Source organism: Enterococcus aquimarinus, assembly GCF_001885765.1.
Lineage (GTDB): Bacteria > Bacillota > Bacilli > Lactobacillales > Enterococcaceae > Enterococcus_I > Enterococcus_I aquimarinus.
Genome location: NZ_JXKD01000011.1, coordinates 1 through 86939, shown reverse-complemented (window position 1 = coordinate 86939; position 86939 = coordinate 1). Strand labels below are relative to the sequence as shown.

The window sequence follows — 86939 nt, the reverse complement described above, 5'->3', positions numbered from 1 at the left end:
TCCACTGATTTATCATTTTGTACTTCTAATAACGTATCGTCTTCATTGATTGTATCGCCGACTTTAACAAACCATTTTACGATTTCGCCTTCTGCGATTCCTTCACCAATGTCTGGTAATTTAAATTGAAATGCCATGTTTGATATCTCCCTTTCTCGTCCTCGCTACTAGAAGTTTGCGATTTCTCTTACTTTATCTTCAATATCTTTTGCGTTAGGTAACCATGCGCCTTCTGCTTGTCCAAATGGGAATACCGTATCTGGAGCAGCTACACGACCAATTGGTGCTTCTAATGAAAGAATTGAACGTTCCGCAATTTCAGCAGCAACTTGAGCGCCAACACCTGCTTGTTTTTGTGCTTCTTGTACAACAACAACGCGACCTGTTTTTTCAACAGAAGCAATAATTGTTGCGATATCTAAAGGAGCAACCGTACGTAAATCAATGATTTCAACATCAATGTTTTCTTTTTCTAATACTTCAGCTGCTTTGATTGATTCACGAACCATTGCGCCGTAAGTAATGATTGAAACATCTTTACCTTCACGTGTGATTCCTGCTTTATCAAGTGGCACTTCATAAGACTCTTCTGGAACTTCTTCACGGAAAGAGCGGTATAATTTCATGTGCTCTAAGAAGACAACAGGATCGTTACTTCTAATAGAAGCGATTAATAATCCTTTTGCATCATAGGGATTTGATGGAATCACGACACGGATACCAGGAGATTGCGCGATTAAGCCTTCCAAGTTATCTGAGTGTAATTCTGGCGTATGAACGCCTCCACCAAATGGTGAACGGATTGTGATTGGTAATTGACGCGTACCACCCATACGGTAACGTGTACGAGCCATTTGAGCGACAACTTCATCCATTGCTTCAAAGACAAAACCAAAGAATTGTAATTCAGGTACTGGACGGTAACCTTCTAATGCTAAACCAAATGCAAGACCTGCGATTCCTGATTCAGCTAAAGGTGTATCAAATACGCGATCTTCACCAAATTTTTCTTGTAGGCCTTCAGTTGCACGGAAAACTCCTCCGTTTTTACCAACGTCTTCACCGAACATCACTACGTTTTCATCAGCGGCTAACTCACAAGCAAGTGCATCTGTGATTGCTTGAATCATTGTTTTTTGTGCCATGTTTATTTCGACTCCTTCGCTTCAAATATTTCGATTTGCTCTTTAATGCTTTGCGGTTGAACTTCAAACATTGATTTTAAGAAATCTGAAACTTTTTGTTTTGGTTGCTTGTCTGCTTCCGCAATCGCTACTTTGATTTCTTCTTTTGTTTGTTCAATGACTTCGTTCTCTTTTTCTTCATTCCATAAGCCTTTTGCTTCTAAGTAGTTACGGAAACGAATCAATGGATCTTTTGCTACCCACTCATCATCCATGTCTTTTGAACGGTAACGAGTTGGATCATCTCCTGATAACGTATGTGCACCATAACGGTAAGTCATTGCTTCAATTAAAACAGGACCATTTCCTGCGATTGACCAATCACGAGCCATTTTTGTGACAGTATACATTGCAAGTGGATCCATTCCATCTACTTGAATACCAGGAATTCCAGCTGCGACTGCTTTTTGAGCTAATGTAACAGCTGCTGTTTGTTTGTCGCGTGGAGTAGAGATTGCAAAACCGTTATTTTGAATGAAGAAGACTGCGTTGGCTTTATATGCGCCAGCAAAGTTAATTCCTTCATAGAAATCTCCTTGAGAAGAACCACCATCACCTGTATAAGTGAAAGCTACGTTTGGTTTTTTACGCATTTTTAAGCCAAGTGCCACACCTGCCGCTTGCACGTATTGTGCTCCGATAATAATTTGTGGGGGTAGGGCTTTTAAATCTTCTGGGTAGAAGTTACCTGCAGCATGTCCACGTGACCATAGGAATGCTTGCGATAAAGGTAAACCATGTTGAATTAATTGTGGAACATCACGGTAACCTGGTAATAATACATCTTCTTTTTCAAAAGCAAAATGACTTGCTAATTGACTTGCTTCTTGGCCAGCTGTTGGCGCGAAGAATCCTAAACGACCTTGACGGTTTAAGGCTGTTGAACGTTGATCAAGAACGCGAGACCATACCATACGAGTCATTAACTCTACTAATTCTTCATCTGTTAAATCTGGAACTAACGCTTCGTTTACAACGTTCCCATCTTTGTCTAATGCTTGATACATCGGGAAATCCGACTGTACCTTGTCAAGTAACGTTTGGAAGTCAATTGTTTTTTTCTTTGCCATCTTGTCACACTTTCCTCTCTTAAATAAGTTCTTTCTATTGTTAAATTGCAACAGCAGTCTTTTTCTGTACCACTGTTATTATCAATTACATTAATAAACTATCACTTTTATGACAGAAAGACAAGTATTAAGTTTTAATTTAATGCTATTTTTAGGATGAAAATCCTTATTCTGAAAAGATTCATTGGTGAATTCTCTCACATTGTTTTGTGTTCAAATCGTTTTTCATCAAAAAATAATACAGTAATCTTATCAGTAGTAACAGTTTTTCGAATCTTACCATCGATTTGGATGATTTTTTGAATTGTGAATCTCCAAACGATACATTTTTCTATCCATTTTTGAGCACAAATCATATGACAGAACCGTTAAAAAAAGAAACAGTTTCTCTTTGACTATTCAAAGAAACCGTTTCTTTTTCATTTATCTTCTATTTTTGTGACCGTATTTATTTTTATAACCATTCATTTGTTAGACGAATGTAGATTTTTTTGGCCCCTTCTAATGTTATTAGGTAGGCCACGACAATTCCGACAAACCAAATCCAGTAATTATCTGGTAGTTTTGCAAAATCAAACGTCTGACGTAGTGGTGTTAGGATAATTACAAAAGCCACACCAATCGCCGCTAAACTGGAGACGATGACTGGCCAAGAGGCAATACTTTGGATAAAAGGTAGTTTTTTGGTTCGCACCACATGAACCACTAAGATTTGTGTGACTAATCCAATCATAAACCATCCTGCTTGGAAGAGCGCTTGATCGGCGACAGTATTGGCAGAAAAAACGAACCACAAGACGACAAACGTTAAAATATCAAACAGACTACTCACCGGTCCGATACACAGAGTGAATTTCAATAATCCTCCAATTTGCCATTTTACGGGTTTCTCTAATTCTTCTTCATCAACATTGTCCCAAGGTATGGTCAGTTGGGCAATCCCGTAAATTAAGTTTTGAACGAGAAGTTGCATCGAGAGCATCGGTAAAAAGGGTAAAAAAGCACTAGCCGTTAAAATAGAGAAGACATTCCCGAAGTTTGAACTAATGGTAATTTTAATATACTTCATAATATTACTAAAGACGCGGCGACCTTCCACCACTCCATAATCGAGGACATCTAAACTTTTTTCTAATAAAATAATTGAGCTAGCATCTTTGGTAATATCCGCTGCGGTATCAACTGAGATTCCGACATCCGCCATTCTTAACGCCGGCGCATCATTAATCCCATCACCCATGAAACCAACCGTATGCCCTTTACTTTGGATTGCCGCAATAATTCGTGATTTTTGCATCGGATGAAGTTTCGCAAATAAATTCACTTCTTCGGTCACACTCGCTAATTCTTCATTCGACATTTGATCGATATCTGTTCCTAATAAGAAACGTTGCGCATCAATCCCGACATCGCTACAAACTTTTTGCGCCACAATTTCATTGTCGCCGGTCAATACTTTGACATTGACGCCGTGACCTTGTAAAGAATGGATAGCAGTCGCTGCGCTTTTCTTCGCAGGATCTAAAAAGCCCATAAAGCCAATGATTGTCATTTCTTTTTCATCAGCCACGGAATAAACCGCGTCACTATGCGCATCTTTGCGAGTCGCAACGGTCAAAACTCGCATTCCTTGTTCATTTAAACGACGGTTGACTTTACGCATTTGCTGACGTAAATCTTCCGTAATTTCCATCACTTCGCCATTAATGTTAACGTGAGAACAAACAGCTTCCATTTCCTCAACAGCACCTTTGGTAATCATCAACTGGTGCCCATCCGCTTCCATCACAACTGTTAAACGACGACGAGAAAAATCAAACGGAATTTCATCAATTTTCTTTAGTTCATGGTACGGAAGTTGTAAGTTATTTTCTTCAAAATAATTAATGACAGCAATATCCATTAAGTTTTTCCATCCGGTTTGATAAGAAGAATTAAGATAGGCAATATTTAGAACCGCTTCATTCGCTTCACCGAGCGGGTTTAAGTGTTGCACTAATACCACGCGATCTTCTGTAATGGTACCCGTCTTATCCGTACAAAGCACATCCATACTTCCTAGGTTTTGAATCGAAGGAAGTTCTTTGACAATCACTTTTTCTTTCGATAACGTTAACGCCCCTTTTGCCAAGTTACTCGTGACAATCATTGGTAACATTTCAGGCGTTAAACCAACCGCCACGGCGATAGCAAAGAAGAAGGCTTCACTCCAATCACCTTTTGTAAAACCATTTAGTAAAAAGACAACTGGAAATAACACTAAGACCATTCGTAATAAGAGCTTACTGACGCGTACTAACCCATCATCGAAAGTCGTTTTCCCTCTTTTTTTCGTAGCATTTTTAGCAATGTCGCCAAAAAACGTATGTTGTCCTGTTTTTAAAATAATGACTTTTCCCTGACCACTTAAGACGTCAGTTCCCATAAAGACTAAATCTTGCATGTCTAACGCAGAGATTTCGCGCTCATTTTTGTCGATACCTGAATCTACAAATTTTTCAACTGGCATCGATTCACCGGTTAAAGAAGATTGATTGACAAATAAATCATTCGTCCAAATTAAAACCGCATCAGCCGGAATCATATCACCTGTTGCCAGCGAGACGATATCGCCCGGCACGACTTCATCCATCGGTATTTCTTTGACCTCGTTATCTCGAATCACCGCACACGTATTTTCAATTAATTCTTTTAGGGCTTCGCTCGCTTTTTGAGAACGGTAATTTTGAATAAAGCTAATCGTGACACTCGCAAAAATCATCACTGCCATCACAATCGCTGCTTCATAGTCGCGTGCTAAATAAGAAACAACCATTAAGCCGCTTAAAACTAAAACGAACGCATCTTTGAAGGCCGATAAAAAAATGCGCCAAGCAGAACTTGGTTTTTCTGCATCTACTTTATTAGGACCGTACTCTTCTAATCGTTCTTTCGCATCCTCTTGGGTTAACCCTTGCGGAGCAGAGCGTAACTCAGTGTAAAGTTCTCGTTCCGTCAAGAATGCCATTTTCTTTAATTCTTGTTCTTTTGTCTCTGGTTTTTTTAACATGTCCTAGACCTCCTATTGTTTAGTAGGATTCTCTATCTGAGCCTCCTAAAGATTGAGTTGCTCGTTTGATACTCTGGGGACTTGGGTGATCCATTTGTATTTACCGCCTTTCTTGCTGGTGACGAAAAAAACGCACACTCAACAATGAGTATGCGTTCGTTATTCCACCATAGTCATCGTTGAGCTTTAGCACTATAAAGCGTAGATAAGTAAACGATACTTACCAGCTACATTATGGATGACCTTCGCGACCATCCCTGTTCAACCAACTAAGAATCTCTCGATACTTTCGCGGCAGCAGCTTATTTCTTTATAGGAGCCTCACCTAACAATTATTTTATTCACTTCTAACTATAGACGTCCATTTTCTCATTGTCAATGAATAACCATAGAACAACTTGCGTGATTTTTATTTCTCATCCTCCACTCACGTTGAACGTTTCATTTCTTTATAGTGAAAAATAATCAGTAATGGCCGTAATGATATTGGCACTTGCTTGACCATCACCATAAGGATTTTTCGCATGAGCCATTTTTTGATAACAATCTGAATCCGTCAATAATTGCTTCATTTCTCGATAGACGACTTCTTCCGTTGTTCCAATCAATTTTAACGTTCCAGCCGTCACCCCTTCTGGTCTTTCAGTGGTGTCACGTAAAACCAAAACCGGTACACCCAGTGAAGGTGCTTCTTCTTGCACGCCACCAGAATCGCTTAAAATGAAATAACTACGTGCCATTAAATTATGGAAATCAACAACATCTAACGGTTCAATTAATTGGATATTGGCAAAGTTCGCAAATTCTGCTTGTGCTAGTTCACGAACTTGAGGATTTTTGTGCATTGGAAAAACAATGGTGTAATCAGGATGCTCTTTTGCAATGCGTTTGATTGCTGAAAACACCCGTATCATCGGATCCCCAATATTCTCCCGACGATGCATTGTTAACACAATATTTTTATCGTTTGTGATCTCAAATGCGTTGGAAACATACGTGTTTGAAATCGTATATTTCATCGCATCCACTGCGGTATTCCCCGTAACATAAATTTTTTCTGCTGGATGATTTTCGTCTATCAAGTTCTGACGACTAATCGCCGTCGGAGCAAAATAGATGTCGGCTAACACATCCGTCATCTGGCGATTGGCTTCTTCCGGAAATGGTGAATATTTATTCCACGTGCGCAACCCCGCTTCGACATGTCCAATTTTCACTTGTTGATAGAAAGCCGCTAAAGAAGCCGCAAATGTCGTGGTTGTATCCCCGTGAACCAATAATAAATCGGGCTTTTCTTGGCTTAGGATGGGCTGTAAGGCCTGTAATATTTTGGTTGTGATCTCTGTTAAACTTTGATTTGTTGACATAATGTTGATATCGTAATCTGGATGGATATCAAAAATTCGCAGGACTTGATCGAGCATTTCACGATGCTGTCCTGTCACGATGACTTTTGATTCAAATCTCGGATCGGCTTCTAACGCTTTTACTAATGGCGCCATTTTGATTGCTTCCGGTCTTGTGCCGAATACAGAAAATACTTTGAATGCCATTTCATCACTCCTATTCCTCTACTATGTTTAGTATAACAAAGTTTTAACATTTCTCCAGACTAAAAAAACACCACCTCTACCCTAGGATAAAAGTGGTGATCGACTGTTCAATTGATGATTAAATCGTGTCTCCGTTAAAGATGGAGTTTTTCACAATCACATAGTCCACTTTGCGGATTGATTCTAAATCTTTCCCACCTGCATATGAAATGGATGATTGTAAATCTTGTTGCATTTCAACTAACGTATCTGCTAAAGAGCCTTTGTGTTTAACCCAAATTTTCTTTCCTTCAACGTTTTTCTTTTCGCCTTTTTGAAACTCAGAAGCAGAACCGAAGTACTCTTTTAAGACTACGCCATCTTCTACTTTTGTTTCACCTGGTGATTCATCATGACCGGCAAATAATGAACCAATCATCACCATTGACGCTCCAAAACGAACAGATTTGGCAATATCGCCATGTGTGCGGATTCCACCGTCTGCAATAATCGGTTTACGCGCCGCTTTGGCACACCAACGAAGGGCAGCTAATTGCCATCCTCCTGTACCAAAACCAGTTTTGATTTTTGTGATGCAGACTTTACCAGGACCAATTCCAACTTTTGTCGCATCTGCCCCCGCATTTTCTAATTCACGGACTGCTTCAGGTGTTCCAACATTACCTGCAATAACAAACGTTTCAGGCATCACTTTTTTAATATGTTGAATCATATTAATGACAGCAGCGGAATGACCGTGCGCAATATCAATAGTAATATAATCAGGAACGACATTTTCTGATGCTAAGCGCTCAACAAAGGCATACTCATACTCTTTTACCCCAACACTAATGGAAGCAATTAATCCTTTTTCACGCATTTTTTTGATAAAAGGAATTCGACCTTCCTCATCAAAACGGTGCATAATATAGAAATAGCCTTTTTCTGCTAAAAATTCAGCAATCGTCTCATCTACAATGGTTTGCATGTTCGCCGGAACAACAGGCATTTTAAACGTGTGTTTCCCCAATGTCACTGTAGTATCACACTCTGAACGACTATTCACAATACACTTATTCGGAATTAATTGAATATCCTCATAATCAAAGACTTGCATATCAAACATCGAAAACATCCTCTCAAAATTTCTTCATTTAAAAATTTATTGGGCTTTTACTAACGCCCTAGCTACTTTAGCCGATTTAGTAAGAAAATGCAACTAAGATTACTCTTTCTTTTGAAATCTATCGGATGAATGTTCGTGTTTAAGGTAAAATGTTTCCTGCAGCTAAATAAATGGCATACCAATCTTTGCGTGATAAAACAATCGTTGATGCTTGTGAGATCTCACGAATTCGTTTTAAATTCATCGTGCCGGCAATGACTTGCATATTGGCTGGATGACGTAAAATCCATGCGGAAGCAATTCCCGTAGGCGTAGTATCATATTTAAGTGCCATTTCGTGTAATGTTTTATTTAGCTCTGGAAATTTAACATGACCGATGAAGACACCTTCAAAAAAGCCATATTGATAAGGTGACCATGCTTGAATCGTCATGTCATTTAACCGTGAATACTCTAAAATTTCACCATCACGATCCACAGCTGGCGCATCACTCATATTGACATGAAACCCTTGATCAATCATTTCGGTATGCTTAATCCCAAATTGCAATTGATTGGCCACGAGTGGTTGACGAACTGTTTTTTTCAGCAATTCGATTTGTCCTGGCTTTTGATTACTTACACCAAAATATTTTACTTTCCCTTGCGTTTCTAATTGATCAAAGGCAGCTGCTACTTCTTCTGGTTCAAATAATGTATCTGGACGGTGTAATAATAGCGCATCTAATTGTTCAATTTGTAGACGCTTTAAACTTCCCTCTACTGAGGAGATAATATGTTCTTTCGAAAAATCAAACATGACACCCGGTACAATACCACATTTTGATTGGATGAATAAGTCCTCACGCTTCAGCGAACTTTCTTTTAAAGCTTGTCCAAACAAACTTTCACATTCGCCATTCCCATAAATATCCGCATGATCAAAAAAAAGTGATTCCTTCTTCGACGGCTGTTTCTAATACGTCCACCGGATTATCTGCTGCTAATAAACGCATGCAGCCTAAGATGACTGCAGGAACTTTTAAATCTGTTTGTCCAAATGTTAGTTGTTTCATTCTTTTCATCTCCATCCATTTTTTTGGTTCATCGTTCTCTTATTTCCTTCAAAGGATTGTTTTTTTGAACCACAAAAAAAATCCTCTACTTCGTATTTTACCATAGGAAGTTAAAAACGCTACCATTCAATTGACGCTCTCTTCATGTTAAAAAAGTAATGTTCAATATCGTGGCGATTCTGCGCATAAAAAAGAGGAAGTTCCTTTTTATCAGGCTTCCTCTTATATCTGTTTATTTTAGTGCTTTATAGCCGATATCACTTCGATAAAATAACTGATCGGTATCAAGAGTCGCAAGCGTTTGATATACTTTTTCTTGCGCTTGCGCAATCGTCGGTGCATTCGCTTCAACAAGCAACACTCGCCCCCCTTGGGAAACAAGCGTTTGATTTTCTTCAACAACACCTGCATAAAAGACCGACGTCTCTTCATTCGAAAAGTCAGGTAGAACTGCTCCTTTGACATAATCCCCTGGATACCCTTGAGCTGCGACAACGACACCAACTGATGCTTGTTCATTCCATTTAATTTCCGGTGTTTCATGAACTAACAACGCTGTAATAATATCGACTAAGCTACTTTCTAAGCGCGCTAACACAACTTGTGTTTCTGGATCGCCAAAACGAGCGTTAAATTCGATAACCTTAGGACCCTCAACCGTTGCAATTAAGCCGGCATATAGAATGCCTCGGTAAGGTGTTCCTCGTTGAATCATTCCTTGTACTGTCGGATGAAGGACTTCCTCAACTGCTTGGACCACCATCGAATCAGGAATTTGTGGGACTGGTGAATAAGCGCCCATCCCACCAGTATTTGGTCCAGCATCGCAATCGTACGCACGTTTATGATCTTGCGCAATCACCATTGGATAGACATTTTCTCCGTCAACAAAGGCCAACAACGAAAACTCTTCTCCTACTAAAAACTCTTCAATCACAACTCGGGCACTGCTCGCACCAAATTTTTGTTCTTCAAGCATTTCGTATAAAGCCTCAATTGCTTCTTCTTCGGTTTGTGCAACTACGACACCTTTACCAGCTGCTAACCCATCTGCTTTAATGACAATCGGCGCTCCTTGTTCAATGCAATAAGCTTTGGCCGCTTCAAAGTCAGAAAAAGTAGCATAATTCGCTGTCGGAATCTTCATTGTCGTCATCAGTTCCTTGGCGAATTCTTTTGAACCTTCAATTAAAGCGGCTGCTTTGTTCGGCCCAAAAATAGCTAATCCGGCTGCTTCAAAATCATCTACGATTCCATTTAACAATGGGATTTCCGGACCAACAAATGTCCAAGCGATGGCTTGGTCTTTGGCAAATTGAATTAAGGACTCATGATCATCTTCTGCAATATCGACGATTTCAATCCCATCTTGTTTCATCCCTGGATTGCCTTTCGCACAAAATACGGTCGTCACTTTATCATCTGCTAACATTTTTTTTGCCAACGCGTGCTCCCGACCGCCGCTACCAATTACTAAAAGTTTCATTTCAATCTCCTTCACTAAAAAAAATCGTTTAATGTTTAAAGTGACGAAGATCCGTAAAGATCATTGTCACGCCATATTCATCTGCCATATCGATTGACTCTTGGTCTTTGATACTGCCACCTGGTTGAATAATTGCTTGAATGCCATTTTTTGCGGCATATTCCACACTATCACTCATTGGGAAAAAGGCATCGCTTGCGAGTGCTGCTCCCGCAAGTTTTCCATTCTCTTTTGCTTGTTCGATCGCGATCTTAACAGACCCGACACGATTCATTTGTCCGGCACCAATCCCAACCGTTCCCGCTTCGTTTGCGAGCAATATCGCATTGGATTTCACATGTTTGACTGCTTTCCAAGCAAAAGCTAACGTTGCAAGTTCTGTCGCAGTCGGTTGTCGTTTCGTCACGACTTTCCAATCTGTTGGCATTTCGACTTGATGGTCGGGACTTTGCACAAGTAAGCCACCTAAAACGGAAACGACTTCTGATTTGAACTTTGCATTAACTGCAAAGTCTAACGTCATTAAACGTAAGTTTTTCTTTTTCGCCAGTTCAGCAAAAGCCGCTTCTTCAAAGGCTGGCGCAATAATAATTTCTAAGAATAGTTTCTTCATTTCATTCGCAGTTGCTAGATCGATTGGTCGGTTGACGACGACAATCCCTCCAAAAATCGAGACTGGATCCGCTTCAAAAGCATTCATATATGCTTCATAGACATCCGCACCCGTTCCAATCCCACATGGATTCATGTGTTTGACGGCGACTGCTACTGGCTGATCATATTCTTTGGCAATTCGAATCGCAGCGTCAGCATCACGAATATTATTGTAAGAAAGCTCTTTTCCGTGCAATTGTTTCGCTTGCGCAATCGAAAATGCGATCGGTAAGGCATCTTGATAAAAAGCGGCTGCTTGATGACCGTTTTCGCCATAACGTAACGATTGCTTTAAATCATAAGTCAACGTTAATTTCTCCGGCTCTGCTTCACCGACTACTTCTGTTAGGTAGGATGCAATAAGGGCATCATAGGCTGCTGTATGACGGAAGACTTTTGCTGCAAATCGTTGGCGTGTCGCAAAAGTCGTTTCGCCGCTTTCTTTTAATTCCTCTAAAACAACTTGATAATCACTTGGATCAACAACGACCGTTACAAATTGATGATTTTTAGCGGCCGAACGTAACATACTTGGACCACCAATATCGATATTTTCAATGGCTTCTGCTTCGGTCACGTCTTCGCGGGAAATGGTTTCCTTAAATGGATATAAATTCACCACGACTAAATCAATCGGATAAATCTGATGTTCTTTCATCGCTTCAGTGTGACTGACCAGGTCGCGTCGACCGAGTAACCCACCATGAATTTTAGGATGCAACGTTTTGACACGTCCGTCCATCATTTCAGGAAAATCCGTTACCTCTTCAATTCCAATCGTTGGAATTCCTGCTGCTTCTAGCGCAGCTTTCGTTCCACCGGTTGAAATAATTTCAAAACCCAATTTGACTAATTCGGCACTAAAATCAACAATGCCTGCTTTATCTGAAACACTAATTAATGCTCTTTTTAACATGTAATTGAAGCTCCTTTTTGCATAATTTCTGCTAGCACTTTCGGGTACCAGTAATGTTCAAGACGATGGATTTTTTCTTCCAACGCTTCTAACGTGTCCGTTGGCAACACTTCCGTTGTCGCTTGCGCAATAATAGGTCCGGTATCGACTCCCGCATCGATGTAATGAATTGTAATACCCGTAACTTTTACCCCATACTCGAATGCCTCTTGAATCCCATGTAGTCCAGGAAAACTTGGCAATAACGAAGGATGAAGATTAATGATTTTATTCGGATAGGCTTTCAGTAACGTCTCTCCGACAATCCGCATATAACCAGCTAATACAACCAAATCAATGGCATATTCGGCGAGTCGTTCCTTTATCGCTTCTTCGTATGCGTTTTTTGACTGAAATTCTTTGGGTGAAAACGTGATGAAAGGAATTCCATGTTTTTTTGCCCGTTCAAGGACAAAAGCGTCTTTTTTATCACAAAAAAGGACGGCAACTCCCCCCGGAATCTTTCCGTTTTTCACTGCTTGGACAATGGCTTCAAAATTACTCCCATTTCCAGAAGCAAAAATGGCTATTTTCATGCGTGTGCCTCAGTCCATTCAATTTCGGCCGTTTCTTTCTGTTTTACCGAGCCGATGGTATAAGATTTTTCGCCAATACTCGCTAATTCTTCTTTGACAGCTTCCACTTTATCTGGTGAAATAGCTAGCACCATCCCGATTCCCATATTGAAGATTTCATACATTTCCATCGCAGGAATTTCTCCCTCCGTTTGCAAATCCTCAAAAATCGGTAAGATCGGCCATGAACCTAGTTCAATCACAGCGGCAAGGTCTTTTGAGAGCATTCGCGGCACATTTTCAACAAAGCCTCCACCCGTAATATGAGCCATTCCGTTCACTAAACCAGCTTTTACGAGTGGCATAACCGCTTTGACATAAATTTTAGTTGGCGTTAATAACGCTTCACTCAATGCCTGTTGGCTCTTCGTTAAAACCGTGTCGCCTGTCATTCCCTTTTGTTCAAAGAAGACTTTTCGAACTAACGAGTAACCGTTAGAATGAATACCAGATGAAGGCAGACCTACGAGAATATCACCTGCTACAATTTTTTCTCCAGTGATCAATTGGCTTTTTTCTGCAACCCCAACTGCAAAACCAGCGAGATCGTAGTCATTTTCACCATACATCCCCGGCATTTCAGCCGTTTCGCCTCCAATTAAGGCTGCTTGCGCTTCTAGACATCCTTGAGCCACACCTGCCACAACGGCTTCAAGACGGGCAGGGATATTTTTCCCAGTCGCAATATAATCTAAAAAGTAAAGTGGTTGAGCACCTTGTGCGACGATATCATTAACACACATTGCGACACAGTCGATTCCAATTGTATCATGTTTGTCTTCTTGGATGGCCACCATTAATTTGGTTCCGACACCATCTGTCCCAGAAACTAAAACAGGTTCTTTAATATTTAATACGCTAAGATCGAAACAACCACCAAAACCACCTAACGCTCCCATAACACCTAGTCGTTCGGTCTTTTTAACGTGTTTTTTAATCCGTTCAACCACTTCATAGCCGGCCTCTACGTCGACACCCGCGCGTGCATATGCATTTGGCACTTGTCATTCCTCCAATTAAAAGTTTGATTTTCGATCTTTTAAAGATGCTTGATATTCGTCTTCATAATCATATAAAGGCGTTGGATAATCCCCATTGAAATACGACATACACAATCCTGTGTATGGCGCATCAAATGTTAACCCAATAGCGCGAATTAAACCATCTTCACTTAAAAAGGCTAATGAATCAGAACCAAAGCGTGCGTTCATCTCATCAATACTTAAATCAGCGGCAATTAATTCTTTACGGGTCTTAATGTCAATTCCATAAAAACATGGGAATTTTAACGGTGGCGAAGCAATTCGCAAATGAACTTCTTTCGCTCCTGCTTCTTTTAATAATTGAACAATACGGCGGCTAGTTGTGCCGCGAACGATTGAATCATCAACAAGAATCACTCGTTTGCCTTCAACGACACCACGAACAGCTGACAATTTCATTCGAACGCCTTGTTCACGTAATTCTTGCGTTGGTTGGATAAATGTCCGACCGACATATTGATTTTTGACTAAGCCAAGCTCATAGGGAATACCCGAATATTCCGCATAACCACTTGCGGCCGACAGCGAAGAATTCGGCACCCCAATGACCATATCTGCTTCAATTGGGGCTTCTTTTGCTAAATTCCGGCCCATATTTTTACGAGCGGTATGAACATTCACACCCGCGATATTGGAATCTGGGCGAGCAAAATAAATGTACTCCATTGAACAAATTGCTGGTTGCGTTTGCGTCGTAAAAACATCAATTGTTAACCCTTTATCATTAATAATGACTACTTCACCAGGTTGAACGTCTCTAACAAAGGTTGCTCCGATTGCTTCTAGGGCACATGTTTCTGAGGCAACGACATAAGCCTTGTTTTTCATTTGGCCAATCGAAAGCGGGCGAAACCCATTGGGATCAAGTGCCGCGTAAATCGCATCTTCCGTCATTAAAATATAAGCAAATCCGCCTTTGACTAGATTCAGGCTTTCTTTAAGCCGATCCAAAAACGTCTCTTTCGTACTTTTACGAATTAAGTGCATCAAAATTTCGGTGTCGGAACTCGAATGGAAAATGGCTCCTTCTTCCTCTAATTCTCTTCGCAACGTTTTCGCATTCGTTAAATTCCCGTTATGAGCCAGACTAACTTGACTATCATAAAAGCGAAATAAGAAAGGTTGAATATTATCGACGTGTCCATTACCAGAAGTGGCGTAACGCACGTGACCAATCGCCCCGTCACCGCGTAGCTTATCTAATCGTTTTTCATTTGAAAATACTTCTGATAATAGCCCAAGACCACGATAACCATGCAAGTATCCTTCTTCATTCGAAACAATCCCAGCACCTTCTTGCCCACGATGTTGTAAATTGTGTAAGCCAAAGTACGTGACGCGAGCAGCAGATTCATGCCCCCAAACGCCAAAAATTCCGCATTCTTCATTCAAACTTTTTATTTCATCAGACATGTCAATGCGTCCTCCCATAGTTGTTTCGCTTCTCTTGTTGCGACATCAATTTGATCGTTTTCAGCCTTAATCACTAAACGACCTGTATCTGTTATCGTTCCAACCTTCACCGCACGCGTTCCAGCTAGCGCTTCAAATGCTGCTTGATTTTCTGGTGTCACACTTAAAATAAAGCGCGACTGCGTTTCAGAAAATAGCGCTTCTTTCGAAAGTGGCATCTCGATTGAAACACCCAATTCATTTTTAAAAGTTGACTCTGCAATTGCGACTGCAAGTCCTCCTTCTGCACAATCATGCGCACTTGCAACGAATCCTGCTTTAATCGCTGCTAATACGAGTTCTTGATTGGCTTTTTCCGCCACCAAATCAAAGTTCATCAATTTCCCTTCAATCCGTCCGAGTTGCATTTTTTGAATTTCACTACCATTAAAGTCTTTTCCTGTTTGACCAACAACATAAATGCCATCTCCGACAGTTGTGAAGTGTTGGGTCGTCACATGCGCTAAATCTTCAATTAACCCCACCATCCCAATCACGGGTGTTGGATAAATCGCTTGTCCATCGGTTTCATTGTATAACGAAACATTCCCTGAAATGACAGGCGTTTCTAATACGCGACACGCTTCAGAAATCCCATCTGCCGACGTCCATAATTCCCAGAATCCTTCTGGTTTGTCAGGAGAGCCAAAGTTTAAACAATCGGTAATCGCTAAGGGTTTACCACCTGATGCGACAATATTACGCGCAGCTTCTGCGACTGCAATCTGCCCACCCACTTCTGGATTTAAATATAAATAACGGCTATTACAATCCATCGTCATTGCTAATGCTTTGTTCGTGCCACGGACTCGAAGGACAGCCGCATCACTGCCTGGTCCAACCACTGTATTGGTCCGAACTTGCGAATCAAAGGTTTGATAGACTAATTTTTTTGACGCAATCGTTGCTTGTTGTAATAACGCCAACAACGTTTCCGTTGCATTTTCAACTTCTGGTACAAAATCAGCCAATGCGGCAAATTCTTCGATGCGTGCCGGTTGGGTGTATTCTTTGTAATAAGTCGGTGCATCTTCTGCTAAAGCATCGACGGGTAAATTCGCGACTTCTTGATCTTGATGGAATAAACGGTAGAGCCCGTCATCCGTTACTTCACCGATCGTCACCGCGTCTAATTCATATTTATGGAAAAGATCAATCACTTGTTGTTCTTCGCCTTTTTTAATACAAAGTAACATGCGCTCTTGCGATTCAGATAACATCATTTCATAAGGCGTCATATTCGTTTCACGTTGAGGAACTTCATCTAGATACAGTTTTAAACCAGAACCGGCTTTTGACGCCATTTCTGAACTAGAAGAAACAAGTCCAGCCGCCCCCATATCTTGAATGCCGACTAAAATGTCATGATGCTCTAAAATCAATTCTAAACAAGCTTCCATTAATAATTTTTCTAAGAAAGGATCGCCCACTTGAACAGCCGAACGTTGTTGTTCGCCGTCTTCAGTGAACTCTTCAGAAGAGAAGGTCGCCCCGTGGATCCCGTCACGCCCTGTTTTCGCACCGACATACATAATGGAGTTTCCAATCCCTTTGGCTTGTCCTTTTTGAATATCTTTATGATCGATTAGGCCTACGCACATCGCGTTTACAAGAGGATTTTTTTCGTAGCAAGCATCAAATTGGATTTCGCCACCAATAGTCGGAATACCGATACAGTTTCCATATCCACCAATCCCTGCGACGATTTCTTCAAAAAGATATTTCGTACGATCGTTATCCAGCTCACCAAACCGCAATGAATTTAACATCGCAATCGGGCGTGCACCCATACTGAAAATATCACGAATAATCCCACCCACTCCTGTTGCGGCACCTTCATAAGGCTCTACTGCAGATGGATGATTATGACTTTCCGCCTTAAAAACAACTGCTTGGTTATCGCCAATATCAATAATTCCAGCACCTTCACCTGGTCCTTGTAACACGTGTGGCGCTTCAGTCGGGAATTTTCTTAAGACTGGCTTCGAATTTTTATAAGAACAATGTTCACTCCACATCACGGAAAATAATCCTGTCTCCGTATAGTTAGGCAATCGTTTAAGAATGTCTTGTGAAATCATACGGTATTCTTCGTCTGTTAAACCCCACTGTGCATAAATTTTTTGTTCTTTAATTTCTTGAGGGGTTGGTTCCATCATTTTTGTCATTTAAACTGTCACCTTTCCAAAGTTCTTTAAAATTGAAGCGAAGAATTTTTTGCCGTCTTCTGAACCAAGTAAGGCTTCCATCGCTCTTTCAGGATGGGGCATCATCCCTAAAACATTTCCTGCCTTATTCGTAATTCCCGCAATATTTTCTAAACTACCATTCACATTTTCAACGTATTTAAACACAATTTGATTGTTTTCTTCGAGTTCTTTAAGGGTTGTTTCATCACAATAATAATTACCTTCACCATGCGCAATCGGCAATTGTAATACTTGCTGATCCTCGTATTCTGAAGTGAATTTCGTCTGATTATTTACAACAGTAATGGGCGTCGTTTTACAAACAAAATGGAGCGATTCATTACGTTTTAACACACCAGGGAGAAGGCCAGCTTCTGTCAACACTTGGAAGCCATTACACGTGCCAAATACTGGTTTTCCTTCATTTGCAAAACGGACAACTTCCTTCATGATATTCGAAAAACGCGCAATCGCCCCGCATCTTAAATAATCCCCGTACGAAAATCCACCAGGCAATAACACACCATCGAAACCGGCTAAACTTGTTGCGTCGTGACGCACATACTCAGCTTCTGCTCCCGAGATATCCTTTATCGCCCATAGTAAATCAAGGTCACAGTTCGAACCTGGAAACACAACGACCGCAAATTTCATGTTAAACTTCCTCCGTTGTTAAAATTTCATAGCGATACGTTTCCATATTGACATTTGCCAATAATTTATCGCAGACTTCTTCGATCATTTCTTCGACTGGACGATCTGATTTTTCGACTTTTATTTCAAAATATTTTCCAATTCGAATTTCTTCAATTTCAGTAAATCCTAAACGATGAACGGCTCCTTTAACAGCCTCTCCTTGAGGGTCTAAAACAGATTCTTTGTAAGTAACATAAACTTTAACGAAATACATAGCATTATTCTCCTTTGATGATATTATTATTTTGTTTTTTACACTAAAAATTTTCTCAACGAGGGAACCCATGAACAGAGTGCTCGCTGACAATTTTTATCCTAATGTTCGTGTTTTTCTCGTGTGATGTTTTCTGTAGAGAATGATCGCAAACTCCTTTTTCCACTCTTTTATTTGTTTTACAATAAAAAAAGAGGCGAATAGACGGTTAAACCAGACTTTCCAGTGTTTATAATCAAAAATCGTATTGAAATACCTCTCATTCACGTGTTCATTGTAGCAAGCATCACCTTCTCTCGTCAACGAATTATTTACATTAATGACGATTAAGCTTTTAATCGTTCGTGTTTAATCAAGAGAAAAAATCCTCCACTAAAGAAATTCTCTAGTGAAGGATTTTATTCTTCAAACATTGGATAAGAAGGTTAGCGCAACCAAATGTTTGTTTGATTAATTTGTTCTTTTGTTGCTTCTACGTCATTTGTAACGATTGTAATATGACCCATTTTTCGGCCTTTTTTACTTTCTTTTTTACCATAGTAATGGAATTGCCAATCAGGTTGTCGTTGAATTTGTTGATAGGTTTTTTCTAAGTCTTCACCTAAAATATTGACCATTACGGCTGGCGACAATAACGTGACTTCACCTAAAGGCCATCCACATATCCCTCGAATATGAGCATCAAATTGACTCGTATTACACGCTTCAATTGAATAGTGCCCTGAATTATGCGGACGCGGCGCAAGCTCATTTACGTAAATACTACCCGATGATGTCAAAAAGATTTCGATTGCTAATACGCCATGCAGGTCGACTGCTTTGGCAATAACTTTAGCGATACGTGTTACTTCACTCGCAACATCAGGCGAAATATTAGCAGGTGCAATGGTTTGGTGAAGAATATTATTGCGATGGATATTCTCCACAATGGGGAACGTCATATATTCTCGACCATTGCCGGCAACCATAATCGATAGTTCTTTTTCAAATGGAATCCAAGCTTCTAATTCACAGGTACCTTCTCTTAGTAAATTCATTGCCGGAGCTAGATCTGACCTGTCTTTTAAGACGTACTGACCTTTACCATCGTAGCCTCCACGGGTCGTTTTTAGCACACAGGGATAGCCAATACTTTCAATTGCATCTTGAATATCCGTTGGGCTAATAATCGTCGCGTACGGCGCAATGACAATATTATTTGCTTCTAAAAATGATTTTTCCATTAACCGATCTTGAGTAATCGCTAATAAATCCGTCCCTTGTGGAACAGGGACTAAGCCCGTAATGGTACTAAGAGCATCGACGTTAACATTTTCAAACTCATAAGTCACAACGTCACTGCGTCTCGCCATTTCCTCTAGCGCAAGGACATCATCATAATCGGCAATAATATGCCAATCCGCAATTTGAGCTGTCGGACAGTTCTCTCCAGGATCCAAAACGCCAACTTGAAAACCCATTTTTTTGGCACTCATTGTTAACATTTTTCCTAATTGACCACCACCGATAATCCCAATGGTTGCTCCTGGTCTTAGTTCTTTAACCAAGTTGATCACTACTTTCTATCACAATTTCTTTCATTTGCTCTCTTTTTTTTGCAATTTTTTTAGCAATATCTAAATCATACATCGAAAGCATCTGGGCTGCAAGGATTCCCGCATTACTTGCCCCAGCTTTTCCAATGGCTGTTGTCGCGACCGGAATTCCAGCTGGCATTTGAACAATTGAAAGTAACGAATCCCAACCACTTAACGCTCGAGACTGAACAGGAACGCCAATCACCGGTAACGTTGTTTTAGCGGCTACCATTCCTGGTAAATGAGCCGCACCGCCTGCACCCGCAATGATTACTTTAATCCCTCGATCGAGCGCCTCTTCAGCAAAGGCAAACATTAAATCAGGCGTTCGATGTGCCGAGACGACTTTTTTTTCGTAAGCAATTCCAAAATGTTCTAATTGAATACATGCTTCTTGCATTGTTTCCCAATCTGAGATACTTCCCATAATCACAGCTACTTGTGGTTTCATGTCATTTTCCCCTTTTGCACTTAACTTTACTTTTATTTTACCAACCCTATCCTTTAAAGTCAAAATAATATCGAATATTTAAACATACATCAATTAACATTGTTCGTTTTTAACTAGAATCATATCCCGTATCCCGTGTATTTCTCTTTTTATATTTGAAAAAAAAGAACTAGAAGGAATGACCTTTCTAGTTCTTTTTCTTATGCATCTGCTTCGATAAACGTTACTTCCCCATTTTCTAACGAAGAAATACGCGCAAGTGAAACCACATCAATTCCCATATCTTCGAGTAGTTGACGACCATCTTGGAATGATTTTTCAATTAAAATGCCAATTCCTTCAACAGAGGCGCCGGCTTGTTGACAGAGTTCAATTAACCCTTTCGCTGCTTGACCATTCGCTAAAAAATCATCAATAATTAAGACGTTATCGGATTCCGTTAAAAATTTACGTGAAATCGAAATGGTACTTGTGACTTGCTTTGTAAAAGAATAGACGGAAGAAGTTAATAACTCTTCGTTCATTGTTAGACTTTTTGATTTGCGGGCAAAAATCATCGGTACACCTAGTTCTAATGCGCAAAAAATAGCGGGTGCAATACCAGAAGATTCAATCGTGACTACTTTTGTGATATTCCGTTTAGCAAACACCTTGGCAAAAAGTTCACCCATTTGTTTCATTAAAAGAGGATCGACTTGATGGTTAATAATACTATCAACTTTCAAAACGCCATCGCCTAGGACATTTCCATCTTGTTGAATTCGTTTCACTAATTCTTGCATGATAATTAACTCCTTTTATAGTCAAAATAAAAGACACCTTATTTGCATCCAGAGCAAAAAAGGTGTCACGAAACACTTTTTTTACTTATAGTCCAGTATTTGCGGTACTGGGTAGAAACTGTCGACCAATTACGACGATATATAAGTAATTTCTAATTATGAAAAACACAAAGATTATTATCTCCTGAATCGACGAAAAAAACAAGCTTTAACCACAGAGTCTCATTGGTTTCTCCTCTTTTTTCATTACTTTTTAATCTTCATATTCTAATCGCTCTTTTTCGCGATAAATTTCCATTTTTTTACTAAATAACTTGCCATTTGAAGGAGGAGTATAGGTTATTGCGTTAGCACCTGCTTCAATGACGGCGCGGATACTCTCATCTGTTGGTCCACCTGTCGCAATAATTGGTAATTCTGGATAAAGATCACGAAAATGGCGAACAACTTCAGGTGTTTTTTTACCTGCACTAATATTTATTATTTTTATACCTGCTTGAATTTTTTCATCAATCGGTGTGTACTGGCTCGTCACCGTACTAACGACGGGAATATCAACAACTTTACAAACGGCTCGAATCGTCTCAATCGGAGTCGGACCATTTAATACAACGCCAATTGATCCTTGTGCTTCTGCAAAAAGGCTCATATAATTCGCCCGTGTCCCATGCGTTAATCCACCACCAACTCCAGAAAAAACAGGAATATCTGCGGCTTCAATAATGCTCTTTGTAATGGCGGGATGCGGAGTAAAAGGATAGACTGCAATCACTGCATTGGCATTCGTATTGCGAATAATCGCAATATCTGTTGTAAAAATAATCGAGCGGATTTTCTTACCAAAAATAATAATTCCGCTTGCTTCATTAATCACTTCGGGAACTCGAACAATATCTTTGCGTAACTCGGTTGTAATGTTCGGTATAAATTTCTCTCCCATTCCTTCTCCTCCAATCTAATCAAATTGATCCAACTCATATGTTTCAATCACTTGAATCACTTTATTTGCGTAATCAGGATCGGTTGCATAACCGGCTTCTTGTAGCGCCAATGCTGCCTCCCGATAATTCGTCGCGGATAGCACTTTTTCATACTTTGTCGGGCTCCAATCTACTCCGTTCACAAACAACATCGTGTGAGCAGTCATCGATTCTTCCCAACTTTGATACACGCGAAAATCACCTTGAATCACAATCCATTGACCATTGACATATTCTTGCGTATCTAACGTCACAGAATCAGAATGGCCAAATGATTTGATCCCGAAAAGATTATTATACTGACTCGATAGTTGACTAGCACCCCAATTGGATTCTAAAATTGCCTGTCCGATGATAATGCTCGGTAAGACCCCATAACCTTCTTGCAACGTTTTAGCATGTGGCAAGAGTTGCTGGATAAAATCTTCTTTTGATAATTCGACTTCGACTTGCGCACTTTCATCGCCCATCACGTTAGGCATTTCAAAAAGACTTTTAAGTGAAAAAATAAAGGCAATGAAAATCAATAATATACCGGCTAAAATTGCTGGGAAGCGTAACGTATTCTTTTTTTTATTTCTCTTTTTTTTCATTCCATCACTACTTTGCATTTAATAAATCTAAGTATTCTTCTAACGTTAACTCATGCGCTTCAATGTATTTCGCGTGTTCGACTCCAACATAACGAAAATGCCAAGGTTCAAAATTAATACTCGTGAGGGCTTCTTTCCCATTAGGGTAGCGTAAAATAAACCCATATTCGCATGCATGTTCAGCTAACCATTTGCCACCAGCCGTTTCTGCAAAACCTGCTTCTAATATTTCTTGCGGGTAATTATTGGACCAATCTTCATCAACGAGATCAATTGCTAAACCCGTATGATGTTCACTAAATCCTGGTTCTGTTGATGTTTCTTTCACTTTTTCTAACGCTTCTTCATCCGTGTATCCTTGGGCAGCCCAATTATTCAAATAATCCTGAAAAATTTGTTCCTGATACGAAATCGAACGATATGCCGAAACGATTACTAACGGATAGCCAGCATCTGCAGCTGCTGTTTGAAGTTGCTCTAAAGAGGATACGATGCGTTTATCAACTTGCATCCCATTAGCTAACGTCGAAAAATTTTCTTCAGAAAAATCAACTTCCAAAGGATGCGTTGGACTAACTAGCAGAAGATTCCAATCCGTCGCTTCACCTGTTGGCAATTTCACGTCCTTTTGTTTCTCTTGTTGTTCTTTTGTAGAACTTTCCTGCGTTTTATTTTTCTCAATAGTCGCTTTTATTTGTGACTCAGCAATTTCTTCCGCTGCATTTGACGTATATGGTCTCGTCACAAAACGGTTCAAGCCATAAATGACGACGACACCCACAACGAAAAGAAAGCTCATACTAAGTATTTTTTTAATTTTCACTCTTTAACCCTCTAACCTTACGATCATACATATGCACTTTCTAATTCCTGGTTGACCCAATCTAACAAGGCCACTTTTTGACTCACAACTTGATGTTGAATCGCCGCAGGTAAACGGAAATTCAACACATCGTCAAAACCCCACTCGCCGTATTGCAAACTCACACGCAAGTCAATTAAGTGCTCTTTTTTATCTTCTTCTTTAATTTGTTGGAACTCAACGATTCCACAATTAGAATTCAACCATTTTTGTGCAATCTTAATCTTTAATTTTTTATATTCTTCCACTGCAACTTGGCGTTTTTCGGGATAAATAATCGTTTGTCTTAAGATTTTTTGCAATAACATCCATTCGTAATCACTAAAGATATTTTTGATTTTTTGACTTTCTTCAGGATTCAAACTTATTTTCCCTTGTTTCCATTGCTCCCAATGTTCTTGGGATAACCCTAGATGATGTTTATAAAATGCCACTTCAGAGTCATATTTTTCAAAAATTCCGCTTAACACTAATTCTATATATATTTCATGCATTTTCTTTGGCCTCCTAATGATTATTCTACTTTTATTACTGAAGAAATGAAATACGAGAACGTATTAATTGAACAAAATTTAACAAAGGTTCTCCTTTAAACATTATACCCTAGCAAGTTGCGTTATGGCAAAATATCATGATTCAAAATCATTGAAAAATGATTTTTCCTTAAAAGAGATTGGCATCAATATAACTAGGATTATTTTCAAGGCTTCAACCAACGAACAGCATCAATAAATCCTTTCAACTGACTTACTCGATTCATCCTTTTGCTCGCTATAAAAAACAGCTTTTAATTCAATAAAGTTCTTAAATGTTTGTAGATATTGAAACAAGCGAGCTCGATTTTCAAATTCTTGTCGATCACGGGGTAAGGGTTTTAAGCGGTAACTTTCACTGACCAAGTCAATTTGCTTAAGGATGCTTTGCCCATCATTTTCCTCTGACAACGTCATTCCTGTATTGGTTAGTAAAATTCGCAAATCTTCCACCAATACTTCTTCAACTTGAATTTGTCCAATTAAAAAGATCATTTCTTTGATCAATTTAACTTGTGAGCGACGCATCGCAAAATACTCTTCGTAATACCAATTATTCGAAAGCAACTGATTCTCATCGTAATGTTGAGCATGTTTACGGCCTTGGTTAATTCTTTCTAACAAGTTATCACAAAAGCTAAGGAGACCGCTCGCCTCTTTCTGATTCAAAGAAGCTGCCATTGATAAAAAGATTTCACGAAAACCTTCTTCAATTTTTTCTTGCTCCTCATTAATTTTCGACTCTAAATTTGGCATATACAAATTTAGCATAAGAGCAAAGCCAACTCCTAATCCCATTAATAAAAATTCATTTAAAATCAATGATAGGGCAAAACTTTGTTCCAACATATAGTGCGTCACAAGAACAGACGTCACGACGATCCCATCTGTTAAATCATATTTGACCGTAATTGGAATAAAAAAAATGAGATATAGCGAAAAACCTAAAGCACCATAACCTAATAACTGAAAAGCAAAGAATGCCAAGACCGTCGCAATTCCTAGCGAAACTAAGCGCGCAATCCCTGTATCCAATGATTTCTTTTTGGTATTTCCGACACTTAAGATCGCGATAATCCCAGCCGCCGGTGCATAAAGCAGTCCCACTTGCTGGGCAATCACCATCGACAAAAAGCAGGCTAGCACGGTTTTCATTGTACGCATTCCAAATTTCATTTGTTCGCCTCCTTCTCTTTCATTTTAAGCTAGTTTTTAGAAAATTTCACTAGCCTTTCTGATATATTTTCGTTAGAATAAAAAAAAGGAAGTGAATAAGATGAATTTCGGTCGTTTTCGAATCGGTATGCGAACCATAAAGTCTTCTTTGGCCGTTATGCTGTGTATTTTATTGTTTCACTTTTTCAATCGTGGGGAAGCAATGATTGCGGCTTTGGCTGCTGTCTTTTCCTTAAGACAAGATTTACCAACTACTTTAAGTTTTGGTAAATCACGTATTATGGGGAATATTATTGGTGGTAGTACCGCCATCGCTTATTTCGTCATCCAAGATCAGCTCAATCATTCCTTTATCGCTGAATTGTTGCTAGTTCCTCTTGCTGTTGCTTTTGTTATCGTATTATCCGATGGCATTAATAATCACGCTGGCATTATTTCTGGCGTGGCAACGTTATTACTTATCGCTTTAAGTACTTCTTCAGGTGATCAACCCCTTTCGTTTGCTCTACAGCGCGTTTTAGATACCTTTATTGGAACGTTAATCGCTGTTGGCTTGAATTATTTACCCACGCCTAAAAAAGATGAAAATAGTCAGAACCTCCTATAATTTTTAGGAAGTCTGACCATTTTTTTAATCATTCGATTTTAACGCCTCAATCATGTCGACATGTTTAAGTTTTTGATACATCACAAACCCAACAATAATCGTAAAGAAAAGCGTAATCAGGCTTGAATAAAGGTAACTAAGAAGATGGATTTCTGGTGAGAACATCAACATATCCAGTTCTACGGTCGCTAAGACATATCCGTGTAAAATCTGCCCTAGGAATAACCCAGCGATAATACCAAAAAGTGTCAGAAAAATATTTTCACGGTAAATATACATCGTGACTTCTTTATTATAAAATCCTAAAACTTTAATCGTCGATAACTCACGAATACGTTCAGAAATATTAATATTGTTTAGATTATACAACACAATAAAGGCTAATAATCCCGCCGAAATAATCAATAACCACACGACAATGTTTAGAATTTCAGTTGTATCATCCAAGGCCGTCGACGAATCAGATAAGAACGTCACGTTTAGCACACGGTCTTGCTTCATTAAATCATTCGCGATCTGATTTTCTTGCTCTTTTGTTAATGCCTCACTAAATAAGAGGAGCTCACTGTTATACGTCGGGATTTCCCCGAAAATTTCTTCATAATAAGTTGGAGAAAAATAAGCAAAATGGCCCACATAATTTTCTGTAATGCCTGAAATGTTCACTTCAAAAATCTCATTATCACCATTTTTCAGCTCAATTGTATCGCCGATTGCCAATTGAAAGAGCTTTGCTAATTTCTCATTAATAATCACGCCATTATCTCCTAGCGCATACACTTCTCCCGTTTTACGATCCGTAAATGAGACAAAATCAGATAATTCAGCTGGGTTTTCTGGCACATAAACGGTTACTTCTTGACTCGCCTTACCTGTTTGAGCGACCGTCAAGTTCTCAGAAGTCATTCCAAGTGTGGCACTTAATAAATCAAGTTGTGAAACAGCCGATTGATACTCTTCTATGGCTTGAGTGGATGCCTCTTCGTCAAACGTGACAATTCCTTGATAACGCCAAACCTCATTAAACTGAATAGGTACGATATCACTGATGGAATTTTTGAGTCCAAAACCGGTTAAGATCATCGCCGTACATCCCGCAATCCCAAAGACGGTCATAAACATCCGTGATTTGTAACGAAATAGATTACGCATTGTTACTTTTTGATTGAAATTCAATCGTCGCCAAAGTGGTTGAATTCGTTCAAGTAGAATGGTTTTCCCAGCTTTAGGTGCTTTTGGTCGTAATAAAGTTGCAGGAGAACTCATTAAATCAACTCGAAGCACAATCATCGAAATTCCCACGGTACAAAATAATCCGACAGCGAATCCAATTAAGGAATACGAAAGGTACCATGGTGTTGGAAACTCTGTCATATTATACAGTTGTCCATAGGCATTGATAATAATGGTTGGAAATAGGTAAAATCCGACAAGTAGCCCTAACAGCGTTCCGGTCAAACCGGCTGTTAACGAATAGATGATAAATTTAAGTGATACTTCGCTATTTTTGTAGCCAAGTGCTTTATATGTTCCAATTTCTGTTCGTTTTTCTTCAATCATTCGTCCCATCGTAGTCAAACTAACGAGTGCGGCAATTAAAAAGAAAATCGTCGGGAATACTGTCGCAATCGATGAAATCCGATTCGCATTTTCTTCATATTCTAAATAACCTGGATTGTCATCGCGTAACACATAGGTGAAAGTCGCGGGTTCTAATTCATCCAGCTTCTCTCTTTCTTGATCGATTGTTCGTTGTGCAGCTTTTAAATCAGGTAGTGTCTCATCTTGGAGTTTTTGAAATGCTTGTGCTTCTTTTTCATACGCTTCTTGACCAGTTTCGAACTCTTGCCGTGCAGCATCTAATTCACTTTGACCTTGTTGACGCTGCTCTGCCAATGTCTGTTCGCCTTGATTCAATTGCTCAAAACCGCGATCGATTTCGGCTTGCCCTTGCGCTAACGCATCGCGACCAGCGTCAATTTGAGCTTGTCCAGCCACTAATGCTTGGCGAGCAGCTGCTAATTCTTGCTGCTGTGTGGCTAAAGTCGTTAAGCTTTGTTGAACTTCTAATCGTTGTTGTTCGATCAAATCCCCCGCTGAACGAATTACAGTCTGCGTTTCCGCTATATTCTCGACGGTTACTTCAGCGGCAAATGTCGCAAACGTACCCGATAGCTCCGGAGAAGCGGATAACTGGGCGCTTAATGCTGACGCCGTGCTCTTGATGGCTTCGATTGCGCTGGGTTGCGCCTCTTTGGGTACCTCGGCGAAGCCATCGAGTAAAACGACAAGCTCCCCATATTGTTGTTGAACGCCTTCCAATTGGGCTAAGCTGGCTTCAAGTGTTGCTTTTTGGGCTAAAAGAGGTTCTAATTGCTCCTCAGCGGCCGTTAGTTCCTTGCTCTGTTGATTAAGTGCTTGTTGCTGTGACTCCAACGTTGTTCGTTGCTGATCTAACTCAGCTTGTGCACTCACTAATTGATCACGTTGATAACGAATTTGTGCTTCGGCATTAGCCATCTCAGAGTCGAACGTTTGTTGTCCGGCTTCAAGCTCTTTTTTCCCTGCTTCTAACGTTTTCAGTGCGTCGTTTAATTGTTTCGCACCTTTTTCAATTTGCGCATTGGCTTCATCGATTTCGCGTTGATTGTCATTCAATTCTTTTAACGCTTTTTCCCGAATTTCATCGAGTCTCCCTTGTTTACGGGGCGCTAATAAGGACGTAACTTGCGCTTTATTTTTGTTCATTAAATCAACGTAATTTTGTGAATACGCTACTTCTGTACGTAGATCATCAAATGAGATCAACATACGACTGTAGGCATCCATTTGAAAAGCTTCCGGCAGCAAATAAGCAAAAGCCGTAATCGAGCCATTTCCAACATTGGTATTCCCTCGTTTAGAATTATCAATAAATTCAGGACTCTGAGCAAAACCAACAATCTTAAACTCGTGCTCTTTTAACTGATTTTCCGGATCATCTTTTGCTAAGATTTCAAACGTGTCTCCAATTTGATAATCTTTTGCATCAGATAAATTGCTATCCAACAATATTTCATTCTTGGCTTTAGGAAGCTGACCCTCCACTACATGTAATTGATTCAATTCGTCTTTGCCGGTCAGACTTAGAAAGCGAAAAACCGTATTTTTTTGGCTTAACGGTAAATCAAGTAAATATTGTAAATTGACGGTTTGAATGTTTTCTTCTTCGAGCAACACCGCTTTATCTTCTGCCGAAAACCCTAATGAAGAATAAATACTCATATCCGCCAGTTTCGTTTTTCCATAATAATGATCGGCTGATTTAATCATATCTGGTCCGGTCGCACCAATTCCCACAAAAAATGCCACGCCTAAAAAAATGATCCCTAAAATGGACAAGAAACGGGCTGGTGACTGTTTAATTTCTCGAATGCTTGTTTTAAGTAGTGCTGTTTTTTGCATCAATCTCACCTACCATTCAATTGCCGATATTGGGGTGGGATGTTCATTCACTTCAATACTACGGACTTTAGCATCATTGATTCGGATCACGCGATTAGCCATCGGCGCAATTAACGCATTATGCGTAATGATAACTACTGTCGTTCCCGTTTGACGGGCAGTATCTTCCAATATTTGTAAGATTTGTTTGCCTGTTTCATAATCTAAGGCACCAGTTGGTTCATCGCATAACAATAACTTTGGACGCTTTGCTAACGCTCGCGCGATCGTGACGCGCTGTTGTTCTCCCCCTGATAACTGTGCTGGAAAATTATTCATTCGGCGACCTAATCCGACTTGTAATAAGACTTCTTCTGGATCGAGCGCTTCCTCAACAATTTGTGAAGCGAGTTCGACGTTTTCTTTGGCCGTCAAGTTCGGAACTAAATTATAAAATTGAAAAACAAAGCCGACGTCATTGCGCCGATACGTTGTCAGTTCGTGTGCGTTATAATTGGCAATATCCACGCCATCAATAATAATTTGACCGCTGTCACAACTATCCATGCCGCCTAAAATATTTAAAACGGTCGATTTACCTGCCCCACTAGGCCCTAAAATAACCGCAACTTCTCCTTGTTCAATACTAAAATTAATATGATCGTTGGCGATGATTTCCGTATCACCCATCTGATATTTTTTTACTTCGTCAATGACTTCAATATAACTCATCGGCTGTCATCCCCCATTTTCTTCTTATCTATGATTGGATTATCAATCTTTTTCTATCGGAAAGCAACGATAAGAACCTGTCTTTGGCTACTTTTTTGGCATTCAATAAAAAAGAAGAGACCGTTTGCGCCATTCTCTTCCTTCCTTTTAGTATTCTATTAGATATGGAACCGTTCTACGCCATCTAAAAATGTCGCTTCTAACGTCATATCAGGATTTAAAACGATAAAGTCTGCTGCACGACCTGCTTTTAATACACCACAAACATCATCGATCCGGCAACTCACTGCCGGCACATAACTAGCCATGAGTATTGCTTGTTCAGGAGTGGCTAATCCCCAATCGACCACATTTTTAATGGCTTCTTTTAATTTCAAAATACTGCCAGCTAAATTCCCTTCCGCCATCCGAACTGTTCCATCTTTCACAATAACAGGGAACTCACCTAAAATATAATCGCCATCCGGCATCCCGCCAGCCATCATACAGTCCGTAATCAAAGCCACATGATCGTGACCAGCTGTCTCAACTAGGACTTTCGCTGCTTGCGGATGGACGTGGTGCCCATCACAGATCAATTCAGAAAAGACATCATTCAACGTCATTAAAGCACCGACCATTCCTGGTTCACGATGATTCAAGCCGCGCATTCCGTTAAAAGCATGGACAAAGACGCTGGCACCTGCTTCTACCGCCTTCGTTGCTTCTTCTAACGTCGCATTACTGTGACCTAATGCGACAACCACACCAGTCTGTGTCACTGCTTCAACAAACGCTTCCACGCCTTCTCGTTCTGGAGCTAAGGCAATTTTTTTGATAATCCCACCTGAAGCCTCTTGCCACTCGTTAAAAATTTCAAGGCTCGGATCACCAAAATACGAAGGGTTTTGAGCGCCTTTATATTCTTCTGTAAAAAATGGACCTTCAAAGTAAATTCCTTCTATTTTTGCTCCAGTAACCTCTTTTTGTACTTCACCAATTGTCTTCGCTACAGCAGTGAGTAACTCCCGGCTTGAAGTTAACGTCGTTGGTAAAAATGAAGTCACACCACACGACAACAAGGATTCTGACATGACATGTAGCCCTTGAGCGTCGTTATCCATCACATCATGATTTAGATACCCATGAATATGCGTGTCGACTAAACCAGGACCGATCCATTTCCCACTATAATCAATGACTTGGCTTTCTTGTGGTACTTCTGTCAGATATTCTCCAATAATGCCATCTGTGATTTCTAAGTACCCTTTTCCTTTAGTTGCTGAATGAAAAAAAAATTTATCTGCTAATACGAATGTTCTCACGTTTTTTTTCCGTCCCTTCTTCGTCTTTTCTATAAATAAAGTACTCTTATTCGTTTTCAAAGTCAAGGCTATCGAGAGATTTGACAAGATCTAGGGTTTCCATATTTTTTGCTAGCGAAAAAAACGGTAGTGCCATCTCTTTCTTTCCTAATCGTTGTAAAATTTTCCCCTTTAAGTCAGTTAATTCTGCCAAATAATAATAGCTACAAAATTGCTGAACGAAAGATAAGCCTCTAGCCACCACAATGGAGGCTTCTTTATAGTCTTTTTCCTCAAATAAAAATTCACCATAATGGTAATACACTTTTGCTAACTCAAAAATTTTTCTTTCATAAGGTAGTTTCTCAGCAAAATCATAACTTTTTTTTAATTCTACGAGCGCCTTCTCTCGTTGACCACTTTCTTTTAAGACGTACCCAATACAACTTAACATTTGAACTTCAATGGTCGAGACAAACTGTTTATCTTGATTATAGGTATAGGATAATCCTTTTCGTAGAGATTGAAGTGCTGTGACATGATTTTTTTCGACAAAAAATTCACAACTTCCTAAATAGTAATAATACAGTTGTAAATCTGTCTCTAAATATAAGGCCTCTAATAGCTCTGGTTCTTCAAGTAGTAAGGAAACCCTTTCATAATCACGCTGCACAAAATAGCGGTAAATCCCCTGAAAACGAAGTCCCATTTGACTCTCATTCTTTGGTTGAGAAAGCATTAATTGATCAATCGTGATATTTAGTCGTTCACAGATTTGATGCAATACCATCACATTTGGCAGTTCTTCATTATTTTCAGCCCGACTAATCACACTTTGGGCACAAATGTCCGCAGCCAACATTTTTTGGGTTAATCGTCGTGCTTGTCGCAATTGTTTTAAGGTTTCACCAATTGATTGTCTTTCTTTTTCCATAAGCCCTCCATAAATGCGGATATGCATTTTTCATTTGTTCTATTTTAGCACATAATACATAAAATGATACTATTTATTAAAATACTTGTTATATGTTGTTAACAGATTAGGAGTGGTTTTTTATGGAAACGCAAGCAATCGAACTACAAACAGACGTCACTTTTAAATGGGATAATTTAAGACTTATGGGGGCCATTGAAAAAGAATACGAAAATTCTTTTTTAGTCCAAGTCGAAAATCCTTCGAAAGAGATCATGGAAAAATATAATGGAAGAATGGTAATTAGTAAAAAAATCTGTGAGAAAATATTGAATTAAACAATCGTTAGTCAATGAATTCGTTTGACTACCATTAATAAAACGTGCGATACAAAAAAACGCAAAAGTTCATTCCCCTAAACAGGGAGTGAATTATTGCGTTTTTTTCTGAATCTCTCTTTGTATGATGAGTATTACTTTTGTTGATAAGTAGCTAAAAACGTCCGCATCCGATCCGCCGTCATTTTTAACTGATCCATATTCGGTAAGTAGACAATGCGGAAATGATCTGGCGCTTGCCAATTAAAGCCGCCACCATGCACCAATAGGACATGATGTTGATGAAGGAAATCTAAAACGAATTTTTCATCATCTAAAATATTAAATTTCTTTGTATCAATTTTTGGAAACAGATAAAAGGCAGCTTTTGGTTTGACTGCAGAAAGTCCTGGAATATCATTGATGGCATTATAGATAAATTCTCTTTGTTCATAAATGCGACCCCCAGGTAATAATAGTTTATCGACACTTTGATAACCACCAAGAGCGGTTTGAACGATTTGTTGTGATAAAACGTTTGAACATAAGCGCATAGAAGATAACATATTTAAGCCTTCAATATAACCTTTAATATTGGACTTATCACCACTGATCGCCATCCATCCGACACGAAAGCCAGCAACCCGATGTGATTTTGACAATCCACTGAACGTAACCACTGGACGATCAGGAGCTAAAGCCGCAATATGAATGTGTTTATGGCCATCCATTAATAAACGGTCATAAATCTCATCTGAGAAAATAATCAAATCAAATTCTCGTGCAATAGTGACAATCCCCTCTAAAATTTCTTTCGGATAAACAGCTCCCGTTGGATTATTCGGATTAATCAAAACGATGGCTTTGGTTTTCGATGTAATCTTTGACCGGATATCGCCAAGGTCAGGGTTCCACTCACTTTCTTCGTCGCAAATGTAATGAACGGCTTTGCCTCCTGCAAGTGAGATTGAAGCTGTCCATAGAGGATAATCTGGCATCGGTACTAGAATTTCATCGCCATTGTTGCATAGCCCTTGCATTGACATCGTGATCAGTTCACTTACCCCATTGCCGGTATAGATATCATTAATCGATAAATTCGGAAAATCTTTGACTTGATAATATTGTTCTACGGCTTTGCGCGCAGAAAAGATCCCTTTTGAATCAGAGTAACCTTCTGACTCACGAACATTTAAAATTAAATCGCGAATAATTTCATTCGGTGCTTCAAAACCAAACGTTGCCGGATTGCCTGTATTTAATTTTAAAATACTAATACCTTCTTCTTGCATCCGTTCCGCTTCTTCTAAAACAGGTCCTCGTACATCATAGCTCACACCGTCAAGTTTCGTTGATTTCTCAAATTTCTTCATCCAAATTCCTCTTTTCGAAAAATATCATCGCTGCTTCTTTTATGAATCTTTTAACGTGCCTTATTATACCAAACTTTTTTGTGAATCGGATAAAACTACTAAAAAAAAATGATGATTCAAAACAGATTGTATTCCTCATCCGAAAAAAACAAAAAACGCTCTTCCTTATGAAGAACGTCGCCTCTTTAATTTAATGCATAATGCGGCCAATGGGACTCGAACCCACACAAGTTTCCTTATACGCCCCTCAAGCGTACGCGTCTGCCAATTCCGCCATGGCCACGAAAATGATTCGTTGATTCTCTTTTAGATGCCTATCCAGTGATGAAGATAAATAGCAAAAGTGAAGCAATGACAATAATAAGATATTAACGATAAATAGCGTTCTTGTCAACAAAAAATTGCAAAAAAATAAAGACTTTAGGATTCCCTGATAAACCGGCCTGACTCATTCCTCTTAAGAAAATGAATCGATCGTGTTATCGACAACTTTTCATTTCAGCATTTAAGGATTGAAAGACACGCTCTCTTTCGTTTACAAACGATTGTGAGCGTGTCAGTAAGACTTATTTAAAATAATTATTTTCGTTTAAATCATTCGTTTCTTTCGCAATTAATCCATCTAGTGAACGATTTAATGCCATACGTTTTTTTTCTTTCCGAGGAACTTCATCTGTCAGCAATCCCTCGGTAGAAGGAAATTTTTTGACACTCGGTTCATGATCTTTGCGCTCTTGATAAGGAGTCTGTTCATTATCAAATAATAAATAACTCTCTTTAGTCTTACGCATCGATTGCATCAAATCTGCTTCAGAGAATGATGTTGATTCTTCTTCAGGAATAATTGACGCAGGTATGTACTTGGGAACAAAATACGAGCGTCCTGAATACTCTCGTTTAACAGAGGGAACAACTTCTGATTTTTTCTCTTTTACACGAAATAAAGGCTTGCTCGTCATGTCACCAAAGAGCTGTTTCTTCCCGGTTTTGGTTACTTCAACGGTCGTCCGCTTCGTATAATCGGGTAAGTTCGTGCGGTGGCGTTTCAATTCTTCCTTTTGCGCGAGACTATGTCCTGCTTTCGAGTGTGTTTGACGTAGCGATCGTCGTAATTCTTTCGGCTCATCCACAGGTTGCTTTTGCGTATAAAAAGGCGTATCCGTAGAATCCTCTGTCAAAATCCACGACTCTTGCGCGGAAAAAGGCGTGTAATCACCTTCCCGATTAATTTTGACACCTGTTTCATCTGAATAAGCAGGAAAACGAAAATGTTTTCGCTTGATTTCATTGTTACTTCCCATATATCTCATCCTTTAAATCAAGATTTCCTTCATAGTACCATATTTTCAAACAGGATTGACACTATCTCTCCAATAAAAAGAAAGTTTTAGTAGCTTTCTTATGACTGCGAAGAAAGCAAGAAATAACTATTTTCAGCGATCGTCTGATTAGCCAACCGTTGACCAATCTCGTTTGTGACCTTATTTTCTTCCGTTAAAAAAGTGAGCGTTTCAGAGACAAGACACGGAATACTTGTCGGATTGAGAACAAGTGCCACATATTGATCTTGCTGGTATCGTAAGAGTCCAAATAATTGATCCGTATAAAAGAAAGCGAGCTCGCCATCAATCACCGTGGGGGTCGTTTGACGAATCGTAATCCATTTTTTATAAAGATCATAGATGGTCCTATCTTCTCGATTCCACGGATAAAATTTACGATTTTCAGGATCTTTCCCCCCTGTTAAGCCCACTTCATCTCCGTAATAAATACAAGGAACTCCAGGAAATAAGAATAACAACCCAATTGCCAAATCCATTTTTTTTATTTGTTCACCTAACACCGAAAAAATACGTTCCGTATCATGCGTTCCAATATTATTAAAATTATTAAAAAAAATGTCTTTGGGATAATTTTCATACAATCGCGTAAAGGAACGCGCTATTTTTTCGGGTGAGGCTTGACTGGTCAGTAAGGCAATGACGCCTTCTCTTAGTGGATAATTCATGACACCGTGCAGCTGATTCCCTAAAATATAGTTGCGTCGCTCTTTATAAGAAATTTTATTCGAAGCATCTTCCCAGACTTCACCGATTAATACTTTATCTGAAAATTGATTTAAGTTTTCGCGAATTCCTCTGATGAATTCCTCGGGTAATTCATCTGCCACATCCAAACGCCACCCATCGGCCCCAAGTCGTGTCCATTTTGAAATGACACTATCTTCTCCTCCATAAATGAACGTTTGAAAAGAACGATTCGTTTTATCAATCGTTGGTAAATCTGCAATGCCCCACCATGAGCGATATGTCTCAGGATAGTTAATAAATTGAAACCAAGAATAATATGGACTGCGAATATTCCGATAGGCTCCTTGATCGTCGCCATAACGCCCATCGACATTAAAATACCGGCTATTTTGACCCACATGACTAAATACACCATCCAAAATGATTCGCATATCGTTGCGATGTAGCGACTCGACTAATGCTATAAAGTCCGCTTCCGTACCTAACATTGGGTCAATTGCTAGAAAATCAGCAGTATCATATCGATGATTGCTGGCTGCTTCAAAAATTGGATTTAGATAAAGTCCCGTTACTCCGAGCTCTTTTAGATAAGGGATTTTCGCTTGAATCCCTTTTAAATTCCCACCAAAGAAGTCCCATCGCAAAATTTCACCTTTCTCGTTTTTAATGTACAGTGGCTCATCTTCTAAGGTGCCATACACAAAAGAGTTTTTCTTACGTTGATTCAGTACCCCTGATGGATTGGCGTTGTAAAAGCGATCTGGGAAAATTTGATAAAAAATTCCTTCTTGATACCACTGTGGCGCAGCATCATCTTGCGCATAACACGTCAATTGAAAATCCCAGACGTCACTTTGGAGCTGCTGAATTTGACCTTCTCCACCTTCTTGATTGGCACCAAATAATACCTTTTGTCGCTGTCCATCGATATGAAGTTCCACTTCAAAATGATAATAATAAAGCCCAGGACCTTGATTTAAAAAATACTCATACGAGTAAAAATCGCCTTCGTGTTTTTCCATTGGGATAAAAGTTGTTTCTTCAAAGTCTTTATGTATCACTAAAGTGACCGCTGCAATTTCTTGCGCGATCACTTCAATTGACAGACGAACGAGACTGTTGACTCTGGCCGCCCCAAACGGTTGTTTATAGCTCTTTTTCCATGGATTAAAACGAATGAATACCAGTCTCTCCACCTTCTATCTTCCTTGATGAGTATGAGCAAATAGGGGTTCAATCTGCCAAATATCTTCTGCATATTGTTTCACCGTCTTATCTGCTGAAAACGTCCCTGCATTCGCAATATTAATCAAACTACATTTTTGCCAGTGTGTTGCATCTTGATAAGCCTGATTCAATCTTGCCTGCGCTTCACAATAAGCATCGAAATCTCTTAACAAGAAATATTCATCATTATACAGTAGTAAAGAATCGACTATTTCTTGTCCTTCGCGTTCAATATTCGGAATACTACCATCAACAAAAGCGTTTAATACGCGGTGAACAATCGGATTGGTTTCGTAAACTTCTCGAGCAGAATAGTTTTTATTTTCATAATAGGCATAGACTTCCGCTTCTGTGAGACCAAATATATAGATATTTTCATCCCCCACAGCGTCACGAATTTCAACATTGGCCCCATCGAGTGTCGCAATCGTGATCGCCCCATTCAACATTAATTTCATATTACTTGTGCCGGACGCTTCTTTTGATGCCAATGAGATTTGTTCGCTGACGTCAGCTGCTGGAATAATTTTTTCGGCCAAGCTGACGTTATAATTCGGAAGAAAAACAATTTTAAGTTTATCTCCGATTGTTTGATCGTGATTGACTAAATTTGCCACTTCATTGATGACTTTGATAATTGATTTGGCATAGGCATAACTTGGTGCGGCTTTAGCACCAAAAATGAATACTCTTGGATAAATAGATGCTTGCGGATTCTCTTTGATTTCAAAATAAAGTTTTAAGATGTGCAATAAGTTAAGCAGTTGACGTTTGTAAGCATGCAGACGTTTAATTTGCACGTCGAATATTGCTGTAGGATTCACAATAATCCCGGTTGTTTCCTGGATATATTTCGCCAGTTCTTCTTTCTTTTGTTGCTTCGCTTTGGCTAGTTTTTCGAGGACAATCGGATCATTTTGATAATTCATTAATAATTTTAAATCGGCTGGTTCATGACGCCAAGATTTTCCGATTGTTTCATCTAAAACGCGACTTAACGGTTCATTGGATAATTGTAACCAGCGTCGTTGAGCGATACCGTTCGTTTTATTATTAAAACGTTCCGGATAAATCGTATAAAAATCATGTAAGACCACTGCCTTTAATAAATCTGAATGCAGTTTCGCGACCCCGTTTGTGCTATGGCTGCCAATAATTGCTAAGTTGGCCATGTGAATGTCTTCGCCTTGAATAATTCTTGTTCGCTCGATTAAGGCAGCATCATGAATACCACTCATTGAGACCACATAGCGTCGATCGATTTCTTTAATAATTTGATACATTCTTGGCAAGCTTCGTTTCATTAGATAGGTCGGCCACTTTTCTAATGCTTCGGCCATAATTGTATGATTCGTGTAACTCATGACTTTACTCGTTAAATCCCACGCTTGCTCCCAACTGACTTCATATTCATCCATTAAAATACGCATTAACTCTGGAATACATAACGCTGGATGGGTATCATTAATATGAATCGCCACTTTTTCACTCAGGACATGCCACGGATGATTTAATTTTTTGAAATAACGAATAATACTTTGAATGCCTGCCGAAACAAAGAAATACTCTTGGGCTAAGCGAATCAATCGGCCACGGGCATTCGAATCATCGGGATATAAAACGGCTGTTAAATCCTCAAAGACGCGCCTTTCTTCAATGCTACGATATTTTCCTTCTTCTGATGAAGGTATTTCGACAGACCAAAGACGCATCGTATTGACAATCCCATTTTCAAAGCCAACCATTCCCGTATCATATGGAACTGCTCGTAAAATTGTTTCATTTTCCGCGACGACACCTAATTTTCCATTGGATTTTGGTTGCATGTAAACATCTCCACCAAAATGAACATTTACCGCTTTGCTATCTCGGCGAATTTCCCAAACATTCCCATTTCTTAACCATTCATCGGGTAATTCTACTTGATACCCATCGACGAATTGTTGTTTAAACAACCCATAATCGTAGCGAATACCATTCCCGTTGCCGGGTAACCCACTAGAAGCGATGGCATCCATAAAACAAGAAGCTAACCGTCCTAACCCACCATTTCCTAAAGCCATGTCTTTTTCGACTGCGGCCAAATCTTCTAAATCAACCGAAAACTCGGCTAAACTTTCTCTGACAACTTCTAAAATACCAAGATTTAACAAATTACTTTTTAATAACTTACCGGGTAAAAATTCAATGGAAAAATAATAAACTTGTTTTTGTTCTTCCGCTAAATAATTATTCCATGTTTTTTGCCAATTCTTATTATAAATCCCTTTAATCGTCGTACCTAAACTAAAAAATAACTCTTGTTCTGTGGCGTCTTCGATTTCAATGGCATACATTTCCTGTACATTTTTACGTAGTTCCTTGATTAACTGTTTTTTTGTGATCATTCCTTTTCCCCCTTTAATGACAAAAACAGACTGGAACAATTCATCGTTGTTTCAGTCTGCATTTGTAGTCATTTCTTAAAGCTGATGGTACAAATGAATGTACGCCTGACAAGCAGTTGTCCAACTAAAATCGTGATTCATTGCATTTTGTTGTATGATATTCCAAGTTTCTGGTGACTGCTCATATAACACGAGCCCTTGTTTGATCGTTTGCATCAAATGAAAACCGGTAAATTCCACAAAACCAAACCCATTTCCGGTTCCCGTTATCGGATTAAAGGGTTGGACGGTATCTTTTAATCCCCCTATTTCATGAACAATTGGTAGCGTCCCATAACGCATCGCAATCATTTGCGATAAGCCACACGGTTCAAAGGCAGAAGGCATTAAGAATAAATCGGAACCAGCATAAATTTTCTGAGCCAGTTGAACATCAAAATTAATATCAACCGCACATTTATGAGGATATTTTTGTGCGATATGTGAAAAAGCAGCTTCAAAACGCGGATCGCCAGTCCCTAATAATACGAACTGTACGTCAAATTGTAATAAGTTTTCTAATTCTTCCAAGACTAAATGGAAACCTTTTTGATACGTTAACCGACTGACTACAGCAATGATTGGGGTATGCGCTTCTTGTGGCAGTCCCATGATTCGTTGCAATTCTTGTTTATTAGCCTGTTTACCTGCACTATTTTCTGCAGAATATGGCGCAATCAGCGCTGGATCCGTCGCTGGATTATTTTGATCATAATCAATTCCGTTTAGAATCCCCGAAAGCTTTTGACGTTCCATTTGTAAGACGGTTTCTAAGCCATTACCAAATGCGGGTGTCATGATTTCTTCGGCGTATGAAGGACTAACCGTATTCACATGATTGGCATAAAGAATACCCGTTTTGAGAAAATTAAGTGCGCCATCCCAACGAGCTGTTCCATCATCAAAACGCTCTTTGCCTACACCAAACAAATCCGGTAGGACATCTGCGCCGTACTTTCCTTGAAACTCAATATTATGAATGGTTAGTAGCGTACGAATAGACTGAAAAGCCTCAATCCAATGATATTTTTCTTTTAATAAGAATGGAATCATTGCTGTATGGTAATCGTTGATATGCATAATGTCTGGAATAAACGCAATTTTTTCCATCATTTCGATTACTGCTTGTTGAAAAAAGGCAAAACGTTCGCCATCATCGTCATAACCGTATAACTGTTCTCGATCAAAATAATACAGATTATCAATAAAATAATACGTGACGTTTTCATCTTTCAACTTTTTGATTCCGCAATACTGCTTGCGCCAGCCAACGTTGACAGAAAATGAGAGCACGTCCTCACACTGATCCTGATACTTACTAGCCATCTTTGTAAAATAGGGTAAGACAACAATCGTTTCAAGTCCTTTTTTAGCGAGCTCTTTGGGTAATGCGCCTGCGACATCACCTAAACCACCTGTTTTAAAAAATGGGGCACATTCAAATGCGGTGAAAAGTATTTTCATCTATTTATCCTCCAATGACATCCTGTGTCACATGCGTTCCTTTTGAAACAACGACAGGATTTTCTTTTGTCCCCTCAATTTTCACTCCTGCATCGACTGTGACATTTTTATCTAAAATTGCATAACGAACAACAGCATTCGAATGAATTTTATTATTTGCAAAAATTAAGGAATGGGAAATTTCTGCACCCTCATAAATATGTGTTCCGCGACTAATGAGAGAATAGTCGACCTTGCCTTCAATCGTACAACCTGTTGCAAATTGACTGTTGCGAACAACGGAAGTGCTGGAATAATAAGTGGGCACTTCATCTTTCATCTTCGTATAGACTTTTTGACTGGAATACATTAAAGAATTAAATTTTTTCACGTCGAGCATATCCATATTGGCATCATAATATGATTTAATATCATAAATATTATTTAAATAGCCTGTATATTCATAAGCAATCGTATTCGGTCCAATCGTATCCCGGAGTAAGCTCTCAATGCTTCCTACGATCCCTGCTGATTGCCGTTTTCGAAGTAAATCAATTAACAAATCAGTCTTGATAATATACGTATCCGTACAAAGATTCACTCGTTCTGTCGGTTCTAACGTACTAACAGAGGCTTTTTCTACGACGATATTATTATCATCTAATTTCAACACAATATCAGAAGAATGCAGCTTTTCTTTAGTCGCTCGTTTATAAACCACCGTCAAGTCCGCTTCTCGTGCTTGATGAATTTGTTGTAGTGCACGCAAATCAATGTTACAAAGAAACTTCGATCCCATAAAGACCGCATATTCCGATTTTGATTTCGTTAAATAGTCAATCACTAATTCATAATAACGACGATTACTATCGGAACGACGAATATAATCTTGGTAGATATGAACGAAGAAACGGTTTTGTACGCCGTCTAAGTTCCATTCTTTCCCGCCACCTAAATGGTCAAAAACTGATTTTGTTTCGCCTTCATTAAAAACCATAAACAACGATTTAATATTGGCATTGGCAACATTGGATAAATTAAAATCAATTAAACGATATTTACAATCAAACGGTAAGGTTGCTAACGGTCGATTTTCAGTTAATGGTAATAATTCATCATAGCGGTGAATATTCCCAATCAAGGCACACATTTTATTAGTCTTCATCAATCGTCACTCCTATCACTTCAGAATAACCCACCACTGCAATTTCATCAGTTCCATCTAATATTGCTCCGTCCCCTAGAATGGCATTTTCCCCAATTATTGCACGATTTAATATCACATTTTTGCCGATCGTGGCACCTGACATGATGACACTATCGGTAATTTTAGCCCCTTCTTTGATCTGGACATCATCTGATAAAATACTATGATTGATTTCACCCGCAACGTAACAACCATCGGCAATTAAAGATTCTTTTGCCGACCCTGTCTCTGCAATAAAATGAGGTGGCGAAATATTATTACGTGAATAAATCCGCCAATCTTTATCACGAATATCTAAAGCCATTTCAGGATTTAAAAATTCCATGTTGGCTTCCCATAACGAATCAATCGTACCGACATCTTTCCAGTAGCCATCAAAACGATACGCAATCACATTCTCTCCACTCTCCAAGTAAGCCGGAATCACATGTTTCCCAAAATCATTCATCGTGCTATCTTTGGCATAATTTGTCGTTAAGATATTACGCAAACGTCCCCAATTGAAAATGTAAATTCCCATTGAAGCAAGATTGCTTTTAGGATTTTCAGGTTTTTCTTCGAACTCTATAATACGATTATTATCATCTGTATTCATAATACCAAAACGAGATGCTTCTTTAAGTGGTACTTCTAAAACGGCTACCGATAATGACGCATGTTTCTTTTTATGCTCCATTAACATTTCTTCGTAATCCATTTTGTAAATATGATCCCCTGATAAGACCAATACGTATTGCGGGTTTAACTGATCAATATAATCAATATTTTGATAAATCGCATGCGCTGTTCCTTCAAACCACTTACTTCCTTCAGAACTAGAATAGGGTTGTAAAATAGTCACACCCGAATTAATGCCATTCAATCCCCAATTGGCACCATTTCCGACATGCGTATTTAAGGCTAACGGTTCATATTGCGTAACGACTCCTACATGATTGATTCCCGAATTGGCACAATTACTTAACGTAAAATCAATAATCCGATACCTCCCGCCAAATGGTACAGCAGGTTTAGCAATACTTTTGGTCAATTTTCCAAGTCTCGTGCCTTGTCCTCCTGCCAAAATCATCGCAATCATTTCATTCTTCATTACCACGGTGAATAAATCCACCTTCCCTCCCTTACTTTTTACTTGATAACCCTTTTTTTATCTGGATATTTTTAGGACGAAGATATAAGACACCTGAAGCGGGTACGACGGTTTTAATTTGGTAACTGAAAGCATTAGTCTCTTTTTCCCTTGTTACTCGAATAGGATTATGCGCTTGCCACGTCCCACCAAATTCGATCATTTCAGTATTAAAAACCTCTTCATATTCACCTTCGTAAGGCACACCAATTACAAAATCTTGTCGTTCTACTGGTACCAAGTTCACTACAACAACTAAAAAGTCTTTCTTGCGTGAGCCTTGACGAATAAAGGTTAAAATGGATTCCTCTGTGTTATCCGCGTCAATCCACTCTATCGTTGTCGGGGAATAATCGATTTCCCATAAAGCCCGTTCACGAAGGTATAGATCATTTAAATGTTGGGTGTACTGTTGCATTTTGTGATTCAATTCATCGTGTAAATCCTGCCATTCTAAGCCATGATCATATTTCCATTCCAAAAATTGTCCCCATTCACTTCCCATAAACAACAATTTTTTTCCAGGATGGGCAAACATAAACGCATACAAATTTCTAAGTTGAGCAAATTGCTGTGATCGATCGCCCCACATTTTGTGCATCAAACTCTTTTTCCCATGGACTACCTCATCGTGCGACAAGGCGAGGAGATAATTTTCATTGTGACGATACATAAAAGAAAACGTTATTAACTCAAAATGATTTTTTCGAAACAATGGATCCATTTCATAAAAGCGTAAAATATCGTTCATCCAGCCCATATTCCATTTGTAATCAAAACCCAAAGCACCAGTTTCGATTAAACCCGTGATTTGCGTTTGTGAAGTACTTTCTTCCGCCATCAAAATGACTTGCGGATGGGCAAGCTTCAATACTGCATTTAATTTTTGTAAAAAATAATAGCCTTCAAAATTACGATTTCCCCCTTCATGATTGGGTGTCCAAGGACCGTCGTCATAATCTAAATACAGCATACTCGAAACTGCGTCCACTCGAATGCCATCAATATGAAACATTTCGATCCAATATAACGCACTCGAAAGTAAAAAACTTTGAACTTGTGGTTTCCCTAAATCAAAACAAATCGTGCCCCAACGATTATTCTTAGCGCGATTAGGATCCGTATATTCAAACGTCGGTGTTCCGTCATAATAAGGCAATGTATCTTCATTTGCACAATAATGACCTGGAACCCAATCAATGAACACCCCAATATTAGCTAAGTGACAAGCTTCGACAAAATCTTGAAATTCCTCCGGTGTCCCGTAGTAAGAAGATACAGCAAAAAAACCAATTAATTGATAACCCCAGGATGCGCCTAGCGGATGTTCCATTAAAGGCATAAATTCAATATGCGTGTAATTCATTTTCTTTACGTAAGGAATCAGTTCTTCTTTTAGTTCTTTGAATGTGTAAGGTCGCCCATCTGCTTGATGTTTCCAAGAACTCGCATGAACTTCATAAATATTAATCGGTCGTTTAAAATGATTCGAACGTTTTTGGCGTCCTCTCCATAATCCATCTTTCCACTTCTTGTTTGGAACAGTATGAATGACCGCCGCCGTTCCAGGTCGTGCTTCAAAACGAATGGCAAAAGGATCGATTTTCATGATTTCTCGCCCGTCTGCTTGACGCACCTTATACTTATACAACTGTCCTTCTTGTGGAATATCAGTCTCAACTTCCCAGACCCCTGACCGTTCTCGTCGCATCATCGGTAATGAGTCTCCCCATTGGTTAAAATCACCGACAAGCCATACTTGTTGTGCATTTGGCGCCCAAACACGGAATGTGTAAAGACTTCCTGTTTTTTGAATGCCAAGAAAGTGTTGCGCATAGAAATTTTCTCCGGTTAAGAATCTTTCTTCTGCCTCAAAAGCCGCTCGTAACTGTTCTTTCATAACAACCTCCTTGTGATTCTTTTATCTAATCATCTTGTTACTAATTCTTAATAATATTATAGCACATTCTTAATATAAAATGAGTGATTGTAATGGCATTTCTCATAAAAAGCATAACGAAAGAGAATAAAATATTTCCAGTTAGCGATTTTATGATTTTTTTTGTTTCTGATATTATTTAAGCTAAATGTATGTTACGCGTTTTTTAAATCATGGGGATCAGTAACAGTTAATTTCGGACTCCGTTTCAATTATTTTCCTGCTTCATGATTATAAAAATAACCATCTTTGTTAATCGATGGTTATTTTTATAAAGGAATATTTTATTAGATTCAAGTGTTTATATTGATATTCAATTCTCTCTACCTATCATTCCTTCTGCAACTGTTAGAAATAATCGAACGCCCCATTCTAATGCATTCTCATCAAAGTCAAATTTTGGATGATGAAGTGGATATGTTTTATTTGGTGCGGCACCAACAATTGCAAAAGAAACTGGTACTTTCAAACTATAAAAAGAGAAATCTTCGCCCGCTAAGGTTGGTACAAATTTTTCCACACAATTTCCGTAATTTCGAATTAAATTTCCTCTCAATTCATTTACTAATTTTTCATCATTTACTAGTGGTGATGATGGTGCATCCCCTTCTTTTAGATGATCAATTTCAAACTCAGAATGATATGAAAATTCATAAAGAGTACTATAGGTTTGTAAGGTCTCATTGATTATTCGATGTAAATCCAATAGTGCTCTTTGATCTAACGTTCGAATAGTACCACCAAAACGTAATTTATCGGGAATCACGTTTGTAGCATCCCCTGCCTGAATATATGTGATTGATAACACATTAGGAACCAATGGATCAATTTTTCTGTTAATTTGAGCTTTTATAGATTGAATCATATCCAATGTTGCATTAATCGGATCAATCGCTTGATGTGGTCGTCCAGCATGTCCTCCAAGCCCGATAATTTCAATATGAAACCAGCTGCCTGCTGCCATAATAGGTCCACTCGCTAATTGATACTTACCTACTTTCGCATCAGGCCATAAATGAACAGCATACGCCGCTTCAACATTATCTAAAATAGAGGTTTTTATTAACTCTCTCGCTCCGCCAATCTCTTCTGCGGATTGAAAGACAAATAGAATTTCACCATGCAACTGTTCTTTATAGCCTAAAAGTATTTGTAATACCGTTAAAAGCATCGCCATATGACCATCATGACCACAAGCATGCATCCGATTTTGGTAGACAGATTTAAAACTAAAATCCGTTTGTTCTTCAATAGGTAATGCATCAATATCAGCTCGGAAAATAATTCTTTTTCCAGGAAACTTTCCTTTTAAGCAAACTGTTACAGTAGTAGGTAATGGTCGTTCCACGGTTAAATTAGCATCCATGGATTGAATCACTTTTTCTAGATAATCGGCTGTTTGATATTCTTCGTTAGAAAGTTCTGGATACTGATGGAAATATCTACGCCATCTTACAGTCTGATTCATCATTTTTTTTATTTCTACCTCAAACACTTTACTCATCATGGCTCCTTTTTTATAGTCAAATTTAGCTTCATCGCTTTTTACCATACTGGGATAAATACATTACCATATTCTTTTGTAATTGCTTCTTTTACATTATCTTGCAGATAAGCTTTAGCTACTTTTGCGTATATTTCATTATCTTTATCTTCCGTTCTAGCTACAATTACATTTATATAGGGGGCGAATGCTTCATCATCAGGATCGATTTCTAAATTGAATATCGCATCTTCAATCGGATCCTTACCGTTATCTTGGACTATACCAGCATTGGTAATTCCTGCAGCTACATCAGGTAATAATTGTAAGATTGTTGCTGGGTCAGCCTCTTCAATTTTTAATTTCAACGGGTTTTCCAATATATCACTATTAGTCGGTAGATTTCCTTTTTCTGGATCAACTGTGATTAAACCTGCACGATCTAAGACAATCAACGCCCGTCCCGCGTTCGTTACATTATTAGGAATTAATATAGTATCTCCTTCTTTAATTTCTGATACGCTCTCAACTTTTTCTGAAAAAATATTCAATGGTGCAACATATGTATCTGCAATTGCCGTAAAATCATACCCTTTGTCGTTAATCTCTTGATTCAAAAAAGCATGATGCTGAAATGATGTTAAATCTAATTCACCTTCGGACTGTGCAATATTCGTATACGTTCCATCGCTAAATGATTGTAATTCTACGATGATGTTCTCATCTTTCAGATTCTCGTTTACAATATCCCAAATGAAATTCGTGCTATCTCCTACAACACCTACTTTCACAATAGTCGGCTCATCCTTTTTGACATCCTCTTTTGCCGTCGCTGTTGAACAAGCGGATAATGCTGTTATCAATAAAATACTGAATAATGGTTTAATAAATTTCATAAAAATTCCCTCCTAATAAATAGACTTAATATTTTTGATTAGTTTTTTCCCAATTAATTCAATTACCAATACGAGTATTAAAATCAAGAAAACACTCCCATACACTACGTCCAATCGGTTTCGTTGAAAACCTCTAAGAATCGCAAAATTTCCTAGTCCACCCGCACCGACAACACCCGAGATTGCCGACAAACCAATTAGATTAACCAATGTGATAGTCGTAGCTCTCACCAGTGATGCACGACTTTCTCTTAAATAAACATAAATAATAATTTCAAAAGGCGAAAAGCCCATTACTTCAGCTGCTTCGACAAGTCCCTTATCAACTTCACTCAAAGCCGCTTCGACTTGTCTCGTAAAAAATGGTGTAATACCGACAACTAATGGAAAAATTGCACCTGTTGTTCCTATAGAAGTTCCTGAAATCAATCTGGTCAACGGTATCAAAGCTGCAATCAAGATTATGAATGGAATCGAACGGAATAAATTAATGCTCTTATCAATGATATTGTATATCCACAGATTTTCTAAAATCCCCTTTGGTCCCATGACTACTGACATCACACCTAATAGAAGGCCTATGATAAATGCAATAAATGCTGAACTCGTGACCATAATAATCGTTTGACCAATCGCCTCCAATAGTTCAAATCTTAATTCATATACTCCCGGGAAATATTGCTGAACAAAATCATTCATAAATAACCACCTCAACTTGTACTCCTTTTTTCTTCAACGCTTCGATAGCTTCTCGTTTATTTTCACCTGTGAGTGCCACGAACAAACTTCCTAGTTGTTTGTTATCAAGAAAAGCGATGTCGGCTAAAAGTATATTAATATCAACTCTTTGTGTTTTTGCAACAGACATAATCACCGAATCTTGTACTTGATTATCCACAAAATTTAATCTTAAAAACACAACACCGTCTATCTTTGGCTGTTTCTTTTCAATGTAGACCTTGATAACATCCTTTACTTTCGCCAAATTTGATGTTGTTTCTATAAATTCTCTTGTTAAAGAATAGTTAGGTTTAGTAAAAACATCGAAAACATCACCTTGTTCGAGTATTTTGCCAGCGTCAATAATGGCGACTTTATTACATATTTCTTTAATGACAGACATTTCATGTGTAATTAATACAATAGTTATCCCCAACGTTTGATTTAATCGTTTTAATAAAGAAAGAATCGATAGCGTTGTTTGCGGATCTAGTGCAGAAGTTGCCTCATCACACAGTAGAATCTCAGGATTGTGCGCTAAAGCTCGAGCAATTGAAACACGTTGCTTTTGACCACCGGATAATTGAGCCGGATAGACATTGGATTTATCTAGTAAACCGACATAATCCAACAATTCGTCCACTCGCCTTTTTTTCTCTCCCGAAGATAAGTCACTCTTTTTTAAAGGTAGGGCCACATTTTCAAATACTGTCCGCGAAGGCATTAAATTGAAGTGCTGAAAAATCATTCCTGTTTTTTTTCGAAACTCTCTAAGTGACTTTGTACTTAATTCATTAACTTTTTGTTCACCTACTGTAATTGTTCCTTCTGTTGGTTTTTCAATACCATTTATTCCGCGTATCAATGTAGATTTACCAGCGCCACTATATCCAATAATTCCATAAATATCACCTGTCTCAATTTCTAAGTTAATACCATCCAACGCTCTTATTTTCTGACCGTTAGACTCATATTCTTTTACAAAATCTGTAAAGCAGATTAAACTACTCATTTATTCATCACCTTCTTTTTTAATTACTTTCATTTTTTTAACTAACAACTTTTCATATACGAAGATTTCCATAATTCTAAGTGGTAACCTCATAATAAAAATCGCAGTTTTATTGTTAGATATCCTTTTTAAATCTAGAACCTTCATCCCCCATCGCTCAACTCTCTCTTCTGGTAGATATTTGAGTGTTTTGACAATTTTATTCTCACGCTCCTTTAAATTTCTGTTTTTTTCCTATTGAAAAAATAATAAGGTATACACAAAAAAATACCCATCCCTTTGTTTATCAATGATTGATAAACAAAGGGACGGATATTTTCCGTGTTACCACCCTTATTCATGATAGGGATAACCTACCACCTCAACAGTTCGACTTCTTTAAGTGAAACCTGGCAAGATAACGGTTGCTTCCGTTTAAGTAGCGTAAACTACTTAAATACTCCGAGCTCATCTTCACCGATTGCCGCCATCCCCTTTCTCACCATCCGGGTTCTCTTTTATCGCTTTCGTCAGTTACTCTTCTCTTCATCGTTTTTAAGTTCGTATTATTAGAATTAGATTAATTATTTAATAGAATTTATCATTATTATTTCACTTTGTCAATAGTTTAATCCAGCTTGTTACTTAATCAATCATCGTACTTTTTATTTTTGTGCAATGATTGCCGGTATGTATCATTCCTCTTCGAAAATCAGTTTTCTTTAAAAATTCCAGATGACCAAACTTCGCACAACTTAAAAAACCACCGAAATATTTTTCCGTGGTTTCCAAATATAATACTGAATCAGAAGGTTCTTCCTATTTTCACATCGTAATGACGGTTAGCTGACTAAGCCTAAAATATTGCAAGCATTCACCAAGAAGCATGCATTGTTCTGCAAACGATAAGTGTGAGAACTCCTCTTCCAACTCACGATTTAATCCAAATGTTGTCAGTGACGTTTGAATTGGGACAGTGACGACCCATCGATCCTGGTAGTCAATCAGTTGAAATTGTTGTAACGATGTTAAAAAGATATTTTCACGAATTCTTCGCCGCTGCTGCTGGATTTTATCGAGAATCGTCCAGACTTGATCTAGATAATAATGAGGATCAACATCGCCAATCAGCGACTCCATCGGTTCAAAGAGCGAATTAGCCGCTGATTTAAGATGTGATTGAAAATAATGTGGCAAGGTCCAAGCATCTTCTTGTGTCGCTAAAGAAGTAATCGTGACTAGATCATTAAAAATCGTCGCGTAATACGAAAAAGGCACTGTCTCATCTAATAAAAAAGGAGAATAGTCTTTGTTTTTTGGATACAAATGAATGAACGCAATAGATCGCTCTTCTAACGAAAGTGCTGCTAGATACGAGATTACTTTTTCCTTTACCATTTCGTAAGTCATCGACGTTGACGCCTGCATTGTCGGCAATAAAAGGGAATACCGTTTATCTTCTCTTTTAACGATTGCTTCTTTAATTAACATATCGAGTTGCTGATCAATTTTTGGCGTGCTGATTTGTTGCTTAATCTCTCTTAACGTTGGCTTGCTTTCGTTATTTAGTAAATTGCATAACTCTTGAAAAAAAGAACTACTTATAATTGCTTCCAGTGACTGATTTTCAGTCTTCACCATTACTTTCATAATCAAATCTCCTGACGAAAAAGACTTGCTACAATTGACGACATTCGATTCGTCATTTTTGTAACAAGCCTTTTTATTATTGGTTAAAGCTCTCTGTTAATTGAGGAACAACTTGTTTTTTCCGTGAAACCACACCAGGTAAGAAAGCACGGTGATTAACAAGTGTCACTTGGAACGCTTGTTCAACATTCGCAACCGGTTCACCTACCACTAATAACTCTGAATCACTTGCTAAAATATCCGTCGCAATTAATAAGAATAAATCGTAATGATTTTCTTCCGATAATTGCGCCATTTTAACTTCTAATTCTGCTTGTCGATCAAAAATTTCTGATAAATCAACGGTATTCACTTGCGCGACTCGAACGATTTTATCGCCCATGGTAAAGCTTTTCGCATCTAAATCTAATAAGAAATCAACGGATTTATCACTTAATTTTGTTCCAGCTTTTAACATTTCAAGTCCGTACTCTTCTAAATTTACCTCAGCAATCGCTGCAAGTTCATTTGCAATCCGCACATCATCTGGCGTGCATGTTGGTGATTTAAAGAGTAATGTATCTGAAATAATGGCGGATAACATGATACCAGCGATTGCTTGCGGAATTTCGACATTTTCTTCTTTGTACATTTTCGCAATAATCGTACTTGTACATCCGACTGGTTCTGCACGGTAATACAGTGGATTCGCTGTTTCAAAATTCGCGATACGGTGATGATCAACGACTGCTAACACTGTAAGGTCTGCAATGTCAGATACACTTTGTTGAAACTCATTGTGGTCGACTAACATGACGTTAGTTGTTTCTTCTTTTACCTGCGTAATCACTCGTGGTGCAGCTAATTGAAAGTAATCAAGTGCATATTGTGTTTCTTCACTTGGTTCTCCTAAAGCAACGGCTTCTGCTTCTTTTCCTAAGGCTTGTTGCAAGTGTCCAAAGGCAATGGCTGCGCCAATTGCATCTGTATCTGGATTTAAATGTCCAAAGACTAAAATTTTTGACATGATTTTCGCTCCATTCTTTCCATTTCAATATTCATAATAGCAAATTTCGATGAAAATTACCATGTTTATCTCATAAGAAAAAAGAGCCACAAGAATTCTTGTCACTCTTTGAAGTTCCCTTTATATCCTGATCATGAACGCGTTAAATAACCATTATAATCTTCAACATGGAGCAGTTTTTTAGCATTTTCTACTCGAGGATTAGTTGGCGGTTCAATTCCTTCTAACGGATATTTCAATCCAAGTTCCTCCCATTTATATCGTCCCATTGTATGGTAAGGAAGGACTTCTACTTTATCGACATTTTTTAATGTTTTAATGAATGTATTTAACCGAATTAAAAAGTCATCGTAATCTGTTTTCGTCGGAACGAGCACATGTCGAATCCAAACTGGTTGATTAATTTCAGATAGATAATTGGCCATTTCTAAAATGTTTTCGTTCGTTTGCGTAGTCAATTCTTTATGTCCTTCGTTATCAATATGTTTAATATCAAATAACAATAAATCAGTATAATTCATTAGCTCATTAAATTGGGAAAAGAACGGTTCTTCTTTCGTAAATGGTTTTCCACACGTATCAATTGTTGTATGAATACCTAACGCTTTCGCTTTTTTGAATAGATCCGTTAAAAATTCAAGTTGTAATAGCGGTTCGCCTCCACTGACAGTAATCCCACCATCTTTTCCCCAATACGAACGATATTTTAACGCTTCCTCTAGAACATCATCCGCGGTACGAACCGATGCTTTAGGATCATTAATTTTCCACGTATCTGGGTTATGACAAAACTGACAACGCATCCGGCAACCTTGCGTAAATACAATAAATCTTACGCCAGGTCCGTCGACGGTGCCAAAGCTTTCTGTTGAATGAATACTCCCTGTGATTGGAGTTGGCATACGAATCCCTTCCTCTCTTTAAAAAAAGGGTGAGCAGCTAAGGCTGTCACCCTTTATTACTATCTATTATAACTTATCGTGTGAAGTTCTTGCAATAACGTCTGCTTGTTGTTCTGCAGTTAAATCACGGAATTTCACCGCATAACCAGAAACACGAATCGTTAAGTTTGGATATTTTTCAGGATGTTTTTGAGCATCCAATAGTAATTCATTTGTGAAGACGTTGACGTTTAAGTGGTAACCGCCATTGTTGAAGTAACCATCCATCACATTACGTAAGTTGTTAATACGTGTTGTTTCGTCTTTACCTAAACCATTTGGATTAATCGTTTGTGTATTTGAAATCCCATCAAGAGCATGCGTATATTCTAAGCGAGCAGTTGAGTTTAATGATGCTAATAAGCCATTTTTCTCTCCTAAGAATTTACCATCTTGATAACTTGGATTTGCCCCCGGTGCTAATGGTTTACCTGCACGACGTCCATCTGGTGTATTACCAGTTGCTTTACCATAAACCACGTTTGAAGTAATGGTTAATAGTGAAGTTGTTGGACGAGAGTTACGGTAAGTGTGTTGACGTTTAATTTGTGTCATAAAGTAATCTAAAATCCAGTTTGCCATTGCATCTGCTTCCGCATTGTCATTTCCGTAAGTTGGGAATTCATTTTGTGGAACATAATCAATTGCCATGCCATCTTCGTCACGAATCACTTTGACATTACCATGTTTAATGGCCATTACGCTATCGGCAGCATGAGAAATACCTGCAATACCTGTTGCAAATGTGCGTTTTAAATCGCTGTCCATTAACGCTAATTGTGCTGCTTCATACGCATATTTATCATGCATATAGTGGATAACATTTAATGTATTAACATATAATTCTGCTAACCAATCCATGATCTCTTTGAAGTGTTCCATAAATTCACCATATTCAAGGGTATCACCTGTCATTGGACGGAATTTTGGCGCAACTTGCATTTTTGTTTTTTCATCGACACCACCATTGATTGCGTATAAGACCGCTTTAGCAAGGTTCGCACGCGCGCCGAAGAATTGCATGTCTTTACCTGTTACCGTTGCAGAAACACAACAAGCAATCGCGCAGTCATCTGATCCCCAGTTTGCGCGTAATAAGTCATCATTTTCAAATTGGATTGAAGAACTTTCTTTCGCGATTTTCGCTGAGAATGTACGGAATCCTTCTGGTAATTGTGAAGAGTATAAAACTGTTAAGTTTGGTTCTGGTGATGGTCCCATGTTTGTTAACGTATGTAAGATACGGAAATCATTTTTCGTTACTAATGAACGTCCGTCTAAGCCCATTCCCGCAATCGATAACGTTGCCCAAATTGGATAACCAGAGAATAATTGGTTGTATTCTGGCGTACGTGCAAATTTAACCATACGTAATTTCATGATTAAGTGATCGATTAATTCTTGTGCTTCAAATTCAGTAATGATTCCTTTATCTAAATCACGTTGAATGTAGATATCTAAGAAAGTAGAGATACGACCAATTGACATCGCTGCTCCGTTTTGTGCTTTAATTGCGCCTAAATAACCGAAGTATAACCATTGAACGGCTTCTTGTGCATTTTCAGCTGGACGTGAAATATCAAAGCCATAAGATGCAGCCATTTTCTTCAAGTCATTTAACGCACGGTATTGTTCTGAAATTTCTTCACGTAAACGAATTACATCGTCTGTCATTACTTTATTTCCAGTGTTATCATGGTCTTTTTTCTTTTGTTCCATTAAGAAATCAATACCATATAATGCAATACGACGGTAATCACCGATGATGCGTCCGCGTCCATAAGCATCTGGTAACCCAGTAATAATTTTGTTTTTACGTGCTAAACGCATCTCTGGCGTATAAGCATCAAATACACCTTGGTTATGTGTTTTGCGGTATTCAGTAAAGATTTTTTTCATATCTTCATCGACTTCATAGCCGTTTGAAACGAGCGCGCTATTAGCCATGTTAATGCCGCCAAAAGGTTGGAAGGCTTGTTTCAATGGAACATCTGTTTGTAAACCAACAATTTTTTCAACTTCTTTAATTAAATAGCCTGGTGCATGAGAAGTTAAGGTTGCAGGGTTATTTGTATCCATGTCGTACACACCATTTTTTTCGTGTTGTACTTCAAATAATTCTTGTAACTTAGTCCATAATTGATCTGTACTTGGTGCAATTCCTTCTAAAAAGCTATCATCGCCACGGTATTCGGTATAGTTGGCTTGAATAAATCCACGTGTATCAACTTCTGACTCCCAGCGACCACCCTTAAAACCTTCCCAAGCGGTGTTAAATTTTTCTACATTGTTTTCTACGATAGATGACATTGATTCGTCCTCCTTATTTTCTGCTCATTTGTTGTAACAGCTCTACGTGAATAGTATAACACATACTCATTCTTTTGCAAGCTTTAACCTAAAATATATTGAGCATAAATGACGAAAAATTCGTTTAATCCTCCATAAACCCTTATTTATCAATGTTTTTAATTTGTGATTAAATTTTCTAACTTTATTTTAAGAATATAATAATCAATGAACAATCTAAAAAACAGCGCATTCTGTATTGGTACAGAATGCGCTGTTTTCTATTTTTAATAATACAGTTTAGCTATTTTCGATTTCTACCTGTTTGATTTTTCGAACTTGGAAGACTTTACCCCCAACTTTTTCATCCATGACAAAGCTACCATTGGATGTCCGATCGGCAATTGGGAATGATTGGGCGTTGATTGTCACTTGCTCGCCTTTTTCGTTTTGCAGTAAAAATTCTCCATCCTGTCCATTATCCATAAAAATGATTCGATGAGGATTATTCTTTAATTCTCTTAATACCATCTGTCCGCGTTTCCCACGACTCGTCTGTGCAATTTCTTGCGCTAACATCCGCTTAATCGCACCACGTTGCGTCACGATGATGATTGGCGTATCGCCTTGTGAATAAACCACTAATGCTTGAACGATAAAATCTTGTTCCTTTAAGTTAATCGCTTTGACACCAGCCGCTTTTGGTCCCACAACTGGTACTTCTGCTAGTCCGTAACGTAACCCGTAGCATGCATGAGTTGTCAGGAAGATATCCAAGTCTGTTTCATTTTGATCGACTAATTGCACATGAACGAAGACGTCGGTTGTTGTTTTGAAGGTCATCGCTGTTTGTGAACGGCTCTTATACGTACGCCAAGGTGCAAATTCACTTAATTTCGTTTGCTTAATCCATCCTTCACGACTAACTAAGACGAGTTGTTTATGAGGATCGATTTCTTTGTAATCAAAGACGGCCATGATTTCTTCTTCCGGTAAATAACTCGCGATTGTTTGAGACATGTGTTCTCCGAGTTCCTTATAACGCAATTCCGTTATTTCGTGAACCGGACGATAAATGACGTTCCCTTGATTTGTCACGAGTAAAAGATGATCCAGTGTATTTAACTGTTTCAAGTAAAGAAGTTGATCCGAATCTTTCATTCCGATTTCCTCCGGTTTTGAAGCTTGGTATGAACGGAGACTACTGCGCTTCAGATAGCCTTCTTTTGTCACCGCTACGATTACTTCTTCTGGTATGACTAACACTTCTGTTTCAATAATAATTTCTTCTATCTTATCTTCAATTTCCGTTAAGCGTGCATGACCATATTTTTTCTTAATGTCGCGCAACTCTTTTTTGATGACCCGTAACAATTCCGCTTCTTCAGAAATAACTTTCGTCAAGTGTGTGACTTGTTCTGCCAATTCTTTGGCCTCACCGCGCAATTGTGTAATATCGGTATTCGTTAAGCGATACAATTGTAACATCACAATCGCTTCTGATTGTTCTTCTGTAAACTGATGTTGGATAACGAGTTGTTCTTTGGCATTTTTCTTATCTTTGCTTCCACGAATCGTCGCAATAACTTCATCCAAAATCGATAAGGCCTTCATTAACCCTTCAACAATATGTTGACGCTTTTGTGCTTTTTCTAAATCAAATTGTGTCCGTTGTAACACCACTTGACGGCGATGAGCGATGTAACTTTCAAGAATTCGTTTTAAACCAACTTGTTTCGGATGCATATGATCAATCGCAACCATATTAAAATTATAGTTTACTTGCAAATCAGTATGTTTAAATAAGTAATTTAAAATTCCTTCTGCATTCGCTTCTTTTTTTAGTTCAACAACAATCTGTAATCCGTTTCGATCACTCTCATCACGGACTTCACTAATACCGTCAATTTTTTTATTGAGACGGACTTCATCCATTTTTTTGACAAGATTGGCTTTATTGACTTCATAAGGAATTTCATTAATCACAATTTGTTGTCGGCCGCCTTTGATCGTTTCGATTTTTGTTTTTGACCGTAAGATGACACGACCTTTACCCGTTTGATAGGCACGGCGAATTTCTTCTTTTCCTTGTAAAATGCCACCTGTCGGAAAATCAGGACCTGGAATAAACTCCATTAATTTATCAACTGTCGCATTCGGATGATCGATTAAATAAATGGTCCCTTCAATGACTTCTTCTAAATTATGACTTGGAATTTCAGTCGCATAACCTGCTGAGATTCCGGTTGAACCATTGACTAACAAGTTCGGATATTGTGCAGGTAAGACAACGGGTTCTTTTTCGGTATCATCAAAGTTCCAGACAAAATCGACCGTTTCTTTCTCAATATCTTTTAATAATTCACCACTTAACTGAGAAAGTCGTGCTTCTGTATACCGCATCGCAGCCGGAGGATCCCCATCCATACTTCCGTTATTTCCATGCATTTCAATCAAAACTTCACGTAATTTCCACTCTTGGCTCATTCGAACCATCGCATCATAAATACTGCTATCGCCATGAGGATGATAATTCCCCATGATATTTCCGACAGACTTCGCTGATTTTCTAAAAGCTTTTTCGTAAGTATTACCGTCTTTATGCATCGAATATAAAATCCGACGTTGAACGGGTTTTAACCCATCCCGAATGTCAGGTAATGCTCTTTCTTGAATAATATATTTTGAATAACGCCCAAAGCGATCACCCATCACTTCTTCTAATGTTAATTCTTGTATCTGTTGTTGGTCAGTCATTCAGTGATCCCTCCTACTTCTCAAATGAATCCATCGCTTGTTTTTGATTAAATTGATCGTCACTCATTGTTGATTTATCTAAAATACTGCTATCTTGTGCAAGAGTGAATTGGACATTGTTCTCGATCCAACGGCGGCGTGGTTCAACTTTATCGCCCATTAAGGTCGTGACGCGTCGCTCTGCTTGTGCAGCATCGTCAATTCGAACACGAATCAGCGTACGCGTCGTCGGATCCATCGTTGTTTCCCATAACTGGCTAGCATTCATTTCACCTAACCCTTTATATCGTTGAATCATATAGCCTCGTCCAATCTTCGTGATTTTTTCACGTAATTCCTCTTCCGTCCAGGCATATTCAATCACTTCTTTTTTCCCTGTTCCCTTTGATACTTTGTAAAGAGGTGGTAGCGCGATATAGATTTTGCCCGCTTCAATCAATGGTTTCATATAACGGTAAAAGAACGTTAACAGTAACACTTGGATATGCGCACCATCGGTATCCGCATCGGTCATAATAATGACTTTATCGTAATTACAATCTTCTAATGAAAATTCTGGACCCACACCAGCACCGATTGTATAAATCATCGTATTAATTTCTTCATTTTTTAAAATATCTTGCATTTTCGCTTTTTCCGTATTAATGACTTTTCCACGTAACGGTAAAATCGCTTGAAACTTGCGCTCTCGCCCTTGTTTCGCCGAACCTCCCGCTGAGTCCCCCTCGACTAAGTAGAGTTCATTGCGCTTAGGATTGCGCGATTGAGCCGGTGTTAGTTTCCCTGATAGTAACGATTCGCCTTTTTTGCGTTTCTTGCCGTTGCGACTTTCTTCTCGTGCACGACGCGCTGCTTCACGTGCTTCACGCGCTTTTAGTGCTTTACGGATCAACATTTGGCTAATTTCGCTGTTTTCTTGTAAATAATAGCCTAATTGTTCACTAATAATTTGTTCCACTACGGAGCGCGCAATTGGGGTGCCAAGTTTTTCTTTGGTTTGTCCTTCAAATTGCAATAAATGTTCCGGCACTCGAATCGATAGAACCGTCGCCAGTCCTTCTCGGAAATCACTACCTTCGAGATTCTTATCTTTTTCTTTTAATAAATTAACCTTACGAGCATATTCATTAAACGCTTTGGTTAATGCAGTCTTCATCCCGACTTCGTGCGTCCCACCGTCTTTTGTCCGAACGTTATTAACAAAAGACAAGAAGTTCTCAGAAAAACCATCATTATATTGTAAAGCCACTTCAACTTCGATTCCTTCTTTTTCTCCTGAAAAATAGGCAATCGGTGTTAAATGATCTTTTTCTTCGTTCAAATAAGCAACAAAGGCTTGAATCCCTTCTTCGTAGTGGAAATTTTCTTCTAAAGCGGGCTCAGTCCGTTGATCGGTTAAATTAATTTGAATGCCACGCAATAAGAACGCGGACTCTCTCAGACGCTCTGCCAAGGTCTCATACGAAAATTTAATCGTTGAAAAAATCGTTTCATCCGGTAAAAAGTGGACCTTTGTCCCATTGCTGCGCTTTGTTTTCCCGATTTTCTTTAAGGTTCCTTGTGCTTTCCCACCGTTTTTAAAGAGCTGACGATATTCAACTCCGTCACGATAAATGGACACTTCTAACCAACTCGAAAGGGCATTTACAACACTGGCACCAACGCCATGAAGTCCACCTGACGTTTTATAGCCACCTTGTCCAAATTTCCCACCAGCATGCAAGACGGTAAAAATCACTTCTACGGTCGAGACACCTGAACTGTGCATCCCAACAGGCATTCCCCGACCACTATCTTCTATACTAATACTATTATCAGAATATAAAACAACATCAATTTGATTGCCATATCCAGAAAGAGCCTCATCGACTGCATTATCGACAATCTCATAAACGAGATGATGTAACCCCCGTCCATCCGTTGAACCGATATACATTCCTGGTCTTTTTCGAACAGCATCTAACCCTTCTAATACTTGAATCGAATCATCGTTATATTCCATTGTTTTTTTCTTTGTCAAAGCAAACGCTCCTTTGTTTATCAAAATCACTCGAGTCATTATACATCATAATCGTTCCTTATCGCAAAAAAATCCAAATATTTTTCTTTCGATTATCGTTGATGATTGTACGAAATCGATTGTTGTATCGTCTTTTTCATGCTAAGATATGACTAGATATTTTTAGAAAGCGAGTTATTATGAAAACGATTATTTTGTTACTTACTGCTTATTTACTGGGATCCATCGCTTCAGGTGTATGGATTGGCCAATTTTTCTTCAAAAAGGATATTCGTCAATTTGGGAGTGGCAATACGGGTACAACGAATACGTTCCGTGTGTTAGGAACCAAAGCCGGCGTCGTCGTCTTATTGATGGATATTTTAAAAGGAACATTAGCTACCTTATTGCCTACGATTTTCCATTTAGAGAATGTGAACCCATTATGGTTTGGTTGTATGGCGATTCTTGGGCACACGTTCCCAATCTTTCTACGCTTTAAAGGCGGAAAGGCTGTTGCGACAAGCGCCGGAATGGTATTAGCTTATAATCCCCTATTCTTTTTTTATTCGGCTGTCTTTTTTTTAATCATGCTCTACTTAACAAGCATGGTCAGTCTTTCAAGTATGTTGACAGCCATCTTTTTTACCCTCTCAACGATTGTCTTACCGTATGTCGCTCCTGCTATTTTACCAGAGCATAACTGGCTATTAACGGCGATTGCTCTTGCAGTCACAATCTTTATCTTCTATCGCCACAAAGATAATATAAAGCGAATAAAAGACGGAACTGAAAACAAAGTTCCTTTTGGATTAAATCACAAAAAAAAATAATACCCGATACGCTCTTTTCATCGCTAGCTTAACACCTTAAAGGCCAAACAGCAATTGCAGCTGCTTGGCCTTTTTACTATTTAACATGGTCACCTGAATGAAAGCTCGCACGAAACAGATAAAAATAGTGCTGGTAATGGTTACCAACACTATAAAGAGGGCGTCGATTTCCCGCAAATCCAGCTTTTCAGGCTTATTTCACAGTAATCGCATATTTGGTTGTGAACGTTTCTTGTGCTTGTAAGGTTTGAATCCCAAATTTTTCTTCTAATTTCCCACTAGCATCCGTTGAATCCGCAATGCCTGCCCAAGGCTCGATACAAACAAAGGGTGCATCGGTACCATAAGGCGTCCAAATCCCCACAAACGGCAAATTGTTAAAGGATAACGTGACACTATGAGGAGACTTTTCACTACAGATCGAAAAAGAGTTCAATCCTTTTGTTTCATAAATCAAGGCATCATTTGAAAACAAGTCGCGTGTTAAGGCAATGGTTGCATTCGTTTGTCCTAACGTTCGATTTTCCACGTCAATGTAACGACCTTTTAAAGGAATCATAATTCTTGATTTCATTGGAGACGATTTTAAATAGTAATCTTCAAACGTTAAGTCCTTTTCTAAAGGAACGTTAAATGCAGGATGACCACCAATTGAAAAGAACATCTGCTCATCAGACGGATTGACTACTTTATAAGTGACGGATAGGCCGTCTCCCCCTAATTGATAGGAAAGATAGAGTTCAAAATCAAAGGGATAGACCTCGCGTGTTTCTTGATTGCTTTTTAAAACAAACGTCATCGCGTCTGATGACTGTTCATACACTTCAAATTCCATATCTCGTGCAAAGCCGTGTTGGCTCATCGGATACGTCTGGCCATTATAGGTGTATTTATTATCTTTTAAAGCACCAACAAAAGGAAATAAAACTGGTGAGCGACGTCCCCAGTAAGTGGCATCCCCTTGCCATAAATATTCGATTTCATGTTCTTTACTGTATAAGCTATGTAACTCTGCTCCTTTTGAGTCGAGCGTTGCTTGTAAATAGGCTGTTTCAATCGTAAATTTCATCCCACATCCCCCTAACTTTTATGCTTTATTAAGCTCTTCCTTGAAGCGATGATTTAATACTTTTAAATAAGTCCCTTTCATACCAAGAGAGCGCGATTCAATAATACCAGCTGATTCAAGTTTTCTGAGTGCATTCACAATTACGGAGCGCGTAATCCCAATTTCATCCGCAATATTGGAGGCAGTTAAACGACCTTCGTCTCCTTGTAAGGCTTTAAAAATGGCACGCACGGCAATTAATTCACTGTACGATAAGGTGCTAATCGCCATTTGAACAGCCGTTGCACTCCGAACATTTTCTTCAATTGTCCGTGATTGTTGATACAAAATTTGCATCCCGACAACCGTCGCACTATATTCTGCTAATACTAATGCATCGTCGTCGAAGAAGCGATCAATTCTTGATAAAATAATCGTACCGATACGGGCGCCTGCACCATAAATGGGGACAATTGTTGTCACACCATCTGGATAAAGTTCACGTGATTCTACGGGAAAAGCCGTTAAATCACTACTAATTGGAATATTCGCTTCTGTCATCAATAAGCGATCGACCATATCCGTATAACTTTTTGGAAACTGTTTTTCAATAAACATGTTTTTAACACGCGCATTATTAACATCGTGTTTTTCAGTAAACCCTAACAACGCACCCGCTTGACTAATGATATACGTGTTACTATTCAAAATTTCACCTAAGACCACGGCCATTTGATCATAGGGCAAATCCGTTGCCGAATCAAACGTATTTTTTTGTTGTAACAACTCATTAATTTGACGCGTCTTATTTAATAATGTACTCATTCTTACTCCCCCAGTAGCTTAAAGTATGTAACGACTTAAATCTTCATTTTCTGCAATTGACGCTAATTTCTCATTCACATATGCTTCAGTAATTGTAATTTCCCCCATTTGAATATCTGAAGCTTCAAATAATAAATCTTCTAACAATTTTTCTAGAATGGTATGCAGACGTCTAGCACCGATATTATCGGTATCGCGATTGACTTGGAAGGCAATTTGCGCAATGCGTTCAATGGCTTCAATGGTGAAGATGACTTTAATCCCTTCCGTACCGAGTAACGCAACGTATTGCTTCACTAAGGCATTATTAGGTTCTTTTAATATTTTAACAAAATCATCTGCTGTTAAGTCGTCTAACTCGACACGAATCGGAAATCGTCCTTGTAATTCAGGAATTAAATCGCTCGGTTTGGATAGATGGAATGCACCAGAAGCAATAAATAAGATATGGTCAGTCTGCAACACACCATACTTGGTATTGACTTGTGATCCTTCCACAACTGGTAAAATATCCCGTTGAACACCTTCTCTGGAAACTTCTCCCGATTGTTGAGATTTTGAAGTGATTTTATCAATCTCATCAATAAAAATAATCCCGCTTGAAGCAGCTAACTGTAAGGCTTCACTATGAATATCCGCATCATTTACTAGTTTCGAGGACTCTTCTTGTAAAAGAAGTTCTCGGGCTTCTTTTACGGTAACCGTCCGTTCGATTTTCTTCTTCGGTTTTAAAGCACCTAACGTTTCGTTCAAGTCAATTCCCATTTGTTCAAACCCTTGATTCATTGAAGGTGTCTGAATCTTCGGTTCTTCGATTTGAATGGTTACTTCCCGTTGATCAAGAACCCCACGTTCTAATTGTTCATAAATCGATTGACGATTGCTACGAATTTCATCCGTTAGTTCCTCTTTTGTCTCTTCAGGTTGTTGCATTTGGTTAAACATTGACATCATTTGGTCATAAGGATTGACTGATTTCTTTTGTTCTTTTTTGATTCCTGGCACTAACAATTTGGCTAAGCGGCGATTCGCTTTTTTCTCAGCTTGGACACGAACACGTGCATACTGCTCTTTTCGGACAATTTGAATCGCATTTTCAACTAAATCGCGGACCATGGACTCGACATCGCGTCCCACATAACCGACTTCTGTAAATTTTGTAGCTTCAACTTTAATGAATGGCGCTTGTACAATTTTCGCTAAACGACGGGCAATTTCCGTTTTCCCAACCCCAGTAGGTCCGATCATTAAAATATTCTTTGGCGTTACTTCTTGTTGCATTTCTTCCTCTAATTGTAACCGACGATAACGATTACGTAAGGCTACAGCGACTGATTTTTTGGCGGCTTCTTGCCCAATAATATAGCGATCTAATTCTTTAACAATTTCTTTTGGTGAAATATCTTGATTAACCATGACTTAACATTCCTCCACAATAATATTATGATTCGTAAAGACACAAATATCGGCTGCTACGGTAAGAGCGTTTTTCGCAATTTCTTTGGCGGATAATTCAGAACCACCATATTGCTTCATCGCTCGTGCTGCAGCCAGCGCATAGTTCCCACCAGACCCAATTGCCAAAATACCATCGTCTGGCGCAATCACTTCGCCCGTTCCAGAAACGAGTAACATTTCTTTGTCATTCATCACAATTAACATCGCTTCTAGCTTCTGCATCGCACGCTCGGTTCGCCATTCTTGCGCAAGTTCGACCGCTGCTCGTTGTAAATTACCATTATATTCATTTAATTTATTCTCGAATTTTCCTTCTAACGTAAAGGCGTCGGCCACACTCCCTGCAAAACCAACGACTACTTGATCATGATAAATTCGTCTTACTTTTTTGGCTGTGCCTTTCATAACGATTTGTTCGCCCATTGTCACTTGACCATCTCCGGCCATCGCGAATTTGCCGTCTTTTTCAATCGCGCAAATCGTGGTTGAGTGAAAATCTGATTTCATTGATGTATTCCTCCTATAGATAGATCAATTTCACTAAGCTCTTGGATGAAATTGACGATAATTTTTTTGTAGACTCTCTTTTGTAACATGCGTATAAATTTGTGTCGTAGACAAATTTTCATGTCCTAATAATTCTTGCACTGTCCGCATATCTGCACCATTATTTAATAAGTGTGTCGCAAACGTGTGTCGTAATTTATGGGGATGAATTTGTAAATCCAAACTCCCTTTTTTTATGATTTGATTTAAGATATAACTAATCCCTTTGGGTGTTAACTGCTCCCCACGGTGATTGACAAAAACATACGGATGCATCTGCTGATATTTGTCCATTAAATGATCACGTCCAGCGTCACAATATAATTTTAAGGCGCGATAAGTAGATGTATTAAACGGAACGTAGCGCTCCTTATTCCCTTTACCTGTCACGCGAAAAACCGCATGCTCCCAATCGACCATTCCGAGTTCTAAATCGCAACATTCACTCACACGCAAACCAGAACCATAAAGAACTTCTAGCAAGACGCGGTTTCGTTGATCAAGAGGAGTATCCCCTTGAATGCTTTCAAACAGACGGTTCATTTCATTTTCATAAAAGAAGTGAGGTAGGCGTCGGTTTTGTTTTTTTAAATGAACGTAACTAAAAGGATTTTCTGAAATCACACTCTGCCCTAAAAGATACTGATAAAAAGAGCGGAGACTTGCCGTTTTACGATTAATCGTATTTCGACTATATTTTTTATCATTCGTCAAATAACCTAAATAAATCCTGACGTCTCGATAGTCAACTTCAAGATAATTCGCATTCCCTGAATCGGTTAAAAATTGTAAAAAATCAGCGATGTCTCTTTCATAGGCAAGTTGTGTCTGGTCGGAATATCCTCGTTCCACAGTCAAATAGCGAACAAATTCATAGACCCAATTTCGTTCTCCCATAACATTCCTCCATCCTAATATTGTAAAGATTAGCATAGCCAATCAAAAAATACAATTGAATTGTCAGAATTGTACACAAAATTAACAATAGTGTGACAATGTGGTTAATAGACCTACGAATTAGTATCGAATTTCGATTAAAAATCACATGATTTTTTTAGATTAATTTTCTCGAAATTGCTTAGCCTAGCATTTGAAAGCGGTTCTATTCTTCTGAAATCAACTCTATCGTAAGGGATAATAAAGAAGATTTTTAGAATTTTCATTGAATAATATCTTCAAAAATGATTTTTTTTGGAAGAGAATGATTATGATGAACCTATTGCAACTTGACTAATAACCTTTACTGAATGATCTGCAGACGATCATGACAATAAACAGCTGAAATTTTTTTAGAACTTTCTTGCAGAATTTTTGATTACTAGAAGCCCACTAGTTAAAACGGCTTTTCATACAAAAGTCATCAATAGCGACATCAAAAAAAAGAAGAACAATTGTCCTTCTTTTTTTACTTTACTCTTATTTTAGTAAATCTTACGCTGTCTTATATTTCATGAACACGTTCAATTGGTTCAATTGGTCGAGTCCCATCAATTGCGGCGACGACTTCTTTATTCCCTTGTCTAACAGCCATCGATTCATTAATCAAATTGACTAAATCTAACCCAGTCGTTTCTTTAATCGTATCAAAGGTTCGTGCCAGTCCTGCTTCACCCATTTGATGGATGTCGCTTGCACCGCTAAAACTAACCATTTTCTCAATGTTACTAATCGGAGCATTGACTTCTTTCGCAATAGCAGGCAACACTTTAATGAATTCAATTAAAATACCAGCTTCATTTAGTTTTTGTAGTGCTAATGCCATTTTTTCTCGTGACTCGGCTTCCGCTTGTCCGATTTTAGTAATTTTTTCGGCTTCGGCTAACCCAATTTTTTCAATTCGTTCGGCTTCCGCTTGTGTTGCTAAGCGAACTTTTGCTGCATCGGCTTCGGCTTTGGCAATTTCACGTGCTTTATCCGCTAATGCTTGTTGTTCCACTACGTACTTATCTGCTTCTGCCCGTTTTCTTAGTGTTGCAGTCAATTCTTTCTCTGCTAATTCAGCTTGTTTCGCTTGAATTTCAATATTTTTTTCTTGTTCGATTAATTGGACCTTCATTTGTTCGCCCGTTGCGACTTGCTCTGCTTGCGCAACCGCTACTTCTTGTTCCTGTTTGTAGTGAGCTTGTTTTAACGCCATCTCTTTATTAGCTTCCGCGATTTCTGTTCTTCGTTGAATTTCTTCTTGTTGGGCTAACTGCTCATTAGCCGCTTGTTTAATTCGGGTTTCTCTTAAGGCGTTTGACTCAGCAATTTCTGCATTCTTTTTAACTTCCGCAATTTGCGGACGACCTAAGGCATCTAAGTAGCCATTTGGATCACTCACATCTTTAATCGTAAATGAAACAATTTCTAATCCCATTTTGCTTAAATCAGTCGATGCCACTTGTTGAACTTGTTCAGCAAAGTCATCACGATTTTTATAGATTGCTTCGACCGTCATCGTTCCTAAAATCGCACGTAAGTGTCCCTCTAGTACTTCTCTTGCTTCATCTTCAAGTTCAGAAGTCGATTTCCCTAAATATTGCTCGGCAGCTGTTTTAATCGACTCCACGCTATTGCCTACTTTGACTAAAACCGTTGCACTCGCTAGTATTGGAACACCTTGCTCAGTATAGACTTCTGGGGTCCCAATTTCTAATTTATGCGTCAATAAACTTAACTTATGCGCATTTTGGACAATGGGAATCACAAATGTCCCACTATTTTTTAAAATCTTGATTCCTTCTTTTCCTAAAAATGAACCGGTGACGATTAACGCTTCATCAGGCTTTCCAATACGATAACGCGCCATTAAAAAAATTAAAACGATTACGACTGCAAGCACTGCCCAAAAAATGATACTCTCGAATAAACCAAAAACAATTGACATACCCTTTTCTTCCTTTCTAAATGCTCTTCTTTTCAACCACTAAAGCAATCCCTTGATCATTAAAACCGACAATTAATACTTTTGTTCCTTTTGGTAATAACAAGCCACTTTCTTGTTCCGTTTCTCGATACAACTGAGCAGGATAAAGCGAACGAGCACTCATGCCATCAATGGCCATTACTTCCCCTGTCGAAAAGCCAGTAATTTTCTCTGTTAGTTCTCCTATTAATAACTCTTCTTTGGAAAGAGGATTGCTTTGATTTTTGTCTGTTAAGCGGTTAAACAGATACATCAAAGGAAAAAATAGCAAACTAAGCAACAAGTAGCCTACAATGAGTATACTAATGAGAATCAGTAACCAAATAATGACTTGAATCCATCCTGATTGGTTCATCAATTCTTGAAACAATGATTCAATTTCGGTTGTTACTTGACTTCCCATCACTTATTCATCCCTTTCAATTGTTCTAATCAAATCATAACGCAGGCTTGAAAAAGAAACAAGTATTAGCCGAATTCAAACACAAAGATACGTCCGAGGACCAAGAAGTTTCTCAGACCCAGGACGTATCGTATTGGTTATTTTTATAATCCGTGTTCTATTTCTTTTTCTAATGCTTCAAGCGCTCGGTTCGCAATCGCTTCATAACGTGTTTTTTTATCTTTAATCCGTTCAGGCATTTCTGGGAATAAGCCGAAATTGACATTCATCGGTTGGAAATTTTTCCCAGACGCATGTGTAATATAATAGGCTAAACTTCCCATCGCCGTTTCACGTGGTAACGTAATTAATTCTTCCCCTTTGATTAAACGCACTGCATTGCGACCTGCTAATAGACCACTCGCTGCGCTTTCAACGTAGCCTTCGACGCCAGTCATTTGACCCGCAAAGAACAAATCAGAACGTTTTTTTGATTGATACGTTTGTTCTAATAATTCTGGTGAGTTCATAAAACTATTGCGATGCATGACCCCATAACGAACAATCTCCGCATTTTCTAAACCAGGAATCATTTGGAAAACACGTTTTTGCTCTCCCCATTTTAAATGTGTTTGAAATCCAACGATATTATACAAGCTTGCAACCGCGTTATCTTGACGTAACTGAATCACCGCATACGGACGTTTACCCGTTTTAGGATCTTCTAAGCCAACTGGTTTCATGGGTCCAAAGAGCATCGTTTTGGGTCCTCGAGCTGCCATCACTTCAATCGGCATACAACCTTCAAAGAATTTTTCTTGCTCGAATTCTTTTAATGGCGCAACCTCTGCTGCTAACAGCGCATCACGAAACGCTTCAAATTCTTCTTTATTCATCGGGCAGTTTAAATAAGCTGCTTCCCCTTTGTCATAGCGTGATTTCAGATACACCTTATCCATATCGATTGTTGATTTGTCGATAATTGGCGCTGCTGCATCATAAAAATAAAATCCATTGGAACCATTAAACTCTTTGATTGCTTCTGCTAAAGGTTCTGAAGTTAATGGGCCCGTTGCCACAATCGTTACGCCTTCAGGAATCGTTGTGACTTCTTCTGAAAAGACCGTCACTAATGGATGTTCCTTCACTTTCTTAGTGACCATTCCTGAAAAAGCATGACGATCCACAGCAAGCGCGCCGCCAGCAGGCACAGCCGTCTCATCGGCCGAAGTAATGACGACTGAATTTAATCGACGCATTTCTTCTTTTAATACTCCGACTGCATTGGCAAGACTATTGCCACGTAACGAGTTTGAACACACTAATTCCGCAAAATCTTCTGTATGATGCGCGTCTGTCATTTTTACTGGACGCATTTCATAAAGATGGACTTCAATCCCTGCTTGCGCAATTTGCCAAGCGGCTTCACTTCCGGCAAGACCTGCACCAATTACATTTACATGTTTCATAAATTTCTCCTTTATCGAAAAAGCCAGGCTGTCTTAAGAGAATCAACCGATATAACGTTCATTCCCAAAAAACAGGCATTGTCTCTTATTTTTTATTTTTGTACAGCTTCCTCATAATCCCCATTTGAACAGATGATTTGTTTCCCACCTTTGACCTTCTTCTCAACGAGGTAATGATCACATTTCGGACAATTTCGGCCGATTGGTTTATCCCACGAAACAAATTCACATTCTGGGTATCGATTACAACCGTAGAATAAACGATTTTTCTTTGATTTTCGCTCAATAATTTGGCCTTCATGGCATGCCGGACACGTAACACCAATTTCTTTTACAATCGCTTTGGTGTTGCGACACTCAGGGAAATTACTACACGCATAAAACTTCCCATAACGGCCTAATTTGATGACCATTGGTTGCCCACACAAATCACAGTCAAAACCAGCTGGCTCATCCTTAATTTGAATTTTTTCGATATTTTCTTCAGCTTTCGCCAATTCTTTTTCAAAAGGACGATAAAAATGATCGACGACCTTTTTCCACTCTTCTTGCCCTTCTGCGATTTTATCTAAATCACGTTCCATTTCAGCCGTAAAGTGAATATCAATAATTTGTGGAAAGAAATCAACAATAATGGCATTGACAATCTCTCCTAATTCTGTCGGTTCAAAACGTTTTTGCGCTAATTTTACATAGTAGCGTCTTTGAATCGTCTCAAGAGTTGGTGCATAAGTAGAGGGTCTTCCTACCCCGTTTTCTTCTAACGTTTTAATCAACGTCGCTTCACTAAATCGAGCAGGTGGTTGTGTAAAGTGTTGTTTTTGCTCAATATCAACGGACGTAACGGTTTCTCCAACAGCTAAATCCGGTAAAATATTATCTTTTTCTTCTTTACCATCATCGTTACTTTCAATATATACTTGCATGAATCCTTTAAACTTAATTTTAGATCCATTAGCGATGAAACGAACACCATTTTGTTCAAGCGTGACTTTCATCGTATCAAACACGGCCGGCGTCATTTGACTCGCTACGGTACGTGACCAAATTAAACGATATAGTTTTAATTGATCTTTGTCTAGGAATTTCTCCATTTCTTCTGGTGTTCGTAAAACACTTGTTGGACGAATCGCTTCATGGGCATCCTGAGAACCGGCTGCCTTCTTCTGCGCTTTAACTTTACGCGAAATGTATTCACTGCCATACGTCGTTTCCACTAACTCTGCAATTTCGACTTTAGCCGTATCGGATAAACGTTTGGAATCGGTACGCATATAGGTAATCAGACCGACCGTCCCTTGTTTTCCTAACGCAATACCTTCGTACAATTGTTGCGCAACCATCATCGTTTTCCGTGTTCTAAAATTCAATTTACGCGCTGCTTCTTGTTGCAAACTACTTGTTGTAAAAGGTGCCGCTGCTTGCCGCATTCTTTCTTTCTTTTCAACTTTCGTAATCTCAAAGTTTTCACTTGAAATGCGATCTGTGACTTCTTTTACGCTAGCTGCATTCGGTAATTTCTTCTTCTTACCATCCACACCCCAGAAACTCGCTTTAAATTTTTTACGTTCTTTTTGGAAATTGCCATCTAAGCTCCAATATTCTTCTGGCTTAAAATCACGAATTTCTTGTTCACGGTCCATAATCATTTTTAGCGCAATCGATTGAACCCGTCCGGCACTAAGACCTTTTTTGACTTTACGCCATAAGATTGGACTAATCGAATACCCTACTAAGCGGTCAAGGATTCGACGTGCTTGTTGCGCATCCACTAAATCGACATCAATTGAGCGTGGTTCTTTAAAGGCCGCTTTTACGGCATCTTTTGTAATTTCATTAAAGACGACGCGGTTTTTATCTTCTAAGTTTAAACCAAGTAAAAATGACAGATGCCAAGCAATGGCTTCTCCTTCTCTATCCGGGTCACTTGCGAGGAAGACTTTTTCAGCTTTTTTAGCAGCTGAGCGCAGACTTTTAATCACATCGCCTTTTCCTCGGATCGAAATATAATGGGGCTCGTAATTATTTTCGACATCAATACCCATTTTACTTTTCGGAAGATCGCGAACATGCCCCACACTCGCCACCACTTTATAATTTTTTCCTAAGTACTTTTCAATCGTTTTGGCTTTTGCAGGTGATTCTACAATCACTAAATATTTATAGGCCATCGTTCATTTTGGCTCCTTTCAAAACAAATTCCTACTATATAATAGCTCATTCGTTCAATAACAACAAATCGTAGCTTATCATATCTGTAAGAGAATATTTTGTCAAGAAGCGAAATTTAAGGTTTTAAGAAATCCAAGCGATATTGAGGTAATTCTGCTAAAATATCTTCCATTCGATAGACACATTTTGCCCCATCTTGAATGAGTCGATGACAACCACTTGATTGACCGCTAAGGATTTCTCCCGGAATCGCAAAGACTTCTTTGCCGTTGTCTAAGGCAAGTTGTGCGGTAATTAACGAGCCGCTCCGCTCTTTGGCTTCAATCACACAGGTTCCTTGGGTTAACCCTGCAATAATACGATTGCGCATCGGAAAATGATGTTTTTTGATCGGTGTGCCTAAGGGATATTCGCTCAACACTAACTGTTTTTGTTTCATTTCTTGGAATAGGTAGCTGACTTCTTTTGGATAACAACGATCAAGTCCGCAGCCAATGACGCCAATCGTTTTGCCGCCAGCTAAAATGGCGAGTTCATGACTTAAACGATCAACGCCTTTGGCTAGTCCACTGACAATGACAAGATTTTCTAAGACGAGTTTAGGAATGAATTGATAGAGTACCTGACTCGCATAAGGCGTCGCCAAGCGCGCACCAACCATCGCAATCGAAGGATATTCTAAAAAGTCAATATTCCCTTCATAAAAGAGCGCTAAAGGCGGCTGCGGAATATTTTTTAGACTTTCTGGATAGCGCTCTGAAAAAAATGAAACACTTTTTTGCCTATTGCGTTTTTCTTGTAACCATTCAGTCGTTAGCCTTTGCCAACTTTCCTTTAGTACGCCTTTATTTCCTGACGTATTGGTAATTTTGATCACTTCATCGATGTTAAAATCGGTATATTCAAATTTCATCGCAAAATGGAGTAAACGCCACTTCCCAACAATCCCTAATCCTTCACAGTAAATTAACTTATATAATAATTCTTCCACTTGGTCCACAAAAAAACCTTCTTTCTGCTCTATTTTTAAAATAGATTCGCAAAAAGAAGGTACATTTTTTTAGAGCATCGCTGAAACAGGCGAAAAACTCAAGCGATGAATCGGAGTAATGCCATGTTTTTCAAGGCCTAGCAAATGTTCTTTCGTGCCATAACCTGCATTATTCGCAAAACCGTAGCCCGGATATAACTGATCATATGTTGCCATCAATTCGTCACGGTAGACTTTCGCAATAATACTCGCTGCCGCAATCGAGACTGAGCGCGCATCACCTTTAATAATCTTTTCCTGTGGAAGTGCGATTGGCAATTGCATCGCATCGATTAACAGAAAATCAGGTACCATTTCTAACGCGTCAACTGCCTCAACCATTGCTTTTTTACTTGCTTGATAAATATTGATTTGATCAATTTCTGGCGCTTCTACCACTCCAATACCGATTGCCAGAGCTTTTTGTTTAATTTCAATCACTAATGCTTCGCGCTTTTGGGCGCTGAGTTGCTTTGAATCATTTAAACCTAAGATGATACAGTCTTTTGGTAAAATAACTGCCGCTGATACAACTGGACCAGCTAACGGGCCTCTTCCGACTTCATCAATCCCCGCAATCGCTTGGTAACCTTGAAGATACGCCGATTTTTCAAATGCCAACATTTCCTCATATTTTTCTTGAAGTTGTACGAATTTCTCCCATTTTTTATCAAATTGGACTACTAATTTTTGCACACCTCGACGAGTATCGGCTCGAAGACTTTGTATATACGGATCTTCTTTATTTGTGATCGCCTGCAATGTTTCTTTAATCCATGCAATCGATTCAGGCTTCGTCATGGCCTTCACCACTTTCCTCTTCGTAACGATCGAGAGTGTAACTTCCTAATTTTCCTTGACGAATATCTAGAACGACACGCTCGCTCGCTCGGTCATATTGATCGTTTAATCCGAGATTTTTCGTGATTTTAATGAGTAAATCGGACCCTTTCAACGTTAAATCTTCATCCGTTAGATTGTAACGTTTCTTAATGACAGCTGGATAATAGCGCGTGAAAAACGATAAACCGTAAATCGCAATGTCATCTAAATGTAACAACTGATCTTTAATGGCACCTGTGAGAGCCAATTTTTTGCCGATTTCTTGATCTTCAAAACGTGGCCACAGCACACCTGGCGTATCAAGTAATTCTAATTCTTTTCCTGATTTCAGCCATTGTTGCCCCTTTGTTACTCCTGGTTTATTCCCTGTTTGGGCAATTTTTTTACCGACTAATCGATTCATTAACGTCGATTTCCCAACGTTTGGAATCCCAATCACCATCGCTCGAATCGCTCGAGGTTTGATGCCACGACGCTGATCACGCGCCATTTTCTCACTTAATGCTTCCTTAGATTTTGCAATAATTTCTTTGATACACTTATTTTCTTGCGCGTTAATTGCTAACGTATAGTATCCTTGATTGGTAAAATATTTTTCCCATAATTTTATTTGTTGGGGATCACCTAAATCTGCTTTGTTGATTAATACGAGTCTTGGTTTTTGTTGCAATACTTTATCGAGCATTGGATTTCGTGAAGAAATTGGTAATCGTGCATCTACCAATTCAAACACAATATCAACAAATTTTAATTTTTCACTTATTTCCCGACGAGCTTTCGCCATGTGTCCTGGGAACCATTGGATTGTCATTTATCTTTCCCTCTTTCTCCTAATCTCAACGACATCGGTCATTGATTTTCGCTTCATATTGTAACACACTTGAATGATAATCTGAGTCATTGAACCCTATTCTTTGATAAAAAGAACAAATAAAAGCCGCTACTACTCCTTAAAATGTCACATAAATCTCCTCAAAAAAGGAGCTGTGAGTGAATGCTCACAGCTCTTTTTTGAGGAGACAACTAGACAAAACGGATATGACTGAACGGATAGTAAACAAAGCGCGCTTTACCTAAAATATTATCACCCGAAATGGCTCCAAATGAGCGACTATCCTTAGACAAGCGTCGATTATCGCCTAACACAAAATAGCTATCTTTTCCTAGTTTTTTAACACCCATTAATTCTTGGAATTCAAAATCATTGGTAAAAGGCAAACGCTCCTCATCTTGTGCTAAGTTTTCTTTTAAAAAATCTTCGCTGACTTTTTCATCATTAATATAGAGTTGCCCCTCTCGGTAACTCACCGTTTCACCAGGTAACCCAATCACTCGCTTAATATACGTCGTGCCATCTGGCCGTTGAAAAACAATCACATCAAAGCGTTCCACTGAAGAAAATTTTTCCATTAAAATGAAATCACCTTGATTCAACGTACTTTGCATGGATGTTCCTTCCACCGGTACTGGAATCAGAAAAAAGCCTCTAATAATCAAAGCCAAACTGCCCGCTAGAAAGATATATTTGACTGTTAACCAAAAGCCATCTCTTAATCGTTCCCCTGTCATGAAAGTCATCCTTTTCAATTTATTCTTTCTAATAATACTTCGATCGCTTTTAGATACATCGGATCGTTTTCTCTTAATTTCGCTCTCAATTGTTCTTCTAACTTGACAGCCGTTGCTAAATCTAAGGCTCCTGTGACCGTCAACTCATTTTCTTCTTGAAATAACGAGAGTGCTGCTTGCGTGTTTTCGTTAAACGTGTCTTCAACGTCATCCATGTATCCTAATACTTCTAAAAACTGATTCAACTCTTGCGCTTTTTCACTCGTATCACCCAACACAACAAATTCATCTTGTAATAAAGACGAATAATAGGCATATTCTGGAAAATCAACCACATTATCTGGTGTTACGCCCACTTCATTTAACCAATTTCCTTTAGGTGTCAGCCACTTTTGAATCGTCAATTTTATTTCACTTTGGTCATCTAAAGATTGAACCCCTTGGACGGTCCCTTTACCAAACGTTTGCATACCAACAACGGGTACACCCGCTGACTCTTGTAAAGCAGCCGCTAAAATTTCAGAAGCAGAGGCACTCCCTCCATCGACTAACACCACAACGGGTTCCGTCACTTTGAATCCTTGATCGAGCTCACTCGATGCTCTCACTTCACCGACAATCTCTTCTTTTAGGCCGAATTGTACAATCACGTCACCATCTGCTAAAAACATGCTCGCCATACGTTCCACTTGATCGAGGTAGCCTCCTGGATTGCCCCGTAAATCAAGGACAAAAGACGTCGCACCCGCTTTTCTTAATTTTTCAATCATTGCTTGTAGTTCAGCAGCGGTATTCTCACTGAAAGTGGCAATTTCGATCTTTCCGACTGCAGAATGTTGCGCATCGATTGAACCGTAAACCGATTCAATTGCAATCACGTTACGGGTCACTTCAACATCCAAAACTGCGGCTTCTCGCTGAATCGTCAGCGTAACGGTCGTACCTTGCTCTCCCCGAATCCACGAAACGATCTCAGTAAGAGACTCACCTTTTGTTTCTTTCCCGTCTACTCTTAAAATTTGATCATCCATTTGCAATCCACTCTGGGCAGCAGGACTTTCTGGGGCAGGTTGTTCAGCGATTACTGGCAAGTCATTTTGAAGCATTAATGTCGCCCCTATCCCTTCAAATTGACCAGATAATGTTTCAGAAAAAGCTTCCGAGTCTTCTTGATTGAAGTATGACGTATAAGGATCATCTAACGCTTCCGTCATGCCTTGTAATGCCCCTTCAATTAGCACATCTGGATCCACACTTTCGTAGTAATCCTCTTGAATATTTTGAAATAACGTGTGTACTTTTGCTAGTTCGTCATTCTCTGTCTGGTCGATTAATTTCGGCTTATTCAACATTTGAACAACGCCACCACTAATGATTGCCACACAGATCAATGAAATGATATGACGATGAAATGGCACCGTATTTTCCTTCACAATGTGACTCCTTTATCTACATATTTTCTTCTACATAAATCTCCCACAAACGATCAAACAAAGACAAATCAGGCAAGTAATTGGTATTCATTTCTAAATACTCAGAAATTTCATGATACTCTTCGCTATATCGAGGAAATTGGTTATCTAAACTTACGGCAGTTGCCAACTGACTCGTATCTGTCGGAATTTTGGCATCTTTTAACGTCATTAAATATTGATAGAACGTTTTTCTCATTCGCCCCACTTTTCCTTCATAAAGGCGGCACGTTTAGCATGATTGCGCGAAAAATTGGCAGGATTTTTTTTATAATAATCTTGGTGGTACATCTCTGCTGGATAAAATGGTACAGCAGGTTCAATCGTTGTAACAATTGGTCGATCAAAACGCCCACTTTGCGCTAACGCCGCTTTACTGGCTTCTGCTTGTTGTTTTTGCTCTTCATTCATATAAAAAATAACTGGACGATAACTATCTCCTCGATCTTGGAATTGGCCAAAAGCATCCGTTGGATCTGTTTGTTGCCAATAAATCGTTAGTAGTTCGTCATATGAAATTTTTTCTGGATCAAAAATAATTTCAACCGCCTCTGTGTGGCCAGTTGTCCCACTACATACTTGCTCGTACGTCGGATTCGCCATATGTCCTCCTGTATAACCAGAAGTCACACTATGAATTCCTGGGGCCTCATCAAAAGGTTGTACCATACACCAAAAGCAGCCTCCTGCAAAAATTGCTTGTTCCATTTTCATCTTCTCCTTTTTTATTATTCAGGTAAATACACATTTAACTGAATTTCATTATCGACTAAATTAATTTTATCTGCTCTAAAAAACATCCCATTTTTTAATTCAAATTGATCCAACCTTAAAATAATCATTTCTTCTTTCGGTTGAATGTCAATCCACTCTGGAATTTCACTATTGTTTTGAATCATTTTTAATACTTGATTAATTGGCAAGCCGAGTGCCCCAATCGAGAGGCTTTTGGCTTTCAACTGAATGTTCCCATTTGCCATTACAAACGGATCAAAGTATAAATAAAAACTTACCGGAAAACCTAACAAGTCGAATTCTCCTGTTAACAAAGCTTCATTTTTTAAGACAAACTGGTATTGTTGCTCGGCATCTTTTTGAAGATCCGCTAAGTAGAAATCAACAAAACGATTGACTTGTTCTTTATTGCTATTGATTGTAATCACGGGATCTCCTTCGCGCACCACATTTTCAGCAATAATTTGTGAAACATTTTCTCTTTCTTGTGTGAGACGAGTGAAAAGTAGTAAAAATCCACCAATTAAAACGGCAACTAAGAAAAGAAAGGCCGCTTTCCATGGATTGAGTTTCGTTAACGTAACATTCTTTTTTTCCATGACTTACTCCTCTATTAACCAATCATCCTTGGTTTCCTTCATTTTATTCGTAAAGGCTTTCGCTATCAGTTGATACCCGTTATAATTCGGATGAAAATTATCTCCTTCATAAATTGCGTTATTTCGCAATTCATTTAACGTGTCCGCGTCAGGGACTTCACTTGCTTCTTCATCGCTAATAATCCCTTGATAAATCAAATCATTAATGGGCACGAAATACATTCTTTCTTCTTGCTCCACGACCGCTTGCGTCCGTGTATTCCACTGATCAATAATGGTCTGCATTTCCGTGATTTCTGGGAAATAAATATAATAAGGGTTATAAATCCCTAAAACATAAATCGGAGCAGTCGAATTGAGTTGACGGATAGTAGTCAGTAAATTCGTTAAATTCGCTTGATATTTCTCACCAGGTTTTTCAAACTTTTCCACTGATAAGCCTAAGATATTATTTTGAATGACTTTCATTAAGTCATTACCACCAACCGTTACGCTGATTATTTCTGCCGAGGAAATGTCGTCTTGAATCTCTTGTTGTTCATTGATCCGCTTTAAAATTTGCGTACTACGATCACCCGCTACACCGTAATTTTCAATTTCAATACTATTGATTGAAAAGGCTTCTTCCAAATTAGAGGCAACTAGTGGGACATACCCCCCACTCGCTGTTTCATCACCCACGCCTTCCGTCAGCGAATCGCCAATCGCCACAAAACGAATATTGTTTTTAACAGCAACTGCTTGGGTGGCTGTTTCATCTGTCCGTAAACGAGCCGGTGCTTTGGGAATCATTTGCGAGAAAACAAAAAAGCTAGCCAAGGTAACCACCAAAAAACCAAATGTCGTTATTAACATGTTATTTATCTTCATTAAGGTTCCCTTCCATCCATCTAATCATTTATTCGTTATTTTAACAGAAAACCATGAATTTTAATACTAAGCATCACTCGAACTTTACTGTTTGTTAAAAAAATAAAAAAAATCCCCATAATACGTATTATGGAGACGATCTACTACTCTGAATAGTACATGATGGCAAAGGCACCACTGCCTGTATGAGTAGAAATGACAGGCGTTGTATGGAAAAAGGTAATCATCACTTCAGGAAAGAGTTCTTGTAATTCATCTCGAAACAGCTTTAACTGCTCAGTTTCTCCCGCGTAGGAAATCCCAATCCGTTTTAAATTCGGTGTTTGTTTCAGCTCTTCTTTGAATCCTTCAAACCATTTCAAAAATGTTTTATTGCCTCGACCTTTGATAACCGGAATCAATTCTGCATTTTTTAATTCCATTACGACACGCATGTTTAAAAAACTGGAGACCACTCCCTTAGCCCGACTAATCCGGCCACCTTTTACCAAGTTATCAAGTGTGGAAAGACCAATATATAGTTTACTGTGAGCTAGTAAGTTCTCAACAACTGGCAGCACTTCTGTCAATGTTTCGCCTTCAAGCGCTAGTTCAGCCGCTTTAATCACGGCAAATGAAAGGCCTTGATCAGTTGTATTCGAATCAATCACGACAACTTTCGACTTCGTTAATTGTGAGGCTTGACGAGCTGCTTCGACCGTCCCACTTAGAGCTCTTGTCATATGAATCGATAAAATTTCACTACCGTCTTCCCCTAATTGATCATAAAGTTCAACAAACTTCCCGATTGGGGGTTGGCTTGTTTTAGGTAAATTTTTAGCTACAGCCATTTTCTCCATAAACTGAATACGGCCTAAATGATCATCATCTGCATAAATGACGTCATCAATCATCACCGAAAGTGGGACAATATGAATCGCTAATTGTTCGGCAACAGAACTATCCATTGTACAAGATGAATCGGTAACGATTTTAAGTTTTTTCATGTTTTTTCACTCTTCCTTTTAAAACAGCTTCTATTCATGTTAAAATAAACAAGAATATTCTATAAGAATAGTATAGCAAATTCAAATCAATTTTTCATCAATTAATCAAAGTTGAGGTGGTTTTATGGAAATGTCAAAAGATAATCGGAATTACCTAATTTTAAATGAAATTTTAAATGCGGTAACTCATGGAATTGCACTAGGGTTTAGTATCGCCGGTTTGGTCGTTTTATTAGTCAAAGGTGCACAGTTAGGTTCTCCTGTTCATATTGTTTCGTATGCTATTTACGGCTCAACAATGATCCTACTTTTTTTGTTTTCCACGTTATTTCATAGTTTAATGTTCACACGTGCAAGGACAGTTTTTCAAGTTTTCGACCATAGTTCTATTTTCCTACTCATTGCCGGAAGCTATACGCCCTTTTGCTTAATTAGCATTCAAGGGTGGCTTGGTTGGACCTTATTTGTTTTTATATGGCTCATCGCGATTGCCGGTATCATCTATAAATCGCTCACATTGCATCAAAAAGAGCCTAATCCAAAAATCTCTACGATGATCTATATTGTCATGGGTTGGTTATGTTTAATCGCCTTTTATCCCCTTGTCCAATCGTTAGGAGTTAGAGGGACTGCGCTTTTAGCTAGTGGCGGAATTGCTTACACTTTCGGAACGATTTTTTATCGCTTGAAAAATGTCCCTTTCATGCATGTCGTCTGGCATTTGTTTGTCATGTTAGGTGCTGGCTTGATTTACTTTTCTATTTTACTTTATACGTAAGAAAAAGACTCTCAGGAATGGCTAAGTGCCAATTCTGAGAGTCTTTTTTAGTTATACTCTTTTTTAAATATCAAATACTTACTTAAGACATAATTGATCATTATCGCTAAAATCTGCGTCACTAAAGCAAAGATAAAAGCGTTCAAAGTTATGGGATTCCCAATATAGGGTTTTAAAAATGGCAAAGTAAAAAGTCCCGTTGTATAGTCGAGTTGCTCTAAGCGCATAATGCTAATAAAAAAGGCGCTGTACCACTCGACTGTGAGCAACGTAATGCCAATATCTAACAGAAAAACAAAGCCCCTCGCTAAACAGAAAAGGACGAATTGGTGGCATAACTCTTGAAAATCCTTCGCTTGATTTTGAAAGACAAACCATTTATTCGTTGCAAAAGCAAAAAGAATCGCTGCGATTTGGGCAACGACAACTGACAACAGTCCGGATTGCACGAGCGAAAAAACCGAAAATCGCACTAAAAAATAGACGACGGTTGTTAACACACCAATGATGAGATAGCGCATGATTTCACGATGTTTCGATTTATTCACATTTAGCACCCTTTTCATTTGTGATAAATACTACTGCTGGAACTAATTTTTTTACTTACGTCGATATGTCTCAAAGCGATGGGAGTAAACGTTCTGTTCATCTGTCACACCAGGAATGGAAGACACTAACTCCCAGTCTTGCCATTCTAAAGATGGAAAATACGTATCCCCTGAAAATTTTTCTTCAATAACTGTACGGTATAAGAGATCATAGTACGGAAGAAAATCCTGAAAGACGACGGCTCCGCCAATAATCATCGTTGGCTCCTCCTTGGTTTTTGCATAGGCTAATACGTCATCTACACTATGCATCACCGTTACACCCTCTGCTTGGTAGTCTGGATTACGCGTTAACACAATCGTTTGTCGATTCGGTAGAGGCCGTGAACCCATCCCTTCAAAAGTTGTTCTTCCCATGACAATTGTTTTGCCTATCGTCATTTCTTTAAAGTATTTTAAATCATTGGGTAAATGCCATGGTAATGTCTGATCTTTACCGATGATACCTTGTAAATCTTCTGCCCATAACGCTGCTAACATGTTGTTATCCTCCTTTTAAACGGCAATCGGTGCTTTAATAGTTGGATGAGGATCATAGCCTTCTAAGGTAATATCCATCATCTCAAAATCAAAAACCGATTGCTTTTCTGGATTTAATTTTAGTTTAGGAGCCGTTCGTATCTCACGAGTTAATTGCTCTTTCATTTGTTCTAAATGATTCAGGTATAAATGGGCATCACCTAACGTATGCACAAATTCCCCGACCTCTAAATTTGTTTCATGCGCAATTAAATGAGTCAATAAGGCGTAACTTGCAATATTAAACGGAACACCTAAAAAAACATCGGCACTTCGTTGATACAATTGGCAACTTAATTTCCCATCATGAACATAAAATTGAAACATTGTATGGCAAGGCGGAAGCGCCATCGTTGGAACATCTTCTGGATTCCAAGCAGAGACTAATAAACGACGAGAATCTGGATTTGTTTTAATCATTTCAATCACTTCTTTTAATTGATCAATCCATTCGCCTTTAGTCGTTTGCCAATGACGCCACTGATACCCGTAAACCTTCCCCAAATCACCATGTTGTTGGGCAAAATCGTCATCAGACACGATTTTTTCACAAAATTGTTTTAGCTCAAATTGATACTGTTCATTAAATGCTTCGTCCTGTAAGGCTCTATGCCCGAAATCAGTCATATCTGGTCCTTTATAGGCCTCTGACTTGATATACCGTTCAAAAGCCCACTCATCCCATATGTGATTATTATTTTCAAGGAGATAACGGATATTGGTATCCCCTTTGATAAACCATAGTAATTCACTTTTTATTAACCCAAACGGGACGCGTTTCGTTGTCAATAGTGGAAAGCCTTCTTGTAAATTAAAGCGCATCTGATGGCCAAAGATACTTTTGGTTCCCGTACCTGTCCGATCTTCTTTGTGATTGCCTTCTAGCAAAATTTTTTCCCCTAGATCTAAATATGCTTGCTCCAATTTCCTACCCCTTTTCCCTAATCTGCCCACTCACTTAAATATTCCCAGCGGTTCATTTTTTCTTCAAGCTGTGCTTCCACTTCGCTAATCGTGGTTTGAATTTTCTGTAACTCAGTAAAATTTGAACCTTGATGATTCATTTCTTCTGTTAAGGTTTCGATTTTTGCTTCTAGTCCGGCAATGTCATCTTCAATGGTTTCCCATTCCTTTTGTTCCATATAACTTAACTTTTGTTTCTCTTTTTTCGGTTCAACTATTTGAATCGTTTCTTTTTTGGCAATCATTTTTAGCTGTTCTTCACTGGAAGATTCACGTAAGTAATCATTAATTGACCCATAATAGGAACGAATCTGCGCATTTCCTTCAAAAATTAATAACTTTTCAGCTACTTTGTCTAAGAAATAACGATCATGAGAAACAGTAATCACGGCTCCTGGAAACGAATGTAAATAATCCTCTAAAATTGTTAACGTATCAATATCTAAATCATTGGTCGGTTCATCTAATAATAAAACATTCGGTTGTCCAACGAGTAATTTTAATAAATACAACCGTCGTTTTTCGCCACCGGATAGCTTCCCGATTTTTGTTCCATGGGAGTGACGCGGGAATAAAAATCGCTCCAAAAGTTCCGCAACACTAATCTGAGAGCCGTCTTTTCGCGAAACAGCTTCAGCGGCCTCTTGTAAATAGGCAATCATGCGTGTTTCAGGATTCATCTCTTCATTTTGCTGAGTATAATAAGCTAATCGAACAGTTTCCCCAACAATCAATGTTCCATGATCCAGCGGTAATCGTTGCGCTAAGATATTTAGTAATGTTGATTTTCCGGCGCCGTTTTCACCTGTAATCCCTAACCGTTCATTGGCTTGAATCAGTAAGTCAAAGTTCGTTAATATCGCTTGTTGCCCAATCGTGAAGTCCCCATTTTTGATTTCTAAGACTTGTTTCCCTAAACGCTGACTCGCAATATCAATCTCAATGTCACCTGTACGTTTGACTTGATGCAGATTTTCTTTTAATTCTTCAAATCGTCCAATACGAGCTTGTTGTTTTGTTGTCCGAGCCTTCGCTCCCGCACGCATCCAAGCAAGTTCCTGCTTAAATAATTGTTTTCTCTTGCCTTCTTGATCTTCTTCGACTCGTTCGCGTTCTGATCTTGCAATGAGGTATTCTTCATAATTCCCTTTATATTCATGAAGTTGGCCAAAAGCTAATTCAAAAATTCGATTAGAAACACGGTCCAAGAAATAGCGATCATGTGTCACCATCACTAGCGAACCGCGATATTGTTTTAGATATCCTTCTAACCATTCAATCGTTTGATAATCCAAGTGGTTAGTCGGTTCATCTAGTAATAATAAGTCCGGCTCATCGATTAGAACTTGAGCTAGTCCAACACGCTTTTTTTGCCCACCCGATAATTCTTTCATTTTTTTATCTAACTCCTGAATGCCTAAGCGTTGTAAAATAATTTTGGCATTCGTATCCGTTAACCAAGCATCGTGTTCCGTCATAGCTTCTTGAGCACGTTCAAATTCTTTTTGAATCGCTGGGTCATCTCCACTTAGTTGTAATTCTAGCAAGGCTTTTTCATAGCGCCGCACGATTTTTACTTGCTCGTTTTCTCCTTGAAAGACGGCTTCTAAAACCGTTAGATCTTCTCCTATAATATTATCTTGTTCTAAATAAGCAACGCGATAATCTTTCGGATAAAAAACTGCCTGACGATCACCGTCACCTTTTTCTCTTCCTGAAAGAATAGAAAGCAAACTTGTTTTACCAGTGCCGTTTACACCAATCAATCCTATTCGATCATTGGTTCGGATGATAAAGGAAATTTGATTAAAAATATCTTTTGTTCCATATGTTTTTGACAAATCAATAACCTTTAATTCTTTCAAAAAAATAGCCTCCTAATGAATCACTTTCCATTTTGTTTCTTTTATTCTGCTTTATTCATAAACATGTCGTAATAGACATCCATGATCTCTTTTGTGATAGTTAAATTTGGATACCCTCTTTTTTCACCGCGTAATTGTGGAATCACAACGGCTAAGGCAATTTCTGGATCCGAGGTTGGTGCGTAGGAAACGGCATTTAAATTTTCAACATCCAATAATTTTCCATTATCTGTCACTGTCATCTCGGCGGTCCCTGTTTTCGCAGAAATTTCCATTTTGCTATTTTGTAACATCGTCCCTGTCGTATTGGCGTCCGTTCCAGTCACAACATCACGGAAGCCATCTTGAATAATCGCCAATTCTGCCGCTGTTAAATCAACTTCATTTAGCGCAATGGGCTGCAGCGATTCTTTCAGTTGACCAAGCTTGCCTTCTTCGTCATTAGCATAGATGGCTTGCACTAAATGCGGCTGTAAACGAACCCCATCGTTGGCAATCGTTGCGACATATTGAGCGAGTTGAATAGGCGTGTACGTATCAAACTGGCCAAACGCCAAATCGAGTAACTTACCCCCATCATAGTTCGCATCGGATAAATACTTTACTGCTGTTTGAATCCCTATTTCTTCTCCTGGCAAGTCAATTCCTGTAACGGCGCCCATTCCATACTCTGCCATTGCTTTACGTAATTTCTCATATGCCTCTTTTTGTTCAGGTACTGAAGGGACATAAATTTCACTTCCATCATATTCGATTCCTAACAAGCGCAAGGCAATTTGAATCATGTATGAGTTGGAAGAAATTTCTAATGATTTACGCGCATCAATCCAGCGATTTCCACGACCATCTGGGTTGAAAATAGAGGCTTTTGGATTTGAACCTTTTAAACGAATTGGTTGGTCATAAAGCTCTTCGTTCCCATTTAAGACCCCATTGTTCCAACCTGCCGTTAACGTTGCCGCTTTTACGACCGATCCTGGAACAAACGCTTTTTTATAGATTCCAATCGCATCTTCTTGAATCTCTTTTGATCCGACTTCATGATAATACCCCGATAGCGCGAGTACGCCACCCGTTTTGGGATTGATAGCCACTACGTATGCCCCCGGTGAATAATCGGCAAAGCCATCATCAATGAGTTTTTGATAGTTCTTTTGTAAAATTTCATCAACTTTTTGCTGAAACTCAGCGTTAATCGATAAAACAAGGTTATCACCCTTCTCACCAGGATAGGTTTCGGTAATCGCCTCAATTCCACCAGAATAGTTAATGGCAATTTCTTGTTGCGCTTTTGTTCCTTGTAAAACAGACTCGTATTGCTTTTCTAAGAAACTCGTACCGACACGATCATTTCGTGCATAGCCTTTTGCTAAATAGGCTTCAACTTCATCCGCTGGAAGTCCTTGTTGCTCCGTGGAGACTTTCCCAATAATACTTTGCAATGAACTGTTTTCTTCGACTACTTCTCTTGTCCAGTCCATTCCAGTTGAAATTCCAGGCAAATCGCTACTCCGTTCGGCAATAATCGCTAATTCCTGATCCGTAACATTTTGATTTTTGACAAAAATCGTTGTTAATTCTTGTGCACTATTTAATCGTTTAAAAACGGTTGCGACTTTCAGCGCTTGATCATCAAAGGCAATTTCCTCATCTGTCACTTGATCGACAATCGCTTGATATTCATTTTCCGCTAATGCCTCTTTGGAAGCACGGTCCCGAGCAGCTTCTAAGTTTTCTTTTCTAGCTAACCACGTATCTTTTAAATCCCTCTGCGTCAGATTCTCATCGATTTCAATCGCAATAAGTGTCACTAGCTCTTCAGCTAATTCAAGTAAATCTTCGGCCGTCATATTCAAGCCTCTTGTGAACGTGATTGCTGGATTTGGATTATTCGTTACGAGAACCTTCCCCGTTGCATCATAAATCATCCCCCGCGGCGTACTTGTTTCAATTTTGCGTACCGAAGAAGCGGTAATTTTCGCTTGGAGACTATCACCATTGATAATTTGTAAATATCCCAGTTGCACAATTAGAGCCACAAATAATCCAAAGATAACAAAGAATAATAAGTTCAAACGAAAAGGTATGTGTGATTTCACTTTATTTTTGGCATTGTTTTCTGTTTGTCTGGTATCTGAAAACATTTTTTTTAATTTCTGCATGTATTGATTTCCTTCCTTGCAATGTCTACGTTCTATTTTACCAAAAAAATCAGAGAAAAAGGGTGAATTTCACACTTTAATTAAAATTTAAAACACTTATTTTGTTTCACACAATCTTTCGCTAATTCATGTTACTCGTACAAAAAACCAGATAAAACAATCAATTACCCCTAGCATGAAGAGGAATCGACGTGAAACATTTTCATGCACTTTTATGTGTGGATAAGTCACAAAAAAAGAAAAGAGCAAAATCAGGTTCTATACTTTCTAGTGTTGGTAGAAAT

Annotated in this window: 71 protein-coding genes, 1 tRNA gene, 2 pseudogenes, 2 riboswitches and 1 other annotated feature; of the genes and pseudogenes, 4 read left to right on the top strand and 70 right to left on the bottom strand. The window is 38.7% G+C overall.

Going from position 1 to position 86939, the window contains the following annotated elements:
• The 23 genes and pseudogenes from RU93_RS08455 to RU93_RS08345 form a co-directional block, all read right to left on the bottom strand.
• On the bottom strand, positions 1-137 hold a 137-nt coding region (locus RU93_RS08455; protein WP_342741503.1), incomplete at its 3' end, for a biotin/lipoyl-containing protein.
• A gap of 30 nt (positions 138-167) precedes the next feature.
• Positions 168-1145, bottom strand: a complete 978-nt coding sequence (locus RU93_RS08450; RefSeq protein WP_071875177.1) for an alpha-ketoacid dehydrogenase subunit beta — start codon at positions 1143-1145, stop codon at positions 168-170.
• Positions 1146-1147: 2 nt separating this feature from the next.
• Positions 1148-2254, bottom strand: coding sequence for a pyruvate dehydrogenase (acetyl-transferring) E1 component subunit alpha (gene pdhA / locus RU93_RS08445; protein WP_071875176.1), 1107 nt, complete (start codon positions 2252-2254; stop codon positions 1148-1150).
• 454 nt (positions 2255-2708) lie between these two features.
• Entirely contained in the window at positions 2709-5303 is a 2595-nt protein-coding gene (gene mgtA / locus RU93_RS08440) for a magnesium-translocating P-type ATPase (RefSeq protein ID WP_071875175.1), read from the bottom strand.
• Between the two features lie 165 nt (positions 5304-5468).
• Positions 5469-5643, bottom strand: a riboswitch (M-box (ykoK) riboswitch).
• Positions 5644-5752: 109 nt separating this feature from the next.
• Entirely contained in the window at positions 5753-6856 is a 1104-nt protein-coding gene (wecB, locus tag RU93_RS08435; protein WP_071875174.1) for a non-hydrolyzing UDP-N-acetylglucosamine 2-epimerase, read from the bottom strand.
• A gap of 118 nt (positions 6857-6974) precedes the next feature.
• Entirely contained in the window at positions 6975-7952 is a 978-nt protein-coding gene (gene guaC / locus RU93_RS08430; RefSeq protein ID WP_084131327.1) for a GMP reductase, read from the bottom strand.
• Between the two features lie 148 nt (positions 7953-8100).
• Positions 8101-9016: pseudogene (locus tag RU93_RS08425) on the bottom strand (aldo/keto reductase).
• A 232-nt stretch (positions 9017-9248) separates the two neighbouring features.
• Complete coding sequence (purD, locus tag RU93_RS08420) at positions 9249-10502, bottom strand: phosphoribosylamine--glycine ligase (RefSeq protein WP_071875172.1); 1254 nt, start codon at positions 10500-10502, stop codon at positions 9249-9251.
• Between the two features lie 28 nt (positions 10503-10530).
• On the bottom strand, positions 10531-12072 hold the full coding sequence (purH, locus tag RU93_RS08415) for a bifunctional phosphoribosylaminoimidazolecarboxamide formyltransferase/IMP cyclohydrolase (protein WP_071875171.1): 1542 nt from the start codon (positions 12070-12072) through the stop codon (positions 10531-10533).
• The gene (gene purN, locus RU93_RS08410; protein ID WP_071875170.1) at positions 12066-12647 is read right to left on the bottom strand and encodes a phosphoribosylglycinamide formyltransferase; all 582 of its coding nucleotides are present in this window, start codon (positions 12645-12647) and stop codon (positions 12066-12068) included. The genes purH and purN overlap by 7 nt, the downstream gene beginning before the upstream one ends.
• Positions 12644-13687 (bottom strand): phosphoribosylformylglycinamidine cyclo-ligase, encoded by a 1044-nt coding sequence (gene purM / locus RU93_RS08405; protein ID WP_071875169.1) that lies wholly within the window; start codon positions 13685-13687, stop codon positions 12644-12646. Before purM ends, purN begins: the two co-directional genes overlap by 4 nt.
• Positions 13688-13702: 15 nt before the next feature.
• On the bottom strand, positions 13703-15142 hold the full coding sequence (gene purF / locus RU93_RS08400) for an amidophosphoribosyltransferase (protein WP_071875168.1): 1440 nt from the start codon (positions 15140-15142) through the stop codon (positions 13703-13705).
• Positions 15127-17349, bottom strand: a complete 2223-nt coding sequence (gene purL, locus RU93_RS08395; protein ID WP_071875167.1) for a phosphoribosylformylglycinamidine synthase subunit PurL — start codon at positions 17347-17349, stop codon at positions 15127-15129. Before purL ends, purF begins: the two co-directional genes overlap by 16 nt.
• Entirely contained in the window at positions 17350-18024 is a 675-nt protein-coding gene (purQ, locus tag RU93_RS08390) for a phosphoribosylformylglycinamidine synthase subunit PurQ (protein ID WP_071875166.1), read from the bottom strand. It abuts the gene before it with no gap.
• 1 nt (position 18025) lies between these two features.
• On the bottom strand, positions 18026-18280 hold the full coding sequence (purS, locus tag RU93_RS08385; protein ID WP_071875165.1) for a phosphoribosylformylglycinamidine synthase subunit PurS: 255 nt from the start codon (positions 18278-18280) through the stop codon (positions 18026-18028).
• A gap of 425 nt (positions 18281-18705) precedes the next feature.
• Positions 18706-19827 carry a 5-(carboxyamino)imidazole ribonucleotide synthase gene (gene purK / locus RU93_RS08380; RefSeq protein WP_211272576.1) on the bottom strand — a complete coding sequence of 374 codons (1122 nt, stop codon included), beginning with the start codon at positions 19825-19827 and terminating at the stop codon, positions 18706-18708.
• Positions 19820-20308, bottom strand: coding sequence for a 5-(carboxyamino)imidazole ribonucleotide mutase (purE, locus tag RU93_RS08375; protein ID WP_071875163.1), 489 nt, complete (start codon positions 20306-20308; stop codon positions 19820-19822). Before purE ends, purK begins: the two co-directional genes overlap by 8 nt.
• A gap of 200 nt (positions 20309-20508) precedes the next feature.
• On the bottom strand, positions 20509-21090 hold the full coding sequence (locus RU93_RS08370) for a xanthine phosphoribosyltransferase (protein ID WP_071875162.1): 582 nt from the start codon (positions 21088-21090) through the stop codon (positions 20509-20511).
• Positions 21091-21158: 68 nt separating this feature from the next.
• Positions 21159-21255: riboswitch (purine riboswitch) on the bottom strand.
• An 88-nt stretch (positions 21256-21343) separates the two neighbouring features.
• Entirely contained in the window at positions 21344-22030 is a 687-nt protein-coding gene (locus RU93_RS08365; RefSeq protein WP_071875161.1) for a beta/alpha barrel domain-containing protein, read from the bottom strand.
• Positions 22031-22045: 15 nt separating this feature from the next.
• On the bottom strand, positions 22046-22663 hold the full coding sequence (locus RU93_RS08360; RefSeq protein WP_071875185.1) for a glycoside hydrolase family 73 protein: 618 nt from the start codon (positions 22661-22663) through the stop codon (positions 22046-22048).
• Positions 22664-22670: 7 nt separating this feature from the next.
• A complete protein-coding gene (locus tag RU93_RS08355) occupies positions 22671-23486 on the bottom strand; it encodes a M15 family metallopeptidase (protein WP_245785393.1) in 816 nt (271 codons plus the stop codon).
• 23 nt (positions 23487-23509) lie between these two features.
• A complete protein-coding gene (locus RU93_RS08350) occupies positions 23510-24019 on the bottom strand; it encodes a hypothetical protein (RefSeq protein ID WP_071875160.1) in 510 nt (169 codons plus the stop codon).
• A gap of 231 nt (positions 24020-24250) precedes the next feature.
• The gene (locus RU93_RS08345; RefSeq protein ID WP_071875159.1) at positions 24251-25234 is read right to left on the bottom strand and encodes an aromatic acid exporter family protein; all 984 of its coding nucleotides are present in this window, start codon (positions 25232-25234) and stop codon (positions 24251-24253) included.
• Positions 25235-25334: 100 nt separating this feature from the next.
• Here RU93_RS08345 and RU93_RS08340 point away from each other — a divergent pair.
• Positions 25335-25838 (top strand): annotated as a pseudogene (locus tag RU93_RS08340) (FUSC family protein); the annotation flags it as partial.
• A 27-nt stretch (positions 25839-25865) separates the two neighbouring features.
• Here RU93_RS08340 and RU93_RS08335 read toward each other — a convergent pair.
• From RU93_RS08335 to RU93_RS08320, 4 genes are all read right to left on the bottom strand, one after another.
• Complete coding sequence (locus tag RU93_RS08335; RefSeq protein WP_071875157.1) at positions 25866-29285, bottom strand: FtsX-like permease family protein; 3420 nt, start codon at positions 29283-29285, stop codon at positions 25866-25868.
• A 9-nt stretch (positions 29286-29294) separates the two neighbouring features.
• Positions 29295-29996: an ABC transporter ATP-binding protein gene (locus RU93_RS08330; protein ID WP_071875156.1), complete on the bottom strand. Its 702-nt coding sequence runs from the start codon at positions 29994-29996 to the stop codon at positions 29295-29297.
• A 158-nt stretch (positions 29997-30154) separates the two neighbouring features.
• Positions 30155-31300: an N-acetylglucosamine-6-phosphate deacetylase gene (nagA, locus tag RU93_RS08325; RefSeq protein ID WP_071875155.1), complete on the bottom strand. Its 1146-nt coding sequence runs from the start codon at positions 31298-31300 to the stop codon at positions 30155-30157.
• 46 nt (positions 31301-31346) lie between these two features.
• Positions 31347-32213 carry a helix-turn-helix domain-containing protein gene (locus RU93_RS08320; protein ID WP_071875154.1) on the bottom strand — a complete coding sequence of 289 codons (867 nt, stop codon included), beginning with the start codon at positions 32211-32213 and terminating at the stop codon, positions 31347-31349.
• A 137-nt stretch (positions 32214-32350) separates the two neighbouring features.
• On the opposite strand from RU93_RS08320, the gene RU93_RS08315 reads away from it, so the two are divergent.
• On the top strand, positions 32351-32530 hold the full coding sequence (locus RU93_RS08315) for a DUF2187 domain-containing protein (RefSeq protein WP_071875183.1): 180 nt from the start codon (positions 32351-32353) through the stop codon (positions 32528-32530).
• Positions 32531-32664: 134 nt separating this feature from the next.
• Here RU93_RS08315 and RU93_RS08310 read toward each other — a convergent pair whose 3' ends face one another.
• From RU93_RS08310 to parE, 19 genes are all read right to left on the bottom strand, one after another.
• The gene (locus tag RU93_RS08310; protein ID WP_071875153.1) at positions 32665-33882 is read right to left on the bottom strand and encodes a pyridoxal phosphate-dependent aminotransferase; all 1218 of its coding nucleotides are present in this window, start codon (positions 33880-33882) and stop codon (positions 32665-32667) included.
• A 201-nt stretch (positions 33883-34083) separates the two neighbouring features.
• Positions 34084-34165: transfer RNA gene (locus RU93_RS08305), tRNA-Leu, on the bottom strand.
• Positions 34166-34448: 283 nt separating this feature from the next.
• Positions 34449-35183 (bottom strand): hypothetical protein, encoded by a 735-nt coding sequence (locus RU93_RS08300; protein WP_071875152.1) that lies wholly within the window; start codon positions 35181-35183, stop codon positions 34449-34451.
• Between the two features lie 98 nt (positions 35184-35281).
• Positions 35282-37108, bottom strand: coding sequence for a glycoside hydrolase family 13 protein (locus RU93_RS08295; RefSeq protein ID WP_245785392.1), 1827 nt, complete (start codon positions 37106-37108; stop codon positions 35282-35284).
• Between the two features lie 3 nt (positions 37109-37111).
• Complete coding sequence (locus RU93_RS08290) at positions 37112-39523, bottom strand: glycogen/starch/alpha-glucan phosphorylase (protein ID WP_211272575.1); 2412 nt, start codon at positions 39521-39523, stop codon at positions 37112-37114.
• A gap of 78 nt (positions 39524-39601) precedes the next feature.
• On the bottom strand, positions 39602-41029 hold the full coding sequence (gene glgA / locus RU93_RS08285; RefSeq protein WP_071875150.1) for a glycogen synthase GlgA: 1428 nt from the start codon (positions 41027-41029) through the stop codon (positions 39602-39604).
• 4 nt (positions 41030-41033) lie between these two features.
• Positions 41034-42173: a glucose-1-phosphate adenylyltransferase subunit GlgD gene (gene glgD / locus RU93_RS08280; protein ID WP_071875149.1), complete on the bottom strand. Its 1140-nt coding sequence runs from the start codon at positions 42171-42173 to the stop codon at positions 41034-41036.
• Positions 42163-43305: a glucose-1-phosphate adenylyltransferase gene (locus RU93_RS08275; protein ID WP_071875181.1), complete on the bottom strand. Its 1143-nt coding sequence runs from the start codon at positions 43303-43305 to the stop codon at positions 42163-42165. The genes glgD and RU93_RS08275 overlap by 11 nt, the downstream gene beginning before the upstream one ends.
• Positions 43306-43336: 31 nt before the next feature.
• On the bottom strand, positions 43337-45244 hold the full coding sequence (glgB, locus tag RU93_RS08270) for a 1,4-alpha-glucan branching protein GlgB (protein ID WP_071875148.1): 1908 nt from the start codon (positions 45242-45244) through the stop codon (positions 43337-43339).
• A 352-nt stretch (positions 45245-45596) separates the two neighbouring features.
• On the bottom strand, positions 45597-46835 hold the full coding sequence (locus tag RU93_RS08265; protein WP_084131314.1) for a M20 metallopeptidase family protein: 1239 nt from the start codon (positions 46833-46835) through the stop codon (positions 45597-45599).
• Positions 46829-47662: a MetQ/NlpA family ABC transporter substrate-binding protein gene (locus tag RU93_RS08260; RefSeq protein WP_071875147.1), complete on the bottom strand. Its 834-nt coding sequence runs from the start codon at positions 47660-47662 to the stop codon at positions 46829-46831. The genes RU93_RS08265 and RU93_RS08260 overlap by 7 nt, the downstream gene beginning before the upstream one ends.
• A gap of 12 nt (positions 47663-47674) precedes the next feature.
• Positions 47675-48361, bottom strand: coding sequence for a methionine ABC transporter permease (locus RU93_RS08255; RefSeq protein ID WP_071875146.1), 687 nt, complete (start codon positions 48359-48361; stop codon positions 47675-47677).
• A complete protein-coding gene (locus RU93_RS08250; protein WP_071875145.1) occupies positions 48354-49394 on the bottom strand; it encodes a methionine ABC transporter ATP-binding protein in 1041 nt (346 codons plus the stop codon). Before RU93_RS08250 ends, RU93_RS08255 begins: the two co-directional genes overlap by 8 nt.
• Before the next feature lie 301 nt (positions 49395-49695).
• Positions 49696-49932 (bottom strand) — a binding site (T-box leader).
• Positions 49933-50198: 266 nt separating this feature from the next.
• Positions 50199-51023: a DUF1803 domain-containing protein gene (locus RU93_RS08245; protein ID WP_071875144.1), complete on the bottom strand. Its 825-nt coding sequence runs from the start codon at positions 51021-51023 to the stop codon at positions 50199-50201.
• A 76-nt stretch (positions 51024-51099) separates the two neighbouring features.
• Positions 51100-52029: a manganese-dependent inorganic pyrophosphatase gene (locus RU93_RS08240; RefSeq protein WP_071875143.1), complete on the bottom strand. Its 930-nt coding sequence runs from the start codon at positions 52027-52029 to the stop codon at positions 51100-51102.
• Positions 52030-52160: 131 nt separating this feature from the next.
• Positions 52161-52931 carry a pyruvate formate-lyase-activating protein gene (gene pflA, locus RU93_RS08235; protein WP_071875142.1) on the bottom strand — a complete coding sequence of 257 codons (771 nt, stop codon included), beginning with the start codon at positions 52929-52931 and terminating at the stop codon, positions 52161-52163.
• A 66-nt stretch (positions 52932-52997) separates the two neighbouring features.
• Positions 52998-55280 carry a formate C-acetyltransferase gene (gene pflB / locus RU93_RS08230; RefSeq protein WP_071875141.1) on the bottom strand — a complete coding sequence of 761 codons (2283 nt, stop codon included), beginning with the start codon at positions 55278-55280 and terminating at the stop codon, positions 52998-53000.
• Positions 55281-55559: 279 nt separating this feature from the next.
• Entirely contained in the window at positions 55560-58016 is a 2457-nt protein-coding gene (gene parC / locus RU93_RS08225) for a DNA topoisomerase IV subunit A (protein WP_071875140.1), read from the bottom strand.
• A gap of 13 nt (positions 58017-58029) precedes the next feature.
• A complete protein-coding gene (gene parE, locus RU93_RS08220; protein ID WP_245785394.1) occupies positions 58030-60018 on the bottom strand; it encodes a DNA topoisomerase IV subunit B in 1989 nt (662 codons plus the stop codon).
• A gap of 197 nt (positions 60019-60215) precedes the next feature.
• On the opposite strand from parE, the gene plsY reads away from it, so the two are divergent.
• The gene (gene plsY, locus RU93_RS08215; protein ID WP_071875138.1) at positions 60216-60848 is read left to right on the top strand and encodes a glycerol-3-phosphate 1-O-acyltransferase PlsY; all 633 of its coding nucleotides are present in this window, start codon (positions 60216-60218) and stop codon (positions 60846-60848) included.
• A gap of 193 nt (positions 60849-61041) precedes the next feature.
• On the opposite strand, the gene RU93_RS08210 is transcribed toward plsY, so the two are convergent.
• From RU93_RS08210 to RU93_RS08120, 19 genes are all read right to left on the bottom strand, one after another.
• Complete coding sequence (locus RU93_RS08210) at positions 61042-61917, bottom strand: aldose 1-epimerase family protein (protein ID WP_071875137.1); 876 nt, start codon at positions 61915-61917, stop codon at positions 61042-61044.
• Between the two features lie 18 nt (positions 61918-61935).
• Positions 61936-62721 carry a GTP-sensing pleiotropic transcriptional regulator CodY gene (gene codY, locus RU93_RS08205; RefSeq protein ID WP_071875136.1) on the bottom strand — a complete coding sequence of 262 codons (786 nt, stop codon included), beginning with the start codon at positions 62719-62721 and terminating at the stop codon, positions 61936-61938.
• A gap of 18 nt (positions 62722-62739) precedes the next feature.
• Positions 62740-64137, bottom strand: coding sequence for an ATP-dependent protease ATPase subunit HslU (gene hslU, locus RU93_RS08200; RefSeq protein WP_071875135.1), 1398 nt, complete (start codon positions 64135-64137; stop codon positions 62740-62742).
• 3 nt (positions 64138-64140) lie between these two features.
• Positions 64141-64686, bottom strand: a complete 546-nt coding sequence (gene hslV, locus RU93_RS08195) for an ATP-dependent protease subunit HslV (protein ID WP_071875134.1) — start codon at positions 64684-64686, stop codon at positions 64141-64143.
• Between the two features lie 33 nt (positions 64687-64719).
• Complete coding sequence (gene xerC / locus RU93_RS08190) at positions 64720-65622, bottom strand: tyrosine recombinase XerC (protein WP_071875133.1); 903 nt, start codon at positions 65620-65622, stop codon at positions 64720-64722.
• 544 nt (positions 65623-66166) lie between these two features.
• Positions 66167-67594, bottom strand: coding sequence for a flotillin family protein (locus RU93_RS08185; RefSeq protein ID WP_084131311.1), 1428 nt, complete (start codon positions 67592-67594; stop codon positions 66167-66169).
• 16 nt (positions 67595-67610) lie between these two features.
• Entirely contained in the window at positions 67611-68036 is a 426-nt protein-coding gene (locus RU93_RS08180) for a hypothetical protein (RefSeq protein ID WP_342741501.1), read from the bottom strand.
• Positions 68037-68179: 143 nt separating this feature from the next.
• A complete protein-coding gene (gene trmFO, locus RU93_RS08175; RefSeq protein WP_071875132.1) occupies positions 68180-69484 on the bottom strand; it encodes an FADH(2)-oxidizing methylenetetrahydrofolate--tRNA-(uracil(54)-C(5))-methyltransferase TrmFO in 1305 nt (434 codons plus the stop codon).
• Positions 69485-69576: 92 nt separating this feature from the next.
• Entirely contained in the window at positions 69577-71655 is a 2079-nt protein-coding gene (topA, locus tag RU93_RS08170) for a type I DNA topoisomerase (RefSeq protein ID WP_071875131.1), read from the bottom strand.
• A gap of 116 nt (positions 71656-71771) precedes the next feature.
• On the bottom strand, positions 71772-72656 hold the full coding sequence (gene dprA / locus RU93_RS08165; RefSeq protein ID WP_084131308.1) for a DNA-processing protein DprA: 885 nt from the start codon (positions 72654-72656) through the stop codon (positions 71772-71774).
• Positions 72657-72716: 60 nt separating this feature from the next.
• Complete coding sequence (locus RU93_RS08160) at positions 72717-73487, bottom strand: ribonuclease HII (RefSeq protein WP_071875129.1); 771 nt, start codon at positions 73485-73487, stop codon at positions 72717-72719.
• Positions 73474-74340, bottom strand: coding sequence for a ribosome biogenesis GTPase YlqF (gene ylqF, locus RU93_RS08155; protein ID WP_071875128.1), 867 nt, complete (start codon positions 74338-74340; stop codon positions 73474-73476). The genes RU93_RS08160 and ylqF overlap by 14 nt, the downstream gene beginning before the upstream one ends.
• 212 nt (positions 74341-74552) lie before the next feature.
• A complete protein-coding gene (gene lepB / locus RU93_RS08150; protein WP_071875127.1) occupies positions 74553-75098 on the bottom strand; it encodes a signal peptidase I in 546 nt (181 codons plus the stop codon).
• 14 nt (positions 75099-75112) lie between these two features.
• A complete protein-coding gene (locus RU93_RS08145) occupies positions 75113-76531 on the bottom strand; it encodes a S41 family peptidase (protein WP_071875126.1) in 1419 nt (472 codons plus the stop codon).
• Between the two features lie 16 nt (positions 76532-76547).
• Positions 76548-76769 (bottom strand): YozE family protein, encoded by a 222-nt coding sequence (locus tag RU93_RS08140; RefSeq protein WP_071875125.1) that lies wholly within the window; start codon positions 76767-76769, stop codon positions 76548-76550.
• Entirely contained in the window at positions 76766-77278 is a 513-nt protein-coding gene (gene msrA, locus RU93_RS08135; protein ID WP_071875124.1) for a peptide-methionine (S)-S-oxide reductase MsrA, read from the bottom strand. Before msrA ends, RU93_RS08140 begins: the two co-directional genes overlap by 4 nt.
• Before the next feature lie 20 nt (positions 77279-77298).
• Complete coding sequence (locus RU93_RS08130; protein WP_071875123.1) at positions 77299-77904, bottom strand: YpmS family protein; 606 nt, start codon at positions 77902-77904, stop codon at positions 77299-77301.
• 3 nt (positions 77905-77907) lie between these two features.
• Complete coding sequence (locus RU93_RS08125) at positions 77908-78774, bottom strand: SGNH/GDSL hydrolase family protein (protein WP_071875122.1); 867 nt, start codon at positions 78772-78774, stop codon at positions 77908-77910.
• Positions 78775-78917: 143 nt separating this feature from the next.
• Positions 78918-79760 (bottom strand): DegV family protein, encoded by an 843-nt coding sequence (locus RU93_RS08120; RefSeq protein ID WP_071875121.1) that lies wholly within the window; start codon positions 79758-79760, stop codon positions 78918-78920.
• Between the two features lie 124 nt (positions 79761-79884).
• On the opposite strand from RU93_RS08120, the gene trhA reads away from it, so the two are divergent.
• Positions 79885-80538 (top strand): PAQR family membrane homeostasis protein TrhA, encoded by a 654-nt coding sequence (gene trhA, locus RU93_RS08115; protein ID WP_071875120.1) that lies wholly within the window; start codon positions 79885-79887, stop codon positions 80536-80538.
• Positions 80539-80585: 47 nt separating this feature from the next.
• Here the strand turns inward: trhA and RU93_RS08110 are convergent, their stop codons facing one another.
• From RU93_RS08110 to RU93_RS08090, 5 genes are read right to left on the bottom strand one after another with little or no spacing between them, the layout of a single operon-like run.
• On the bottom strand, positions 80586-81086 hold the full coding sequence (locus RU93_RS08110) for a GtrA family protein (protein WP_245785390.1): 501 nt from the start codon (positions 81084-81086) through the stop codon (positions 80586-80588).
• A gap of 51 nt (positions 81087-81137) precedes the next feature.
• Positions 81138-81626: a dihydrofolate reductase gene (locus tag RU93_RS08105; protein ID WP_071875118.1), complete on the bottom strand. Its 489-nt coding sequence runs from the start codon at positions 81624-81626 to the stop codon at positions 81138-81140.
• A gap of 15 nt (positions 81627-81641) precedes the next feature.
• The gene (locus RU93_RS08100) at positions 81642-82589 is read right to left on the bottom strand and encodes a thymidylate synthase (protein WP_071875117.1); all 948 of its coding nucleotides are present in this window, start codon (positions 82587-82589) and stop codon (positions 81642-81644) included.
• A gap of 17 nt (positions 82590-82606) precedes the next feature.
• Positions 82607-84493 (bottom strand): ABC-F family ATP-binding cassette domain-containing protein, encoded by a 1887-nt coding sequence (locus RU93_RS08095; RefSeq protein WP_071875116.1) that lies wholly within the window; start codon positions 84491-84493, stop codon positions 82607-82609.
• Between the two features lie 41 nt (positions 84494-84534).
• A complete protein-coding gene (locus tag RU93_RS08090) occupies positions 84535-86655 on the bottom strand; it encodes a peptidoglycan D,D-transpeptidase FtsI family protein (RefSeq protein ID WP_071875115.1) in 2121 nt (706 codons plus the stop codon).
• Between the last annotated feature and the right edge of the window lie 284 nt (positions 86656-86939).

Bases quoted from the DNA above. Each gene is read 5' to 3' on its own strand.
- trhA (WP_071875120.1), top strand. From the start codon at position 79,885: ATGGAAATGTCAAAAGATAATCGGAATTACCTAATTTTAAATGAAATT.
- purD (WP_071875172.1), bottom strand. From the start codon at position 10,502: ATGAAACTTTTAGTAATTGGTAGCGGCGGTCGGGAGCACGCGTTGGCA.
- RU93_RS08450 (WP_071875177.1), bottom strand. From the start codon at position 1,145: ATGGCACAAAAAACAATGATTCAAGCAATCACAGATGCACTTGCTTGT.
- RU93_RS08345 (WP_071875159.1), bottom strand. From the start codon at position 25,234: ATGAAATTTGGAATGCGTACAATGAAAACCGTGCTAGCCTGCTTTTTG.
- pflA (WP_071875142.1), bottom strand. From the start codon at position 52,931: ATGCCAACTCCAATCACAGGGAGTATTCATTCAACAGAAAGCTTTGGC.
- RU93_RS08090 (WP_071875115.1), bottom strand. From the start codon at position 86,655: ATGCAGAAATTAAAAAAAATGTTTTCAGATACCAGACAAACAGAAAAC.
- RU93_RS08330 (WP_071875156.1), bottom strand. From the start codon at position 29,996: ATGAGTTATATTGAAGTCATTGACGAAGTAAAAAAATATCAGATGGGT.
- parE (WP_245785394.1), bottom strand. From the start codon at position 60,018: ATGGAATATAACGATGATTCGATTCAAGTATTAGAAGGGTTAGATGCT.
- RU93_RS08240 (WP_071875143.1), bottom strand. From the start codon at position 52,029: ATGTCAAAAATTTTAGTCTTTGGACATTTAAATCCAGATACAGATGCA.
- purN (WP_071875170.1), bottom strand. From the start codon at position 12,647: ATGAAAATAGCCATTTTTGCTTCTGGAAATGGGAGTAATTTTGAAGCC.
- purL (WP_071875167.1), bottom strand. From the start codon at position 17,349: ATGACAAAAATGATGGAACCAACCCCTCAAGAAATTAAAGAACAAAAA.
- RU93_RS08120 (WP_071875121.1), bottom strand. From the start codon at position 79,760: ATGAAAAAACTTAAAATCGTTACCGATTCATCTTGTACAATGGATAGT.
- RU93_RS08180 (WP_342741501.1), bottom strand. From the start codon at position 68,036: ATGGGAAGTCAAGTAACAACCGAAATTGAATCATTGTTTCAAGAATTG.
- codY (WP_071875136.1), bottom strand. From the start codon at position 62,721: ATGAGTACATTATTAAATAAGACGCGTCAAATTAATGAGTTGTTACAA.
- mgtA (WP_071875175.1), bottom strand. From the start codon at position 5,303: ATGTTAAAAAAACCAGAGACAAAAGAACAAGAATTAAAGAAAATGGCA.
- lepB (WP_071875127.1), bottom strand. From the start codon at position 75,098: ATGACAGGGGAACGATTAAGAGATGGCTTTTGGTTAACAGTCAAATAT.
- RU93_RS08350 (WP_071875160.1), bottom strand. From the start codon at position 24,019: ATGCATGAAATATATATAGAATTAGTGTTAAGCGGAATTTTTGAAAAA.
- topA (WP_071875131.1), bottom strand. From the start codon at position 71,655: ATGGCCTATAAATATTTAGTGATTGTAGAATCACCTGCAAAAGCCAAA.
- RU93_RS08320 (WP_071875154.1), bottom strand. From the start codon at position 32,213: ATGGAAAAAGAAAGACAATCAATTGGTGAAACCTTAAAACAATTGCGA.
- trmFO (WP_071875132.1), bottom strand. From the start codon at position 69,484: ATGAAACATGTAAATGTAATTGGTGCAGGTCTTGCCGGAAGTGAAGCC.
- RU93_RS08300 (WP_071875152.1), bottom strand. From the start codon at position 35,183: ATGGGAAGTAACAATGAAATCAAGCGAAAACATTTTCGTTTTCCTGCT.
- RU93_RS08310 (WP_071875153.1), bottom strand. From the start codon at position 33,882: ATGAAGAAATTTGAGAAATCAACGAAACTTGACGGTGTGAGCTATGAT.
- ylqF (WP_071875128.1), bottom strand. From the start codon at position 74,340: ATGACAATCCAATGGTTCCCAGGACACATGGCGAAAGCTCGTCGGGAA.
- guaC (WP_084131327.1), bottom strand. From the start codon at position 7,952: ATGCAAGTCTTTGATTATGAGGATATTCAATTAATTCCGAATAAGTGT.
- RU93_RS08255 (WP_071875146.1), bottom strand. From the start codon at position 48,361: ATGAATGATTTTGTTCAGCAATATTTCCCGGGAGTATATGAATTAAGA.
- RU93_RS08335 (WP_071875157.1), bottom strand. From the start codon at position 29,285: ATGCAAAAAACAGCACTACTTAAAACAAGCATTCGAGAAATTAAACAG.
- glgD (WP_071875149.1), bottom strand. From the start codon at position 42,173: ATGAAGACTAATAAAATGTGTGCCTTGATTGGGAATATTCACCGCTAT.
- pdhA (WP_071875176.1), bottom strand. From the start codon at position 2,254: ATGGCAAAGAAAAAAACAATTGACTTCCAAACGTTACTTGACAAGGTA.
- purF (WP_071875168.1), bottom strand. From the start codon at position 15,142: ATGTCTGATGAAATAAAAAGTTTGAATGAAGAATGCGGAATTTTTGGC.
- purQ (WP_071875166.1), bottom strand. From the start codon at position 18,024: ATGAAATTTGCGGTCGTTGTGTTTCCAGGTTCGAACTGTGACCTTGAT.
- purS (WP_071875165.1), bottom strand. From the start codon at position 18,280: ATGTATTTCGTTAAAGTTTATGTTACTTACAAAGAATCTGTTTTAGAC.
- RU93_RS08105 (WP_071875118.1), bottom strand. From the start codon at position 81,626: ATGTTAGCAGCGTTATGGGCAGAAGATTTACAAGGTATCATCGGTAAA.
- plsY (WP_071875138.1), top strand. From the start codon at position 60,216: ATGAAAACGATTATTTTGTTACTTACTGCTTATTTACTGGGATCCATC.
- RU93_RS08360 (WP_071875185.1), bottom strand. From the start codon at position 22,663: ATGAAAAAAAAGAGAAATAAAAAAAAGAATACGTTACGCTTCCCAGCA.
- RU93_RS08210 (WP_071875137.1), bottom strand. From the start codon at position 61,917: ATGAAATTTACGATTGAAACAGCCTATTTACAAGCAACGCTCGACTCA.
- msrA (WP_071875124.1), bottom strand. From the start codon at position 77,278: ATGGAACAAGCAATTTTTGCAGGAGGCTGCTTTTGGTGTATGGTACAA.
- RU93_RS08260 (WP_071875147.1), bottom strand. From the start codon at position 47,662: ATGAAATTTATTAAACCATTATTCAGTATTTTATTGATAACAGCATTA.
- RU93_RS08185 (WP_084131311.1), bottom strand. From the start codon at position 67,594: ATGTCAATTGTTTTTGGTTTATTCGAGAGTATCATTTTTTGGGCAGTG.
- RU93_RS08245 (WP_071875144.1), bottom strand. From the start codon at position 51,023: ATGAAAGTAATGGTGAAGACTGAAAATCAGTCACTGGAAGCAATTATA.
- RU93_RS08370 (WP_071875162.1), bottom strand. From the start codon at position 21,090: ATGCAAGAATTAGTGAAACGAATTCAACAAGATGGAAATGTCCTAGGC.
- purE (WP_071875163.1), bottom strand. From the start codon at position 20,308: ATGAAACCACAAGTAGCTGTGATTATGGGAAGTATCTCAGATTGGGAA.
- RU93_RS08130 (WP_071875123.1), bottom strand. From the start codon at position 77,904: ATGGAAAAAAAGAATGTTACGTTAACGAAACTCAATCCATGGAAAGCG.
- glgA (WP_071875150.1), bottom strand. From the start codon at position 41,029: ATGAAAATACTTTTCACCGCATTTGAATGTGCCCCATTTTTTAAAACA.
- RU93_RS08140 (WP_071875125.1), bottom strand. From the start codon at position 76,769: ATGAGAAAAACGTTCTATCAATATTTAATGACGTTAAAAGATGCCAAA.
- wecB (WP_071875174.1), bottom strand. From the start codon at position 6,856: ATGGCATTCAAAGTATTTTCTGTATTCGGCACAAGACCGGAAGCAATC.
- xerC (WP_071875133.1), bottom strand. From the start codon at position 65,622: ATGGGAGAACGAAATTGGGTCTATGAATTTGTTCGCTATTTGACTGTG.
- RU93_RS08365 (WP_071875161.1), bottom strand. From the start codon at position 22,030: ATGGGAGAGAAATTTATACCGAACATTACAACCGAGTTACGCAAAGAT.
- purH (WP_071875171.1), bottom strand. From the start codon at position 12,072: ATGTTAAAAAGAGCATTAATTAGTGTTTCAGATAAAGCAGGCATTGTT.
- RU93_RS08160 (WP_071875129.1), bottom strand. From the start codon at position 73,487: ATGACGAAGCCTGAATCGATTGCATGGATTAAAGAAACATTGCAGGCG.
- hslV (WP_071875134.1), bottom strand. From the start codon at position 64,686: ATGAAATCAGATTTTCACTCAACCACGATTTGCGCGATTGAAAAAGAC.
- parC (WP_071875140.1), bottom strand. From the start codon at position 58,016: ATGACTGACCAACAACAGATACAAGAATTAACATTAGAAGAAGTGATG.
- RU93_RS08250 (WP_071875145.1), bottom strand. From the start codon at position 49,394: ATGAGTAGTTTAATCTGCTTTACAGATTTTGTAAAAGAATATGAGTCT.
- RU93_RS08125 (WP_071875122.1), bottom strand. From the start codon at position 78,774: ATGAAGATAAATAACATGTTAATAACGACATTTGGTTTTTTGGTGGTT.
- pflB (WP_071875141.1), bottom strand. From the start codon at position 55,280: ATGTCATCTATCGTAGAAAACAATGTAGAAAAATTTAACACCGCTTGG.
- RU93_RS08265 (WP_084131314.1), bottom strand. From the start codon at position 46,835: ATGGTAAAAAGCGATGAAGCTAAATTTGACTATAAAAAAGGAGCCATG.
- hslU (WP_071875135.1), bottom strand. From the start codon at position 64,137: ATGGTTAATCAAGATATTTCACCAAAAGAAATTGTTAAAGAATTAGAT.
- RU93_RS08275 (WP_071875181.1), bottom strand. From the start codon at position 43,305: ATGAAGAATGAAATGATTGCGATGATTTTGGCAGGAGGACAAGGCACG.
- glgB (WP_071875148.1), bottom strand. From the start codon at position 45,244: ATGAAAGAACAGTTACGAGCGGCTTTTGAGGCAGAAGAAAGATTCTTA.